This is a genomic window from Ruegeria sp. SATB045, from assembly GCF_059613525.1.
The window spans coordinates 115343-230078 of sequence record NZ_JBXWSR010000037.1; the positions used below are offsets into that span (position 1 = coordinate 115343).

The window sequence follows — 114736 nt, forward strand, 5'->3', positions numbered from 1 at the left end:
TACGGGTGATGAGGATTTCGGCAACGGGCCAGAGATGGCGAATGCCATCGCAAGCGAGATTGCGGGGGGCAGTGCACTTATCCTCCCGGGACTGCGGCATATGGCACTTGCCGAAGACCCGGACGCTGTGAACAAGCCACTCCGCAGCTTTCTCAACAATCTGGATCTGAAGCCATGAGCACCCAAATCCTCAAAGGCCTGCGTGTGTTGGATTTGAGTCGGATGCTTTCAGGTCCCTATTGTACAATGCATCTGGCGGATCACGGGGCCGAGGTGATCAAGATCGAAAGCAAGCATGGCGACACCAGCCGCGGCAACGGACCGTTCCGTCAAGACGATCCGGATCATGCCTGGGCCGGCTACTTTGTAAGTCTGAACCGCGGCAAGAAAAGCGTGCAGCTTGATCTGAAATCGCCGGAGGGCTGCGCGACTTTTCGAGAACTTGCGGCAACGGCGGATGTCATCGTCGAGAATTTCCGCCCGGGCGTAATGGATCGCCTTGGCCTGTCTTATGAAAGCCTTGCTGCCGACAACCCCCGGCTCGTCTATGCCGCGATCCGTGGCTTTGGCGACCCGCGCACAGGCCAAAGCCCCTATGCCAACTGGCCTTCGTACGATGTGGTTGCGCAGGCCATGGGCGGTCTGATGTCCGTCACCGGACCGAATGCTGACACACCCACCAAGACCGGACCCGGGGTGGGTGACATATTCACCGGCATGATGATGGCTTTCGGTATCATGGCCGCCCTGCGCGAGGCCGAAGCGACGGGCAAAGGGCAGTTTGTGGATGTGGCCATGTATGATGCCATGATCTCGCTCTGCGAAAGAATGGTTTACTTGCATGACGTGACAGGAGAGGTGCCCGGACCGGAAGGCAACGGGCATCCATTCCTTTCCCCGTTTGGCCTCTACCCGGCAGCAGATGGCCACATCGCTCTTGGAATTGTCGACGATGCGTTTTGGCAGCTTTTGACACGGCTGATGGGGCAACCGTCACTTGGACAAGATGACCGCTTCTCCACAAGGGCGGCCCGGGCCAACCATGCCTCCGAAGTCAACAAAATCGTAAGCGGTTGGACCCGACAACGGACTAAGGAGCAATTGACGGCAACACTGGGTGGCCAGGTCCCGTTCGGCCCGATGAACACTATCTCGGACATCGCGGCCGACCCTCATGTAGCCAGCCGCGGCATGCTGGCGAAGGTCCCGCATCCGGATGCGGGACATGAACCTTGGATCGTGGCAGCAAACCCGTTGCGGTTCGGTCGGCACCGCCAAGGTGCACTGACGACCCCTCCTGCGCTAGGTGAGCACAATAGCATTCTGGAAGGATTGCCCCCACCGGAGTCGACGGAACCCTTAGCCGGGAAGGCGCTGCGCGACGCCTTCGGGCGCTTTGCCACCGGTGTGACAGTGGTAACTACCCGGCAGCCGGACGGGACCCCGCGCGGGTTCACGGCGAACTCATTTACCTCCGTTTCTCTCGACCCACCTCTACTCCTGGTTTGTGTCGGCAAGCAGGCCTTGTCCTTTGAAACCTTCCTGCAGGCGGATCATTTCACGGTCAACGTCCTGTCGGACGACCAAAAAGAAATCTCGGGCCTTTTCGCGTCTCAATCAGCCAAAAAATTCGACATTGCAGCCTGGCAACCTGACGCGCGGAACATGCCCACGATAGACGGCGCGCTCGCCCGGTTCAGCTGTGCCCGACACCGTTTGGTCGATGCCGGTGACCATCTGATCCTGATCGGCCGCGTGGAGGATTTCGAAACGCGCGAGGGACATCCGCTGGGCTACTTTCGCGGTTCCTATTTCGATTTGGGGCTCAACAGTGCCCTGACAGAGGCCGCGACTGCAGTTGGTGTGACCGTCGGAGCGTTACTGGCCAACGAAGATCGGGTTCTACTCTCTGTTGACAAAAGCGGGCACATTTCAGTGCCGGTTGCTCCTGCAAATAACAATTCTGCAGATGGGCTGATCACTGATCTGTCAAACCGAGATTTGATTGTAGAGCTGGCGCATCCTTATGCGGTTTATCGAATATCCAAAAGTGGGACGCAGCGGATCATCTACCACGGAAGCGTTCATGGGCAGCCCCCTGACGGCATGCAATACTTTGATCTCGGCGACTTGCCGCTGGAACGCGTACGCGACGGGGCTGAAAATTCGATGTTGCGCCGTTACGCAAAGGAAAACAGCCACGGTACATTTGGTTTCTACCACGGAACTGAAGTCGAAGGCGTCGTACACACACCGACCGGGCACCACAGCTATCACGTTTGACAGGAGAAGCAATATGATCCCCGAATTGCGCAAGGTAGTCACCTTTGATGAGGATATTCACACAGAAGGAGGCCGACCTTCGGAACCCGTGTTGCGCATGATCGGCGTGGCAGCGGTGGTCAGAAACCCTTGGGCAGGACGTGGCTTTGTCGATGATCTTTCACCAGAGATTCAGCGCATGGCGCCAGTTCTGGGAGAGATGCTCACCAACAGACTGATCGCTCTGACGGGATCAGGCGATGCGATAGAAGCCTACGGAAAAGCCTGTATCGCCGGGACAAGTTGTGAGATTGAACATGCCTCCGCGCTTATTCACACCCTGCAGTACGGAAATTATTATCGTGAGGCAGTGGGTGCAAAAAGCTATCTCGGTTTCACAAACACGCGAGGGCCCGCGAACACCCAAATCCAGATCCCGCTGATGGACAAACATGATACCGGGCGGCGGTCGCACTACCTGACCGTCCAGTTTTCAATCTATGACGCACCGGATGTGGACGAACTGGTGGTAGCACTGGGGGCGTCAACCCGTGGTCGCCCGCACCACCGGATCGGCGACCGATACTCAGACCTCGCTGCCTTGGGAAGGGATGTGGAGAACCCGGCTGGGGTCTAGTTTGCTACGATGATGGTGCGTATCAGGTAATTGGCTTGAGGCAAACGACCTTTCCCATAGAACCTCGCCAGCCCGGTAAATTCGGCTCATACCCTGAACATCCGATGGTGGGTCGCCTACCAAAAGTTCTGACCTCTGCCCAAAAACACGTAGCTTCGGGTGCGCAAGGAAGAAGCAGCTCTTGCGCTGCATAACATGGCCGGAACTTTCATTGGCGAGGGCATAACTGAGACGAAAACGCTAACCATTATTGTCGTTCAGGTAAATGCCCGCATTCTCGGGTCCTTCGCCCATGTCGTCTGGCCAATGGGAGCTTTCCGTGACCTGGCCGCTTGCGCGCATAATCGAACCATCGCCCTTCCAAAACCACTCGCGCTGTACACCAACTTCGCCATTGGCTGGTTTGCCGCCTGCCAGCACCATTTCAAAAATCCCTATTGAATCCGAAGTATCGTCTTCCTTGACGGCGGCTTTGGATTTTACACTGCCGCTGACGCAGCATCCTCCGCACTGGCAGCAGCAGCTTTTCCCTTCAACAGGGAAAATCACCAAAGCGGCCGTTCCACAAGGGGCTTTGGAGCTCCTTGATCGCTCTTTGACCAGACGGCGCTCTGACATGGAAACAAAGGGGCTTGGCTCAGCGCATAACCAGAGCTAGCGAATAGGCGTCAGGATCATGAAATTGGGCTTCTTCGCGCAAGGAGGGCGAAGACAGGCAGCATTGTTACGATCCAGACCACGCTATAAATTGCGGATGGGATGGCATATGCGCTTAACCCATTGGTGTTAGGCAACAGCAAGGTGGCAATTGCGATCCCCAAAGCTCCGTTTTGAACACCGGTTTCAATTGAAATCGTCTTCGCCTCGATGTCTGTGCATCCCAGCATCCCTGAACTCACGATGCCAATAAACGTGAGTGACGCACCTACAACAAAAAGTGCGGGTCCAAGCCTAACGTAGTTATCCGCGACCACCACCCAGTTTGAAATGATCGCGCCTCCGATGACAAGCGCAAAAAGTAGCATGGAGACCTTGCTAAAGACTGGTTCGACAGCGGCTACAATCCGCGGCGCCAATGACCGCGCGGTCACCCCGACTAGGGTTGGAGAAGCTGTTAAAAAAAACATTGCTAAAGCCGTCGAAGAGATGTCGATAGCGGGCGCAGTTGCCCCCATGAACATCTGCATCGAAAACCCCAGGATAAGCGGTACGGTAACGACACAAGTCAGACTGAAGACTGCTGTAAGAGTAACGGACAAAGCAACATCCCAATTCGAAAGCTTGGTTACGATGTTACTGATCGCCCCGCCCGGACAGGCCGCTAAAATCATAATGCCAACGGCTGTCTCGGCGGAAATCCCAAAGATAAAGATCACCATCAAAGCGATGCAAGGCAGCAAAATGATCTGGTTGAGAGCCCCGACGCAAAAGGCACGTGGACGTCGTCCGATGCGTTGAAAGTCAGCCGCTGTGAGTCCGAGGCCAAGGCAGAACATGATGACAACAACTGCGAGCGGCAGCAGCACAGATATAAAAAATTCGCCCATCTACTATGACCTCTATGACTGCATGCTTCCGCACGCTTTCGGACGACACCGTTCAGAAAACCTGATGACGAGTTTTATCAGGTTGGCGCATTTATCCTCAAGCGCCCGAAGATCGAGGCTGTCTTTTTTTTTATACCTATCACAGGGTTGGACGATCTGGCGTGAAAGAGCTTTCCAGTGCTAATCTCACTGTATGGCAAGTGTAACTTACGCATTCGCCCGCGCGATGGCCAACGCCGCCGGGATGACGCTGAACGACGATGGCGCCCTGATTTTGAATGGCGCTGTCGTGTTGCGTTTACCAGAAGCTCAAGACGGCCAATTGGCGGATGATGCGTATTTCGATTTGATAGATTGGATTCGTGCGCAACAAGCGGACGAGGCCGCGTTGGTTGAGGCCTATGCAAACGCGATTGCGACCGATGATCTCGGCGTCCTTGGCCTGGCCGTTAAAACAGCTCCGACCTTGCGGCAATCATTGCAACGGATCGAGCGCTATTTTCGTCTCGTCACGGACACCGCAGTCTACAGACTTGATGAAACCGGCGACCCGGTTCTTTGGATTTTTGAAGGACAAACACCGCATCGCGCCGCCTTGGAGCTGCGCAACGAATGCGCGCTTGCGGCCTTTGCGAGGAACATGCATCGGTTTGTGGGTGATGGGTTGTCGCTCGCATATGTCACATTTCAGCATGCGAGCAGACAAGAACCGGGACGTTACGCCGAATATTTCGGATGTCCGGTTCAATTTGGGAGCGACCACAACGCCATTGCGATGCGCCCCGCTATGCTGGAATGCGTAAATCGTCTTGGCGACCCGGGCTTGTCAGATTTCATGACGAAACATCTGGATGAGGAATTCAATTCTCTGGATGATGATATGTCACTGAGCAACGTACTTGTTCATCGACTTACGCCAGCCCTGAGCAACGGCGCACCGCAGGCGGCGCATGTCGCCCAAGAGATGGGAATGAGCGAACGCACTCTTTACCGCAGGTTGGCCGAAGAAGGGCTGACCTATCGCGACGTTCTTGGTCAGGCACAAGTTGCACTCGCTCGTGACCTGCTCCGTGACGGTAAGGCTTCCATAGCCGAAATCGCCTTTATGACCGGATTTTCGGAACAGAGCACGTTCAGCCGCGCCTTCAAGCGTTGGGTCGGACTGGCTCCCGCTCGTTTCCGACAGCAAGCGACCTCAGACTAGACGAACAGCTCAAGACCACATGGCAGGTTCGGCCAAAACCTTGGCAGGGCGGGCCGATACCTAGGTCAATGTGGTGCTTAACTTCTTCTTTGTCAGATCCACTTGGGGCGCTGCCGAGTAAGGCAGACCGTTTGTCCCTCTCAGACAAAGGAAATTTGCAATGAGCAATCATGACCACAAACATGGAGCCAGCTGCGTTTGCGACGTCACGCCCGAACGCGTTGATATGGCGCGCCGCCGCCTCCTGACGCAAGCCGCCGGGGCGGCCGCGGCAGGTACAACAATAATGGCTGGCGGGCAGGTCCTTGCCGCGACCGACGAAGCACGCGCCTACTATGCTGACCCGGAAAATCCGGGCCTTCCTCAAATCGACATGACCATCGAGCCGGGGCGTACTGCGCTTGTGGTGACCGACCCCCAGATTGATTTTTTGTCAGAGGACGGTGTGACGTGGGGCGTCGTTGGCGAAAGCGTGACCGAGCAGGGCACGGTCGACAATATCGAACAGCTTTTCATTGCCGCCAAGGCTGCGGGGATGCCGGTCTTCATCTCGCCCCACTATTACTACCCACATGACCACAAGTGGGAGTTCGAGGGCACACTGGAAGCCACGATGCACAGCATCGGCATGTTTGACCGCCTGGGACCGCTCAATTTGGACAACTTCGAGGGCTCAGGTGCCGACTGGATGCCGCAATACAAGAAGTACATCGAGGATGGCGAAACCATCATTTGCTCGCCACACAAGGTTTACAGCCCTGCTCAGAATGACCTGAACCTGCAATTGCGTAAACGCAAGATCGACAAGGTGATCCTCGCGGGGATGTCGGCGAACCTGTGTACGCAGGCGCATCTCTACGAGCTGCTGGAGCTGGGCTACGAAGTCGCTGTCGTTCGCGATGCCACGGCCGGGGCCAAGGTGCCTGAAGGTGACGGGTATCTCGCCGCCATCATCAACTTCCGCATGGTCGCCAACGGCGTCTGGTGGACCGACGACGCGGTAGAGCGCATCGGCCAATCAGCCTGACCCGAACCGACTTTCCAAATTGATCCTGACATCACGAAAGGACACAACATGAAACGCATCTTTACCTTTCCTGCGCTTACAACAGCTCTGACTCTTGCCCTGGCGGCGGCGGCATTGGCCGATGATGAATACAACGTCTCGAACAGTCTGACGCTGACCGGACACCCCCTTGGCATGCACGGCGTCGATCCTGTGTCGATGTTTGAAGTTGAGAAACCCGAGATGGGCAACGCCGCTTACACGTCGGCTCATGACGGTGTGGACTACTATTTTGCGTCGCAGGCAGCACAAGCCACATTCGAGGCGGATCCGACGGCACATCTGCCTCAATTCGGCGGGTTCTGCGCCTTTGGCGTCTATGTAGGCAAGAAGCTTGATGGCGATGTTCGGTATGCCGATATCGTGGACGACAAGCTCTATCTCTTTGTGAATGAGGACATCTTCAAGAAGTACCTTGAGGACAAAGAGACCGTGATCCAAGGCGCCCATGCCAAGTGGGCAGACATCCACCACACGCCTGTCAGCAGCCTTTGATCGAGGATTTTGGTGGCTTTTGCCGGTCGGAGTCACCGCTGCCTCGCCCCTCCCAAAAGACCGGCATTTCCACAAGACGCCCTGTCCGCAAGGACAATACGGATGCGTTAAAATCTCATCCCAAAGGAAACCAGACATGACTGATTTTGAGACCTATACAATCGCCTCCGCACCTGATGCCGCGAAACCAATTCTGGAATCATCGCTGAAAGGGTATGGTTTTGTGCCGAACCTTTATGCGACCATGGCCGAAGCTCCCGCAATTCTGGAAGGCTACACCACACTTTCCGGCATCTTCGGAAAGACCAGCCTGTCAGAGACCGAGCGCCAGATAATCCTGATGACCAACAACCGGTTGAACGGGTGCAAGTACTGCATGGCCGCCCATACCACGCTTTCCCAGATGGCCGGCGTCCCCGAGGACGTCATAACCGCATTGCGAACTGGCAGCTCCATTGCCGACCCCAAGCTGGAAGCGCTGCGCAAATTTGCCATCGTGATCAACGAAAGCCGGGGCTGGCCCAGCGACGCCCAGATCGAGGCGTTTCTGACGGCTGGTTACACACGCCAATCTATGCTGGAAGTCATCCTCGGCACAGCGTTGAAAACCCTGTCGAACTATACGAACCATGTGGCGGACACCGCGTTGGATGATGCCTTTGTGCCAAATGCATGGATCGCCTCGGTCGCGGCAGTAGCTGAATAGCGCGACGCCCGCCCATTTGTTAATCTTGCTTTTGGACCTGTGTTGGGTTCCCGACAAGAAGGGGATTTGATTTGAGACGTCCGGCAGCAAAGTCAACAAAGGCGCGCACCTTCGCAGACACGGTTCGTCCCTCTTGATGCACAAGATGGATGCGGACTTCGGGTGGTTCATACGACTTTAGAACAGTCTTGAGCCGCCCATCTGCAATGTAAGGTGCGACTTGATAGGACAGAAGCCGTCCGACACCATGACCTTGCAAGGCCAACTCGATCACAGCGTCATTTGTGTTCATGCTTACGTGTGGGCTCATGCGTTTGGATATAGTCTTTCCCGGCTTCTAGAAAGGATAATGCCGTAGACGCCCGGAAAGCGCGCCCAGACGCGCTCATAATCGGCGGTGGTCTGAGTGGCATCACAACGGCCCATCGATTGGCCAAGCGCGGATGCTCGGTCGTGCTAGTTGAGGCCAACGAGGATGTCGGCCTTGGCGCCAACTTTGCAAACGGTGCGATGCTGGTGCCTTCACAGACTATGCCGTGGAATTCGCCAGGGATACGCACGCTCTCTGCACCATGCTTTAGAGACTGCCGCCCGTTCGGCTCTTTGAAGCATTGACCGACTTTCTTTATTGACCCGCTACTAGGGGTCCGTTGCGGTACGGGGCGAAATGACACTCTAAGGATTTTTGACTAAGCCGACGTTCGTCCTTCGCGCGGCGGATTCAACGTCAGAGCCCAAAAGTGACTGATGCTGCAAGCGAGACAAATGTCCACTAAGCATATCAGTGGGTTGGTTCGATGCGATCAACTTTCGCGGCTACCGAAGCGAACGTTCCATGAAATAGACCTTGTCGCGCCATTCATCTGGGAACCCATTAGGATGTGCAATCGGGACAAATCCAGCATTCTCGTACATGGTGCGCGCATGCGTTAGGAATGTTGCTGATGAATAGAATACACGCTGGTATCCGTCGACGGTCATCTGCTCAAACATGGCGTCCAACAATTTGCGACCAAGGCCATGGCCTCGACCAGAGACACTGACAAACATTCGGTTGAATTCAGCAACTCCCGGTTCTGCTTCACTGTACATAACACATCCAGCGGGCTTCCCATCCACCAAGGCAATCAAAATACCGCCTAGGGGTCGCTTGTGAATGTCAGGTAGTTTTTCAAGGGTCGCTTCGAATACAGCAGGGTTCATCGGATGGTCGTCACCTCTTGGCCAATCCGGCGGGTAGTTTTTCCAATGCCAGTCCAACCAATCTCGACAGAGTGCGCGTACCGCTTCCAAATCCTTCGCATCGCGTGATAGCCGGACAGATATGTCCGTCATGTCAAAACACCTCGAAGTTCACCAAAGAACGTTGAGTGTCGGCAGAACAAAGTCAACTCAACTGCGCTGATTAGGCGGACATTAGTTCGAAGAGTTTAAAGGGTAACTTTGGCCGCACCTTACCCGTTCGCTGAGGCTGATGCGGACGGCAGCGATTTCCGGTAGCTCGCATTCGTGCATCGCGCGGCGGATTCAACGAAAGAGCCCAAACCTCCCACATGTTGCACAGCGCACCAATGTTCGTCTCTGAACTGGTGCGCTGGAAGCTGACTTCAATCAAGTGGTATGAGTTCCCACTCGAACCCAACAGCTTTTTCAGACTCCTCCCAAAGCCGTGTCATGACAGCCTTGTCATGGGCGTGAGCGTTCAGCGTGCCCTTGCCGACCGGGCCGACCGCTTCCATTCGGCCCGTCGGGCCGTAGAGGGCCCGTTGCTCGGTCAGGGCCTCTTCTGTCGCGCACATGACCTCTGGGTATGAGCCCTGTTCCGCAGTCTGTACCATCGGCGTCTTGGTCATCAGCCACCAGATGAACCGCATCGTGCGGCTGCCGCTGGTGGTTATCAGCGATGTGGCTGATGAGCCAGGATGACAGACTAAAACCTCAACTTCTCTGCGCCCAGCAGCGGCCAGCCGGTCCTGCAACTCGTAAGCAAACATCATCTGCGCCAGCTTGCTCTGCGAATAGGCGGTGTTCGCTCCGTAGCCCTCATCCCAGTTCATGTCGTCGAACTTGATGATCTTCAGACCCATGTTGTAGCCGAGGCTGGCGACGACCACGATCCGGCCTTTGCCTTCCGCGATGCGGTCAAAGAGCAGACCATTGAGCAGAAAATGTCCGTAATGGTTGGTGCCAAGCTGGCTTTCGAACCCGTCGACGGTCAGCTTGCGCGTCGGCACCTGCGCGATGGCCGCGTTGTTGATAAGCGCGTCGATCCGAGGCACCGTCTTCAGAACTTCTTCGGCGGCCTCGCGCACGCTGTCCAAAACCGATAGGTCCGTGCGGACGAAGCTCACGTCGGCTTTCGCGCCGAATTCCTGTCTCAGGTCCGCGATTGCCGCATCGGATTTCTCGGCCGAGCGGTTCAGCATCACCACCTTGGCGTTCTTCTTCAGAAGAATGCGCGCGGCTTGAAAGCCTGCGCCAGCATTGGCGCCAGTGATGATGTATGTCTTGCCTGACTGGTCGCCGAGGCACTCGGGTGTCCAGCCTTTGGGTCCGAATGTCGTATCTGCCATTTACTATCTCCTGCAAGCCCAAGCTGGCGGTTTAAGGTGTTGTTGCTTGAATGCACAGATAGAACCTGACCGGGCACGGAAATAGGCGATATACTCTCTATTACTTGCCCAATCGTCTCAACCCCATTGCAAAGATGAAAGTCCTCTGCCAGCTAGAGTGCATGAACAAAGACCAGATCAAAGAACTTATCGAGCGACGTCTGCCAAAGGCAGGCCTCGTCGATACCGCGTTGAAAGGCGTCCAGCTTTTCCGGGTGACCGAGGCCATGCCCTGCGTGCCTGCTGTCTACGAGCCCACGGTGGTGGCTATTCTCAGTGGCAGCAAGGAAGCTGTTCTGGAGGGTGAGCACCACGTCTATGGCAGCGACAAATACCTGCTGTGCCCCATGACTTTACCGGTGGAAGCGGGCACGCCATCGGCGTCCAAGGACGATCCTCTGCTCGGCGTCGTGATTACGCTGGAGCCACGGATGATGCGCGAGCTCACCATGGAGATCGAGGCCGCCGCTGGTGGCAGCAAACAATTGCGGGATGGCGCGCCATCGGCTTTGGCATTGGCGTCCTGGGATAGTGGTTTCACGCAGGCACTGCTGCGGCTTCTCGATCTGCTCGATAATCCGGTTGATCTAGAGGTGCTCGGGCAGGGGCGAATGCGCGAGTTGTGTTACGCGGTGCTCATGGGCGAGGCCGGGGCCTCCGCAAGACGAGCCTTTGGCGTCGGCAACGACATCGCGCGCACCATCGACTACGTCTCAAACCACTTGAATGAACAGGTCACCATCGACGATATGGCCGACCACGTCGGCATGAGCCGGGCGGTCTTCCATCGGCGTTTCAAAGAAGCCACGACAATGTCTCCAATACAGTTCGTGAAATCTATGCGGCTGAACAACGCCGCCATGAAAATTGCCGAAGGAAAGACCGTGTCAGAGGCGGCATGGGACGTGGGCTATCAAAGCTCGTCTCAGTTCAGCCGGGAGTTCAAACGGATGTACGGCCAGTCGCCCCGGCAATGGAGCCATGCGGCGCAGGGGTCCGAACGAATGGCCTAAGGTGCAACAGTGAGCTTACGTTTGAGACGAATGTCCGGTTGAGGTGGTGCTACGGTCATTAGGTGCGTTGTACCGAATAACGGGTTTGTCCGCAAAGCGGAACTTGCGCAAGTATTACGGAGCGACCGCTTTCGGCATAAGCTGACATTCAAGTCCACAAAATCGGTCCATCTGTGTACGATGTCTGCTTTCAACAGGATCGGACGTTCGGCAAAATTGGGCCAACTTCCGCTAAGCGGACGAAGCTGCCTCTTAGCCGGAGAGCGACATAAGCAGCAAGCGGCCCAAAGCAGTCTTTTGTGCAATTGACAGCGAAAGGCAGCTTCGAACACAAAGTGAGCTTTTGATAGTGGAGTGTTCGTCTCCAGCGACAGGAAAAAGCCTCTCTGGTCGGGTATGCTGGCACAGTCGGTAATCTCGGATTAGACATACTAGGATTTTAGTTCACGGTTCCGTCGAGCATACTGGTTTCAGCCGCAACACGATGCTTTGCTGCGAACAAGAGTTCCTCAGAACTGGCGCAAGATGGCCAGAGGACGGCTAATCATTAGGTTAAGCCTTTAAAGAGAAATAGTTTAAAGTCATTTTTCTTCCGCTTCTCCAACATTTGAAATCTTGTATCGGAATAGGTTTTGAGCTTTGATTCAGAAAGTCTATGCGAAAATACGCCCCTCCCGGCTGATAGCTGCGTGAAAAGGTTGCCAAGTTAAATCCGGCTAGCCACATTGGGCAGGAAACGCCCTTTAGCCAGGTGGGATACTTGGGAAAGTCCGAAAAGCCAACTTACGCGGAAGACGTCGCCGGGGCGATCAGGGCTGTAGGCACGTCCAGTTTTATGCCGGAGTTGTTGAACCTCATGCGCGAGGCAGCTTCGTTCAAGGGCGCGTTTGTCAGCCTTTTGAACCCGGGAAAAGCGCCCGAACATGTCTACGACAATGTGCGTTCGGAACGTCGCTCGGTTGTTGTCGACCGATGGCTTGATCGCGCCTGGCTGCTGGACCCATTTGTTGTTCGTTTCATTGGTGAACGCCACGAACCAGTGATGGTATTAAGAGACGTTACACCTGACAGGTTTGCCAATTCCGACTACTTTCGGATCTACTACAAATCCCTGTTTCTGACGGACGAGATCGGGGTGTTCGTAGCAATAGCAAATGGCACATTGTTTCTTTCTCTCGGTCCTTCCGAGGGAAAAACTCGGTTCACGCGGCGGGATGTCGAACGATTGACTGACCTGCATCCGATCATATCGGCGCTTTGCGAGCAGCACTTCCATCGCAACCCCTCGTCAGGCCGACTCGACGAGAGCGAGGTCGATTTCGACGGGGTCATCGACAAGGTTTGCAAAGGTTTGACACATCGGGAGATCGAGGTCGTGCAGTTCCTTTTGCGCGGGCACTCGACGCGGTCCATTGCGCTTTTGCTGGATGTTTCCCCGGCGACGATCAAAGTGCATCGCAAGAACATCTATAGAAAGTTGCACATATCTTCCCAGTCTGCCCTGTTTTCAATGTTTCTGCATTCGGCAAACGATTAGTCGTACCCCTTTGGGGGTACAAATCACACCGCCCTTTGGAGGTATTCACAGGGTAAGTCTCCCGGCTCTAAGCTGATTCTACATATCAACAAGTTCGGGTGTCCGGATCAGACCATGATCGACGTAAAGAATGTGACAAAACGTTTTGGCGAAGGTCAGGCGGCCGTGACGGCTCTGGAGGACGTGTCGCTGACCATTCCCGCAGGAAGCTTTTTCACGCTTTTGGGCCCGTCAGGTTGTGGCAAGACGACACTACTGCGGCTGATCGCCGGGTTCGAGCTTCCAAGCGAAGGCGAAATAGCGCTGGACGGTGAGTCGATTGGCCATCTAGCACCCAACAATCGGCCCGTGAACACAGTGTTTCAGAACTACGCCCTGTTTCCGCACATGAGTGTGGCCCGCAATGTCGGGTTTGGCCTTGAGATGCTGAAAAGGCCGAAAGCCGAGATCGACAGCACCATCACCGAGATGCTGGACCTGGTGCAGCTGGGCGAGTTTGCAACGCGCCGGGTTGATCAATTGTCAGGCGGGCAGCAGCAGCGCGTGGCTTTGGCGCGCGCACTGGCGCCGCGCCCGAAGGTTCTGCTGCTGGACGAACCCCTTTCTGCTTTGGACCTGAAACTTCGCAAAGGAATGCAGAGCGAGTTGAAGCGACTGCAGCATGAGACAGGCATTACGTTTGTTTTTGTCACGCATGACCAGGGGGAAGCACTGGCGATGTCGGACCAGATCGCTGTGATGTCGGCAGGCTCGGTACGTCAGGTCGGCACACCGGAAGAGATTTACACAGCCCCAAAAAGCAGATTCGTTGCGGACTTTATCGGGGACACCAACATCGTAAACGCTACGTTGCTTGGCTTTGACGGAGACGCGGCAAAAATCCGGTTTGGCGAAGGCAAACCACTCACGATTCACACTGCCAGCACCTTGCTCGAACCGGGCCCCGTACATGTCGCTCTGCGCCCCGAAACGATCCGTGTGGTCGAGGAGAGTGCCGAAACAGCGCTCTTACGTGGCGAGGTCGTGGACAGCACCTATTTCGGGGCCGGGTCGCAAATGCTTGTGCGGCTGGAAGATGGTGTCAGTGTTCACGTCCAGGTTTTCACTCCGCGCCCCATCGGATCGCGCGTCGGGCTCGAATGTGACACCTCCATGCTGCATGTGCTGGAAGACTGATGGCCGGTGTTGCACATATCCCGCAGCTGGACGCCGCGTCGAGATTGCTTGCGGCGCAGGCCGAGCGCGCGCGTCAAAGACGCAGAACCCGGCTTTTCCTGCTGGCCCCGGCGCTCGGGATTATCGGTATCTTTGGACTGTTCCCGCTCTCTATCGCCCTGGTTTACTCGTTCCTTGAACCCGGGACCTATGGCGGCGTTGAATGGACGTTCTCTTACGACGCCTATGTGCAGTTCCTGTTCGAGCGGGATATTTTTGATGACACGCTGACCTTTAACAGCGCCTATCTTCAGATCTTCGGGCGTTCCTTTGGTCTTGCCGTCACCACTATGATTGGAACCCTGCTCCTTGGGTTTCCTGTTGCTTACTTTATTGCGGCCCGTCCGCAGGAACAACGCAATTTTTGGCTGTTCGCCATCACTCTGCCGTTTTGGACAAACCTGTTGATCCGTACGTACTCAATGCTTCTGATCGTACGGGACGAGGGTTTTGTGAACCTGACGCTGATGAACATCGGCCTGATCAGCGAGCCGATAGAGATGTTGTACACTGATGGCGCGGTACTGGCCGGGCTGGTCTACAGCTACCTGCCTTTCATGATCCTTCCGATCTATGCCTCGCTGGAGAAGTTCGACTTTTCACTGCTTGAGGCAGGGCATGATCTCTATGCCACACGCACGCAGGTGTTCCGCCACATCATTATACCGATTACCCGTCCGGGCATTGTCGCTGGCTGCGTTCTAGTGCTGATCCCGGCGCTTGGGGCCTATATCACGCCGGAACTGCTCGGCGGTGGTAAGAAACTGATGATCGGCAACCTGATTGCCCTGCAGTTCGGTTCGGGCCGCAACTGGCCCTTTGGTGCCGCTGCTGCACTGATCCTGATGGCAGTCGTGTTAATCGCACTTCTTGTCAGCTTGCGAGCAGGTGCTTCGAAGGAGAGTGGACATGGCTAAACTGTCGTCACTCTTCCGGCCGTCGACAGACGCGCGCGAACTACGCCGGCAACCCCTGTTCACCGGCGTGTCCTGGCTGGTTCTGTTGTTCCTCTACGCACCGATTGCCGTCCTGGTCGTGTTCTCGTTCAACGATAACCGTTCTGTTGTGCGCTGGACCGAGTTCAGCTTGCGCTGGTACGCGGCGGCCTTGGAAAACGATGACATCCGACGGTCGGCAATGATCTCGGTACAGGTCGCTCTCACCGCGACCGTGTTTTCCACCGTCATTGCCACAATGGCTGCACTGGCGACAACGCGTGGCGATATTTATCGCGGCCGTTCTGCGGCTATTGCGCTCATAAACCAGCCCCTGATGATCCCCGAGATCGTCACGGCGATTGCGACGCTGGCCTTCTTTTCGATCCTGCGCCAGCTCACGGGTGTTACCGGGATCGGCTGGCTGATCCTCGCCCACACAGTTTTCTGCGTGCCCTTTGCTTACATGCCGATCCGCGCACGTTTGTCAAATTTGTCCGTAACTTACGAAGCAGCCGCCGCCGATTTGTACGCGACGCCCTGGCAGACATTCCGCTATGTGACGCTGCCTCTTTTGATGCCCGGTGTTATGGCGGGGGCGATGCTGGCCTTTGTAGTCTCTCTTGACGACGTCATCATCACGCTTCTGGTGGCCGGACCGGGTGAAACCACCTTGCCCATCTATATTCTGGGCCAAATCCGTCGCGGCGTAACGCCAGAGGTCAACGCCGTTTCGACCATCCTGATCGGAGTGACCATAGCCATGGTCGCCCTGACCTTCTTTCTGCAACGCAAACGAAAATAACAAGAAGCCCGCGCTGCTGCGGGACGCCATCAATCTCAACGGAGGACAAAATGAAATACACTCTTCTCAAATCCGCAGCCATCTCGGCCCTGGCGTTCAGCGCGGCAGGAGCGCATGCCGAAGGCAAACTGAACATTTTTAACTGGGGGAACTACACCAACCCAGAGATGATCGAGAAATTCGAAGCCCAATACGATATTGAGGTCACGCTGGACAGCTATGACAGCAATGAAACCATGCTGGCCAAGGTCAAAGAGGGCAACACCGGCTATGATGTTGTTGTTCCTGGCGACTACATGATCGCGATCATGGTAGGCGAAGGCTTACTGGCCGAAATCAACGCTTCCGAAATGGACAACTTCAAGAACATGGACCCGAACTGGGTCGATGTATACTGGGATCCGGGTCGCAAGTATTCGGTCCCATATCAGTGGGGTACGACCAGCTTTACGGTCGACAGCGCGGTCTACAGCGGTGACATAGACACGCTTGGCCTGATCTTCGATACGCCCGAAGAGCTTAAGGGCCGTATCAACATGCTGAATGACATGAATGATGTGATCAACGCCGGCCTGCGCTACCTAGGCTATCCGCGCTGCAACTCCAATCCCGATCAGATGAAAGAGCTGATGGCACTGCTCGAAAATGCCAAGGGTGACTGGCGCACCATGGACTATGCGGTGATCGAAAAGCTGACGTCGAAAGATGTGGACCTGTCGCAAAGCTGGAACGGCGCGGCCATGCGCGCCCGGGCGGATCGCCCGACATTGCAGTACGCCTATCCAAAGGAGGGGTTCACCGGATGGATGGATAACGTCGCGGTTCTTGCCGACGCGCCCAACATGGAAAACGCAAAGCTCTTCGTGAACTTCATGATGGACCCGGAAAACGCTGCAATGACCTCGAACTTTGCGCGTTATGCCAACGGGATCAAAGGTTCCGAGGCATTCATGGATGCCGAGATGCTCGACGCGCCTGAAATCGTGATGCCCGCAGGCGCACCGGTACCCGACTTTGTGAAGCCTTGCGACCAAGACGTTGTGGACCTGTACAACAAGGTTTGGACCCGCCTAAAGCAATAAACTTAAAAGTCACCTGTGGTCGGCCCATCTCTGGTCGGGCCGACCCCTTCCAAAGTTTTTTTTAACCTGACTGCGGCCCCTGTTTGGGTCGCCTTGCGGGAGCATGGAAAATGCAAAACAGCAAATCCGGCACCAGGCCCAAAACAGCGCGTGAGATCGGCATCATGCAGGGTTTCCCGCCCCCGCCTGAGAAACGCCCGTCTCTCGAGAACTGGGACCTCGCCCCTTTCAACCGCTGGACATTCCAGAACATGCGTAGTCTGTTTCCCACGGTCGATGTTCGTCCGGGCCCAAATACCCGAGAACTGATACAGGCGCCTCGTGACCTGCTGGATACGGAGTTTCAGACCTTTGATGACCGCCAACTATCGGTCGGGAACTGGCTGACTGAGAGCTACACGGATGGCTTCCTAGTGTTGAAAGGCAACCGGCTTTTAACCGAGATATATGCCAACGACTTTACTCCGGACACCGCACATTTGGGGCAATCTGTCTCCAAATCCCTGATCGGCTCTCTGGCCGGTGTGCTTCACGGTGAAGGCAAGTTGGACCTCTCGGAGCCGCTTGACAACATCGTACCGGAGCTTGCTGGGACCGGCTATGCCGGATGCACTGTGGATCAGGCGCTCGATATGCAATCCGGCGTGCGCTTTACCGAGGATTATGGCTTTCCAGATAGTGACATGACGCGCGTTGATGTGGCGTCGGGCTGGCGCCCGGTTCGCAAGGGAGAAATCAAACCTACCATTCGGGATGTTATTCTAACTTTGCCCCGGGAAAGACCCCATGGGCAGGCGTTTTCTTACCGCTCGATTGAGACGGATGTCATCGCCTGGGCCTTGGAACGTGTGAGCGGCGAAGACCTTGCTTCGCTCTTGTCCAACCGGATCTGGCAAAAGATTGGCTGCGTGCATTCGGGTTTTTTTACCGTAGACGACGCCAAGACAGCACTCGCTGACGGCGGGTTCAACGCAACTCTTCGGGACTATGCCCGCTTTGGCCGCATGATGGCTGATGGTGGCAAGGTTGGTGACCGACAAGTAGTGCCGAAAAGCTGGGTTTCAGGGATTTGTTCGGGAGCGGACCCTTCAAAGCACGGTGACCCGTATGACGTGCTGTCCCCTCAAGGGGCATACCGAAGGTTCTGGTGGGTTCATGACCCGAGGCGCGGCGTGTTCATGGCGCGCGGAGTTTTTGGTCAACTGATCTTCATTGACCTGACCGCGGACGTGGTTATCGTCAAGCTTTCCAGCTGGCCCGACTATCTGATCCAGTCCTTTAGCCACGATGCCGTGCGTGCCTGCGAGGCAATCATTCGCGCACTTGAATAGTTCAAACCATCACAGACACAAGAGGCCGCATGTCGCCAAAACCTGATCTGATCATCCTCAACGGTTCTCTCCTGACCTTTGACGACGCCACGCCGAAGGCTTCGGCCCTGGCAATTCAGGGCGGCATAATTGTGGCTGTTGGAAACACCGACGACATCCGTACTCTGGCTGGGAATGGAACCAAAATCATCGACGCTGCGGGCGGCACCGTCATGCCTGGCTTTATTGATAGCCATGTCCACCTTTTCGGTGGAGCGGCCGAGTTAGGCATGTTGGACCTGCGCGAAACGACGGGCTCGGATGTTCTGACAAACGCATTGCGAGCCTTTGCGGCCGAGCACCCCGACGAACCTTTGCTTATGGGGGTCGCCGCCGACTACGAAATTCTTGGCCCCGGCGTCACAACGACACGGCAAGATCTGGATCGCATCCTGTCCGAGCGCCCGGTTGCGTTAATGTCGGCTGACCACCACACCGTCTGGGCAAACACAATTGCCTTGGAAAAGGCGGGCATTCTTCACGGCGGCCTCGTTCCCCCCGGTTCGGAAATCGTGATGGTTGGGGATGGTAACGCACAAGGTCAACTGAACGAAACCGGTGCTTTTGGCCCTGTCCTGCGCCTGTCGCGACTGGGAGGGCGCGATCTTCTGGGGTATGTTACAGGAGCGGACCCCGTGCCACCCGCAACACCAGAGGAACGCGCCTTTGATAAGGAAGTCATACTGCGTGGTCTGAAGCACTGCGCTTCCCACGGGATCACGGGGTTGCATAATATGGACGGCAACTTCTATCAACTTGAGCTGCTGAGTGAACTTGAGGCCGAGGGGCGCCTTCCGATCCGTGTTCAGGTGCCCATGCACCTCAAGAACACCGACCCTCTGGATCGTTTGGAAGAGGCCGATGAAATGCGCCGACGCTTTGCGTCGGATATGGTTTGGTCAGGGCGCGTAAAGATGTTCATGGATGGCGTGCTGGACAGCTATACAGCACTGATGCTCGCGCCTTATCCGGGCAAGCCGGAAAGCCTCGGCGATGCTGTATTCAGTGCCGAACACTTTAACGAAGCCTGCATTCGCGCTGATGCAATGGGGTTGCAACTCAGCACGCACGCAATTGGCGACGGTGCCGTTCGGCGCACGCTGGACGGTTACGAGGCAGCGCGCAGTGCCAACGGCGCACGGGATTCCAGACACCGGATCGAGCATATCGAGGTGATAGACCCCTTGGATCTGCCCCGTCTGGCAGCCCTCGACGTCGTTGCCTCTCTTCAACCATTGCATTCACCCGCAGGAGGATTGTTTTCTCCCTATTCGGCCGGAGACATTCTGACAACCGAGCAAATCCCTTTTGCGTTCGCGTGGAACAAAATACGCGAGAGTGGCGCCAAGATTTGCTTCTCGACGGATTGGCCAGTCGTTCCCGTCGACACAATGATGACGATTGCCGGAGCAGTAAACTGCAATGAGCTGCCATCGCCCTGGCAGGACAACCGTCAAAGCCTTATGGCCACGCTTTCCGCTTATTCGCATGACAATGCGTGGCTGGAGTTCAACGAGGATCAAAAGGGCCGTCTGAAGTCGGGATATCTGGCCGACATTGCCATTCTCGAACAGGACCTGTTTTCGATTGAGGAAAACCAATTAGCAAATGCGCGCATTGCTGTGACCGTTTGTGGAGGCGCCGTTTCGCATACAGGTTGAAATGCTAAGCATCGATTGTATCAGTGCTTAGAGAACTTCTTTCAGGCCGCGACGATTGTCGGCATTGCGCAGCAAAGCAGACCTTGGCCTCGAGCGCAGCGAATGACCGCTTCCCGCCCTTTTCGACGGATGCTGCGGTCATTGCCGAAGTCGCCTTTGGGCTCGAAGCGGTCATCTGAGTTTTTTGGTCAGATGACAGCATAGGAGCGGATAGCGGACGTCGAGTCTTGCAAACCTATAATTTCGACCATGCAAGAATTTGATTATCCACGCGGTCTAGTCCCTTCATGGCCTATTGTTAGACCCGCCCCTACGGCCATCTTGAATCGGCTAGAGTCGATTGTTCAATCGATGGAAGCCAAATCTCGGAAATAACGGCACTGGTGGGAGTAATGGTGGGAATAAAAAACTCTACAACTAATTTAGTAAAATAAAAACATATACTTAATGGATAAAGGTGGCTGGGGTGGTAGGATTCGAACCTACGATACACGGTACCAAAAACCGCTGCCTTACCACTTGGCTACACCCCAACGGTGAGGCGCTATCTACGATTGTTGTCTGGGGGGTTCAAGTCCTTTCAGGCAAAAAATCAGCTCAGGTTAAAATATTTTTTCGAACCTGAGCAGCCGCCATACTGGGGTCTTCAGGACAGCATTAAAGGGATCGCTTTTTCAAGGCTCGTAGCCCTCAAGCTTTAGAAGATCGCCGCAAAAACGGTGTGCTCGGAAACCGCTGCTAGGCATTGTGATGTGACAGGCGACCTAAGTGCGTGCCATTCATTTAAATAGCCCATCATAAAAAGTAGGTGAAAGATGATATATCTGCGCACACCAGACGAACGTTTCCAAGAGTTGTCGGACTACGATTTCACTCCGCATTATACACAGATCGACGACACTGAAGGCGGGTTTATGCGAATCCACCATGTCGACCAAGGACCGCAAGAGGCCGCGCCTGTCTTGATGATGCATGGTGAGCCAAGTTGGTCATACCTGTACCGACATATGATTAAGGGATTCGTTGCGCAGGGTCATCGGGCGATTGCACCGGATTTGATTGGCTTTGGGCGGTCGGACAAACCGACCGAGCGCGACGATTACACCTATGCGCGCCATGTGGCCTGGATGGGAGAATGGCTTCGCAAAACGGATCTACATAACATTACGTTGTTCTGTCAGGACTGGGGCGGTTTGATCGGCCTGAGACTATGGGCAGAAATGCCGGACAGATTCGCACGTATTGTGGTTTCGAATACGGCTTTACCCACTGGTGATCAGCCAATGGGTGAGGCGTTCGAAAATTGGCGGACATTCAGTCAGACTGTCCCGGTTTTTCCGGCAGGTGGCATCCTTCAAGGCGGAACCGAGACGAGCTTGTCCGACGAGACATTGGCAGCCTATGACGCGCCGTTTCCCGATGAAAGCTACAAAGCCGGAGCGCGCCAGTTCCCCATGCTTGTTCCCGCGTCACCGGACGATCCGGCCGCTGGGCCTAACAGGCAGGCTTGGGAGGTGATACAGGGACTTAAAACTCCGGTTCTTACGGCCTTTGGCGCAGATGACAAAGTCATGGCAGGGATCGATCAGATGTTCCAAAAACTGTGCCCCGGCGCTGCGGGACAACCGCATGTCGTGCTGCCCAAGGCAGGCCACTTTCTGCAAGAGGATGTTGGCACCGAACTGGTAAAGCTGACCTGCGATTTTATTGAACGGACGTCCTAGTTACCGGAGCAAGCCGATCATTCGCGAACTTCACCGGGGTCTACACCCCAAAGATTCGACTTGAGTGTCCAACCTTTGTAACCACCGGCTGAGATCCGACACCAGTCAATGGTGCAACTGCCCAGCCGGGCAACAACTCCGGCCTCGAACTGGGCGCTGACCGGTGAGTTCGGATCGGGGTTGGTGTATACGGGCAGCATTTCGGATTCGATCAAAACCGTCCGTACGCCGGACAACAAAGCATAGTGTACCCAGCCACCGGCTCCGTCGCGATCCTGAACCTTCCGCCAGTTTCCGAATTCGGCCGTCACCTGCAAGGGCATCCCACGCCGTTTGAAGACCCAGTCGATTCGATGTGTCAAAGACGGGCCGCGCCGTACATTTCCCTCGGCCGCCTTCATCGAGACGAAACGCGGCAGCGGCAGGTTTGTGACTTGGCCGCGTTTATCCTGTGCAGCTGCGCTTGACGCGCAAATTCCTATCAGGATCACGCTTATCAGCGCCGCTATTCGGCGTTTTGCGGGTAGAATACCACTCACTGACGGTCTGCTCTTGTGCCTGTTGATCTTGTTTCGAAAAAAGGTGGTTTCAATGCCCTTGGGGTTCTTGTGCCCCGCCTTTTCCTGCGCCACGATGCCATGGCGCGCGAAGTTTTGCAAAGCAGTGGGAGTGCACAGGTGCCAAGAGAACGTCTGAGTGTTGTCGTTACGCGACGGTTGCCCGAGGCGGTGGAAACGCGATTGAGCGAACTGTTCGATGTTCAGCTGCGTACAGACGATGCCCCCATGACCCGAGATGAGCTTGTCGCCGCGGTCAAAGAGGCAGATGTGCTGGTTCCCACCATCACCGATACAATCGACGGCGGGCTGCTGGGGCAGGCGGGTGAGAACCTGCGTCTGATCGCCAACTATGGTGCAGGGGTCGACAATATTGATGTGGCAACCGCCCGCCAGCGGGGCATTCTGGTGTCCAACACTCCGGGTGTGCTGACCGATGATACCGCTGATATGACCATGGCTCTGATTCTTGCCGTGACGCGTCGTATTCCCGAGGGGCTCTCGGTGATGCAAAAATCCGAATGGGATGGCTGGGCTCCTAATGCGTTGTTGGGCGGCAGAATCGGCGGGCGCCGTCTGGGCATCCTTGGTATGGGCCGGATCGGTCAGGCCGTAGCGCGGCGGGCCAGCGCCTTTGGGATGCAGGTGCACTACCATAACCGCCGCCGGCTACGGCCTGAAACGGAACACGAGCTTGAGGCAACCTATTGGGAAAGCCTTGACCAGATGGTTGCTAGGATGGATGTGATTTCTATCAACTGCCCGTCGACACCGTCCACTTTTCACCTGATGAACGCGCGGCGGCTGAAGCTGATGAAACCCTCGGCGGTGATCGTGAACACTTCGCGCGGCGAGGTGATCGATGAAAACGCTTTGACCCGGTTGATCCGCTCGGGCGAGATCGCCGGGGCCGGTCTGGATGTGTATGAGCACGGCACCGATGTGAACCCACGCCTGCGGCAATTGTCCAATGTCGTGTTGCTGCCTCATATGGGGTCCGCGACATTGGAAGGCCGGATTGAGATGGGCGAAAAGGTCATTATCAATATCAAAACATTCGAAGACGGCCACCGCCCACCGGATCAGGTGGTTCCTGCCATGCTTTGACGCATCACGCAGGCTGGTTGCTTTTATTTTTTAGGAGGACACTATGAAACGAAGTCTGATTTCAGGATTGTTATTGTCCGTCATGGCCTTTGCTGGCCCGGCCATAGCGCAAGAAGCAGCCGACACCGTCGCACCCGAAGGTGGTTCGACCGGGCAGGTTCAGGGCCTGACCGAAGAGGTCATCGCCGCACTTGAAGCCAAGCTTGCGGGCGAGCCGGTCACTTCGGAAAACTGGATGGTCGCAGCAGCGAACCCGCTGGCAGTTGAAGCTGGGGCCAAGGTTCTGCGGGCCGGAGGATCAGCTGCCGATGCGATGGTTGCCGTTCAGGTTGTACTGGGTCTGGTTGAACCTCAGTCGTCGGGCCTTGGGGGCGGTGCGTTCCTGGTCTGGTATGATGCCGCAACCGGTAAGATGACCACGTTGGATGGCCGTGAAACGGCTCCGTTAGAGGCAAACCATCGTCTGTTTCAGGATGAAAATGGCGAGCCGCTCAAGTTCTTCGATGCTGTTGTCGGCGGCTTGTCTGTCGGAACACCAGGCACCCCGGCACTGTTGGAAGAAGCGCATCGCCGCTGGGGCCGCAGCCCATGGCCCAGCCTTTTTGCAGACGGGATCACACTGGCTGACGACGGATTCCTGGTTTCGCCCCGGTTGGCAAGCCTTGTTGAAAAGGACGCCGAGCGACTGTCACGTTTTCCGGTAACGGCCTCGTATTTCCTGCCGGATGGCAAGCCGCTTGAGCAGGGGCAGCGTCTGGTGAATCCGGACTATGCTGACACGCTGCGGGCGCTTGCCAGCGAAGGCTCGGCTGGCTTCTATGGCGGAGAGATCGCCGCCGGGATCGTTAGCACCGTTCGCGGGGCCGAAGGCAATCCCGGTGTATTGTCGGGTATCGATCTGGCGCTTTATCAGGTGATCGAACGCGAACCGGTCTGCGCGACCTATCGCGCCTACGAGGTCTGCGGCATGGGGCCGCCATCTTCCGGCGCGCTGACAGTTGGGCAGATCCTGGGCATGTTGGACGGGTATGATCTGGCCGAGTACGGACCAGAAGATATCAATACCTGGCGTCTGATCGGAGATGCCTCGCGGCTGGCTTTCGCTGATCGCGGCCGCTACATGGCCGATCACGACTTTGTCCCGATGCCGACACAGGGGCTGGTCGACCCCGGCTATTTGTCCGAACGCGGAGAGCTTTTGAACACAGATGGTGCTTTGATCGACGCGAAACCGGGTAACCCGGCCTTCGATCACGCATCAAACTGGGCAGATGACGTGTCGATTGAGCTGCCATCGACATCGCATATTTCGATCGTGGATCAATACGGCAATGTCCTTTCGATGACCACGACCATTGAGAATGGGTTTGGATCCCGTCTCATGACCAACGGGTTCTTGTTAAACAACGAATTGACTGACTTCTCGTTCAAGACCCACAAGGATGGTGTGCCAATTGCCAATCGGATTGAACCCGGCAAGCGACCCCGGTCTTCGATGAGCCCGACAATCGTAACGCAGGACGGTAAACCGGTTCTGGCCATCGGCTCGCCCGGAGGCAGCCGGATCATTGGCTATGTCGCCAAGTCGATCATCGCGTGGGCAGACTGGGATATGGATGTCCAGCAGGCCCTGTCCTTGCCGCATCTGGTCAACCGGTTCGGCACCTATGACGTGGAACAAGGCACTGCAGCCGAAGGGTTCACGGATGGTCTGACCGCGCTGGGATACGAGGTTAATCCACGCGACCTGACCTCGGGGTTGCACGCGATCGAGATCGGCGACGTTCTGATTGGTGGCGCGGATCCAAGACGTGAAGGCATTGCGCTGGGCGAATAACCCAGCGCCTCAACAAGGAGCAGCATGGTGCAGGCAGTTGCGTTGCCCCGGAATGAAAACGGGATACAAACGGTTGTCGGAATTCTGAAACAGAAATTCGGCGACCGGTTGCAAACCGGTAAGGCCATTCGAGAACAGCATGGCCACACGACGACCTGGATTGAAAACCAAAGCCCCGACGCCGTTGTTTTTCCGCATTCTACCGACGAAGTGGCCGAGATTGTCAAAGCCTGCGCCACACACAAGGTTCCGGTGATCGCGTTTGGCACCGGAACCTCGCTTGAGGGGCATGTGAATGCGCCTGCCGGAGGAATTTCGGTTGATCTGACACAGATGAACAAGGTGCTGGCCGTGAATGCCAGCGATCTGGACTGTGTCGTGCAACCCGGTGTCACGCGCGAAGATCTGAATAACCATCTGCGCGATCAGGGCCTGTTCTTTCCAATCGATCCCGGCGCGAATGCGTCGCTGGGTGGAATGGCGGCCACGCGCGCCTCGGGTACGAACGCGGTGCGCTACGGTACGATGAAGGATAATATCCTCAGCCTTGAGGCCGTGATGCCCGATGGGCAGATCATACGTACCGGCCACCGGGCTAAAAAATCCTCGGCCGGGTATGATTTGACCCGTTTGCTGATCGGCGCCGAAGGCACGCTGGGCATCATTACCGAGATCACCTTGCGACTGCAGGGCATCCCCGAGGCAATCTCCTCGGCGCGTTGTTCTTTTCCAACCGTCGATGCGGCCTGTCAGGCTGTGATGATGACCATTCAATACGGTGTGCCTGTTGCCCGCATAGAACTTCTGGACGAGATGTCGGTGCGCGCCGCCAATGCCTATTCCAATCTGGCCTTGCCGGAAACGCCGCTGCTGTTGCTTGAGTTTCACGGCTCGGAACACGGTGCCGTCGAACAAGCCGAGACCTTCGGTCAAATCGCTGAAGAATTTCAGGGTACGGATTTTACTGCGACCACGACCACCGAAGAGCGGAACAAGCTGTGGCAGGCCCGGCACGATATGTATTGGGCAAGCCTGCAGCTTCGGCCGGGCGCGCGCGGAATCTCCACCGATGTCTGCGTTCCGATCTCGCGACTGGCCGAGTGCGTCACGGCCACGCAAGATAAGGCGCAAGAGCTGGGCTTGATGGCCCCCATGGTTGGGCATGTCGGAGACGGCAACTTTCATACCTTGTTGCTGATTGACATGGACAATGCCGATGAGGTCGCAAAAGCCGATGGTTTTGTGGGTTGGCTCAACGATCTTGCGATCTCGATGGAAGGCACCTGCACCGGAGAACATGGAATCGGTCAGGGCAAGCGTCCGTATCTGGTCAAAGAACTGGGTGAAGCCACTCGTTATATGGCAGTCATTAAGGCGGCGCTGGATCCCGACAACATCATGAACCCCGGCAAAATTCTGTAGCTGCTTCACTTCCATTTGAGTGAATGCGCCACCAAAGGTCGGTTTTGCCCTTTTTTGCGTCGGCTGGACTTCGCGCTAAGACGCAGGCTTGGGCATAAACCTTGCCAAACAGACTCAATCCGGAGAGCGGGCGAATGAAAACCCAAGTCAAAGCACTGGTTGTCGGCGGCGGTGCCGTCGGGACCTCGATTGCATACCACCTTGCCAAGGCAGGCTGGGACGATGTGATGCTGATCGAACGGGACGAGCTGACATCTGGTTCTACGTGGCACGCAGCGGGCTTGTTGCCACTGTTCAACATGTCCTATGCGACCACCCACATCCACAAATACTCGGTCGATTTCTACAAGACACTTGAGGAAGAGACCGGCCTGAACGCGGGCTTTGCCGTGGTTGGCAACCTTCGCATGGCGCAGACGCAAGAGCGTATGGACGAATACATGCTCTATGCCTCGACCGCCGAGACCTGTGACGTGGCTTATGAATGGCTGACACCCGAGCAGATCAAGGAACGCTGGCCGCTGATCGAAACCTCGGACCTGAAGGGCGCGATCTATCACACCGAAGATGGCTATATTAACCCCGCAGACGTAACGCAGGCGATGGCCAAGGGTGCCCGTCAGCGCGGAGTTGATATCGTCCGTAAACTGCAGGCCGATGCCTTCCATTGGAACGGCACCCACTGGGAAGTCACCTGCACCAAGATGGTTGAAAAAGGTGGCAACCTTGTCGAAAGCGACGAGCAGGTGGTTATCACGGCCGAACATGTCGTGACCGCATCGGGTAACCACGCACAGCGCACCGCCAAGATGCTGGGCATCAAGATGCCTGCGATCCCGGTCGAGCACACTTTTATCGTCATGGACAAAGACCCCGAGCTGGTCAAATGGCGTGAAGCCGGTAACCCCGAACACCCTGTTGTTCGTGACGCTGACAACGAGTCCTATGCGCGAGAGGAACGTGGCGGCTGGATTTTGGGTATCTACGAACACGGTGCTCCCGCGCGCTTTGAACATGGCGTGCCCGACAGCTTCCGCGCTGACCTTTTCCCGCTGGATCTGGACCGGATCGCGGATCAGTACATGGCGATGGCTGAGCGTGTGCCGTCCTGCGCCGAATCCGGCCTGAAAGACGATTTTAACGGCCCGATCTGCTATACCCCCGACGGCAACCCGCTGGTTGGTCCGGCTCCGGGCCTGCGCAATATGTGGCTGGCCGAGGGCTTCTCGTTCGGGATCACTGCTGCAGGCGGCACCGGCTATTATCTGGCGCAGATGATGGTCGATGGCGAAGCCGAGATCGACATGGCCTCGCTGGACCCCAAACGGTATTCGTCGAACTGGATGACCACCGAATTCGCGGCGCGCAAGAACGAAGAATGCTATGAGCACGTCTACATCCTGCACCACCCCGATGAAGAGCGTGAAGCCTGCCGTCCGCTGCGTACTGTTCCGGCCTATGACCGCCAGAAAGCGCGCGGTGCTCAGTTTGGCTGGGTCAACGGCTGGGAACGTCCGAACTATTTTGGCCCCGTCGATGCTCCGGATAACTTTGACAAAGAAAGCCGCAGCTTCCGTCGCGGTGGCTGGTGGAAACACGCCGTGGAAGAAGCCAAGGCGATCCGTGAAGGCGTGGGCCTGATCGACGCGTCGGCCTTCACCAAGCACGTCGTCAAAGGCCCTGGTGCGACTCAGTTCCTGGATTGGTTCACCTGCAACAAGCTGCCCAAGGTCGGTCGCATCAACCTGACCTACGCGCTGACCTCGCATGGGACCACCCGCACCGAATACACCATCGTCCGTAATGGTGAGAACAGCTACTACATCGTCTCTGCCGGTGCCTGGACCGAGTATGACGCGGATTATCTGCGCAAGGCGGCCGAGGACAAGATGGAGGAGTTCGGCTACATCGAAATCCAGGACGTGACCACCCAGTGGGGCGTCTTCGCAATCGCCGGACCCAAGTCGCGTGACGTTCTGAAAGAGGTTATCAAAGACGCCGATCCGGAAACCGCACTGTCCAACAAGCGTTTCCCTTGGCTGTCGGCCCGTCAGATCGAACTGGGCATGTGCCCCGTGAACGCAATCCGTGTGGCCTATACCGGCGAACTGGGTTGGGAATTGCACCACCCGATCGAGATGCAGAACTACCTGTTCGATCTGCTGGAAAAAGCCGGTGAGAAGCACGGTATGAAGCTGGTCGGCGCCCGCGCCCAGAACTGGCTGCGTCAGGAGAAATCCTATCGCGCCTTCGGCACCGAACTGGGTCGCGACGCAACCCCGCTGGAAGCCGACCTGCCGCGTTTTGTCGATCTGTCGAAAGACTTCTACGGCAAGGCCAAGCTGGAAGAGACCGGTGTGCGCGTGAAGTGCTGCACTCTGCTGATTGACGGGCCGGACGATGCGGACCCGTGGGGCCGCGAGGCGCTGTATACGCCGGAAGGTGAACGCGTCGGTCGTCTGACCTCGGGCGGTTATTCGGTCGCGTTCGAGAAATCTATCGGCATGGGCTATGTGAAGCCTGAGCTGGCGGTCGAAGGCACCAAGCTGCAAGTTAAAATACAGGACAAGCTGTGGGATGCGGTTGTGACCTGCGACAGCCCATATGATCCAAAGAACGAAACCATCCGAAAGGACGGTTGATACAGAGTATCAATTCAGGCGGCGCAAAAATGCGCCGCCTGAAAAAGCCGATTTGGCGGGTCAGGTGTTTTCGGTCGGAGAAAGCCGTGAATTACTGCAGAAGCTGTAGGCTCGTGTGATAGGATAACCCAGTCTGACGGGGTAGCAGACACACTGGCAACAGGTTTGGATTTCGATCAGAGGCCAGGCTTTTCCACCACAAAGGCCAAATTGTTTGCAGGCATCTCAATGGTTTTCACAAGGGTCAGGCCTTGTTCCAGCATACACCCGATAATGTCTTGATCGTTCTTGTATCCGATTTCCGCATCTTGTTGCACCAACGCGTCATGGAACCGTTGGTCACCATCACTGGTCAGTTGCCCTGATCGCATGAAAGGCCCGTAGAGGATAAAGCGTCCGCGTGGGTTCAGGGCCTTTGCAGCCTCAGTCAGAATGGTTTGAGTTTCCTGCCAGCTGATCAGATGCGTTAAGTTGATCAGGACAATCAGGTCGCGTTCACCGTACTTCTCATGCCACCCCGCTGCCGTTGCATCCAATTCCACAGAGTTGGCAATATTGGCATGCTCGGCAGCATACGTGTCGATGCTGGAGCGGCGCTCGGGCTCAATTTCAGTCGGTTGCCACACCAAACCGGGCAGTTTTCGGGCGAATGCGCTGACGTGCTGCCCTGTGCCACTGGCAAGCTCCAGCGCTTGGCCAGCGGTCGGAGCCCATTCCGCAAGCAGGTCTGATAAAGCTTCGTTGTTGCGGGTGGCCGCCGGGGCGATCATTCGGGCGCCCTCGGCCTGCGTTGCAACACTGGCGTTTGCGGGAAGGGTGCGTTTGCTCATTATCGGAACCTGCAGGGCTTTAGGGCGTTTACACTGTCTGCGTCTAAGTCAGAGGTCGCGCCAGTTACCAAATCTGCAACCAGCTTAGACGCGGCGGGCGATGTCTGGAACCCATACCCGCCCTGACCGGCAGACCAGATAAATGTCGGCTCGGACGGTTCCGGCCCCAGAACCAATGTGCCGTCCGGGGCAAAGCTGCGTAGCCCAGCCCAGTTGGCCTCAAGCCGGGTAACGGGTTCAGTCATCATTTCTTCGTACCGGGCCAGCCCTTCGGCAAGGATCATGTCGTCCGCATAGGCGTCATGTGGCGGTACAGGGGTCGCCTCGGACGGAGAGACGATCAGACTGCCTGCGTCTGGTTTGGCATACCACCCTTCGCCTGCACCCAGCATCATGGGCCAATCTCGAACATCGTAGCCACCCGGAGCTGGAATGCGTGCCATCGATCGTCGCTTAGGACTGATACCAACCGGCGCAATCCCAGCCAAAGCAGCGACCTCGTCGACCCAGGGTCCGGCGGCATTGATGACAAGGCGCGCTTCGTAACGATGTTGACCGTCAACCACCCAGTTCTTGCTTTTTTTCAGGGACGTGACACGGTTTTTTGTCAGAACTTCTCCGTCATTGCGGCGAATGGTTCGGGCAAAATCCTGCATCAAACGGTCGGTGTCGATGTCGAATGCGGCGTCGCTGATCGCCGCGTGGCTCAGGACCTCTGGGTTCAGGATAGGCACACGCGAAACTGCGTCCGAGTTGGAGATAACTTGCATTGAAAGATCGCTGACATCGCAGTCAAAGGCCTCTTGCTGCGATGCGTTGGCAACCAACATAAGACCGCGTGGAGTAAGATACCCACCTTCGTGCAGAAACCCGGCGCTGGCCCGGTTCAAAGCAACGACCGATGGAGGGCCATAGCTTTCCTCGAACAAGGCGGCCGAGCGGCCAGAGGCGTGGTACCCAAGGGCGTCTTCGGCCTCGAGCACAGCAACTTTACCGAAAGCAGACAGGCGCGCCCCGGTGCTGAGGCCAGCTATCCCTCCACCAATGATGAGGAAATCTATCATACCGCTTGAATCCTTGAAAAAAACCGCACAGACGGGGCAAGCCGCGCAGCGCATACTAAGCAGGCTTGAATTTGGGCATCAACCCATCCAAACACGTCATATACAATTGTAGGAGGGCAGGGTGACAGCCGCAGATTTACACCCAATGGCCACGGGACATATTCCGCACTACGTGGTCCAGGCGGATGGCAGTGATTATCTTTTGACGTTCATGTTCGTGTTTACGGTCGGTGTGATCATCTTGATCGGTGTGGGGTATTTCACGCTGCATTCGATTCCGGAAAAAATCGCACACGAATCCAATCATCCACAGTTTCAACTGGTTGGTATTCTTGCCCTTCTGGCCTTGTTTACTCATAACGGCTTGTTCTGGATTGCCGCCATCTTGGTCGCCGGTTTTCAATTTCCCGACATAGGTGCGCCATTGCGTGCGATTGCCGATGCGATCCGATCTTTGGGGCCGCAGAGTCAGGATCCAACCGCGCCCCCGTCGCCCGAACATCAGGAGCAATAAGATATGCTTGAAACGCTGATGTGTGCACTGGTCACGGTGCTACCGGATTATTTGTTCCGTCGCTTTGTCCAAGGCAAACGGATCGGGCACGAGATTACCCTGTTCACCATGTGGTATGAGTTGCGCTGGGGTCTGACCACCTGCGCCATTCTGGCGCTCACCGTGATCACTACGCTGTTCTATTTTCACCCTGCCAGCAAGACAGCAGCGTCTTACTTTCGTACGGTGACAATCCTGCCGCAATTGGGTGGACGCGTCGCCGAGGTTTATGTGACCAACAACCAGCTGGTTGTTGCTGGACAGCCCATTTTCCGAATGGAAGATTTTACCCAAACGGCAATGGTCGAGGCTGCCAATGCGCAGATCGCGCAGGTTCAGGCCTCTTTGAAAGTGGCCGAGACCGATCTGGCCGAAGCGACTGCCGGAATTGCGGGTGCCAAGGCCTCGCTGGATCAGGCGATTGAGGACCTTGAGCGTAACACGACTCTGCGCGACGAAGGGTCCAGTGCCGTGCGTCTGGCCGAAATTGACCGGCTGGAAAACATCGTGGCTGAACGCGAAGCCAAACTTTTGGCTGCAGAGGCGAAACGAGCCGCTGTTGTTCAACAGATCGAAGAGCTGATCCCGGCACAGCTTGCCAGTGCAAACGCGCAACTGGACGCGGCCCTGACCGAGCTGGACAAGACCGTTGTTGCCGCAGGTGTAACAGGTCGGATCGAGCAATTCGGCCTACAGGTCGGCGATTTCGTAAGCCCCTTGTTGCGACCTGCGGGCATTCTGGTGCCGTCGCATTCGGGGCATGATCGGTTTCAGGCCGCGTTCAACCAGATGTCTGCACAAGTCATCAAGCCCGGCATGATTGGCGAGTTGGGTTGTATGACCAAGCCCTTTACCGTCATCCCAATGGTCGTTGTGCAGGTTCAGGATGTGATCCCATCGGGGCAACTGCGCCCGTCCGACGAATTGCGTGACGTGCAGGCCAACACCTACCCCGGCTCGATCCTTGTTTACATGGAACCGCTTTACAAAGGCATGGCTGACGACATCCCTCCGGGCAGCAACTGTTTGGCGAATGTCTACACCAGCAATCACGAGAGGCTGGAGCATGAAGATCTGGGCTTCTGGCATGCAGCGTTCTTGCACGTGGTCGATACGATCGGTGTGGTGCACGCAGCGGGTCTGCGCTTGCGGTTGATCCTGATGCCTGTGAACACGCTGGTTCTGAGCGGGCATTAACGACAAAATGGCTGCATGGTTACAGAGACGCCCCAAAGCATCATAGTTTTGGGGCGTTCTCGGCGCGGGCCTTTTGTTCAAGTGAAAGAATATCTTGGGCTGGAAGCAAAGACAGGTTGACGTGTGCTTCAATCGGGATCAGGCCGCGTAGTTGCAAATCAAGATACCGCAAACAACAGACCCGCAAGAATGACGTAAAATTACCTACATCATGCCCTGCATCCAGGCTTTCATTGTATAGCCTGTGCAACAGTTGGGGCACGGTAAGCTCATCCCTCTCGCTGACGGTTTCAGGCGTACGCCAGAAGAGCTCCTCTAGGCGCACGCTGGTGACCATACCTTCCATTCGGAATGAACGGGTGTGAGAAGCCCAAAGCGCCGGATCGGCATCGATAAACAACTGGCACATTGGGTTCCCCTTCGCTTCAGCGTCCCAGCCGCTCTTTGACGTCGGCCGCGAAGTCTTCGTATCGACGCAATGACTTCACCTCGACCTTAACCTGATGACCCATTTTCTGCATGATGGGCAGATCGAACAGAATCCTGTCCAAAGTATCTGGATCCTCGACATCGACGATCGCCGTCACTTTGCGTTCACCGACAACCTTCCACAAGTCTTTGACGACGCCCGCCGACTTCGCGCCCAAGGCGGCTTCGGCCTCTTCTGCCCAGACTCCCAGCAGACCTTGCTGGGCCATCGTAGCATCGTATTCAACGTTGAAATTCAGTTGATAAAGCATGTTTTCCTCCGAGTTTTTTTGACGCGTTTAGATAAAGCGACCACCTTTTTCGATCACTTCGATTTGATAACCGTCGGGGTCCGACACAAAGAAAAACCGCGCTACGCGCGTTCCTCCGGGACGGAAATCCACGATGTCTTTGGGATGGGCTCCTAGATCACGGATGTGACCATGCATGGCGTCCAGGTCATCGACGACAAAGGCGATGTGACCGTATCCATTACCCAGATCATAAGGTTCACTACGATCTTTGTTTATGGTCAGTTCTAGCTCGAAATCGGAACCTTCCGAAATCATGTAGATCAGGGTAAAGCTTTCAAAGTCGAGCCGATCCTTAACCTTCAAATCAAAAGCTGTCTTATAAAACGTCACGGCCCGGTCTTCATCGATAACCCGGATCATGCTGTGTGCAAGTTTTGCCATCTGCGCACCTCCTGCGGCTTTGTACCGGGCAGAGAACGCGAAGTGGTATTATAGGACTAATACAACCCTGAATTTTTGCTGAAGAAGGCGTGCAACTCGGTTGATGGTTGCCGCCCTCAAGGCTAAGGTACACGTCAAAAGCAGACCAAGAAAAAAGGCCCGCAAATTCTGCGGGCCTTACAAGTATTCGCTGAGATACTGGTTTACTGCGGAATTTCGCCTTCCAGCCCTTCAACGTAGAAGTTCATGCCAGCCAGGGTACCGTCATCGGCTGTTTCGCCGTCCGCCAGCCAGTCGCTGCCGTCCTGTTTTTTGATCGGGCCGGTGAAGGGGTGGTATTCACCTGCAGCCATTGCGGCTTTCAAAGCCAGCGCCTCTTCCTTGACATCAGCAGGTACCGCGTCGGAAATCTCGCCGATAGCGACCATGCCTTCGCGGATACCGTCCCAGGTGTTCGCGCTTTCCCATGTGCCGTCCATCACAGCCTTGGTCCGTGCGATGTAGTAAGGTGCCCAGTCATCAATGATTGACGAGACGCGCGGGAAGGGGGCGTATTCGCTCATGTCAGATGCCTGGCCGAAGGTGACCACGTTGCCCGCTTCTTGTGCGGCGGCCTGCGGTGCGGTCGAGTCAGTGTGCTGCAGGATCACGTCCGCGCCCTGTTCGATCAGAACGGTGGCCGCGTCAGCCTCTTTTGCCGGGTCAAACCAGGTGTAGGCCCAGATGATCTTGAACTCGACATCCGGGTTTACGGCTTTGGCGTGCAGATAGGCCGAGTTGATGCCCCGGATCACTTCAGGGATCGGGTAGGATCCAATATAACCGATGATGTTCGACTTAGTCATCTTACCCGCTATGTGACCCTGAACCGCGCGGCCTTCGTAGAAACGCGCCGAATAGACCGAGACGTTTTCGGCGGTTTTATAGCCGGTCGCGTGCTCGAACTTCACGTTCGGGAATTTCTTGGCAACGTTGATGGTCGGGTCCATGTAACCAAACGAGGTGGTAAAGATCAGGTCTGCGCCTTCCAGCGCCATCTGCGTCATTACGCGCTCGGCGTCGGGGCCTTCTGGGACGGACTCGACAAACACGGTTTCAACCTTGTCGCCAAACTCTTCTTCAACGGCCAGACGACCTTTGTTGTGTTCGTATGTCCAGCCGCCATCGCCGACTGGGCCAACGTAAACGAAGCCGACCTTTGTCTTTTCGTCGGCCATCGCGCCCGAAGCCAGCCCGAGCGCCATGGCGGCGCTTGCCAAAAGTGTAGTGAATTTCATGTGGTACTCCCCAAGTTGGTTCAGTTGGCCCCGTCTAGTGCGAGGCATGGAAGGTCCGGCCCAGTGAGGCAGGTGCGCTGCTCTTGTCGGCCGAAAGGATCACAAGCACAAGGATCGTGATGATGTAGGGCGACATTGCCAGATACTCGACCGGAATAGCAACGCCCGCCGCCTGCAAATTGAGCTGCAAAACGGTGATACCGCCGAACAAATAGGCACCCAGCAACGCACGCCACGGCTTCCAACTGGCGAACACCACCAGTGCAAGGGCGATCCAGCCAACCCCGGCAGTCATGCCCTCGGTCCATTGGGGCACACGGATCAGGCTGATGTAGGCTCCGCCCAGGCCCGCACAAGCTCCGCCGAACAGGATCGCCATGACGCGGATCTTGATGACTTTGTAGCCAAGCGCGTGCGCGGCATCGTGGTTTTCCCCGACCGCGCGCAGGATCAGACCGACACGAGTGTAATTTAGCGTAGCCCAAACCGCTGCAGTCAAAGCGATGCCGACATAAAGGATAGGGTCGTGCTGGAACAGGATAGGACCGATCACCGGAATATCGCTGATCACCGGGATATGGATATCTCCCATGCTCGGGGGTTTGACGCCTACATAGCTTTGCCCCATCAGAGCGCTAAAGCCGAGTCCGAACAGGGTCAGGGCAAGACCGCTGGCGACCTGGTTGGCCAAGGCCACCTGTGTCAGCACCACAAACAATAAAGACAGAACCGCGCCGCCAATGGCTGCCGCGATAAAGCCCAGCCAAGGTGACCCGGTCTCGACCGAGATCGCAAAGCCACTGATCGCGCCGACGATCATCATGCCCTCGACGCCAAGGTTCAAAACACCTGCTTTTTCAACAACCAGCTCTCCGATCGCGGCCAGCAGCAGGGGGGTTGCGGCCACCATCAAAGAGGCGACCAGAAGGACGGGGTTAATTTCACCAAGGTCCATTACGCCACCTCGCTACGTGCCGCACGGATGCGGTAGTTTGTCAGAAGATCGAAAGCCAGCAGGAAGAACAGAAGCATCCCCTGGAACACTTGAATTGCAGCGGCGGGCAGGCCCAGTTGGGATTGCGCGATTTCACCGCCGATATAGGTCAGCGCCATCAAGCCGCCGGCCAGCAGGATACCCACCGGGTGCAGCCGGCCCAGAAAGGCCACAATGATCGCAGTGAAACCGTAGCCTACGTTAAAGTCGATGCTGACCACGCCCGAAGGGCCTGAGACTTCGAACATCCCCGCCAGACCGGCCAGAGCGCCGGACAGGCCCAGACAAAACAGGATCAGACGGGCCGGGTTCACACCGGCAAACTTCGCAGCGCGCGGAGCTTCACCGGTCAAACGGATGTGAAAGCCCAGCATGTGCCGGTTCAGAAGGACATAGGAAAAGATCACTGCGATGAGGGCTGTCACGACGCCCCAGTGCATCCCAGATCCCGCGATCAACTCGGCATTATGCGCACTGTCATAGGATTGCAGATTACGCGACCCGGGAAAGCCAAACCCCTCGGGGTTTTTCAACAAGCCAAGCGACACCGAGGCCAGCATCTGCTCGGCGACGTAGACCAGCATCAGCGAGACAAGGATTTCGTTGGTGCCAAAGCGAACCTTCAGAAAGGCCGGGATCATCGCCCAGAGCCAGCCACCGAATGCCCCCGCGATTACCATGATCGGAAAAATGTAAAACGCGTCCAGAGGGTAAAAGGCCAGACCCGCACCGGCCCCAAATATGGCGCCCATGATATACTGCCCCTCGGCCCCGATATTCCATATGCCGGCACGGAAACCTAGCGACAGACCAATGGCGATCAGCACCAAAGGCGCCCCTTTCACCAGCATCTGCGGGCGGTAATAGAATGCAAACTCACCGAACAGGGGTTCCCAGAAAATGGTGCCGATGGCCTCGACCGGGTTCTTCCCCAGAATAGCGAACAGCAGCCCGCCGAATACCATTGTCGCCAACACCGCGACCAAAGGGGTGGCATAAGACCACGCCTTGGACGGCTGTGGCCGTTTCTCCAACACAATCATCCGCTCATACCCCCGTTTTCGTCTTTTTCTGTAATAGCTTAGACATGGGCGACCTCCATGCCATGCGCGCCGCCCATCATTAGGCCAATCTCATCCACGGTAAGGCCCGTAGTTGGTCGAGGCGCGCTGAGGCGACCTTCGTTGAGGGCGGCGAAACTGTCGGAAATCTCCATCAGCTCATCCAAATCCTGACTGATACAGACAACCGCCGTGCCCTTGGCCGCTAAATCCAGAATGGCCTGCCGGATCGACGCCGCAGCTGCCGCGTCCACGCCCCAAGTCGGTTGATTCACCACTAGCACATCCGGGTTTTGTAGCACTTCGCGCCCAATCACGAATTTCTGCAGATTGCCGCCGGACAACGAGCGCGCGGCGTTTTCCGGGCCTGGCGTGCGCACGTCGAAGGCGCTGATGATCTTTTCAGCGAAACTTTTAGTCTCGGCCCATTTCAGGAAGCCATTGTTTTCTAGACCTTCCCGAACCGATCCAGTCAGTAAGGCATTTTCCGTAAGGCTCATGTCCGGTGCTGCCGCATGACCCAGACGTTCCTCGGGCGCGGTTAGAACGCCCAGTTTGCGACGCGTAGTAGGCCCCAGCAAGCCGATGGGCTGACCGTTGAACTTAATCGCATCAGCTGCGGTGGTGATTTCGCCCGACAGAACGCCCAGTAATTCATCTTGCCCGTTGCCTGCGACACCGCCGATGCCAAGAACCTCGCCCTTGCGGACTGTCATGTGAACGTTGCGCAGCGCAGTGCCGAACTCGGACGGCGAAGGCACAGATAGCCCGCTGACATCCAGCGCGACTTCGCCGAAGTCACGCCCCGACCGTTCGGGCGTTTGCAGGGTTGAACCGACCATCATCTCGGCCATGTCCCGCGCTGATGTCTCGGCCGGAACGCATTCGCCCACATTCTTTCCCAGACGCAGAATTGTGGCGTGGTCACACAACGTGCGGATTTCTTCCAGCTTGTGCGAGATATAAAGGATCGAGGTGCCTTCGGCCCGCAATTTGTTCAGCGTTTCAAATAGGATTTCGACCTCTTGCGGGGTCAAAACGCTGGTGGGTTCATCCATGATCAGCAGCTTGGGGTCCTGCAGCAGACAGCGGATGATCTCGACCCGCTGGCGTTCACCTGCCGACAGGTCGCCGACGGTGCGATACGGGTCCAGCGGTAAGCCATAGGTTTCGGATACTTCGCGGATACGCGTGGCCAGATCGCTCATCTTGGGCGGGTTTTCCATCCCCAGCGCGATGTTTTCGGCCACGTTCAACGCGTCAAACAGAGAAAAATGCTGAAACACCATCGCAATCCCGTCGGCCCGCGCCGCGCGGGGTTCCGCCGGAGCAAAAGGCTGGCCGCGCAGCAGCATGGTGCCGCTGTCGGGGTTCACCAGCCCATAGATCATCTTGACCAGCGTGGACTTGCCCGCGCCGTTTTCGCCCAACAGGGCGTGTACTTCGCCTTCGCCGATATCAAAGGACACCTGATCATTGGCCACGACGCCGGGATAAGCCTTGGTCAGCCCTTGCAGACTTAAAAGTGGAGTGGTCACGCGCTCTGGTCCTTCTTCAGTTCGTTCTGCCAAGCCGGGCGCAGTAGTTGCGCGGCGACGCCAATGGCGATCATCTGCGGGTGTTTGCCCAGACCAGGATCGCCAATCGGGCAGGTGATCTGCCTGATCCGTTCGGGGGAATGGCCAAGGGCTGTCAGCCGCGACCGGAATCGCGCCCATTTCGTAGCTGAGCCGATGAGGCCAGCAAAGCCAAAACCATGCGTCAAAAGGCGATTACACAGTTCCAGGTCCAGATTATGTGAATAAGTAAGCACAAGATGCTCGGCATCGGGTGGGGCGTGCCGGACCAGAGCGGTGGGTTTGGGCGCTGGAATCGTAGTGACACTGGCCGGTATCTGCGTGGGAAAGCGTTCGGGGCCGGTATCGACCCATGTGATCGCAAGATCGGGCAGGGGCGACAGCACATCAACCAGCGCCCGCCCGACATGGCCCGCGCCCCAAATCCATAGCTGCCGGGTCGGTTTGTGAACGGGTTCGACCATCCAGCCGTCGATCAATTGCGGCTCGGGCGCGACGCCCTGAGCGCGGGCTGCGGCCAGCAGGCGCTTGACCGAAAGTGGCATATCGCCGCCTGACGGGGCACGTGCGATGACTGTCTCATCCAGCGCGTCCAATGCGTGCTGGTCGTAAACCTCGCTCAAAAGCGAGACCGCCCCCCCGCAACATTGGCCCATATCGGGGCCAAGCGCATGGTGGGTCAGTCGCATTGGGACGGACTGCGCCCGTGCGGCGAGCGCCGCCTGATGCTCCAGCGTACCGCCACCGATCGTGCCGGACTGACCGTCCGCCCAAACCAGCATGGCGGTGCCGACCTCGCGCGGGGACGAGCCTTTGATGGCAGCGATGACCACGCGGGTCACGCGCCCGTGAATCTTGACCGCCTCCTGCAGAGCTTCAAGGTCAAATCCCATCAGGTGCCGCCTTTCATCCGCTGGACACCGCGCCAGAGTTCCTCTGCCGTGGCGGGCGCGTTCAGGGCTGGGTAGCCATCCCCTCTGGCCGCCACTGCGTTCGACAGGGCCAACCACGCAGAAATACCTAGCATGAAGGGCGGCTCACCAACCGCTTTGGACCGATAGATCGTGTCCTCGCGGTTCTCGCCGCCCCATAGCGAAACGTTGAAGATATCGGGCCGGTCGGAACAGGCGGGAATTTTATAGGTCGACGGCGCATGGGTGCGCAGGTTGCCCTTGCCGTCCCAGACCAGTTCCTCGGTCGTCAGCCATCCTGCGCCTTGCACATAACCGCCTTCGACCTGCCCGATATCCAGCGCGGGGTTCAGCGAGGCCCCCGCATCATGCAGGATATCGGTGCGAAGAATGCGGTTTTCGCCGGTCAGCGTGTCCACCACGACCTCGGTGACAGACGCGCCGTAGGCAAAGTAAAAGAAAGGTCGCCCTCTGCCTGCGATCCGGTCCCATTCGATCTTGGGCGTTTTGTAGAAGCCGGTCGCCGACAGGCTGATGCGGCCCTGATAGGCCAGAGCGGCGGCTTCGGCGAAGGTATAGCGTTCCTCGCCAACTAAGACATGCCCATCCGTGAAGGTCACAGTCGCGGGATCGGCCTGGTGCCGTTCGGCCAGATAGTCCGTCATCCGGTCGCGGATCGTGTCACAGGCGGCTTTCACAGCCATCCCGTTCAGATCGCTGCCCGAGGACGCTGCCGTGGCCGAGGTATTCGGCACTTTGGCCGTGTCGGTGGCGGTGATCTTGACCATCTCCAGCGGAATGCCGAACCGCGATGCGGCCACTTGCGCGACCTTTTGGAACAGGCCCTGTCCCATCTCGGTCCCGCCATGGTTCAGGTGGACCGAGCCATCCTGATACACATGCACCAGTGCGCCCGCCTGATTGAGGTGGGTCAGCGTAAAGGAAATCCCGAATTTGACCGGCGAGAAGGCGATACCCTTCTTTATCACGCCGTTCTTCGCGTTCCACTCGGCGATGGCGGCCTTGCGAGCGGCATAGTCGCTGGATTTCAGAAGCGCTTCGGTCATGCCGTGCAGTTCGAAATCGCTGACCTCCATACCGTAAGGCGTGGTGTTGCCGCCTGCGGGTAGGGGACGAACGGGGGCATTCCCGGTTTCCACAGCACCTCGGCTGGTCAGGTCTTCGTGCGGGTCGGGATGACCCAGTGGTTTCGCGTGCAGCGGCTGATCGGCCACTTTATGCGCAGGCTCATAGTAGTTGCGGCGACGCAGCTCGACCGGGTCCAGCCCAAGCGCGTGCGCGGCGTGATCCATGACACGTTCGATCCCGACCATGCCCTGCGGCCCGCCGAACCCGCGATAGGCGGTCGCAGATTGGGTGTTGGTCTTCAGACGATGGCTTTCAATCCGGGCATTCGGCAGCAGATAGGCGTTGTCCGAGTGCAGCATCGCGCGGTCGGCGACGGGCAGGGACAGGTCCTGTGCCCAGCCGCAGATGACGTAGTGATGGAACGAGACGCCTTGAACATGGCCGTTCTCATCAAACCCAGCTTTGTAGGCAATGCGGAAGGCGTGACGCTTGCCGGTGATGATCATGTCATCATCGCGGTCATATCGCATCTTGCAGGCCTTGCCGGTGGCGCGGGCGGCGATGGCGCAAGCTACCGCCAGAGCGTTGCCCTGACTTTCCTTGCCGCCGAATCCTCCGCCCATCCGACGGGTTTCGACCCGCACGGCGTGCATGGGAACGCCCAAAGCATCAGCTACCTTGTGCTGAATCTCGGTCGGGTGCTGGGTCGAACTGTGGACCAGCATGTCCGCGCCTTCATTCGGCACGGCCAGAGCGGCTTGGCCCTCCAGATAGAAATGCTCCTGCCCGCCAAGTTCGAAACTGCCTTCAATCACATGGCGCGCGTTGGCAATGGCTGCGTCCGCGTCGCCCTTGGCATAGATGCGGGGGCCGTCCTCGAACCGGCTGTCGGCGGCCAGCGCCTCTTCGATTGTCAGGATCGGTGTGTCTTCGGTATAGTCAATCTTGCCCAGCCGTGCAGCCTTGCGGGCGGCCAGATGGCTGGTCGCCACCACCAGAAACACCGGCTGGCCGATATAATGGACCGTTCCGTCCGACAGCAGCGGCCCATCATGGATCGAGGGCGAGACATCATTGGCAAAGGGCAGGTCATCCGCCGTCATCACCTGCACCACACCCTCGGCGGCTTTCACCGCCGACAGGTCCATCGCGATGATTGTGCCCTTGGCAATCGGGCTGAGGCCAAAGGCCAGATGCAGCGTGCCTTTGGGCGTTGGGATATCATCCACGTATCGCGCAACGCCTGCGACATGCAGCGGGGCTGCGTCATGGGGGAGGGGTTTGGTCACGCTCATGCCGTCACCTTCAGTACGTCGGTCACTTCGCCCTGATCTTCGAGGAAATACCGCTCCAGCATCGCCTTGGCGGTTTCCAGACGATAGGTGGCCGAGGCGCGCATATCCGTGAGTGGTTGGTAATCGTCAGCAAAGGCGGGCAGCGCGGCCTGAATGGTCGCAGCGGTCCAGGGTTTGCCGATCAATGCGGCCTCGACATGGGTGGCCCGCTTCGGAATGCCCGCCATGCCGCCAAACGCAATGCGCGCCTGGCTAACGGTGCCGTCCGTGACGGTGATGTTGAAGCAGCCGCAGACGGCTGAGATATCCTGATCGAACCGCTTGCTGAGCTTGTAGCATTTCAGGCGATCTGGCTGGCGGAGGAAGCTGACCGCCTCGACAAATTCTCCGGGCGCGCGGTCCTGTTTGCCGTAGTCGATGAAAAAATCTTCGAGCGGGATCGACCGGCGCGTGTCGCCCTTGCGCAGGTGCAGAGTTGCACCAAGGGCGATCAGGGCGGGCGGGTTGTCTCCGATGGGGGAGCCGTTGGCGATATTGCCGCCCAAGGTGGCGGCGTGGCGAACCTGCACGCTGGCATAGCGGCGGATCATTTCGGCGTAGGAGGGGTGGAGATCGGACAGCGCCGCGCCCATCCGGTTCATGTCGACCATGGTCCCGAGGCGGATTTCACCCTCGGTAATAGTGATGTTCTTGAGGTCGTCGCAGCGGTTCAGGAAAATCACCGGATCCAATTCGCGCAGCTGTTTGGTGACCCAGAGGCCCACATCGGTCGCTCCGGCAATCAAGGTGGCCTCCGGGTGGTCTGCGTAGATAGCAGCCAGTTCGTCCGATGACGTGGGCAGCATTGGTTGGGCAGCGGCATCCACGGGCGCGTCCTTGACCCAGACTGGTACAGGCTTTGCCTCGATAGCCGTGGCGGCGCGGATGATCGGGGCATAGCCCGTGCAGCGGCACAGGTTCCCGGCCAGTTGTGTGTCATGGTCGGTCGCGCCATTCGCGTGGCTGGCGACCATCGACATGACGAAGCCCGGTGTGCAGAAACCGCATTGCGATCCGTGCAGATCGACCATCGCCTGCTGCACAGGGTGCGCCTCGCCATTGGGGCCGCTTGCGCCTTCGACGGTGCGCACGGCCTTACCGTGCAACTGGGGCAGGAACAGGATGCAAGCGTTCAAAGCCTTAGCACCGCCCTCATCTGTCACCATCACGGTGCAAGCGCCGCAGTCGCCCTCGTTGCAGCCTTCCTTGGTGCCGGTCAGGCCGCGATCCTCGCGCAGCCAGTCCAGCAGGGTGGCGGTCGGATCGACATCCGACAGCTCCACTGTCTCTCCGTTCAGAAGAAACGTGATGTTCATGCGTGAAACCCGTCGCCTTACCCGGTTGCGCCCCTGCGGCCCTCCTTCGATGCGACGTAGAAAGAGTGGCGGGCGAATAGCTTGCCGTCAGATGTTAGAAATAGCTCACCCGATCTGGCAAGAAAAACTGCCTGTGGGATGTACCATTACACCGGACGGCGATGAATTTGAAATTGGTGTCTACCGCGCAGAGCTTTGAAATTAAAGTGTTTTGCCTTCTTGGGTCGTTGCTGCTGCCGAAGCACCTTCTGGAAAAGCCGAATAATCCAAGCTGATTTTTTAGGCATTCCATCTATGCGGTTCCCGCTTTTGCCGCGCGCCTGGCTGGGATAGCTTGGGCTTCATGAGCAGCACTCCTCGATTCATCCACCTTCGTGTTCACACAGAATATTCCCTGCTGGAAGGGGCCGTGCGGCTGAAAAAGCTGCCTGGCCTGTGTGAAAAGGCCGATATGCCCGCCATCGCCGTTACTGACACCAATTCGATGTTCTCGGCGTTGGAGTTTTCCGTGACCGCCAGCGGGGCCGGCGTGCAGCCGATCATGGGCTGTCAGGTCGATCTGACTTACCTGCAAGCGCAGCCGGGGGAAAAGCCCAAAGCCCCCGCGCCGCTGGTGCTGCTGGCGCAGTCTGAGGTGGGGTATGAGAACCTGATGAAGCTGAGTTCCTGCCTTTATGTGGACAAGGGCGGGCAGTTACCGCAGGTCACGTTGGAGGAGTTGGCGGATCGCTCGGACGGCTTGATCTGCTTGACCGGTGGGCCGGAAGGGCCTGTGGGGATGTTGCTGCAACAAGGCCAGCGCCCAGCGGCTGAGGCTTTGGTGGATCGGCTGGCCGGGATGTTCCCGGATCGCCTGTATATCGAATTGCAGCGCCATCCGGGTGAGGGGGGGCAACCCGAGGCCGAACGTCTGACCGAGCGCGGCCATGTCGAGATGGCCTATGCCAAGAACCTGCCTTTGGTCGCCACCAACGATGTCTATTTCCCGACCTCGGATATGTACGAGGCCCACGACGCGCTGATCTGTATCGCCGAGGGCGCGTATGTCGATCAGCAGGACGGCCGCCGCCGCCTGACGGCGCAGCATTATTTCAAGTCGCAGCAGGAAATGGTGACGCTGTTCGCCGATCTGCCCGAAGCGATTGAGAACACGGTCGAAATAGCCAAGCGCTGTGCGTTCATGGCCTATCGCCGTGATCCGATCCTGCCGAAATTTGCCGATGATGAGGTGGCTGAGCTGCGCCGCATCGCAAATGAGGGCCTTCAGAAACGTCTGGCGGTGATCCCGCATGCGGTGACGCCCGAGGAATATCAGGAACGGCTGGATTTCGAACTCGGCATCATCGAGGGCATGGGCTTTCCCGGTTATTTCCTGATCGTCGCGGACTTTATCCAATGGGCCAAGGATCACGACATTCCGGTTGGGCCGGGGCGGGGCTCGGGTGCGGGCTCCTTGGTGGCTTATGCGCTGACGATCACCGACCTTGATCCGTTGCGGTATTCGCTGCTGTTCGAGCGGTTCCTGAACCCCGAGCGGGTCTCGATGCCCGACTTCGATATCGACTTCTGCATGGATCGCCGCGAAGAGGTGATCCGCTATGTTCAACAGAAATATGGCCGCGACAAGGTGGGGCAGATCATCACCTTTGGTGCGCTGCTGTCCAAGGCCGCTGTGCGCGATATCGGGCGGGTGCTGCAGATGCCCTACGGGCAGGTGGACCGCCTGTCCAAGATGATCCCGGTCGAGGGCGTAAAGCCTGTTTCCATCGAAAAGGCTCTGAAAGACGAACCCCGCCTGCGCGAAGAGGCGCGGAACGAAGAGGTGGTGGACCGGCTTCTGACCTATGGCCAACAGGTCGAGGGGCTGTTGCGTAACGCTTCGACCCACGCGGCGGGGGTGGTGATTGGCGACCGGCCTCTGGACGCGCTGGTGCCGCTGTATCAGGATCCGCGATCCGACATGCCTGCGACCCAGTTCAACATGAAATGGGTGGAACAGGCCGGGCTGGTTAAGTTCGACTTTCTGGGCCTGAAGACGCTGACCGTGATTCAGAACGCGATGGATATCATCTTCAAGTCCGGGCGTCCTTTGCACATCGCGGCCGATGGCACGGAACTCTATGAACCCGCCGATGGGGCCGAGAACCAGATCAATGCCATCCCGCTGGACGACGAGGCGACGTATAAGCTCTATTCTGCCGCCAAGACGGTGGCGGTGTTCCAGGTGGAATCCTCGGGCATGATGGATGCGCTAAAGCGCATGAAGCCGACCTGTATCGAGGATATTGTCGCCCTTGTGGCGCTGTATCGTCCCGGCCCGATGGAGAACATACCGACCTATTGCGAGGTCAAGAACGGGTTGCGGAAAATTGAATCCGTGCATCCGCTGATCGACCATATCCTTGAGGAAACACAGGGCATCATCGTTTACCAGGAACAGGTGATGCAGATCGCTCAGGTCATGGCTGGGTACTCCCTTGGTGGTGCCGACCTGCTGCGCCGCGCGATGGGTAAGAAGATCAAAGAGGCGATGGATGCCGAACGCCCCAAATTCGAAAAGGGCGCGGGTGAAAACGGCGTGGATGCCAAGAAAGCCAGCGAGGTTTTCGACCTGCTGGAGAAATTCGCCAACTACGGCTTTAACAAATCCCATGCCGCCGCTTATGCGGTGGTCAGCTATCAGACCGGCTGGCTTAAAGCGAACCACCCGGTCGAGTTCATGGCCGGTGTCATGAACTGCGATATCCACCTGACCGACAAGCTGGCCGTCTATTTCGAAGAGGTCCGCAAAGGGCTTGAGTTGCCCTATGTGCCCCCTTGCGTGAACCGATCTCAAGCGACCTTCGATGTGGTGAACGGAGAGCTTGTATATGCGCTGGGCGCCTTGAAAAACGTGGGCGTTGAGGCGATGAACTTGGTGGTCGATGGTCGCGCGGAAAAGCCCTTTGTGAACCTGTTCGATTTCGCCCGCCGGGTTGATCTGAAAAAGGTCGGCAAACGCCCGCTGGAAATGATGGCGCGGGCGGGCGCGTTCGATCAGTTGGACAAGAACCGCCGCCGCGTGTTCGAAAGCCTTGATCCTCTGGTGCAGTATTCCGCGGCGATCCATGAACAGAAGAATTCGAACCAAGTGTCGCTGTTTGGTGAGGCGGGCGATGACCTGCCCGAACCGCGCCTGTCGCCCACGCCCGATTGGCTGCCCGCAGAACGGCTGAGCGAGGAATTCAAGGCCATCGGCTTTTACCTCTCGGGCCATCCGCTGGACGACTATATGCCTGCGCTGAAACGCAAGCAGGTCATGACGCTGGACGAGGTGACGGAAAAGGCACGTTCGGGTCCGTTCATCGCCAAGATGGCCGGTGTTGTTGCCGGTCGACAGGAGCGGAAATCGGCGCGCGGCAACCGGTTTGCCTTTGCGCAGCTTTCGGACCCCAGCGGTGCGTATGAGGTCACGCTGTTCTCGGAAACGTTGGAGAAATCGCGCGAGTATCTGGAAACTGGCGCGCAAGTTGTATTAACCGCCGAGGCCACAATGGAAGCTGATCAGCTGAAACTGCTTGGCCGCTCTGTCGGCCCGGTGGATACGGTAGTGGCCGAGGCGGGTGCGACCGGCCTGCGCATCTTTGTGGACGAGGAACAGGCCCTGCCTACCGTGGCCAAAGTGCTAGAGGACGCGGCTGGCGCGGCCAAAAACGCCGCGCGCGGGCCTATCCAATTGCTGCTGATGGCGCCCGGATTGCCCGGCGAGGTCGAGATGGATCTGGGCCAGAACTTCCCCATCAATCCGCAAATTAAAGGCGCGATCAAATCGCTGGAAGGCGTGATGTCGGTCGAGGAGTTCTGACCCCGCCTTTTGTTGCCAGACACAATCCCTCGGGCTAGGCTGACTTTGGTCGGTTTCGGGCCAAAGGAGGGTTTGACATGGTGATTTTAGGTCTCGGGTTCAGAACTGTTGCGCTTGCTGCTGTGGCGTCCTTGGCATTTGCCTCGGCAGGGGTGGCTGATGACAAGAAGAAAAAGCAGACAATCGAAGGTGCGCTCATCGGGGCCGGTGTCGGGGCGTTGGTCGGAGACGGCAAGGGCGCAGCAATCGGCGGCGTAGCTGGTGCGATCATCGGGCATAACTGGAAATGAGAGCCATGATGAACACCTCCAGACTGATCCTAAGCGCCGTGCTCTTAATAACGCCAACTTTCGCTGCGGCGGATGAGGCGGCTGAACAGATGGTGCAGGATGCATTGCCAGTGATGCATTATACCTGCGCGTCGATTGCCGAAGAGGCAGACGGAGACGAAGCCTTTGTCGTAGAGGTCGTCGGGAAAATGACGGCCCTGTCGCTATATAACCGTCAGATCAATATCGAAGATCACGCAACGACCGATGAGGAAAAGGCCCAATTGCGTGAAGCCTTCATAGCGGCGCTTTCCGAAGGCTGCGCTGCGGACAAGAACGCTCTTTTGGGAGGTGTGGTCGACAATGCGGTGAAAACGACGCTGGGGTTATAAGCAGTCAGTAATGCGGCGGGCGTTCGTCTCCGAACACGACCCCACCTGATCCTTCCTGCGCCCGTTCAGCCTCGCGCTGCAACAGCATCTCGACGCGCCGGGTCAGGCGATCGATCTCACTCTGTTGGGTTGTAACGACCGTGTTCAGCTCTTCGACCGTGCGGGTCAGGTGGGCGATCTGCTCTTCCAGATGCTGCATGGGGCTCTCCTTTGGGCGTGGTCATAGCGGCGCTTTGACCTCAACACCAGTGAAAGCGCGCCTTGCCCAGATGCGGGCCATGGGATAGACCGCGCGCGGAACATGAACCGCAAGGACGCCCCACATGGCCAAGCCCAAGAAACAGCCCCGCCCCAAGGCCGTCACGCCGAAAGGGTTCCGCGACTATTTCGGCCAGGAAGTCTCGCAGCGCACCGAGATGCTGCGGACGATTGCGGATGTCTATCATCGGTACGGGTTTGACGCTCTGGAAAGCAGCGCGGTTGAGACGGTCGAGGCGTTGGGCAAGTTCCTGCCCGATGTGGATCGCCCGAACGAGGGTGTGTTTGCGTGGCAGGAGTTTGACGACGGCGGCAACGGTGACTGGATGGCCCTGCGCTATGACCTGACCGCGCCTTTGGCCCGTGTCTATGCGCAGCACCGCAACGACCTGCCGACGCCCTATCGCCGCTATGCGATGGGTCCGGTCTGGCGCAATGAAAAGCCGGGGCCGGGGCGGTATCGTCAGTTTTATCAATGCGATGCGGATACGGTGGGCACAGCCTCGATGGCTGCCGACGCCGAAATCTGTGCGATGCTGTCGGACACGCTGGAGACCGTGGGCATCCCCCGCGGCGACTATCTGGTGCGGGTGAATAACCGCAAGGTTCTGAACGGTGTGCTGGAGGCGATGGGTCTGGGCGAAGATGCCGCCGCCCGCGACAATGTTCTACGCACCATCGACAAGTTTGACAAAGTAGGTGAAGCCGGTGTGCGCGAGCTGCTGACCAAGGGCCGTCTGGACGCCTCGGGCGCGTTCATCGACGGTGTGGGCCTCAGCGACGATCAGGCCGAGCCAGTGATTGCCTTCCTGACCTCGAAGGCTGCGGATACCGCCGGTACACTGGCAAACCTGCGTGCTGCCGTGGGCGACAGCAAGATCGGCGCGGATGGGATTGCCGAGTTGGAACAGATCGGCGCTCTGCTTGATGCGGGCGGCTATGGCTCGGACCGGATTGAGATCGACCCCTCGGTCGTGCGGGGCCTCGGGTACTATACCGGCCCGGTTTGTGAGGCCGAGCTGACCTTTGAGATTTTCGATGAGAAAGGCCGTAAGCGGCAGTTCGGATCGGTTTCGGGCGGCGGCCGCTATGACGACTTGGTCAAGCGGTTTACCGGGCAGGAAGTTCCTGCGACTGGCGTGTCCATTGGAGTTGACCGGTTGCTGGCCGCCCTGCGCGAAAAGGGCCGGATTGCCGCGCAGGCGACTGGTCCCGTGGTTGTGACCGTAATGGACCGCGACCGCATGGCCGATTATCAGGCGATGGTGGCCGAACTGCGCAATGCAGGCATCCGGGCCGAGGTCTATCTGGGTAACCCCAAGAACTTTGGCAATCAGCTGAAATACGCAGACAAGCGGAACTCTCCCATCGCGGTGATCGAGGGGGGCGATGAAAAGGCCAGTGGGATCGTGCAGATCAAGGACCTGATCCTTGGGGCCAAGATCGCCGAAAGCGCCACGCTTGAGGAATGGAAAGAACGCCCCAGCCAATTCGAAGTGCCGCGTAGCGATCTGGTCGCCAAGGTACGCGAAATTCTGGACAGTCAGGACTGACCCATGCCCAACCGTTCCCAGATACAAGCCCGCGCTGCGATGATGCGCGTGAGGTTCGAGGCCGCAGGCGCACAGGTCGTGGACCCTCCGCTGCTGCAACCGGCCGACACGCTGCTGGACCTTTATGGTGAGGATATCCGCGCGCGTGCCTATGTGACTACGGACGCGCTGCGGGGCGAGCAGATGCTGCGCCCGGACTTCACCCTGCCCGTGGTGCAGATGCACATGTCCGACGGGGCCGAGCCTGCCCGATACACCTATTCAGGCGAGGTATTCCGCCGTCAGGAGCATGACCCTGATCGCTCGAATGAATACATTCAGGTCGGCTACGAAGTGTTCGACCGCAACGATCCTGCAGGCGCGGATGCTGAGGTGTTTTCGCTGTTCGCGCTGCAATTGCGAGGGCTGCCTTTGCGCGCGGCGACCGGGGATATCGGCATCCTGACTGCCGCTGTCGAGGGCCTTAAGACCACGGACCGGCGCAAGGCGGCGCTGATGCGGCACTTGTGGCGGCCTCGTCGCTTCCGGGTGCTGCTGGACCGCTTTGCCGGTCGCAAACCGGGACCTGAAGGGCGCGACAGCCTGTTGGATGCGGAAAATCCGCTGGATCCGGACATCCCAATGATCGGCAAGCGCCGTGCCTCCGAGATCGAAGCGCGGATCGCTGCCTTGCGCGAAGATCGCGACACACCGCCTATCTCCGACAACGAACTGGTTGGGCTGGAAACCCTGCTGAACGTGCGTGAGACCATGCCCTTTGCGTTGGAACGGCTGCGCGACGTGGCGGTGGATCTGCCGCAGATCACTCCGGCGCTGGACCGACTTGAGGCGCGGATTGCCTCGCTACAGGCGCGTGGCGTGGATGTGGAACGTCTGGATTTCGAGGCCGCCTATGGCCGCACCTCGATGGAATATTATGACGGGTTTGTCTTTGGCTTCTACGCCGAGGGTCGCCCCGATCTGCCCCCCATCGCCACCGGCGGGCGCTACGATGCGCTGACGCGGCAGTTGGGCAACGGGGCCGAAATTCCGGCTGTGGGAGGTGTCATCCGCCCCGACCTGATGCTTGAGATCGAGGAGGACGCGCAATGAGCCTGAAACTGGGCGTGCCCTCGAAGGGCCGGTTGATGGAGAAGACCTTTGGCTGGTTCGAAAAGCGCGGCATCACTCTGTCGCGCAGCGGGTCAGATCGGGAATATGCGGGTAAGGTCGAGGGCATCGACGGCGTATCGCTGATCCTGCTGTCCGCCGGGGAAATCCCGCGTGAACTGGCGGCAGGTCGCATTCATCTGGGCGTCACCGGCATTGATCTGGTGCATGAGAAACTGCCCCGCTGGGAACAACAGGTCGAGGAGATCTCGCAGCTTGGGTTTGGCAAGGCCGACCTGATCATCGCGACACCTGCTTGCTGGGTTGATGTAGACACGCTGGATGATCTGGACGCGGCAGCAGCGGCGTTTCGCAAAACCCACGGCCACCGGTTGCGGATTGCCACCAAGTATCACCGGCTGGTGCGCGAGTTCCTGACCGATGCGGGCGTGGCCGATTACACTCTGGTCGATAGTCAGGGCGCGACCGAGGGCACGGTGATGAATGAGACCGCCGAGGCGATTGCCGATATCACATCTACCGGCGAGACGCTGCGAGCGAACCACCTCAAAATCCTGACCGACGGGCTGATCCTGCAATCGCAGGCGACCCTGTGGCGCAGTCGGGTGGCGAAATGTGACCCCGAGACAAAGGCCACTCTGAACGCATTGCTGGATCGCCTGCGTTAAAGCACGCCGATCTCGGCAAGCGCGCGATTCAGATCGTCGGGCAAGGCATCGTCCTGTTCTCGCCCTTCCGGCAGGTCGGCGGGGGTGTCCTCGGGTTTGAGATAGCGCCAGCCCTGGAACGGGCGTTTGAGCGCGGTCTGGGTGCGATGGACCTGTGGGTCCAGCACGATAGCGCAGCGGCGAATGCCGTCTTCGCCGCGCACCTCATCCAGACGCAGGATGCGCTGACGGCATTGGATTACGCCCTTGATCACCCAATAGATTGATCCGCCATTCAGAATCTCGGCCTCGCGCTTGGGCCACATGCGGGTGACATGGCGCGGGCAGCCGTCCTCGTAAAGCGGTCTGCGACTGTCCTGCCACGCCATCAGCGTATCAACGCTTTCCGATCCGACGGACAGTTTGATGAGGTTTACGTACTTATCCACAGCTTTCCCACAGAGTCGTCCCAAGGCCCACCTTTATATTGTAGCTCGCTATGCGGCGTCATCAAGGTGTTGTGGTTTGGATGTGAATTGCGGTAATCTGGATACCTCTTTCAAAACAGGGAATCACCAATGAGCCGCTTTGCCGCCCCCATCGCCGAGCAGATCTGGGACATGAAATACCGCTTTAAAGAAGCGGATGGCACGCCCATCGACCAGACGGTCGAGGATAGCTGGCGACGCATAGCCCGCGATCTGGCGCGGGTCGAGGATGACGCGGCCCATTGGGAAGATAAGTTCTACGCAGCGCTGGAAGATTTTAAATATCTGCCCGCTGGTCGCATCACTGCGGGTGCAGGTACAGCGCGTCAGGTGACTCTGTTCAACTGTTTCGTCATGGGCACCGTGCCCGACAGCATGGGCGGTATTTTCGACATGCTGAAAGAGGCCGCGCTGACCATGCAGCAGGGTGGGGGGATCGGTTACGATTTCTCGACCATCCGCCCGCGGGGGGCGGATGTAAAAGGCGTGGCGGCGGATGCTTCTGGACCTTTGTCGTTCATGGATGTGTGGGACGCGATGTGCCGGACGATCATGTCCGCAGGCTCGCGTCGTGGGGCGATGATGGCGACCATGCGCTGCGACCACCCCGACATCGAGCAGTTCATCACCGCGAAATCTGACCCGGCGCGCCTGCGCATGTTCAACATGTCGGTTCTGGTGACGGATCCGTTCATGGAGGCCGTCAAGGCCGATGGCCCGTGGGAACTGGTCTTTGGTGACAAGGTTTATCACACAGTTCAGGCACGCGATCTGTGGAACAAGATCATGCAGGCCACCTATGACTATGCCGAGCCGGGTGTGATCTTCATCGACCGCATCAACAAGGCCAACAACCTGAGCTATGTGGAAACCATCGCCGCGACGAACCCGTGTGGCGAGCAGCCCTTGCCGCCTTATGGTGCGTGCCTGTTGGGTTCGATCAATCTGGCGCGACTGGTGGCGGACCCGTTCGGGGATACGGCGCATTTGGATGAGGCCGCCTTGCAAGAGCTGGTCGCTACGGCTGTGCGCATGATGGACAATGTTGTGGACGCGTCGAAATTCCCGCTGGCCGAGCAGGAAGCCGAAGCACAGGACAAGCGCCGGATTGGGCTGGGCGTGACCGGGTTGGCCGATGCGCTGCTGATGTTGGGTTTGCGCTATGGGTCAGACGAAGCGGCGCGTCAGACCGAGCGCTGGTTGCATGCGATCGCCCGCGCCGCCTATCTGGCCTCGGTCGATTTGGCGAAGGAGAAGGGTGCGTTCCCGCTGTTTGACGCCGAAAAATACCTGGCCAGCGGCAACATGCAGCAAATGGATGAAGACGTGCGTGACGCGATCCGCGAACATGGCATCCGCAACGCGCTGCTAACCTCAATTGCGCCGACTGGGACGATTTCGCTCTATGCAGGGAACGTGTCTTCGGGGATCGAGCCGGTCTTTGCCTACGCCTACACGCGCAAGGTATTGCAAAAGGATGGCTCGCGCACCGAGGAAGAGGTAGTGGACTACGCCGTGCAGATGTGGCGCGACAAGTTCGGCGATGTCGCCTTGCCCGACTATTTCGTGAACGCGCAAACGCTTTCCCCGTCTGATCACGTTAAGATGCAGGCCGCCGCGCAAAAATGGATCGATAGTTCGATTTCCAAGACGATCAATTGTCCCGAAGATATCAGCTTTGACGCCTTCAAAGACGTTTACATGCAGGCCTGGGATCAGGGCTGCAAAGGCTGCACCACCTATCGCCCGAATGACGTGACCGGCTCGGTCCTGACAGTGTCCGAAAGCGCCGACAAAGCCCCCGGCGAAAGCGCCGATGCCCCGCATCAGGTGGATGGCGGCGAGGTTGTCTATATGTCCGAACCACTGGACCGCCCGCAATCGCTGGAGGGATCGACTTACAAGTTGAAATGGCCCGATAGCGAACACGCGATCTATCTGACCATCAACGATATTGTCATTGGTGGCCGTCGCCGCCCGTTTGAGGTGTTCATCAACTCGAAGAACATGGAGCATTACGCCTGGACGCTGGCGCTTACGCGGATGATCTCGGCCGTGTTCCGTCGTGGAGGAGATGTGTCCTTTGTGGTCGAAGAGCTGAAAGCCGTCTTTGATCCACGCGGCGGTGCGTGGGTTAAAGGCAAGTACATCCCTTCGATACTTGCTGCGATTGGCGGCGTGATCGAGCAGCACCTGATCAATATCGGTTTCCTTGAAGGCGAGGGCATGGGGCTGAAATCAGATCCGCAGGCGCAGGTCGTCAATATGGATGCTCCGCGTGGCAAAGCGTGCCCGTCCTGCGGGCAGTTCGACATGGCAATGATCGAAGGCTGCATGACCTGCCGCAGTTGCGGCCACTCTAAGTGCGGATAAAGTTTAGACTACTGTGGAACTGTGTGGGTGAGCATAAATAGCCCATAGTGCTGATTTTTGCGCCCATTTGAACGGTCTTTAATGCCCACAGATTCTTAAGGTACTGAAATAAAATAAAAAAGATTCCTTTAGAGTTTTGAGATTGTTCTGCTTTGGGCGACCATCGATAGCAATCGCGCTATTGACCAGGACCAGAAAATCTCAAGACTGTGGCCATGGAACCAAATCGTCTCATACGCGTCACACGCAAAAGCTGACCAGAATGTTGTACTTGCCCAGCAAAACCGCTCGGGCAGTTCCATGGCTATCGGATACCGAATTTATGAAAAACAAATCGCCTATCGAGGATTCCCCTCAATACTCCGAATTGAACGCTCGATTTTCCCGTTTTCTGCTGGACTTCCGAAAGGAAAAACTCGCGCAGCAACTTGCCGGAGACGACGAAAACCGTGGCGAGATCACTCGCGGAGACTTTCAGTCATTCAAAGCGCGGATGACTGAGGGTTTAGAACTAACCGATTACGATCTAGATCGTATTCACCGCCGAGTATTGTCTATACTTCTCCGCGCCTAGGCGGGCTCGGTGCTGCAAGACGAATGAGGCCGGAAGGCTTGAAACTGGCGCGTAGACCGATCCGCTTTGACAATGAGTCAGTCCTGAATCTCACTTGAACGTCTACGGTTACTTCACTGCGCACTCTCCAGTGAAACAACAAACACGTTGTTCTAAGCTACTCCCGCTCTTCTCTTCAATGCGCATCATCAGCGGGTCGCAGCCCAAACCAGACATTCAACAGCGATGTTTGTTGATCCCGAGGAGCGGATTGGTCCGTTCATGCAACGATGCTACCAAAAGTGGAAACCGCGCATACAGCCAGTATCCGGGATATGAAAACCTTTCTATTCGGGCAATCCACCAGCAACCATCGCACCAAAATACCGGTCCTGGTCCTCAGTATGCATAAAGGGTGTGTTTCTGTGTGTAGAAACACGGAAGTCCGGCCGGATTTCTAGTAATTTCTTTGCTTCAACCTGTGCATCTTCCAGACGTCCCATTTCAGCAAGAGTTGCGACCAAGATACGGCGCGGAGGAAGCGACTTTGGATAAGTTGAGATACCGGTTTTTGCCAGCAGAATTGCCTGTTTGTAATCTCTGATTAAGAAATGAGAAAGGGCCGCGTTAAAATTGTACCAGCCGGGATAACGCGGGTTGACCTTTTTTGCCTTGTTGTTCCACTCAATCGCTTCGGCTGGCTCACCCATAAGCGACCGTAGAAAGCCCATACCATATAGAACCTCAGGATCATTGGGGTTCTCCCGTATTGCCCGCTGAAATGCCTGGTATGCGAGTTGATGATCGTGGTCAGCAAACAAATGTAGCTGGCCCAAGCGGTGTTGAACGCGATAGTCCGATTGATCCAGTTCTAACGCACGCTGTGCGTGCCTGCGGGCTTTGTTCAGCGCGGTTTCTGGATCGTCCGACCCACCAAAGCGCCAAAGACTAAGGTAGCGACCGCTCAATTCAATATGTGCAGAAAGGTAGTCTGGATCGAGCACTATGGCTCGTTCCAGTAGTTCAATTGCCTCTTGCCGACTCGCAGTATTCAGCAGCTTGCTTTTGGCGACAGCCCTCAGAAAAAGTTCATACGCTTCTAGATCATCGGTTGGCCGTTTCCTAAGCGAAGCGATTTCTTCTTCCTCAACTACAATTTTTAGGGTGGATGCGATTTCCCGAATAAGGTCGGCCTGAGCGGAAAACAATTCTTCGACGCCAACGTCATATTGTTCCGACCATAGAGCGTGCCCCGACTCTGTCTCTATCAGTGTTGAGTTAATCGAAATATTCTCGCCAACGCTCTGAACGCTACCTGACAGAACATATCGCACACCGAGCTCTCGACCTATTTCTCGCGGTTTGGCCAAGCTGTCCGCAAAGGTAATCGAAGTAGAACCAGCAATCACAAATAGCTGTGGAAACTTCGAAAGCTGCGTCGTGATTGCTGCTCCAAAACCTTCTGCCAGATAGCCGACCTCTTCAATTTTTGAGCGGTTCTCAAAGGGCAAAACGACGATGGACGGTTCGTCTGGGATGGCAAGCGCAAACTCCTCTTGTTCGGTCAGGGGTGCCGCATCTCTGGATCGCCACCATACGACCGAAACCAGCACCAAACAGATGCATGCTGCACCGATTAGAGTTGGCACCCACTTGGATATCGTTGGTTTCGTATGCGCAATTGGTTTTGATAAAGCCAAAGCCTTGGCCTTGTCATCCAGAACGATTTCGAAGGCTCGGACTGGTCTCTCTATGTTTTTGACTTCGGTCTCACCCAGATCCTCGAAATTCAGATCCAGCTTGTCCTGTACCTGGTCCCTTACGCTGCGGTGAATGCAAATACCTCCTGGCTCAGCCAAGCCTTCAAGTCGAGCGGCGACATTGACGCCATCACCATAAATGTCTCCATCCTCGGCAATCACATCTCCGATATTGATGCCGATCCGAAACACAATTCGTTCGCTTTCTGGAACGTCCGAATTTCGAGAGAGCATTTCGTTTTGAACAGAAACGGCAAATTTCATTGCCTGTACGGTGCTTTCGAACTCCAGTAGAGCACCATCACCTATCAATTTGATCGTCTTGCCACCATAACTCGCCGCAAAGGGGTCAATGAGTTCAGACCGATGCGACTTTAGTGCTGCCAGCGTCGCTGCCTCATCGCGTTCCATCAGTCGCGAGTAGCCCACGACGTCAATACTCAAGATAGTGGTAAGGCGGCGTTCCACTCCCGTTCTCCCCTACACCGAAGATTATCCACCCTGATCTATTGAATCCATAGTTCTGCTATTCGCCCTATACCAAATCGCATATTTGAGGCGCCGGTCAGGCTTCGACAAAGTCAGATTTTTCATGACGGAGACCAAGCATGGTAACCAATAGACGCTGACACTGTGTGGGCGATGAGGTGGTGCGTGGCGGTGTGGAGTATTCGTCATGCAAGCTTTAAATCTACCCGTCATTCGAGTTGGCCGATCTGCGTGGAACAAAGGTCGGGTTATTGGCCAGAAGCGCCCGCTTTTGCCAAGGCATGTCTGGGCAATACGCGTTCGCTTAGAAATTTCAGAAGATCATAGGAACTTAGCACTCTTCAATTTAGCAATAGATAGTAAGCTCCGTGGTTGCGATCTTGTTCGCCTGAAAGTTGCAGACGTATTTGCCGCTGGACAAGTAAAGGAACGCGCGTCTGTCAACCAAAGCAAGACAAAGATACCCGTTCGTTTTGAAATTAGTAGTGGTACGCGAAACTCGCTTTTGAATTGGCTGAAACAACCTGCAATGAAAAGATCCGAGTACTTGTGGCCAGGGCGTTTTCAGCATCGGCTGCATATTTCTACTCGTCAGTACGCGAGGTTGGTTCAGTCATGGGTCGCTTCGATTGGGCTTGATCCCAGTCAGTATGGGACCCATTCAATGCGACGCACAAAAGTGGCGCAGATTTATCGTAGAACAGGTAACTTGCGAGCCGTGCAGCTATTGCTTGGTCACACCAAGATGGACAGTACAGTGCGTTACCTGGGTGTAGACATCGAAGACGCACTCGCCATCGCGGAAGCCACCGAGATGTGATCTATCAGGCCGCTTTCGAGCGGCCTTTTTTTGCGCGAACCCTGAGAGTAGAATTTTCAGCCCTAAGCGGACCTGGCACAACTCAGGGCGAAGACAACTCGGCTGTTTGTCCTCCAAGCCTTTCGCGCAGACGAATGGCATAGTTTCCCAACGCTGAAACCGACTTCAAGCAAGGGCAGAAACCGACCCTGTGCACTTTAGCATGGTCTAAACACGTAGCGACCAGTATGAAACAAAAAGGAGGACAACACGTGGAGCGAAAGCTGGCAGCCATACTGATTGCTGATCTTGTCGGCTTTACCGCCCGAATGGAGCGGGACGAGAAAGGCACGCTCGAAGTCCTCTCAGCGCACATTGACAAAACCGCTGTTCCGCTTGTCGGTCGGCATCACGGTCGCATCGTCAAACAGATGGGTGACGGTCTGCTCGCCAGCTTCGACAGCGCTGTTGACGCTGTTTCCTGCGCGGTTGAGTGGCAAAGTTCGCCATTGGTGGGCACCGATCCACTTCGCTTTCGCATCGGCGTCACTCTTGGAGACATTATCATGCGCGACGGAGATGTTTTTGGTTCCGGTGTGAACCTTGCGTCAAGGTTGGAGCAGCTTGCCCCGCCAGGCGGTGTGTTGGTGTCTGAAGATGTTTATCGTGTGGTCGGGAACCGTATACCGGTCGTTTGGGAAGATGCTGGTAAGCTTACGGTGAAGAACGTTGCCGAACCGGTACATGCTTGGCGCATTGGCGGGTCAAGCGCAGTTTGCGCTGAACCGCCTCGGCCTGAATCATCAGGAAAAGCCACTATTGCGGTCTTGCCACTACACAACATGAGCGACGACCCCGAACAGGCCTTCTTTAGCGACGGGATTGCGGAAGACATTATTGTGGGCTTATCGCGTTTTCGGACGCTCAAGGTTGTTTCCAGAAATGCGTCTTTCAGGTTCCGGACACAGGACAAAAATCCGGCCAAAATCGCGGAAGCTCTCGGCGCAGATTACCTGGTTGTAGGCAGCGTGCGGAAGGCCGGCAGTCGCGTGAGAATCTCGGTACAACTTGCTGACGCCCGTACAGGCACTCAACTCTGGTCGGATCGATACGACCACGAACTGGAAGATGTTCTAGCGGTTCAAGACGAGGTGGCCCGAAATATCGTCGCAGTGTTGCCGGGCAGGGTCCAGCACGATGTCGTCGACCGTTCGACACAGAAACCAACGGATCAGATGAAGGCCTATGAACTGATGCTTAAGGGCAAGGCGTTACGCGACGGCCTGAACGCCCGAGATACGGCCAAGGCGAGAGCGTTGTTGGAACGAGCGGTCGCGCTCGATCCCTCTATCGCGCGATCTTATATGTATCTCTCAGATACATATGTCATAGATTTGTGGCTTGGGCTGGCGGACGCTGATGCACCCACGCACACATTGAAAATAGCCCGAAAGGGCGTGGCACTCGATAACCGCGACGTCTACATTCAGGACCAGCTTGGTTTTGCTTATCTCTGTGCCGGATTGTGGGATGAGGCAGAAGCGCAATTTAAGAAAACACTTTCCATGATAGAAAGTGAAGCGGAGTCTATGGCCTGGTGTGGTTATGCTTTCCTACTACTCGGCCAGCACGAAAAGGCGCGCGAGGTGGTTTCGAAAGCTATGGGACTGGATCCGCTGCATCCACCTGCCATCGACTGGATTATGGGGCAGGTCGAATTTTTCAACGGCAACTATGAAGCAGCGCTTAGTTTTCTAATGGGAGCAGCCCGGCTTAACTCGCTGGCTGCCGCATTTGTCACCGCATCTTACGCGCAGCTCGGACGAGAGCGAGACGCCGCCGATGCGTTGCGAGAATTCGTGATCGAACGTCACGATGAGTTCACAAGTCGAGGTATCGTGGTTGAGGATGACACGTTAGATAGCCTTGCACGCGGGTTTCGGTCTATGTGGCGGCGACCGGATGATTTTAAACTTCTCACCAATGGCCTAAGGGCGGCAGGTATGACCGGCTGACGCCGAGTTTTGCTCTTTTGTCCAACTGCCGCGGCCTCAATTACGCGTTTCTCTGCGCCCTGTTTTTTCGGCCGATGGCAGTCCAAAGCGGACTTGAAATGCAAGACTTTACAATTCTGGCTTAGCGGACAGAAGCTGGCGCAATCAAACCGAGCAAACAAACGAGACTGACCTGCCCGAAGACAGGCCAGCACCAGCTCCTTAAGCCTGTCTAGAATCATTAATTCGTCACTCGGGATTAAAGCTGAAAGAAATCGAACGTTGGCCACAGAGTGGGCATCAATGTCATACTTCCCCAAAAATATGTGCTGAAGATGGGAAAACCTCGAAAAGGTCGCAAGCATGTTACGTCAATCTTTAATCCTCTGACGACTTTTTCTCATCGTAGTCCCTAAGAAGGGCATGTGTGAATTGTACAAACAGCGTGATGAAGACCCCGACGCCTACAAAAATATACAACACGGTAAAGAGTTTTCCTGTGTCGGTTACGGGCGTTAGGTCACTGAGGCCGACCGTAGAAATAGTAGTTGCACTGAAGTACAGCGCGTCCACCCAAGACCACCCCTCGACGCTGACATAAAACAAAGTTCCGGAGAGCAGCAAGAGTATTGCAAGGGTGAGCGCTCCGCGGAATCTGGGGCTACTCCACGAGCGGACAATCGCTTTTAAGAGCCTGTAGAAATTCAAAAAAAATGTAAACATTCCACCGTCCCATCCATAGTTTTGTTTGGCAGATGGTTGAGGTGTCAATGCAATCCGTCAAGGGAACTCTGCTACATCGGAGCCGAGATTGGTATTAATCGGTTTTCGGCAGAACTAAAAAGACAACCGGTCAAATGGGTGCAAAACGCTCAATTTGCTCTGATGGTAAAATTCCATATATGCTTTTGTACAGGCTCCCAAATCGTCCCAGATCGGTGAATCCGTGAGCGAGCGCCACTTGCTTCACCATGGGTTTTTGCTGAGACGCCTGAACAAGTTCATCATGGACATTGGCCAGTCTTTGAAGAGCAAAAAATCGTGCTGGTGTTTCACCCGTTACATCGCGAAATGCTGAGATCAATGTTGGCGCGCTTACCGCGGTTACTCGACACAGATCCGCCACTGATGGCCTTTTTGACAAGGCGGAAGAATAGTACTCTCGTGTTTTTGAGACCAAACCCACTTTTTGAGACCAAGTCGCTTTGCGTGCATTCCCACTATTCACAGATAAGGCAAAGAATATCGCAAGCGTCCTTGCAAGACGCGCCTCCAAGTCACCCTGGGTATGTTGACCATCGGCTTGGTTCATTATGCAGCTAAGTGTTCGCACCAAAGCTGCGTGAAAATCCGAAGACAGTTTCACAATAACTGTTGGTCCGAGAAAATCCGATGTGTTTCTGCCGGAAAAAAGTTGAACCTCTTCGAGAAATCGTTGCAAAGGCACACGACCACATAACGAAGTTCGATTGCGTGCGATTACCTCGGTTTCCGATGCAGTGAAATTGAAGAAAATGGAGTTTTCTTCCAAAGGAACGCCACTTACCGTCCATAACTCTGAAGCGCAGATTGGTACAGTGAAATTAGCGAAACTTTCACTTTGTGCGGTTCTCACCAATGCATTGGGCTTGAAGCGGGTACTAGACAAACGGGAAAGCCCTAAACGAGCTGTGAGAATTGCGCCTTCGTCAGCCCCCTTTCCCAACTGTATCACGTCGCCATCGAAAACCTCTCCTGTAATTGCTTCACGTACGGTTGCCGCAAAAAGCTCCGGTTTGCCTTCGCCAAGTTCCTTAAAAAAGTTCATATCGATTTTCCTCGGAGAGTTGGCTACCTTCGTTAAAATTAAACAATCGAATGCTTTGATATTCCTGGGGTGAAAGATATGCGCAAAAATCAATTGTCAACGCTCTGCGTGGTAATCTCAAGCATGCTGGCAACGCTGGCGAGCGCTCAAGAGGATTCTACAAGAACTCTCATAACGAATGTTCATGTTTTTGACGGGGTAAACGAAGCACGCATCGAGAATGCTAACGTTTTGATCGAAGATAATCTCATAACCGCTGTTTCTTCCGACCCAATCGAAGCCGAGAACGCGGTGGTGATTGACGGTGGCGGTCGCACGATGATCCCAGGATTGATCGATGTCCATTGGCACACGACGTATGCCTACACCCCTGCATCCGTTCTAATGTTGAATCAAGGCGACATGTCGGAAGTGGCCATTCGCAGTATGAAGGGGGCTGAAGAGACTTTAATGCGTGGATTTACCACCGTTAGAGACCCTGGCGGAAATCCGTTTACGATCAAGAAACTGATTGACGCTGGTGAATACCCCGGTCACCGCATTTTGCCCTCCGGACCATTCATGAGCCAAACGTCAGGCCATGCCGACTTTCACACGCTGCTTGAAAACCCAAGAAACTCCAACTCTGAACTGAGTTATTGGGAAAAAAATATGATGGCGATGATTTCTGATGGCGTACCGGAAGTCAGAAAGAGAACCAGAGAAATCCTCAAGTTTGGTGCTACTCAGGTCAAAATCACGACTGGTGGTGGTGTCTCTTCCCAATACGATCCGCTGGATGTGAGCGAGTATTCGGTCGACGAAATTCGCGCGGTAGTCGAAGAGGCAACGAACTTTAACACCTATGTTTTAGCGCATGTGATGACGGACAGAGGCATCCGAACCTCAATAGAAAACGGCGTAATGAGCATTGAGCACGGCTTCTTCGCATCAAGAGAAACACTGGAATTGATGAAGGAAAAAGGCGCTTGGCTCAGTCCTCAGGCGATGTTTGAGGCCGATATGGTTTGGGACAGCCCAGTTAGTGCTAAAAAGTGGAAACAGGTGACTGATGCTGTAGACGCGCTGTACCCAATGGCCGTCGAAATTGGCGTGAATCTCGCCTTTGGCACCGATCAACTCATGGATCCATCAAAGGCGTATCAACAGAGCGAATATCTTGTGAGGTTGGGAACTTGGATGACTCCTTATCAAGCGCTCAAGATAGCGACCTCTGAAAATGCCCGCCTAATGGAAATGAGTGGCCCTCGTCATCCCTACCAAGAAGGTCCACTCGGAGTTATCAAAGATGGCGCATACGCTGATCTGATCCTCGTGGACGGCAACCCACTTGAAAACTTGGAGCTTGTAGGGGACCCAAACGAAAACTTCGACCTGATTATGAAGGACGGTGTCATCTATAAAAACGAGCTTTGAACTGCGTTTCGCTTGGAGCCCAGGTATCCATTAATGTCTTAGGCTGGCAGGTGATGACGCATTGACCAACATCCAAGTGGCCATACGGTTGAAAGGGACAAGTCATGAAGATTTGGAGAATAGTCTGTGTTGCCTCTTTGATTTCAACGTCGTTGTCCGCAGAAATCGCTGAGTTAGACTGGAACCAATTGATTGATGAAGAATCTCAGGAATACGTAGATCCTTTCAAAGAACTGACACCTGACCAGCTTAGTGGTCTTGTTAAAGTCGTCCGACTAAAGCTCAGACTGGACAGTGGAGCCCATTCCGAAGATGTCCGCAAAAGTCTTGAAGCGAAAATTCTGGAAAATGAGACGCCGCTGCAAAAGGCTGGAATCGACGTTGATTGGTTGATTGAACAACGATGGGTCGTAGCAGAGCGACGAAAGAAAGCCGCCACGGCTGGTAATCCAGAAATTGACGGAAAAGTCGTAAAGCTGGCGGGCTATGCGATACCCGCACCACCGGATCCTGATGGTACAAACGTCGCTTACTTGGTTCCGGAGAGAGGTATGTGCAGCCATACACCTCCACCGAACCCAAACCAGCTTATTCGTGTTCGATTGCCGGAAGGTTGGTATCCAGAACGCTTTCACGAGCCAGTTCGCCTTACAGGGATAGTTTCTATTTCGCCGTCAGAGAGGACTATGAATTTCGTGGATGGGTACGTTCCAATGAGAGCAACGTATTCATTTGAAGCTCAGCATGTAGAGGCAGGAGATGATCTCCCAGCCTATGGTTGGAAGTTCACTGACACGGATGATGTCAACAGTCCAAGCGCCATTGGAAAACTAGGTTCCGGGGCTGCAAAATTTGACGCGTCAAAATTGGCAAACTTTCGAGCCAAAGCTGCGCGTGAAGCAAATTCGAATTAAAAGTCGCCTGTCTTAAGCATATGGAAGCCAGTGTGTTGCGTGCCCAGACTGTGGATAAAACAGAATGTCATGCTGTAATAATTAACAGAAATTGCTCAAAACGATGTCCAATCTGGCACCAATCAAACACTAAAGTGCTGCTTGAAGCAGAGTCTGTGACTTTGCAAAGTCTGCTTTCTGCGCATAGCTGTCATCGGAGCTTCGCGCGGCATCAGTCAATTTGGATTCGGTATCGAGCGCCGCTGACTTTCGCATAAGTGGCTAGAGGAAGCCTTACACCGCACATACCTAATGTGTTTACAATTCTGCGATGCGGACAACCTATTTGGCACTCGTCTAGCGCGAAGGTTCCCAGAACTACGCGGTGAATTTCGAAGTGCCGCACGCTCCGTCTTGACATGGTTATGCGAACTGGTTCAGCTTGCGGTCATGACGTTCACACGCATCCACTGCCATCGAATATCGGCCTGAGGTCGATAACCCACGCGAAATCCGCGGGAGGCAGCATTGGTATGCGGGCGAGGCTTATATCCTTGTAATTGCTCCAGATTAGAGTGCACGAGTCGGTTCGATTCCGACGCCTCCTACCATCCTCAAGAGGTGTCCGACATGGCGGACGAAGTTACGAACGCAATTGATTTCAACGACATCAAGCAATCGGTCGAGGAGTGCCTCGGACGCACACCCGAAGGCTGGTCCGGCTTGGCCACAAAGCTCTTCACAGAGGTTAAGGAATACTGCGATCTGAAGGGTGCCACCTACCCCTTTGTCCTCCAGATCAAGGAGAAGCTGGGAGAGCTCCATCGGCAACTTGGCTTTCAAACCATTGAGGAGTTGTTGCGGGATTGGGAGCTAGATCATGTACTTGGCTGGGACGCCAACGATCTGTTGGCCAAGCTGGCGACTTGGCAAGCTGGCGACGTCTCTATCGGACCGCTTTACAACGGGGATTACAAATTGGCATTGGGTGCCATCAAAGCTCGTGCCATTTTGATGCCTTGCACGCAGGATCTCTATTTCCCACCAGAGGACAATGAAATCGAGGCCAGCCTCATGCCGAATGCCATCTTCCGTCCCTACCATTCGCCTTGGGGCCATTGCGCTGCTAACCCAGGAAATGATGTGGGCTTCACAGCGCAGTTGGACGCCAACATTCGTGAATTGCTAGGCGAATAGAGCGCGCTGGCACCGGTTGTTCCAAAGGTTTGCGACACATCCCGGTAAAGCGCCAAAGGTTGGGATCGCTGCGATCCACAACAGAGATTTCTGTTTCTTCCAGTCGGTCTTCGGGTTTCAGCCCCAGTTCTACTGCGGTGCCGCACAACACTTGCAAGCTTGTTGAGGTTTTGGATTTCGTGTGCACAGGCATCGCATAGAAGACAACTACAGTAATCAGAAACCAAAACACAAATTTCAGGCATTGCACGTCCTCGCGGACCTAGGCGAAATAAGACTGCAAATTCCAAACGGCTTGTGGGGGTGCAGAGCTTCCGCAAAAAACGGGCCGCAGAGTTGAATGGTAACACAGCTACATTGGGGCCGTGCAAGCTCAGGAAGCACTTTTCAACGGCTGAAAGCGGCCGAGGTAAGGGTGTCTTTGCCCGAATGATGGTAGGCTTTTTCGAATATCACTGTGCAAAGTGGACTGTTATTTTCAATTCTACCTACCTAAAGGCACAGCGACCAGCTTGAGCATCGAAAAGGGTGTATGCGGGCGGCTGATGATCAGACAAAAGGCGAAATGAATACTAAACTGAATGTTGTTGGCGACAGCTGGGGGCGACACCCGGCGCTTCCATTCTGTGCCTTCGTTGGCAAAACAATACGGTTTGCATCCAGCTACACTTAGGCGAGCAGCTTCTCCGCGAGGGTTAGTTGGAGAAACGAAGCCAAATCCCTGCTTCATTATAGCCAGATACTGAAGCGTTCTCGGGCGGCACACTGATGCTGGATTTGACAACAATTTACGGTTTGCCGGCGGGATAGTTTCTCTGCAGATCCGAAATTATGATTCTCAATAGCAACAACTTTATGAACGTTACATTAACGTCTCTTTTCTGCCCGATTTATGGCTGATAAGAACGTCCACGTGAGCAGTGATTTGTTTCTAAGTGCAGGCGGTAAAGATGAGAACCGGACAAAGCGGTCGTGTGGCCATTTCGTGGGCGCAAACAGAATTGGATGGTCTTGAAGGCGCGCCATTGTCGTTCATGGCTGTAGGGGCAGTGTGGTCGTGGCGGGGACATATTCTCTGCGTTGAAGATTCCACAGACACGGCGAAGGGCTTGCGTTCTCGGCTGCCGGATCACTTTATCTCTGAACAAGAGCTGGATGGTGACGCGTTAGGCGTAATTGTTCTGACAAATGGTGCGCAACAGTATTCAGCTTTATTGCACAGCGTCGGCACCCTGGGCGATCCGGTTCTTGTGTTCGAAAATGGATTGCCTACGCGTGAACAAGAATTCTGGGTCGACGAGGTGATCGAGATCAGAGTTGCCAATGATCATGCCACGGGTACAGCGGATACCGTTATTGCATTTCCGACGCGACCCAGCATGGCTTCTGACATTCACCCAGTCACGCGTTTGCCAGCGGTGAATGCTGCTCAGGCAATGGACTGAGCGACATCGCAGTTTTTGCGTCCGAAAAATCACATCTTCTCATGCTCCACGTGTTGACTCTGCCTGAGCTGGGGATATAAGCGCGGCTTCATTGGTGTTGGTGGCCCCCGCAAGGGGATGCCTGTCATGGGGGAAACCTCAAGAGGACAACGCCCTTCATAGTAGGCGTCTGCTCCCTTCACGGGGGAACGCCTTCGACCACAAAGAAGGAGATCAGCCGTGACGAAACGCACGTCTGCCAAGCACAAAATCGACCGCCGGATGGGCGAAAACATCTGGGGTCGTCCGAAATCCCCGGTTAACCGTCGTGAATACGGCCCCGGCCAGCACGGCCAGCGCCGGAAGGGCAAATTGTCGGACTTCGGTCTGCAGCTGCGCGCCAAGCAGAAACTGAAGGGCTACTACGGCGACCTGACCGAGAAGCAGTTCCGTCGCATCTACGCCGAAGCCGAGCGTGTTAAGGGCGACACCGGTGAAAACCTGATCGGCCTGCTTGAGCGTCGTTTGGACGCCGTTGTATACCGCGCCAAGTTTGTGCCGACCGTGTTTGCCGCACGTCAGTTCGTGAACCACGGCCATGTCAAAGTGAACGGCAAGCGGGTCAATATCCCCAGCTACCGCGTCAAAGAAGGCGACGTTATCGAAGTGCGCGACAAGTCCAAGCAACTGGCCGTTGTTCTGGAAGCTGTTGCTCTGGCCGAGCGTGATGTGCCTGACTACATCGACGCCGACCACTCGAAAATGACCGCGACTTTCGTTCGCGCACCGGGCCTGAGCGATGTGCCTTACCCGGTCATGATGGAACCGAACCTGGTCGTCGAATTCTACGCGAAGAACTAATCTTCGCCGATACAGTTAATAAAAAAGGCCGCGATCTTCGCGGCCTTTTTTGTTTCCTACACTGTTCTTGTTCAGAACGTGTCCGCTATCAAACGATGTGCATGAAGAAATCGGCAGCGGATACTTCGACGTCTGCTTTGGCAGAAGTGCCGGTGTCAAAAGTGTCATCGGTAATTACGTCGATATATTCACCTTCACCTGGCCCGAACTCGCCGCCGTTGTTACCCGCTTTGATTGTAAGGCCGAGTATGTCGCAATCACCAAAGTCGGTCTTGTCGAGATATTGCTCCAGCTCTGCGACAGTGATTTCGTTAACACCATCGCCAAAATCGTCGATCTTGAACTTGATGACCTCGTCCTCGCAATCGAGGTAAAGGACAATGTTAGAGATGTCCTTGTCGACAGTAATACACTGTTCGATCTCATACATCAGGTCGTCGACGGCACCGCTTTCGTCAAAAGTGACCACAAGCTGCGATACATCTTCGAATTGGCTAAGATCAACAGTGCCGACTTTACCGTCAGAGCCGTCGCCTTCGGCCACGATGACAATGACCCCAAGCGAGTTCCCCTCGCTATCAAAGGCTTCGAATTCCGCACCACCTTCGAACGCATCGACCAATGCGATACTGGTCAGGTTCACTGGTGTGTTGAAATCAAACGTCAGCGTTCCGCCGCCTGCTTCGTCGTCAGGATCCGAAGAATCCCCGTCTTCGGAAACGATCAAAAGATTCCCCTGAGAGACTGTCGCCAAATCAGTGTCTTCACCAGTTGGATTGGCGCTGTCAAAAATCATGGCTTCGTTTGAAATCCCTGACGGAGAGTTTGAAACACCCGTCACTGTGAAATCGGCAAAAACAAATTGATCTCCGGTATCACCAGCCATCAACGGGCCGTTGTCATCACTTTCAAAGTCGATTGTCCGGGTCTTGGTGGACGACGTGATCGTCGCCATAGAATTAGGGTTACTCTTCTTGGGCATGGCCCCCTCCACATTTAACCAAACAAAACCACACGCAGAAGCTAAAGGACAAAAAGGCAAACAGCCTTAATGTCCACCCACGCGCGGCATACGCCCAAGAGGTTCTAGCCTTTAGGAAATCGCCCCCAATTCCCAGTGCGAATTCTCGCTTTTATCTTTTGGTCCTGAAACACCGATATCATACACGAGTTTGTGACATTCTCAAGAAAATGAGTTTTTTACTTAATTTGACTGCTTTTAATGCGTCGAATCTGCCGCGAAAGTTGCTTTTTTAAAGCGAATAGTCTGCTGCCCTAGATCGGTAACGGCCGTCCCTCGGCAATCGCTTCCATAGCGAAATAGGATGTAACACTATCCAGCTCGACCTTTTCGATCAGGCGCTGATAGACCTTGTCGTAGGACGCCATATCCTGGGTTACGACTTTCAGCTGATAGTCGTAGTCCCCTCCAATGCGATGAAAATCTACAACTTCTGGAATTGTAAGTACGTGACTGCGAAATGCTTGCAGCCAGTCTGCTGAATGATGCCGGGTGCGCAGCATAACAAACACCACAAGGCTTAGGCCCAGTTTTTCTCGGGCGATCCGTGCTGTCGAGCCAATGATGACACCGCTTTCGTTCAACGCTTTCAAGCGCCGCCAACACGCGTTTTGGGACAGTCCGACGCGATCGGCCAGCTCTCGCTGGGACAGCGTGGCATCTTTCTGTAGTTCGCGTAGAATGCCCTGATCAATCTGATCTAAATTTTTCATCATTATTAATCATATGACACAATACGAGATGAATAAATCCAAAAATATGTGAAGTTTATTGATCAAACACCAATCATATTGATGGCACAACAAGGAGCCTGATCTATGACCCTGTCCCATTTCCGCTCGACCTTCCAATCCGCCAACTGCATCTCGACCCTGCGAGGCGGATTGATTGGAGAGAACGTTATGATCCCGGGTCTGAACGGGGACGTGCCGCTTGTGTATGCGGACTATGTCGCGTCGGGCCGCGCATTGCGGCAAGTCGAGGATTTTGTGGCCGAGCATGTGTTGCCGTTTTATGCCAACAGTCACACCGAAGCCTCCTATTGTGGGTCTTACATGACCCGCCTGCGCCGCGAGGCGCGGGCCGAGATTGCCCGTGTCGTTGGTGCCAAGGAAGAGGATGCGGTGATCTTTACCGGATCCGGCGCCACCGCGGGCCTCAACCGGCTGGTCAGCCTGATGGGAGTGAACGAGGCAGACCGGCCGGTTGTGTTGTTGGGACCGTACGAGCATCATTCGAACATCCTGCCATGGCGCGAAAGCAAAGCGCGGGTGATTGAAATTCCCGAAGCGCCGGGCGGTGGTGTCGATCTGGAAGTGCTAGAGCGTATTCTGTACGACCATGCCGCGTCGGATCTGATCATCGGGTCGTTTTCGGCCGCCTCCAATGTAACAGGCATTATCACCGACCCTGATCCGGTGACACGGATTCTCAAAGCGCATGGCGCGCTTGCCGTATGGGACTATGCCGGAGGCGGACCCTATCTGCCGATAAGCATGGGGCAGGGCGATACGTGCAAGGATGCAATTGTGGTCTCTCCGCACAAGTTTCCGGGCGGGCCGGGGGCCTCGGGTGTGTTGGTTGTTAACCAGAATATGGTGACGCGCCGCAGTCCAAGTTGGCCGGGCGGTGGGACTGTCAGCTTTGTCTCGCCATGGCGGCATGACTACAGCACCGATCTTGCAACGCGAGAGGAGGCCGGAACGCCGAACGTCATTGGTGATATCCGCGCGGCTTTGGCCTTTATCGTCAAGGACGCGGTTGGAGAAGATGAGATCGCCGAGCGCGAGGCGCGCTATAACCGTATGGCGATCGCGGGTTGGGAGAATAATCCTAACCTGACGCTTCTGGGTTCCGAAGACGCGCACCGGTTGCCTATCTATTCATTCCTGGTGCGAGATAACGCGGGGAATCCGGTACACCAGCAACTCTTCACGCGGATGTTGAGTGATATCTATGGAATACAAGCGCGTGGTGGCTGCGCGTGTGCTGGGCCGTATGCGCACCGTCTTTTGGGAATCGACCAGTCGACTTCGGATGAACTACACGCGGCGCTGTCCGCTGGGGAAGAGCTGAAAAAGCCCGGCTGGGTACGTCTGAATTTCTCGTATTTGATGAGCGAGGATACGGTTCGCTTCATCATCGACAGCGTCAATGATCTGTCGCGGCGCACGTCAGAGTTTGCCCCGTTCTACAGCGCCGACCCGGCGACTGCCCGCTTCAAAGCGGCGTGACGGAATTGCCGCTTTTCTCAACGCGTTGAGACAGGTATGAGAGGCTCCAATCAACGGAGCCTCTTATGACCAAGATTACCCCGCAACCCGGCATTATGGACATCGCGCTTTATCAGGGCGGTCAGTCGCATGTGGCGGGGGTTGCGCATGTGATCAAGCTTAGTTCCAACGAAAACCCCTTTGGTCCAAGTCCCAAGGCGATTGAAGCCGTGCGCGACAGTGCCGCCACCCTGCATCGCTATCCCAGTACGGACCACGCGCCTCTGCGCGACGCAATCGGTGCGCGCCACGGGCTGGAGCCGGCACGGATCATCTGCGGTGTGGGGAGCGACGAAGTGCTGCAATTCGTTGCCCAAGCCTATGCCGGGCCGGGGGATGAGGTCATCTATACCGAGCACGGGTTTTCCATGTATCCGATCATCGCGCGGATGGCTGGCGCGACACCTGTGATGGTTCCTGAAAAGGATCGCCACGTGGACGTGGACAACATCCTTGCCGCCGTGACCGGTCAGACACGGATCGTGTTCGTAACCAATCCGGGCAACCCGACCTCGACCATGATCCCTGAAAGTGAACTTGTGCGGTTGGCCGAGGCTCTGCCCGACAGTTGCCTGACGGTGATCGACGGGGCCTATGCCGAGTTTGTCGATGATTTTGATGGCGGGGCGTCCATCGTGGATCGGTTCGACAATGTGATCATGACTCGGACGTTCTCGAAAGTGTACGGTCTGGGTGGGATGCGCGTCGGCTGGGGCTATGCCGCGCAGTCGATCATTGATGTGCTCAACCGAGTGCGGCAGCCGTTTAACTTATCACTGACCGCTTTGGCGGCGGCCGAAGCTGCGGTTAAGGACGAAGAGTTCCTGTCTCACTGTCAGGCCGAAAACGCGCGCCTGCGGGTGTGGTTGTCCGACGAACTGGCCAAGATCGGCGTGCCTTCGGATGCGTCCTGCACCAATTTCATCCTCGCCCGGTTCACCGATCAGGCCGAGGCTGAGGCTTGCGATGACTATCTGAAAACCCAAGGTTTGATCGTGCGGCGTGTGGCGGGATACAACTTGCCAAATGCGCTGCGCATCACAGTCGGCGATGAAGACGCGTGTCGCCGGGTCGTTGAAGCTATCACCGCATTCAAAGAGGGCGCAGCATGAGCCAGGTTTACGATCGTGTTGCCTTGATCGGGTTGGGCCTGATTGCTTCATCCATGTTCTGGGCGATCAAACGCGCCGGGCTTGCTGGCGAAGTGACGGGGTATGCGCGGTCTGCCGAGACGCGCGAAACCGCGCGGAAAATCGGCCTGTGCGATCGGGTTTGCGATTCAGCGCAAGAGGCGGCCAAGGGCGCCGATCTTGTCGTTCTTTGTGTGCCGGTTGGTGCGATGGGGGCGGTTGCTGCAGACATCGCGCCTGTTCTGAAGCCTGGGGCGACCGTGTCTGATGTGGGCTCGGTGAAACGACATGTGATCGAGGCGGTATCGCCCCATATTCCTGATGGCGTGCATTTCATTCCTGCCCACCCGTTGGCCGGGACCGAGCATTCCGGGCCCGAATCCGGTTTTGCTGAACTGTTCGACAATCGTTGGAACCTGCTGGTGCCGGTCAAGGGGTCTGACCCTGACGCTGTGGCGCGGTTGCGCGCCTTGTGGGAGGGCATGGGCGCCAATGTCGATGAGATGGATGCCGATCACCACGATTTGGTGTTGGCGGTGACGTCTCATGCGCCGCACCTGATCGCTTATACTATGGTTGGTGTGGCCGATGATCTGCGTCGGGTGACGGATAGCGAGGTCATTAAGTACTCGGCCGCAGGTTTTCGGGATTTCACGCGCATCGCGGCCTCGGATCCGACCATGTGGCGCGACGTTTTTCTAACCAATAAAGACGCGACGCTGGAAATCCTTGGACGTTTTACCGAGGAGTTATTCGCCCTGCAACGCGCCATCCGAACCGGCGATGGAGAGCAGCTTTTCGACTATTTCACCCGCACTCGGGCGATCCGTCGTGGGATTATCGACGCTGGCCAGGATACTGATGCGCCGGACTTTGGGCGAGGAAAGACAACCTCATGACGCTTAAGGTATTGTGGATCGGATTGCTTGCGCTCAGCGCCACGAAGGCTTCTGCGGCGCCTTTGGATCAGTCCCTGGTCCCCCTTTCGCGCCCTGCAGAAAGTATTGTTTTAGCCTATGCGCAGCCGACCAGATTGCGCCCTGCCATGCGTCCGGAATCCGCTCAGGTTATCGCTACCGCTGCGCGACCACTGGATTTGCCGTCGCTTGGACCGGATACATCGTTGATGCCTTACAAGCGGCCCAAGGCGGTCGAACAACAGGCGTTGTTCAAAAAGCGCAAGCTGCGCAAAGGCTCGGTCTGTGGTGATATTGCGATTCAGGGCAAGGCCGTTGGCAAGGTTCCGGGTAGGATCAAAGCCTGTGGGATCAAGGATGCCGTGCAAGTCACGTCGGTATCGGGGGTTGCGCTTAGCAGACCTTCTACGATGGATTGCGGCACGGCAATCGCTTTGAATGAATGGGTGGACAAATCCGTCAAGCCGACGTTCCGGCGCCGCGGACCCGTGGTCGAGCTGCAAGTTGCCGCGCACTACGCTTGCCGGACGCGGAACAATCGCACGGGTGCAAAAATCTCGGAACACGGCAAGGGGCGCGCGATTGATATCTCAGGTTTCAAGATGGCCGATGGTGAGGTGGTGACGGTTTTGAACGGATGGCGCAAGAACCCTTCAAAAAAGCAGTTGACCAAGATCTGGCGCAACGCGTGTGGGCCGTTTGGAACAGTGCTTGGTCCGAATTCGGATCGGTACCACCGCGACCATTTCCATCTGGACACGGCCCGGCACCGGCGTGGGCCTTACTGCCGCTGACCGAGCTTATTTTCTTTTGTCGAACGCCAGAAGGTCCGTCTGGCCCTGTATTGCGTCGAACGATTGCGCCGTTAGTGGTGTAGGTTGGCGGCCAAAATCGATGACGTGTTCATAGTGATTGAACAGAAGGTCACGCAGTTTTTTATTGTGAGCAGACGACTCTGAAGGGGTATATTCGAGGAACACTGCCGGGCGACAGGTTTGTAGCGTCTTCAATGCCCCTTCCAGCACTTCAAGCTCGTGCCCTTCGACATCAATCCATATCAAGGAAAGATCTTTGAAAGGCTCACTGTACTGTTCAAACAAGCGGTCAACCGTGGTGATATCAACTACTATCGCTTCATCGGAGTGATCGCCAATCCTTGATCCACCCCTATTCATTTCGTTTGAAACGAAAGGCAATTGGCCGGAGGTGCTGGATGCACCCACTTGGAGATGCGTGACGCGGTCGCCCAGATTGTTGAGTTTTATGTTCCGCGTTAGCAGGTCATAGTTTTGTGGATCAGGCTCCAACGCAATGACATGCGTGCATTCAAGGTCACGGAAGAAATAGACAGTATGCGTTCCGATATTTGCGCCAATTTCCAGAACCGCACCAGCGCTCAGCGCAGCGCCTTCCTGTTTCAAGTAGTTTGAAAGCGCACTTAGAACCCCACGGCCGTATTCACCGCCTTAGGTGATCTGTTCTCCTATGACGTCATGTGGGTAGCAGATCAGGCAGTGATCCTGCATCTGGCGGAAAAAAACGACATCGTCTTTCCAGAGATCGCGCAAGATGGCGTGTCGAACCTTTTCAGCGCCCAGCGGGACAGTTTGTTGGACAACGCGGTTTTCAGACCCATATTCGATGCCCCTTGGACAGATTTAAAGCAGAAGTTGTTAGCGTAGGATCAAACGCGGTGCAGGCCCGATTGGCAAGGGGCCGAGCGCGACAAAGCCGTCGCGGAAATTAAGCTGCAAGTCCAGTGCGTCGGGGTTGCCGCCTAGGCCCGCCATGAAGTTTAAGGCACGGGTTACCGGATCAACCGCCTGATCGGGCAGGGCGCCTGCTGCATTGGCCATGGCAATCATATCGCGCCAGTTTTCTGCCTTGACCGCGATTTCGCCGGTGGGGATGCCTTGGGGGTCAACGTCCAACTCTCCGACAGCGAACAAGCGCAGCGCGCCCCATTTCATCTCGGCCAGACGGAGTTCAATGTTCACGGGTTGCGGCCTGCTCAGTTCCAGCGCGGACCGGTCCCAGGGTTTGTCGAATGTTGCACGCATGTCCAACTCGAGCGTTTCGAAGGTCTGCGGCAGTGTGGTGGCTGATCGCATTAGCGCGCGCAACTCATCCCCGGGCATGAAGGCATCAATGCGAGCGCTGATCATGTATGTTTCGGGCGTCTCAGTCTGCTCCATTACAAGCGCCAGGGTTTCGCCTCCGGCCAGAGCCTCGGAATTGTCGGCGACTGACCATGCTCCGGCTGTCAGCGCCATCTTTTCCAGGACCAGCGCAACACCGGGCTGAAGCTGTAGCTCAGCTTGCATATCAGCGGCTTGAATAGTCGATGTCTGATCAAAATAGGACAGCCGTTGCGGCGTGTCGGCAAAACGCAAAACCTGTCTGCCGGGCCAGATTGCGGGGCTTTGGAACTGAATCCAATCGGCGCTCCAGGCGGTGCCGTTGACCGGGTCGGCAAGCGCGGGACTGCTCAGGCGTGTTACGTGGTTCAACGGGTATCCGGCTGTTGTGACCTCAGCGAACTCGGCTTGCCAGCCCTGTTCTTGCTGCGTGTCGAACCAGGTCGTGATCGCGTTTCGCAAGCCGATGCCCGCGACGAACCAGTAAGCGCTCCAGATCACAGTTATGACAATGATGACTCGTATCAGCCCGCGCATGGCAGTTGGCCCTTTTTCCCACCTCAAATTTGATGTTTATAGGCGCAAACGGGCAAGGACCAGAGTTATGACGATGTGGGTTTTCGGATATGGGTCGCTGCTGTGGAATCCCGGCTTTCCTGTGGCCCGCAGTGAACGCGCGACTTTGATCGGCTACGCACGCTCATTTTGCATGAGTTCGATTCACCATCGCGGTACCGAGGATGAGCCGGGCCTTGTTCTGGCGCTGGATGAACAAGACGACGCACAGTGCAAAGGGTTGGCTCTTGCGGTCCAGCCGGGCCACGAAGATCGCACCTTACAAGAGCTGCGAGAGCGCGAGTTGATATCTTCCGCCTATGTCGAAAAGATGCTGGATGTGCATTTGGAAACCGGTGACACGGTCACTGCGGTCACTTACGTGATCGAAAAAGACCATGTGCAGTATTGCGGGGGAATGCCTTTGGAAGAGCAGGCCCAGATCATCGCACACGCAGTTGGTGGTCGGGGGCCAAACACTGAATACCTCTATAACACTGCCGAACATCTGGCCGAGATTGGCCTGCACGATGCCGATCTTGAGTGGTTGGCGCAACGCGTGCGTGACATTACCGCATAAACCCTTGGCGTAACCGGCGGATTTTCGCTAGATTTATCCTCAGAGCAGCTAAAGACCGGGAACCACGCGCATGGCGCAGGCACATCAAAGCGCGAGACCGCATTTCTCGCAACCCATTCGTCAGATCGTAACGATGTTGGTTGCGATTGCGCTGGCTGGTGGCGGAGTTTTTATGGCTCTGCCCTATGTTCTGCCTGTTTTCTACGCCAACCCTTACCTGAACGGGTTCATCCTGCTGGTATTTGGCATCGGCGTATTGGCCTGTTTTTATCAGGTGACACAGCTGATCGGCTCGGTTCGTTGGATCGAAGCCTTCGTCGGTGGCGTTGTACGCGAAGACGCTCGGACCCCGCAGCTCTTGGCCCCTCTGGCGTCGCTGCTGCGGGAACGTGGGGCGCGGTCTCAGATCAGCTCTAGCTCGACCCGGTCCATTCTGGATTCGGTAGCAGAACGGGTTGAAGAAGAACGCGAGATCACGCGTTACATCACCAATGTTCTGATTTATCTGGGCCTGCTGGGCACTTTCTTTGGTCTGGCGACAACTGTTCCGGCCATCGTTGACACGATCCGCAGCCTAAACCCCCAAGAAGGGGAAGAAGGGCTGGCTGTCTTCAACCGCCTTATGGTCGGGCTCGAGGCGCAGTTGCAGGGTATGGGCGTGGCCTTTGGGTCATCGCTTTTGGGTTTGGCCGGATCGTTGATCGTCGGCCTGCTTGAACTGTTTGCAGGTCACGGGCAAAGCCGGTTCTACCGCGAGTTGGAAGAGTGGCTGTCGTCAATCACCCGAGTCGGGTTCGCTTCTGGTGATGAAGGTGGGGCTGAACTGGCGGTTCTTACCCCTGTTCTGGATGCAATGTCGGAACAGATGAATGCGTTGCAGGATCTTTTCGAAGCGCAAGAGGCCGACCGCGCATCGGTGTCCGCCAACCTGAATCAGCTGGCTAGTTCGATAGGTGAAATGAACATGCGCCAGTCCGAGGCCGAAGGGGTCACAGCCGCGCTGGAACGCGTTGCTCTGGGACAGGATGCCTTGTTGGACCACATGCGCGAGCAAGGCACTGGCGATGGGATCGATGCCGAAAGCCGCATGCGCCTGCGGTCCATGGATGTTCAGTTACTTCGTATTCTCGAAGAAATCTCGGCAGGTCGCCAGGAAAGCATGAGCGAACTGCGCAAAGATATTGAACTGTTGGTCAAGGCTTTGACCTTGCCACGGGGCGCCGTTCGCACCACTCCGGACGGAGAATAAGCCATGGCCCTGTCTCGCCGCACAGGTCAACGGTTTCAGGGCTCTGTCTGGCCAGGCTTCGTGGATGCGATCACTGGGCTGTTGATGGTGCTGACCTTTGTCTTGACCATTTTCATGGTCGTGCAATTCGTTCTGCGTGAAACGATCTCGGGTCAGGAAGATGAGCTGTCCGCCTTGTCTGGCGAGGTTGCCGCGTTGGCCAACGCGCTGGGTTTGGAAGAGCGTGAGAACAGTCGGCTTGAGGCGCGGTTGGGAGCTTTGAATTCGACCTTGTCCCAAGTCGAAGGCGAACTTGTTGATGCTCAGTTGCGTCTAACTAATTTTGAAGATCAGGTCGCGGCGCTTCTTGCAGATCAGGAACGCGCGCGCGGGGCCATCGCGTCGCTGGAGTCGGAACGTGAGACCCTGTTGACCGAACAAGAAGCGTTGAACCTTGCCCTTGCCCAAAGCCGTTCGGAAATTGACGCACAGGCCGAGGCCGCGCGTCTGGCAGCCGCGCGCCGTGAGGCGCTTGAGGCACTTGTTGCTGATCTCGAACAAAGCGGCACGGCGCAAGAGGCATTGATTTCCGAGCTCGAAGAGCAGCTAAGCGCAGAAGAAACCGCCCGATTGGCCGAGGCAGCAGCGGCAGAAAACCTGCGAAACCGGCTTCAGGATGCGGATGCGGAACTGACGGCCATGACGCTTGCGCTAGAAGCGCAAAGGAAAGAGGCCGAGGATACGCTTACCCTTCTTGCGGCGGCGCAAGCCGCCAAGGCAGAGTTGGAGCGTCAGTTCGGCGAGTTGAATACTGAGGAGTTGCAAGCCCAGCTTGAAGCTGCCTTGGCTGCGCGCACGCAGGCCCAGACCGAAGCGCAGGAGCAGCGCACGCTAGCAGAGGAAAGAGCTGCGCTGCTGGCCGTCGCGCGCGAAGCGATCTCGGCAGAACAGGCGGTTTCCGCAAAAGCGCAGCGCCAAACAGCGCTGCTGAATCAGCAGATGGCCGCCCTCCGTAACCAGCTGGGCGGTTTGCAAGCCTTGCTGGACGACTACGAAGAGCGAAACGCTGCCGCCGACATCCGCATTCAGACACTGGGGCAGGATCTGAACGCTGCACTTGCCCGTGCGGCCTCGGAAGAGCGGCGCCGCCGCCTTCTGGAAGAGGCTGAGCGCGTCCGGTTGGAAGCCGAAGCCGAAAAGCTGTCGGGTCAGAACGAAGAACTGGCTGCTCAGGCTGAAGATTTGCAGCGCTATCGCTCGGAATTCTTCGGCCGGCTCCGGGATGTTTTGGGGGATCAGGAGGGTGTTCGGATCGAAGGCGACCGCTTTGTGTTTTCCTCCGAGGTTTTGTTTGATACCGGCTCGGCCGTCCTGTCCCCCGCAGGCCAGCTTGAGGTCGCAAAGGTTGCCAACATCCTGCGGACCGTGGCAGCCGAGATCCCAGAAGGGCTGAACTGGGTTATCCGGGTCGATGGTCATACCGACAACGTCCCGCTGGCAGGATCAGGTCGTTATCGCGATAACTGGGAACTTAGCCAGGGCCGCGCGTTGTCGGTCGTGCTGTACATGGTCGAAGCGCTGGGTATCCCACCGAACCGCCTGGCGGCCAACGGGTTTGGTGAGTTTCAGCCTGTAAACCCGGCGGACACGCCAGAAGCCCGCGCCCAGAATCGCCGGATCGAGCTGAAACTGACCGAACGCTGATTGTGTATCTCTGATTTGAGACGGTCTGAACCTACGCTAAAATAGCGGCGTAGTCGCGTGGAAAAGGCCACGCGCATCCCTATATATGTACCCTAGGTTGAACGGGTAGGGATCGTGAAAGCAGGCGTTTCGGAACTTCGCTATATTGTTGATAGCGCACTAAGCGCTCCTTACCGTCTTGTAACAAGGTGCGAAATGCGCTGTGGGGCCGCGGTTTGGCTCAAACGGATCGAGCGTTCAGGTCCACACCTTTGGGTTGTGAAAGGGTTACCCGGGCAAGCTTTTGATAGGGATCGTCGATCGCATCGCTTCCTGCGCAGTTGCGGAGTTCCAGTTCCGGCGGTTCTTCTGGAAAGCGACAGCTATTTTGTAATCGAAGACGCAGGGCATAGTTTGCGTGCCTTATGCGGCGACCCGCTTGTAACCAAAGTGGAGAAATTGGCAGCCTGCAGTGCGGCCGGGCAAGCACTCGCGCGTTTGCATGCCGCGGATTTGGCGCATGGGCGCCCCGCATTTCGGGACATGTGCTGGGACGGGCACAGAATACGCTTTATTGACTTCGAATATTTCGATCCAAGCCAGGCCGGATCGATTAGAAAAGCCCGAGATATTGGCATCGCACTTTTGTCTGCCCTTTCTCAAGGGGGTGAAGGCGTACGTTATGCCCGTTCGTTTTTGTCAGCGTATCGCTTGGCTCGCAGGAAGAGGTCGAAGCCGTATTTAACACCGCTATGGGATCAACCGAGATAACGGTGCAATGAAAAACCCGCCGCATTGGGCGGGTTTTTTTTCTCATCGATCAGTCAGCTGTGAGCAAGGGTGGTTTGTCGCCCGGTATGCGGGGCTGATCGGGGCCCAGAATTTCCAGGTTCAGATCGCCTTTCTTGACCGAAACGCGGACCACGCCGCCCTTGGCCAGCTTGCCAAATAGCAGCTCCTCGGCCAAAGGCTTCTTGATGTGTTCCTGAATGACGCGGCCCAGCGGGCGCGCACCCATCTTGTCGTCATACCCTTTGTCCGCCAACCATTCGGCGGCCTTGGGTGTCAGGTCAAAGGTCACATTGCGGTCCATCAACTGTGCCTCAAGCTGCAGCACGAATTTCTCGACAACTTGAAGGATGACCTCTTTAGGCAGCGGCGCGAACGAAATCACCGCGTCCAGACGGTTGCGGAATTCCGGTGTGAAGGTCCGTTCAATCGCAGCGGTATCTTCGCCTTCGCGACGGTCGCGTCCAAAGCCGATCGCGGCCTTGGCTTGCTCCTGAGCGCCAGCGTTCGAGGTCATGATCAGCACAACGTTGCGGAAATTCACCGTGCGGCCGTTGTGGTCCGTCAGCTCACCATGATCCATCACCTGCAACAGGATGTTAAAGACGTCCGGATGCGCTTTCTCGATCTCATCCAGCAGCAGCACGCAATGCGGATGCTGGTCAACGCCGTCAGTCAGAAGACCGCCCTGATCGAACCCGACATAACCCGGAGGCGCACCGATCAGACGAGAAACGGCGTGTTTCTCCATGTATTCAGACATGTCGAAACGCAGCAGTTCTACACCCAGCGTATCTGCCAGCTGTTTCGCCACTTCGGTTTTGCCCACACCGGTCGGACCTGCGAACAGGTAATTGCCGATGGGCTTTTCAGGTTCACGAAGGCCCGCGCGCGCCAGTTTGATCGCGCTGGACAGCGCGACAATGGCGTCGTCCTGACCGAACACCACCCGTTTCAGCGAGGTCTCAAGGTCTTTCAGAACCTCGGCATCGTCCTTGGTGACGTTCTTGGGCGGGATGCGCGCGATCTTGGCGACCACGGCCTCAATCTCTTTCACGCCGATGGTTTTGCGACGCTTGCTTTCCGCGACCAAATGCTGAGCTGCACCGGCCTCGTCAATCACGTCGATAGCCTTGTCAGGCAGTTTGCGGTCATTGATGTAGCGCGCCGACAGTTCTACCGCCGTTTTGATCGCGTCCGCAGTGTATTTGATCGCGTGATGCTCTTCAAAATACGGTTTAAGGCCGCGCAGGATTTTCACGCTGTCCTCGACCGAAGGCTCATTCACGTCGATCTTCTGGAACCGGCGGCTAAGCGCGCGGTCCTTTTCGAAATGCTGCCGGAACTCTTTGTAGGTGGTCGAACCCATCGTGCGCAGTTTACCGCCCTGTAGGGCAGGTTTAAGAAGGTTCGACGCATCCATTGCGCCGCCCGAAGTGGCTCCTGCGCCGATGACCGTGTGAATCTCGTCAATGAACAGCACGGCATCGGGATGCTCTTCCAATTCGGTTACGACTGCTTTCAGTCGCTCCTCGAAATCACCGCGATAACGCGTGCCCGCCAGCAAAGCGCCCATATCCAGCGAATAAATCGTGGTTTCGGACAGCACATCGGGCGCTTCGCCCACTACGATTTTATGGGCCAAACCTTCGGCGATAGCGGTTTTCCCCACGCCCGGATCACCCACCAGCAGCGGGTTATTCTTGCGACGACGGCAAAGCACTTGAATGCAACGTTCAACTTCATCCGCCCGGCCAATCAGCGGATCTACATCCCCTGCACGGGATTTGGTGTTCAGATCAACGCAGTATTTGCCAAGTGCGCTTTCCTTCTGCTCACCTTCGCCAGCAGAGGGTTGCGTTTCGTCCTCGACCTGATCCGCGCCCGAGACCGATCGGCTTTCGCCGTAAGCTGGGTCTTTGGCGACGCCATGTGCGATGAAATTCACCGCGTCATACCGTGTCATGTCCTGTTCTTGCAGGAAATAGGCCGCGTTGCTTTCGCGTTCAGCAAAGATCGCAACCAGCACGTTTGCGCCCGTGACCTCGGTCCGGCCCGAGCTTTGAACGTGGATGGCGGCGCGCTGGATCACGCGTTGGAAAGCGGCCGTTGGCACAGCCTCGGACCCGTCGATATCCGTAACCAGATTAGACAGGTCTTCGTCGATGAATTCGACCAGAGTGCTGCGCAGCTCATCCAGATCGACGCTGCAGGCTTTCATAACTCGGATCGCGTCCGGTTCTTCCAGCAGCGCCAGCAGCAGATGCTCTAGCGTGGCGAATTCGTGTCGCCGTTCGTTCGCAGCCGCAAGGGCCGCGTGAATGGCTTGTTCTAATGTGCTCGAGAATGAAGGCACGCGGGTGCTCCTCTGTCTTGGGTCGGAAGGGGCGCGGGCTTTAGGCCGGATCCCCATCCCAACCGTGTCCTCATACTATTAGAGTTTGGTTGATCATGGCCCGGCTTCAAGGGTTTTCTTTCACTTGACAGTCACATTTATTGTGACCGTGGCCGTGAAGCGGGTGAAATAGGCATCAAAACCTGTCTTTTCTAGCCCGAATTTCTGCAAATACCGCAGCGGGTTCAGCGCCCGACATCCCTAAATGCGCTTGAATCGCCGGATCAGCGGCGCGCAGAAACGGATTTGTGGCCTTTTCCAGCGCCAAACTTGACGGCACCGTAGGTTCGCCAGCGGCACGGGTGCGGTCGATATCCGTCGCGCGTTCGCGCAGCGCGGCATTGTCTGGGTCGACGGTCAGAGCGAATTTGGCGTTGGATTGCGTATATTCGTGACCCGAACACACCAGAGTATCGTCGGGCAAAGCGGCCAGCTTGGATAATGAGTCCCACATCTGCGGGGCGGTTCCTTCAAACAGGCGACCACATCCCAAAGCCATCAAACTGTCGGCGGTAAATACAACGGCGCTTTGCGGCATATAGAATGCGATGTGTCCAACTGTATGGCCCGAGACATCCAGCACTTGCACCGTCTCTCCGCCCAACTCAAACGTATCGCCTTCGCTGACTTGTTGGTTCAAAGGGGGCAAACGATGCGCGTCCGCAGCGGCCCCTATGACTTTAGCGGGGTGCTTTTCCAGAATTCCGGGCAACCCGTCCACATGGTCAAAGTGGTGATGCGTCAGTAACACGTGGCTGAGTTTCCAGCCGCGCTGGTCCAGCTGGGCCAGAATGGGGGCAGCCTCTGGCGCGTCGATCAATGCGGTGTTGCCGCTTGCGGCGTCATGCGCCAGAAAAGCGTAGTTATCGCTGAGACATGGGATGGTGACGATCTCAAGAGGCATGGCCTTTTGCCCTTTCGTTGCTAGACTGCGCCGAAGCTAAGCCGATTGACCGGGTGTCCGCAATGCATCTTGATGTGCAGGATCTTAGGAATTTCTACTACCGCAGCACATTGGGGCGTGCGGCGCAGGCGGCGATCCGGGGTCGGTTGATCGCGCAATGGCCCGAAGCCAAGGGCCAGACGGTCGCCGGGTTTGGCTTTGCCGTACCTTTGCTGCGCCCCTATCTGGCGGATGCTCGGCGGGTGATTGGGCTGATGCCCGGACCGCAAGGTGTGATGCCGTGGCCCGCAGGGATGCCCAACGTCTCGGTCCTGACGGAAGAGACGATGTGGCCGATTGAGACCGGGCACGTGGACAAGCTGGTGGTGATGCACGGGCTTGAGACCTCACAGCGGCCGAGCGAGCTGTTAAATGAATGCTGGCGGGTACTGGGCCCCGGAGGGCGCGCGTTCTTTATTGTGCCCAACCGCGCGGGATTGTGGTCGCGGACGGACCGGACGCCGTTTGGCTTTGGACGCCCTTATTCAGCGACGCAGTTAGAAAACCAGCTTCGGGCGCATCATTTTGAACCGGAAAGCCATTGTTCAGCATTGTATCTGCCGCCGTCATTCCGCCGATTTTGGCTCAAGTCGGGCAGTTTGATTGAAAAGACGGGTCAGCGGATTCCCACGGTCATGGCCGGAGGCGTCTTGATGGTCGAAGCAACTAAACACATCCGGCCTCCAAGCGGCAGCGTCACAAAGGATCCTGTTCGTCGGCCGATCAAGGCGTTGGACGGTTTGCTGAAGCCCGCCTAACTTTTGTCCACTTTTGGAACTCCGCCACGCGAAGAAAATGCGGGAAAATGGTCACAGGAATCGCAAAAACCTACACTTTCGTAACATTTTTAGTCCCTTCCAACCGGACAAAAGGGTCGCACCCTGCGTAACTCCATGAAATCAAACATTTTGTGGATAAGGCTGCCCTCGTGATAATATGTTGCGAGCTGGGTTCGGCTCTGCTACATCCCCGGTGATTTTGATCCCCGACCGTATGGCCGGGGTTTCTTCACGCCCCCGGGGTAGCTGCCGCAACGCGAATTCGGGGCCTCAAATATCGGAAGGGTGGACGTGTCCGAACCAGCTTCGATTTCCACAGGCATTGCCGAGCGCTATGCCACTGCGATTTTCGAGATCGCGAAAGAGAATAAAGACCTCGCAGGTCTGGAGACCGGAATTAACGATCTGGCAGCAGCATTGGGCGACAGCGCCGAACTGCGTAACCTGATCGCTTCGCCTCTGGTTTCGCGCGCCGAGCAGGAAGGCGCCATTACAGCGATCGCTGACAAGATGGGCCTGAACGCGATACTGCGTAATACGCTGGGTCTGATGGCGCAAAAACGCCGCCTGTTTGTCGTGCCGCAGCTGGTGCAGGTTCTGCGCGACATGCTGGCCGAAGAGCGTGGCGAAGTAACCGCCGATGTCGCTTCGGCCAAGGCCCTGACCAAGACACAGATGGAAAAACTGTCCAAAACGCTGTCCGAGCGTGTGGGCAAGACCGTGACAATAAATGCGACCGTTGATGAAAGCCTCATCGGCGGTCTTGTCGTTAAAGTGGGCTCGAAGATGATCGATAGCTCGATCCGTTCGAAGCTGAACTCCCTACAGAATGCAATGAAAGAGGTCGGATAAATGGGAATCCAAGCTGCAGAGATTTCTGCAATCCTGAAGGACCAGATCAAGAACTTTGGTCAGGAAGCAGAAGTGGCCGAAATCGGCCGCGTGCTGAGCGTCGGTGACGGGATTGCCCGTGTATACGGCCTGGACAATGTGCAAGCCGGTGAGATGGTCGAATTCCCCGGTGGCATCATGGGCATGGCCCTGAACTTGGAAAGCGACAACGTCGGTGTCGTTATCTTCGGTTCTGACCGTGACATCAAAGAAGGTGACACCGTCAAGCGCACCAACTCGATCGTGGACGTTCCGATCGGTGACGAACTTCTGGGCCGTGTTGTTGACGGTCTGGGCAATCCGCTGGACGGCAAAGGCCCCATCAACGCTTCCAAGCGTGGCGTTGCAGACGTCAAAGCCCCTGGCATCATCCCGCGTAAATCGGTGCACGAGCCGATGGCAACCGGCCTGAAATCGGTTGACGCGATGATCCCGATCGGCCGTGGCCAGCGTGAGCTGATCATTGGTGACCGTCAGACCGGTAAAACCGCCGTTGCTCTGGACACCATCCTGAACCAGAAAGTCTACAACGACGCAGCAGGCGACGACGAGTCGAAGAAACTGTACTGCATCTACGTGGCTGTTGGTCAGAAGCGTTCGACCGTTGCGCAGCTGGTGAAGAAGCTGGAAGAATCCGGCGCGATTGAATACTCGATCGTTGTGGCCGCAACCGCGTCCGACCCCGCGCCGATGCAGTTCCTGGCGCCGTACTCGGCGACCGCGATGGCCGAATACTTCCGCGACAACGGCCGCCACGCGCTGATCATCTATGATGACCTGTCGAAGCAGGCTGTGTCCTATCGTCAGATGTCCCTGCTGCTGCGTCGTCCGCCCGGACGTGAAGCCTATCCTGGTGACGTTTTCTACCTCCACTCCCGTCTGCTGGAGCGTTCGGCGAAGCTGAACGAAGATTTCGGCGCAGGCTCGCTGACCGCTCTGCCGGTTATTGAAACCCAAGGTGGCGACGTTTCGGCGTTTATTCCGACCAACGTGATCTCGATCACCGACGGTCAGATCTTCCTGGAAACCGAACTGTTCTACCAGGGCATCCGTCCTGCTGTGAACACCGGTCTGTCGGTTTCGCGTGTGGGCTCGTCGGCCCAAACCAACGCGATGAAATCGGTCGCTGGACCGGTAAAACTGGAGCTGGCTCAGTACCGCGAAATGGCTGCGTTTGCGCAGTTCGGTTCGGACCTCGACGCCGCGACCCAGCAGCTGCTGAACCGTGGTGCGCGCCTGACCGAGCTGATGAAACAGCCGCAGTACTCGCCGCTGACCAACGCGGAAATCGTCTGCGTCATCTTCGCGGGCACCAACGGTTACCTCGATAAGATCGACGTCTCGGACGTTGGCCGCTATGAGGCCGGTCTGCTGGCGCACCTGCGCGGCAAGCACGCCGACCTGCTGAAATGGCTGACAGACGAAGATCCCAAGATCAAAGGTGACGCGTCCGACAAGATCAAGGCAGCGATCGACGAATACGCCGCGACCTTCGCGTAACGGGGGGTTCCGATGCCTAGTCTGAAGGACCTTAAAAACAGGATCGAGTCGGTCAAATCGACCCGCAAGATCACCAAGGCCATGCAGATGGTCGCGGCTGCAAAACTGCGCCGCGCCCAGGAATCTGCTGAAGCCTCACGCCCTTATGCCGAGCGGTTCAATGCCGTGATGGCGGGGCTGGCGGCTTCGGTCGGGGGCAGCGACAGCGCCCCCAAGCTGCTCCGTGGTACGGGCAGCGATGATGTCCATCTGCTGGTTGTGATGACAGCTGAACGCGGCCTGTGTGGCGGCTTCAACTCGAACATCGCCAAGCTGGCCCGCCAAAAGGCGGAAGAGCTGCGCGGCAAAGGCAAGACGGTCAAGGTTTTGACCGTCGGCAAGAAAGGCCGCGACGCGCTCAAGCGCGATTTGGGCGATCTGTTCGTTGGACATGTCGACCTGAGCGAGGTCAAGCGCATTGGCTATGCCAACGCGCAGGACATCGCGAAGGACATCCTGTCCCGCTTTGACGGGGCTGAGTTCGATGTTGCCACGATCTTCTACTCGAAGTTCGTCAACGTCGTGACCCAGATCCCGACGGCACAGCAAATCATCCCCGCCTCGTTCGAGGACGACGCGGCAGGTGACGACAGCGGTGCCATCTTCGACTACGAGCCCAGCGAAGAGGCCATTCTGGCTGACCTGCTGCCCAAGGGGGTTGCCACCGCGATCTTCTCGGCTCTGCTCGAAAACGGAGCGTCTGAACAGGGTGCACGGATGTCCGCAATGGACAACGCGACACGCAATGCGGGCGAAATGATCGACAAGCTGACGATCCAGTTCAACCGCTCGCGTCAGGCCGTGATCACCAACGAGCTGATTGAAATTATTTCCGGCGCCGAAGCGCTGTAGAGACATACCGGAGACGAAACATGGCGAATGCAAAAGGCAAAGTCACACAGATCATCGGGGCCGTCGTCGACGTCCAGTTCGATGACGCACTGCCTGAAATTCTGAACGCGCTGGAAACCACCAACAACGGCAAGCGCCTGGTGTTGGAAGTTGCTCAGCACCTGGGCGAAAACACCGTCCGCACCATTGCGATGGACGCGACCGAAGGTCTGGTCCGCGGCGAGGTTGTGACCGACACCGGCGCACCGATCTCGGTTCCGGTTGGCAACGCCACACTGGGCCGCATCCTGAACGTGGTCGGCGAGCCGATCGACGAAAAAGGCCCGGTTGAAGCAACCGAGGCCCGCGCGATCCACCAGCCCGCGCCCGAGTTCGCGGAACAGTCGACCGAGTCGGAAATCCTTGTGACCGGCATCAAGGTTGTAGACCTGCTGGCCCCCTACGCCAAAGGCGGTAAGATCGGCCTGTTCGGCGGTGCCGGCGTTGGTAAAACCGTTCTGATCATGGAACTGATCAACAACATCGCAAAAGTGCACTCGGGCTTCTCGGTGTTCGCGGGCGTTGGTGAACGGACCCGTGAAGGCAACGACCTGTATCACGAAATGATCGAATCGAACGTCATCAAGCCCGACAACCTGTCGGAATCGCAGGTGGCCCTGGTCTACGGTCAGATGAACGAACCTCCGGGAGCGCGTGCGCGTGTTGCTCTGACCGGTCTGACCCTGGCCGAGCAGTTCCGTGACCAGTCCGGCACCGACGTTCTGTTCTTCGTCGACAACATCTTCCGCTTTACGCAGGCGGGATCCGAGGTTTCGGCTCTGCTGGGTCGTATTCCTTCGGCGGTGGGCTACCAGCCGACGCTGGCTACCGACATGGGCGCCCTGCAAGAACGCATCACCTCGACCAAGTCGGGCTCGATCACCTCGGTGCAGGCCATCTACGTTCCCGCGGACGACTTGACCGACCCCGCGCCGGCAACATCGTTTGCTCACTTGGACGCAACCACCGTTCTGAACCGTGCGATCTCGGAAAAGGGTATTTACCCGGCTGTTGACCCGCTCGACTCCTCCTCGCGTCTGTTGGACCCCGCGATTGTGGGTGAAGAGCACTACGCGGTTGCGACCGACGTTCAGCAGATCCTCCAGCGCTACAAGTCGCTTCAGGACATCATCGCCATTCTCGGCATGGACGAACTGTCGGAAGAAGACAAACTGACCGTGGCCCGTGCCCGTAAGATCGAACGCTTCATGTCGCAGCCGTTCGACGTTGCTCAGGTGTTCACCGGCTCGCCGGGCGTTCAGGTTCCTCTGGACGTGACCATCGCGTCGTTCAAAGCTGTTGTCGCTGGCGAATACGATCACCTGCCCGAAGCGGCCTTCCTGATGGTTGGCGGCATCGACGAAGTGATCGCCAAAGCGGAAAAGATGGCCGCAGAAGCCGCCTAAGGAGTATCCCTGATGGCAAACACGATGCAATTCGACCTCGTCAGCCCCGAGCGGAGCCTGGCTTCGCTTGAGGCCACCGCGGTCCAGCTTCCCGGCGCGGATGGGGACATGACGGCGATGCCCGATCATGCCCCCACCATCACGACGCTGCGCCCCGGTCTGCTGAAGGTTGAGGCACCTGCAGGAGCCAGCGAATACCTGGTCACCGGCGGGTTTGCCCAGATCAACGGTGACGGCCTGTCGGTTCTGGCTGAAAAGGCTATCCCGGTTGCCGAAGTGACCCGGTCGCATCTGGACGACCTGATCGCGGAAGCCCGCGCTTCGCACGAGGCCGCAAAGTCTGGCGACGATCAGTCGATCGTAGACGATGCAGCCAAGCTGCTGGCCGACATGGAAGCGCTTGGGACGCATATGAGCCTGTAACGGCTTGTTGCAAATGGATCATTAGAAACGGCCCTGCGACAGTAGGGCCGTTTTTTTGTCGTGATTTCATCATGAAGCCGAATTAGATTTCGGGAATTGATAAAGAACAGACAATAAAATGAAGACGTTTCGAACCCATCCTATTGGTATCGACCAAGGCGAGACCGTGGTGTTTTCCGAATTTTCCAACGGCGGTGACATGTGGACCGGCAACGGTACGCGCGAGAGACGCTCGGCTGTGACGTTTCGCCAGCCGTTCCGATCTGCGCCGGTTGTTCAGATCGGTATATCCCTATGGGATGTGGACACAACCTCGGCGTTGCGGGCCGAAGTGAAGGCCGAAAACACTACGAACGAAGGATTCGACGCAGTGTTCCGCACTTGGTCAGACACGCGAATCGCACGGATTAGGGTGACGTGGACCGCGATCGGCGAGGTTGCGCATGAGGATGATTGGGACATCTCCTGATGCCCGTGTTCAAGGGTCAGTCAGTTGATGCTTCGATCATTCCGACGCGGGTCGCGTGACGGCCACCTTCGAACTCGGCACCAAGGAACGCGGTGACAATGTCCAGCGCTTGCCCTTCACCGACGACACGCGCGCCGATGGACAGCATGTTGGCGTCATTGTGCTGACGGATCATCCGGGCCGAGAATGCGTCAGAACACACGCCACAGCGTATGCCGGGCACTTTGTTTGCCGCCATCATGATGCCCTGTCCAGTGCCACATAGAATAATGCCCAGCTGACAATCGCCGGATGCGACGGATTCGGCTGCGGCTTTGCCGTGGATTGGATAGTGCGTGCTCTCGGGTGTCTTCGGCCCGATGTCCACGACCTCCCATCCGAGGTCAGCGACATGCTTGGCAACGGCCTGACGCAGATCGATGGCGGCATGGTCGCTGGAAAGAACAATACGTTTTGCGGCTGTCACGGGACGCTCCTGCCTGTTGGGTTGGTACGAAAAGGGTGGCCGCGCCACCCTTGTCAATCAGTCCATGTGGTACATGGATTCGTAGATCGGGGTCAGGGTCTTGTCCTCGAACAAGGACGATACCGAGGTGCCGTTCCAGATGTTCAGGATTGCCTGTGTAAAGATCGGCGCGGTCGGCACGATCCGGATATTCTTGGCTTTGGCGACCTCTTTGGTGGGTTGGATCGTGTCGGTCAGAACCAGAGACTTCATGACTGAGTTTGTCACACGTTCCACCGCTGGGCCGCTCATGACGCCGTGGGTGATATAGGAATGCACCTCTTTCGCGCCGTTATCCAGCAGCACTTGAGCCGCCTTACACAGAGTTCCGGCGGTATCGCACATGTCGTCCACGATTAGGCAGATCTTGTCTTTGACGTCGCCGATGACAGTCATTTCGGCCACTTCACCCGCCTTTTCGCGGCGTTTGTCGACGATCGACAGCGGCGCTTCGATCCGTTTGGCCAACTCGCGCGCGCGGGCCACGCCGCCCACATCGGGTGAGACCACCATGATCTCATCCATCTGGTCCTTGAACTGGTTTTTCACATCCAGCGCAAAGATCGGCGAGGCATAGAGGTTGTCCACCGGGATATCAAAGAACCCCTGAATCTGCGCGGCGTGCAGGTCCATGGTCAGAACCCGCTCGATCCCGGCGCCGGTCAGCATGTTGGCGACCAGCTTGGCGGAAATCGGCGTGCGCGCCTTGGTGCGGCGGTCCTGACGGGCATAGCCGAAATAGGGGATCACGGCGGTGATCCGCTGCGCGGACGAACGGCGCAGTGCATCGGCGATTATCAGAAGCTCCATCAGGTTGTCGTTTGCCGGGTTCGAGGTCGGCTGGACGATGAACATATCCTCGCCGCGCACATTCTCGAACACTTCGACGAAAATCTCACCGTCGTTAAAGCGTTCGACGCGCGCATCGACGAGGCCCTGATCGACGCCGCGATACAGGCTCATGCGGCGGGCAATGGATTCGGCAAGCGGAAGATTGGCGTTCCCAGCGATCAGCTTGGGTTCGTGGAGTGTCGGCATCGGCTGAAGTCCCCGGGCAGCAATGGCAAATGTGACAGATTCGTGATGTTGACACCGCTTACCACGGCCTTACCGTCCAGCAAAGACAACGCAGCGGAGAAAGTGAACATGGCCACCATTGACTACTATTTTGCGACAATTTCGCCCTTCACCTACTTGGCCGGAACCCGGCTTGAAGAGGTCGCGGCAAAGCACGGCGCGACGATCAACTACAAGCCGCTGGATATCATGGCGCTGTTCGGACGCACCGGGGGAACTCCACCGAAGGACCGGCACATTTCGCGCATCGAATACCGGGCGCAGGAACTGCAGCGGCAAGCCAAGAATCTGGGGATGGAGTTCAATCTGAAACCTGCCCATTGGCCCACGAATATGGCACCGTCCTCTTACGCTGTGATAGCCGCCGCCAAGGACGGCTCGGGTGATGTCGGACAGCTGGTTCATTCCATTCTTCGCGCCTGCTGGGCCGAAGAAAAAGACGTCGCGCAGGACGAAGTGATCCGTGAATGCCTGTCTTCCGCAGGGTTCGATCCCTCTCTGGCCGATAGCGGCTTGCTGGTCGGGGCCGATACCTATGCCGCCAACCTTGAGGAGGCCGTAGACAAAGGCGCGTTTGGTGCGCCGTTCTATATCACCGAAGATGGTCAACGGTTCTGGGGACAGGATCGGCTAGAGGACCTGGACCGTCATCTGAGCGAGATGAAAGGGTGAAGGATTTGATGCCGTCGGTTCACGTCAGAACCTTGGGGCAGGGCGAGCGCAAAGTGCTGGCCCTGCATTGCACGATTGCTCACTCTGGGGCGTGGGCAGGGTTGGCGAGCGTGTTGGGAGATGACGCGACATTTATCGCGCCCGATATGCCCTCACACGGTAAGAGTCCCGATTGGAACGAACAGGGCGATCTGTTCGATTTGTTGACCGAACTGACTGTTGAGCAATTGACAGAGCCGATGGATGTCATCGGTCATTCCTTTGGCGCGATGATCGCGCTGCGCCTGGCGATGGAACACCCAGATCTGGTCCGCAGTGCGGTTCTGATCGAGCCGGTATTCTTTGCCGTTGCCAAGCAGGGCGCGCCTGATCTGCTGGCGCAGCATGACCATGAGGCGCAACCTTATGCAAAGGCTTTAGCTGACGGTGATATGGAACTGGCCGCGCGCCTTTTCAACAGGATGTGGAGCACCGATGACAGCCCTCGCTGGCCGGACCTACCCGAACGGACCCGTGCCGCAATGACCCGCGGTGTGCATCTTGTTCCTGCGGTTAAAGATGATTTGTTCGAGGATAAAAAGGGCTTGCTGGCCCCCGATATGATGAGCCGCGCAAATATGCCCATTCTATTGGTCAACGGGTCACGTACACATCCCGCGATGCCCGCGATCTGTGAAGGGCTGCAACAACGCCTGCCCAATGCCTCGGGCTGTGTCATTGAAGGGGCAGGGCACATGGCCCCGATCACGCATCCTCGGGACATGGCGCGCGTGATACGCGATTTCTGGGATGGGCAGCCTTCGGAAGTGCTGACCTTACAGTAGTGCGATGAACTGGTCGATCTGTTCAGGGCTGATCGACCAGTCGCAGACCAGACGACAAGCAAGCGGCTCTGCGTCATCGGCCCCGTTCAGCTCTCCGCCCCACAGATGATAGACTGCACCCGCGTCGTGCAATTGCTTGTGCCGCGCGCGCGAGAATTCGGCGAAGATCATGTTTGCCTGCGGTTGATGCAGGAAAGAGGCCCCCTTGGCCCGCAGCCCGTCAGCCAGACGTGCGCAATTGTCATTGGCCTGACGCGCCATCTGCAACCAAAGGTCGTCCTGCAGATAGGCGGCCATCTGAGCCGACAAGTACCGGTGTTTCGAAAACAGATGCGCGCCACGTTTCCGGCGCAGCTCGAACTCCCAGGCTTTGGTCTCGTCGAAAAAGACGACCGCCTCGACCCCCATCAGTCCGTTCTTTGTGCCGCCAAAGCTGACCGCATCAACACCCGATTTCCATGTCATCTCGGCCGGAGAACAGTTCAGCGCGACCAGCGCATTGGTGAACCGCGCACCGTCCAGATGCACCGGCAGGCCGTATTCCTTGGCAACAACGCACAGCGCCTGCAACTCTTCCAGCGAATAAACCGAACCTCGCTCGGTCACCTGCGTGATCGAGACTGGCCCGCGTTGCGGCCCATGCACACCGCGAGTTTCTTCGGCCAGAATGGTGCTGCGCAATGCGTCTGCCGTCATCTTGTCACCACCGGGCACCAGCGTCAGCTTGGCGCCGCTGTAGAATTCCGGGGCGTTGCACTCGTCCTCGTGAATATGCGCAACGGGGGAACAAAACACGGTGTCCCACGGGTTCGCCAGCGTCGACAGAGCCAAAGAATTCGCCGCCGTCCCGGTCGCCACCAGATAGACAGCTGCCCCCGGCGCTTCAAAGATACCACGGATACGGTCGCGCACCTCGTTCATCAGCGTGTCGGCCCCGTAGGCCATCTGATAGCCCTCATTCGCGGCGCTCAACGCGGCCATCACTTGCGGGTGAACCGGTCCGGAATTGTCAGAGGCGAAATACATCAGTTGGGCTCCTCAATGATATAGTCTTCCCACTCTTCCATGGGGGTTTCGAACTCGGACACCGTGCGCCCCTGAACCGAGACCCCGGCGGCGTGTACGCTGTCGGGCGTACCAGATATCAAAGGGTGCCAGTCGTAAAGGGGTTTGCCCTCCCACAGCAGCCGATAGGCGCAGGTCTGGGGCAGCCAATAGGCGTGTTCATCGATATTATCGGGCGTCATCACGATGCATTCCGGCACGAATTGGTGGCGGATGTCGTATTGGGTGCAACGGCAGGTCTCATCGTCCAGCAGACGGCAGGCAACGCAGGTCAGGGCAACCTCGCCCGTATCTTCGTCTTCCAGCTTATTGAGGCAGCATTTACCGCAGCCGTCGCACAGCGCCTCCCACTCGCGCTGGTTCATCTTGGTCAACGGTTTGCGTTCCCAGAAGCGGGCGGACAGGCCGTTGCGGTCAATCGGGTCGGTGGTCATAGCGCTGCCAGTAGCGCACGGGCCTTTTCGCAATCTGCATCCATCTGGGTGATCAGCCCGTCCAACCCGTCAAACGTCATCTCGGGGCGCAGGTATTCGACCAGACCAACCGAGAGCGTCGCGCCATAAAGATCACCCGAGAAATCGAACAGGAACGTCTCGATATTGGGGACTTCGCCGTTAAACATGGGGCGCGTGCCCACCGAGGCCGCGCCGTGATAGCTGCCCTGATGCGGGCCATCCAGCACATCAACCAGCACCGCATAGACGCCGAACTTCGGAGGGTGTAGCCCCTCGATCGACATGTTGGCGGTGGGATAACCCAGCTCGCGTCCGCGCTGTTCGCCGCCAATCACCTCGCCCTCGATCCGGTGCCAGTGGCCCAGCATCGCGGCGGCATCCCGCGGGCGACCTTCCGACAGCGCAGTACGGATCGCGGTCGAAGACACGACGTTTTCCGACCGCTCCATCAAGGGGGCGATGGTGACGCCAAAGCCCATCTGGGCCCCGAACCGCACCAGATCATCGGCGGTGCCGCTGCGGCCTTTGCCGAAACAGAAATCGGCCCCGACCACCACATGCGACAGCCCCAGCCCGTCACAGATCACATTGCGTGCGAATTCTTCGGGCGTCAGCCCGGCCAGCGCCGCGTTGAAGGGCAATTCATAAAGCTTCTGCACTCCTAGTTTCTGCAACCGATGCGCGCGGGCATTGCCGCGCATCAGGCGAAAGGGCGGGCTGTCGGGCGCAAAATATTCGCGCGGGTGCGGCTCGAACGTCATCACACCCAGCGGCGCGTCGGGCGCGGCGTTACGTGCCAGCTCGATCACTGAACGGTGGCCGATATGAACGCCATCAAAGTTGCCGATGGCCACACTGGCACTACGGTCCTGAGGCTCGACAAACTGGAAATCCCGAATAATGCGCATAGCGCCTGCCTAGCGGGACTGCGAGGCAGGTTCAAGGGTTTGAGACGTCAGTCGAACTTGCGCGATGGTGCCAGCACCATGGCCTCGCCCATCAACACCTTTTTGCCGTCCACCGCACAGTGGCAATCCAGCTTGACCCGTCGCTTGGCAAAGTCGATGTCGATCACCTTGACCTCGGCGTAGACCATGTCACCGGGGCGAACGGGGGCCAGGAATTTCAGCGACTGCCCCATATAAACTGTGCCGTGGCCCGGCAGTTGTTCACCGATCACGGCCGAGATCAGGCCGGCCGTCAACATCCCGTGGGCAATGCGCCCCTCAAAGATTGTGTCGCGGGCATAGTCGTCATCTAGATGCACGGGATTACGGTCGGTCGAGACCTGCGCGAACATTTCGATATCCTCGTCCGTCACCACTTTGCGCAGGTGGCGGGTCATGCCCATTTCGATGTCTTCAATACAGATCGTGCCGCGCGGAAGATTGTCCAACATGTCACCCTCACTCGATTTCAGTGGGCAACAAAAAAACCAAAGTCACCCAAGTTGGGTAACTTTATTACTTCGCAACTGCAGAAAATCAAGTCTTTTCTGACTAACGTAGCCGTCCGATCGTATAGGTGGGGTTGATGTTTTCCCTTGCGATATAATCGGTTAAGGACTCGTGGTGCGGATGGTGCGACGTTTTGGTTTCCGCCGCAGCCAGTCCGCCCGAAATGAACAGAGAATCAATCCCCTCACCCATGCCCCCCAGAATGTCGGTATGTGGGCCGTCGCCGATGACCAGAATATCCCCATCCGAGATATCGTGACCCAGCTCCTGCATCCGCCGCCGCGCCAGATCATAGATCGGCGGATGCGGCTTGCCGAAGTAAAGGCTCTCGCCCCCCATCTCGGTGTAGAGCTTGGCCAAAGCGCCCGCACACCATTCCCGAACCTCGCCCCGGTCGACCACGATATCTGGATTGGCGCAGAGAAGTTTCATGCCCTTCTGCTTGGCATAAAGGAAATCCGCGCGGTTGACGTCAGGGTCGGCCATTGGATCGAATGGTCCACAGCAGACAATCCCTTCGGCCTGATCCAGTGGCACACGCTCGATTTGAATTGGGTGGTGCAAAATCTTCAGTGGCTCGAAAAAGCCAGCATCGCGCGCCCATTCTCCCATGAAGTAAACTTTTTCGCCTACAGCGCCTCGAAACATAGCTGAGCGCGCCGAGTCTCCGCTTGTGGCGATCGTATCATATGCATCGTTGGGAACGTTGAATTGTTCCAGTTGCTCGGCCACCCCCGCGCGGGGCTTGGGCGAGTTGGTGACCAGAACAACAATGCCCCCTTTGGCGCGATAACCTTGAAGCGCTGCCACGGCTTCGGGATAGGCGGTTATGCCGTTATGCACACAGCCCCAGAGGTCGACAAACAGCGCTTTGTAGCGATCGGAGATTTCATCAAGTTTGTGAATAATCTGAGTCATTGAGCTGCCCCCGGGGGTCTGGAGTCGAAGTTGTGCCAGCTATGTCAAAGCTTCGGTCTTTTGACCATCCCAGCTGCAAATTTTCTGAATGAATAGCCTTATGCGATCAGTTGTCTTCACTGATTTCCTCGACGTCTGGTGCCTGTTGAACGTTTTCAGTGCCTAGAATGACCTGGGCGCCGATCCTGTTCTGAAAGCGAACGACAAGCAGATAACCCGGCCCCAACTCGTTGCGCAGCACGTCGACTAGGGGGTTCTCGCGCAGGCTTTCCGGAAGGAGGCCTGCGATTGAAGACACCTTGAACGCGGCTTCAATTGGCAGGTCAACGATCAGCCAGATATCGGCTTGCTTGCGTTGAGCGTTGACGTCGACGCGAATAATCTCGACCGAGACTGGGTCAGCCCAATCGCGAATTGTCTGCGCCAATTGCGCTTCGGTCCGGGTTTCCAGATAGCGGTTATATGTCGACTTGCCCAATTGAATGACAACGAAGGTCAAGAACGCCAAGGTCACAACGACGCTGGCAGTAAAGTTCAGCCTGCGACGCCCCTTGCTGAAAACCACCGAACGAGCAGCGTACACGATGTAGACCGCGCAAGCCGATAGGATGATCGCCCCAAGGTTTGTTGCGAACAGCAAGCCGGCCTCATAAGCTTCAGCCGCTTCTTCAAAATACATCAATACCCCCGAGGCGGATAACGGGGGCACCAAAGACACGCCGATCGCAGCACCTGGCAGCAGGCTAACTTCTGATCGATTTATCTGCACATACGCTCCGGCGACGCCAGCCGCCAAGGCAACGATCAGATCTTCAGTTCCGGGATCGGTACGCGCCAGAACCTGATCTGGGATCAGAATTCCGCGGGGAACATCGGCGATATAGACAAGAAACCAGGCCAGAAAGACGCAGATAACTGCCGCCCCGCTTACAATCAGGGCAAGCTTAAACGCACGTCCCAACCACCCCATGACCATCGAGGCAGCTATCCCCAGTATCGGTGTCATCAACGGTGCGACCAACATGGCGGCAATCACCACTGCGCCTGAATCGCGAAGCATCCCCATGGTCGCGATCACCACCGACAATGTCAAAAGCATCGCAAATCTGCGCCAGTAGGCCGCTCGGTCATGCCCTTCGAACCGAAGGATGTCCCTGGTGGTGCTGAATTTTCGTTTACTCATTCCTGCGACCAAGACCCAAGCAAGACTATCCGCACCAGACTATCAACGGATACGCTCTATGCAAAATCTTGTGTCTTAACGAAAAAAAGGCGCCCCGATACAGGCGCCTTTTGTTTGTGGTGCTACGAAGATCACACTTTGAGGTTGGGGATGATCTGCTTTTTCCGGCTCATGATTCCGGGCAGAACCACGGCGTCGCCGTTTACTGACGCACCAAAGCTCTTCTCGGCCACGCCTTTCACAAGGTCATTGGGCACAAGCAGGGTGGCTTCTTCGTTGAGGATGTCGACGACAAACAGCAATACCTGATCAACGCCGTCTTCCTTGGCTACGTCCACCATTGACGCGGCTAGGCTGGCTTTGCGGTCCAGAACGACGCCCGGAGCGGTGGTTTCTAGGACCGAGACGCGGAACTTGGTGCCGTCAACTTCGTATTCCTTGCTGTCCATGCGGATTAGTTCGGCGTCCGAGAACGAGGATACGTCCGATTTTGCCGCGAACATGTCAGCGGCATAGGCCGAGACGTCCAGACCCAGCTCAGCCGCCAGTTTCTCGGCCACTGCGCGGTCATGCGCGGTGGTGGTAGGCGAGCGGAACTCCAGAGTGTCCGACAGGATGCAGGTCAACGCTGCGCCTTTGACGGCGTCGGGCATTTTGGCCGCGTCGTCGCCCATCAGGTCAACCATGATGGTCGCGGTGCAGGCCAGCGGGCGCACGGTGATGTCGATTGGGCCTTTGGTTTCCAGACCGCCAACCAGTTTGTGGTGGTCGATGATGGCGCGAATGTCGGCGCTGTTGACGCTGGCAGGCAGTTCGGCGGGGTTGTTGGTATCAACGATGACAACTGGCGCGTCCGCGTCCACGTCTGCGATGATGCGCGGCTTGGGCAAGTCCCAGCGCTGCAGCATAAAGGCGGCCTCGGTGTTGGGTTCACCTAGCAGCACGGGTTCGGCCTGTTCGCCTTTGACTTCGTTCAGGTACCAAGACCACAGGATCGGAGAGCCGGTGGAATCGGTGTCGGGGGATTTGTGTCCAAATACGAGGGTTGTCATGTCTGCGTCCTGAGGAAGGTAAATTTGCGCGCCTTATAGGGCGGTCCGACGCGCTTGTCACCCGCCCCCGCGTAAACTGCGACGAAGGGTAAATTTTGCCTTAGAACGGCGCGCGTTCCAAGGTGTAGCCAGCTTGTTGCAATTGGTTCAGAAGGCCGAATTCGTCAGCAAGATGACCCGCGCCAACGGCGATGACTGCTGTTTGGTCCTGAATATTCAGAATATGCTGCATCCAGTTGTTGTTGCGCCCGACGAGCAGCTGATCTTCAAAGCTGCCCCATTCCTCGTCAAAGACATCTTGTGACAAGCCCGAAGTCTCGAGCCCCTGTAGGCGAGCAAAGTGAAGAATCTCGCCGTGTTTTTCCTCGATATAGGCGTTGACCATCGTGGCAAGCTGATCTTCGCTGCTTTCAAAGGCGCTGGCCATTCGCACCAGGGACTGAACCTGCTTTTCCAGCGGATGTTCATTGAACATCGCCATCAGTTCTTCGATTTCTTCCAGTGAGTACTGCGGTTTTCCGAGTTCGACAGCCAGATCAGTCAGGCGTGCATCCATGCCATAGCTAGCATCTTCGTCTTGGGTCATACATGGCGGAACACCCAACATCATGCTCAGGAACCATGGGCGCATTTTGGCGGCCATCCAACCGGGGATGCCTCGATCGGCCAATCCGGTGGACAGGGCGGCCCAGTCTTCTTCAGACATCAGGTCAATCAGAGTTGGGCCCGAAGTTATCAGAACAGGGCTGAGGTCTTGGGCAAGCTGTTGCTCGAATCCGTCCATCTTGTCCTTGGTAACTTCGAAATAGAACGCGTCCGCGTCGGACAGGGCAGGGGCCAGACGTTCCATAATGGCGTCCATGCGTGGATCATTCGTGTGCAGTGTTCCGATCATGTGCAGCACTGTATCGCCTTTGGTCGCGATCCAGTGGTTGCCTTCAGAAAACGGGGTGCCGCTTACCGCCTGATCAAGCTGCGCCCGCATGTCAGCAGAAAGATCCGGCCGAAGGTCTCGCCCTTCGCAGGCCGCATAGGCTGCCAAAGGAAAAAACAAAAAAGCAACAAAGAACAAGAAATGCATCAGGATCATCCCGTATTAACTCGCTACGTATATGTGGCGCGACCTTGCCTTGGCCAAGTGTTGGGTTCAAGCAAGTTGACCAATTGTCGGCGTTTTCTGTGTCTGGCATTCCACAATAAATCACTTAGCATGGCGCCATGGACCGTGAGCAGGATCTCTATCCCCCCATAAAAGCGCTGTTGGAGCGTCAGGGTTATACCGTCAAGGGTGAAGTGGGCGCGGCCGATATCGTGGCTGTGCGCGCAGGTGATGAGCCTGTTATTGTCGAGCTGAAACTGCGGTTTACTCTGGCCTTGTTTCATCAGGCGGTGGCGCGTTTAAAAGTTACGGATCAGGTCTATCTGGGCGTGTGCAAGCCTACCGGGCGCAGTGCGCGTCGGGCACTGAAGGATAATCTGGCCATGTGTCGACGTTTGGGGCTGGGCTTGATCACCGTTCGCGCGGATGGGGCCGTCGAGGTGCAGTGTGATCCGGGTCCTTATGCCCCGCGCAGGAACAAAGCCAAAGCGGCGCGACTGCTGCGCGAGTTTGATCGGTTGGAGGGTGACCCAAATGCAGGCGGGGCTACGCGGCATGGGATTGTCACTGCCTATCGTCAGGATGCGCTGAAATGTGCCGCTCATCTGGTGGAATGCGGAGCGACCAAAGGAGCCGAGGTTGCCAAGGCAACGGGTGTGACCACCGCCACCCGCCTAATGCGAGAGAACCATTACGGCTGGTTTGAAAAGGTCGACAAGGGTGTTTACGCCCTGACCGATGCCGGACAAGAGGGTCTGAAACACTGGGCTTACAGTCGGGATCAGCCCGAATAGGGGCCGCGGTTCAAAAAATCCTTCACGGCTTGTTGACTCGGGGAATTGCACCCCCTAGCTATGCGTCGTTATCACTCGACAAGCATGAGTGCTAACGCCCCGCCATCCGGCGAGGGGAGGATTAACAACTTTGAGCCCAAGGAGCTGCAAAGATGGCATTGAAACCGCTTCATGACCGCGTGCTGGTTCGCCGTACCGAAAGCGAAGAAAAAACCGCAGGCGGCCTGATCATTCCTGACAGCGCAAAAGAAAAGCCCAGCGAAGGCGAAGTCGTCGCAACCGGCGAAGGCGCACGCAAGGACAGCGGCGAGCTGATCGCAATGGCTGTGAAAGCTGGCGACAAGATCCTGTTCGGCAAATGGTCGGGCACCGAGGTTCAGGTCGACGGCGAAGAGCTGCTGATGATGAAAGAAAGCGACATCATGGGGATCATCGAGTAAGGCCCTCGCGCTTCACTCTGATCTTCATCTACAACTAATTTCTCAAGGAGAAACGACATGGCTGCAAAGGACGTCAAGTTCGACACCGATGCCCGTAACCGGATGCTGGCAGGCGTAAACATCCTGGCCGACGCGGTTAAAGTGACCCTGGGCCCCAAAGGCCGCAACGTGGTTCTGGATAAATCCTTCGGCGCACCGCGCATCACCAAAGACGGTGTTTCGGTTGCTAAGGAAATCGAACTGGAAGACAAGTTCGAAAACATGGGCGCGCAGATGGTGAAAGAAGTCGCCAGCCGCACCAATGACGAAGCCGGTGACGGCACCACCACCGCAACCGTTCTGGCCCAAGCCATCGTGCGCGAAGGTCTCAAGCAGGTTGCTGCTGGCCTGAACCCGATGGACCTGAAGCGCGGCATCGACCTGGCGACCGCCAAGGTTGTTGAAGGCATCAAAGACGCCTCGCGCGAAGTCAAAGACTCGGCAGAAGTTGCTCAGGTTGGCACCATCTCGGCCAACGGCGAAGCCGAAATCGGCCAGCAGATCGCAGACGCGATGCAGAAGGTTGGCAACGAAGGCGTTATCACCGTCGAAGAAAACAAAGGTCTGGAAACCGAGACCGATGTTGTCGAGGGTATGCAGTTCGACCGTGGCTACCTGTCGCCTTACTTCGTCACCAACGCAGACAAGATGATCGCAGAACTCGACGACTGCATGATCCTGCTGCACGAAAAGAAACTGTCCTCGCTGCAGCCGATGGTTCCGCTGCTGGAGCAGGTGATCCAATCGCAGAAGCCGCTGCTGATCATTGCCGAAGACGTTGAAGGCGAAGCGCTGGCAACTCTGGTTGTCAACAAACTGCGCGGCGGCCTGAAAATTGCTGCTGTCAAAGCACCGGGCTTCGGCGATCGCCGCAAAGCCATGCTGCAGGACATCGCAATCCTGACCGGCGGTCAGGTCATCAGCGAAGATCTGGGCATGAAGCTCGAGTCCGTCACCATGGACATGCTGGGCACCGCCAAGAAAATCGAAATCACCAAAGACGAAACCACCATCGTCGACGGTGCTGGCGAGAAAGCCGAGATCGAAGCACGTGTTGCCCAGATCCGCACTCAGATCGAAGAAACTTCGTCGGACTACGACCGTGAGAAGTTGCAAGAGCGCGTTGCCAAACTGGCAGGCGGTGTTGCTGTTATCCGTGTCGGCGGCATGACCGAAGTGGAAGTGAAAGAGCGTAAAGACCGTGTGGACGATGCTCTGAACGCGACTCGCGCTGCTGTGCAGGAAGGCGTTGTTGTAGGCGGTGGTGTTGCTCTGGTTCAGGCCGGTAAAGCACTGGAAGCTCTGGAAGGTGCAAACGCTGACCAGAACGCAGGCATCAACATCGTTCGTAAGGCAATCGAAGCGCCGCTGCGCCAGATCGCTGAAAACGCAGGCGTTGACGGTGCAGTTGTTGCTGGCAAAGTCCGCGAAAGCGGCGACGCCGCGTTCGGCTTCAACGCGCAGACCGAAGAATATGGCGACATGTTCTCGTTCGGCGTGATTGACCCGGCCAAAGTTGTCCGTACTGCACTGGAAGATGCAGCATCGGTTGCTGGCCTGCTGGTCACTACCGAAGCAATGGTTGCCGACAAGCCCCAGAAAGACGCACCCGCTGCAGGCGGCATGCCCGACATGGGCGGCATGGGCGGCATGATGTAAGCACGTCAAATTCGCCCCGGCGAATTTTGACGAGCCCGACAGGCGCTTGGCCAAAAGGCCAAGCTGCCGGAAGGGAAGCCGCAGAGCTTAGGAACGGGGTCGCCTTTGGGCGGCCCCGTTTCGTTTCAATCCTCGCGCCAGATTGTGAATGTGCAAACGGCCCTAAACCCATTATGCGGTTGTTATGAAACTGTTCCTGTTGACGGCCCTAACCATGGTTGCCTTTGCGGCCAACTCCATCCTGAACCGGCTTGCCATCGACAGCGGGGCAAGCGATCCGGCCGGATTTGCCACTGTGCGCGTACTGGCCGGGGCGTTGGTTCTGGCCGCGCTTGTTTTCCTCAAAGGGGGACATCTGCCGCTTCGGAATATGCGGCGGATCGCAGGGGCAGGGTCATTGTCATTATACATGATCGGGTTTTCGATTGCCTATCTGACGCTGGATGCGGGATTGGGCGCGTTAATCCTGTTTGGTGTCGTGCAGATCACGATGTTTGCCGTGACCTCTGTTACCGGGGCCCTGCCTACCGTGCGCCAGATCGCTGGCGCGGTGATCGCGCTGGCAGGATTGGCCTGGGTGCTTTGGCCCACAGATCAGGTGCACGTCAGTCCGGTTGGCGCGACGCTGATGACAGCCGCCGGGATCGGGTGGGCGATCTATTCGCTGGTTGGTCGGTCCGAGCCGGATGCTCTGGCCGGGACTGCGGCGAATTTCGTGGTCGCTCTGCCGGTGACGGCGTTAGCCTTGCTGACCGTCGGGGGCGATTGGCAGATGACTGGCTCGGGATATGTGCTGGCGGCTGTGTCGGGCGGTGTCACCTCGGGGATGGGCTATGCGCTGTGGTACCGCGTATTGCCGCAACTGGCCCCGACCACGGCGGCGGTGGTGCAGTTGAGCGTGCCGATCATTGCCATTTTGGGCGGTGCGGTTCTGTTGGGTGAGGTCGCCAGCTTGCGCCTGATCTTTGGTGCGGCACTTGTGCTGGGCGGCATCGCGCTGGCTGTTCTGCGCCTGAAACCGCGCTAGGGGTTTCATCACTCGCGCTTAGGGCTTATCTGGCCGCTATGAGAGTTCTGCTGACCTTAATTCTGTTCCTTCTGCCGGTTGCGGCCCAAGCGAAATGCGTAGTGCTTTTGCACGGGCTTGCGCGGACCGAGGCGTCTTTTACCGTAATGGATCAGTTGTTCAAGGCGCATGGTTATACGGTTGTGCGACCGGGCTACCCCTCGACCGACTTGCCAATCCCGGACCTTGCGAACCAGACCCTGCCGGATGCGTTCGCGGCTTGTGGCGAGGATACGGTCAACGTGGTGGCTCATTCGATGGGCGGCATCCTGCTGCGCTATTGGCTGCAGGACAACATGCCCGAAAATCTGGGCCGCGTGGTCATGCTGGGCCCGCCCAACCAGGGCAGCCAATTGGTGGACGAACTTAGCGCCTATGAGGTGTTCGGCATGTTGAACGGCCCCGCCGGCCTTGCGCTGGGCACCGGCCCCGAGGGCCTTCCGCGCATGTTGCCGCCGGTGGATTTTGAATTGGGCGTGATTGCGGGCAAAGACACACTGAACCCACTGTTTTCCTCGATGATTGATGGGCCGGATGACGGCAAGGTTTCGGTCGAAAGCACCAAGGTCGCGGGCATGAAGGACCATATCGTCCTGCCAGTGACCCACACTTTTATGATGAATAACCCGCGCGTCATGGCACAGGCGCTGCACTTCATCGAATTCGGTCAATTTGATCCTCAGATCACGTGGCTGGACGGGGTGCAGGATATCATCGACGAGATCTGCATCGGGCAGGATTGCTCCGAGCCCGAGTCGGAGCGTTCCGAATGAGCACATTGAACCTGACCCTGACCGGCGCAGAGGTTCTGCTTCCGGAGGATGGCCTGATCCCGACCGACCTGTTCTTGGCGGACGGTGTGATACAGGCGGATGCCACCGGGCGCCCTATTGATCTGTCCGGCTATCTGGTGCTGCCGGGCATCATCGACCTGCACGGCGACGGGTTCGAACGCCACATCGCCCCGCGCCGGGGTGCGATGAAACAGATGGACGAAGGCATCCTCTCGGTCGAGGCCGAACTGGCCGCCAACGGCATTACCACCGCCGTTCTGGCGCAGTTCTACAGTTGGGAGGGCGGCGTGCGCGGCCCAGCATTCGCTGGTCAGGTGTTTGATGCGATTGCCTCGGTTAAAGGCCGTGTGGTGACCGACCTGGTTCCCCAACTTCGGTTTGAGACGCATATGCTGAACGACTACGCCGGTCTGCCCGAAAAGATCGCCGCTTGGCAGGTGCCCTATGTGGTGTTCAATGACCACCTGCCGCATGACCGTCTGGCCGAAGGGCGCAAGCCACCGCGCTTGACCGGACAGGCGCTGAAAGCCGGGCGCAACCCGGACAAACATTTTGAGATGCTGCTCTCCATGCATGCCCGTTGCGGTGACGTTCCGGCGGCGCTGGATCAGCTGTGCGCGACATTGGCGGGGCAGGGGGTGCGCATGGGCAGCCATGATGACGCCACCGCCGAAACCCGGGCAGACTGGCGCGCACGCGGGGCGCAAATCTCGGAATTCCCCGAAACGCTCGACGCGGCTGAGGCCGCGCATACCGCAGGCGACCATATCATTCTGGGCTCGCCCAATGTGGTGCGCGGCGGATCGCACAAGGGCAATGTCAGCGCGCTGGACCTGATCACGATGGGACTGTGCGACGCGCTGGCCTCGGACTACCACTACCCAAGCCCGCGCCGCGCGGCGCTGATGCTGGCCAAATCGGGCCTGTTGGATATGGTCGGGGCCTGGGCGATGGTTTCTTCGGGGCCCGCGAAGGTGCTGGGCCTGACCGACCGGGGCACGCTGGCCCCCGGAAAACGCGCCGACCTGACCATTCTGGACAAAAACACCCACCGGGTCGCCGCAACAATGGCCAGGGGTCGGATCAGCTATATGACCGGGGATATCGCGGCCCGGTTCTTCAACTGATCCGCGCTTCATCTGGCTAAAAATACCTCCGCCGGAGGCATCGCGCGTCCGCGCGATTTCTCAGCGCACGATACGGTTGAAGTGCCCCATCTTACGACCAGCCTTAACCTCGGCCTTGCCATAAAGATGCAGTGCCACGTCTCGTTCCTGCGCCAGCTCAGGCACACGGGTTATGTCGTCACCGATCAGGTTCTCCATCACCACATCCGAATGCCGCTGACCGTCGCCCAAAGGCCACCCGGCCACCGCGCGGATATGCTGCTCGAACTGATCCACCGCGCAGCCATTCTGCGTCCAGTGGCCCGAATTATGCACGCGCGGCGCGATCTCATTCACGATCAGGCCCTGCGGCGTCACGAACAGCTCAACCCCCATCACGCCCACATAGTCCAGTGCGTTCAGGATATTGGCTGCCAACAGCACTGCATCCGTGCGTTGCGCCGAGCGCAGGCGAGCGGGCACCGTCGTCGTGTGCAGGATGCCATCGCGATGCACATTCTCGCCGGGGTCAAAGCAGGCGACCTGCCCATCCAACCCGCGCGCCGCGATGATCGAGACTTCGTGGCTGAACTCCACAAACCCTTCCAGGATCGCAGGGGCGCCCGCCATATCGGCCAAGGCGGTCTCGGCATCCCCGGGTGCGCGCAGCCGGGCTTGCCCTTTGCCATCATACCCAAAGCGGCGGGTTTTCAGGATTGCAGGCGTGTCGATCTGATCAATCGCGGCCTTCAGGCTGTCGAGATCGGTGATATCTGCGAAAGGCGCGGTTTGCAGGCCCAGCCCTTGCAGAAAATTCTTCTCGGTCAGGCGGTCCTGACTGACCCGCAGCGCCTCACGCCCCGGACGGATCGGGCGATGCGCCTCAAGCAGGTCCAGCGCTTCGGTCGGAATGTTTTCAAACTCATAGGTGATGACATCGACGGACTCGGCGAAGGAGCGCAGGGCGTCGACATCGTCATAGGCTGCCGTGGTCACCCGGTCGGCCACCTGACCGGCGGGCGGGTTGGCACCGGGTTCAAAGATATGGGTCACAAACCCCAGTCGAGCCGCCGCGACGGACAGCATCCGCCCCAGCTGTCCACCACCGAGGATGCCAATCGTGTTGCCGGGTGCAAGCATGTCGGTCATTGTTCAGGTCTCCAACCGTTTGCCGATTGCCGTCAGGGCGTCGCGCAGCGCCTTGTGGGCCTTGTCCGTTTGCAATGCCTGCGTCATCTGCAAGCTCAGAGTTCCGTCTGTTGCCAGCGCATCACGTTCTGCAGCAAGCCGACCCGCCCGATCCTTTTCCGTGGACGCAAGAAATCCTGCTATCAACTGGGTCGTATAGAACTCGGCTCCGTCAGCGTCACCAGTCTGTTCGGCTAGCCATTTCGAGCCGGTTGCCAACAAGTCCAGAACACCGGGAACCATCGCGCAGATCGCAAAATGGGCATTTAGCGAGGCTTCATTTGCGACTTTAACAACCGGGTTCTCGGGTGAGACCAGATTGGCCAACAACTGATCATTTCCAAAAGCTGCCATGGGGCAGCCGCCGTTTTCCAAAAAGCCCAGAGGGATTGTTTGCACGAAATCCTCCGCCGGAGTGCAAAGCGATCTGAGGTCCGCTTCGGACACCGCCGCCATAACCGATACGATCCGATGATCGGGGCGAAAGCTCAGAGGTTCGAGCACATCAAGCGCGGCTTGAGGTCGAAGGCACAGAAACACGACGTCGGATTGGTCGATCACTGATTGCGGGTCGCCGACGGTTGCGTTGATGTCGACCTTCAGCGCTGCCGACACGGTGGCGTTACGCTCGGTCACATAAATCTCATGCCCCTTGCGTGCCAGCAACCGTGCAATCGGCGCTGCTATATGGCCAGTTCCAATGAACCCGACGCGGCTCATCCTTGCGGTTCTTCCGGGATCGAGGCTGACAGGGCATCGCGCCACGCGTCCAGACGGCCCGCCAAAGCGTCATCCTGCAGTGCCAGAATACCGGCTGCCATCAGGCCCGCATTGGCCCCACCGGCGGCGCCAATCGCCATGGTTGCCACCGGAAACCCTTTGGGCATCTGGACGATGGAATAAAGCGAATCGACCCCCGACAGCGCCCGCGTCTGCACCGGAACACCGATCACGGGCACGCGGGTTTTCGAGGCCATCATGCCAGGCAGATGTGCTGCCCCTCCGGCACCGGCGATGATCACATGCAGACCACGCGATACGGCGGTCTTGCCATAGTCCCACAACCGGTCAGGGGTGCGGTGGGCGGACACGATGCGCTTTTCATAGGCTATGCCCAATTCGTCCAGAATATTGGCGGCTTCTTTCATCGTGGGCCAGTCCGACTGGCTGCCCATGATGATCCCCACTTTCACGTCGCTCATCCGCTTATGTCCCTGCCTTCTGAGAGAGCGCGCACTATAGCCAAATCCGCATTCGAGGCAATGTGTCAGGCGATGATATCGGGGGTCAGGCGGTCTTCGATCAGACGGATGATGTCTTTCAGCCGCAATTTCTGCTTTTTCAAACGCTTGATGGTCAGTTGGTCGGCCGTACCGGTGCCTTGAAGTGCCTCAATCGCTTCGTCCAGATCACGGTGCTGGCGGCGAAAAACCTCCAGCTCGACCCGCAGAACGTCATCAGTTTTCATCGAAAGATCGGTGGGGGCGTTCATGGCCGACTCAGTGGTTATTGTGGTGCTTGTCACACAAGATAGTGTGTCAGGGTTTATCCTGCCAGACCTTGTGGACATCTGGCTACATTCCCATATTCTATTTTACGCGGTTGCCAAAACGGGGCCGCACCACACGTCGCTTTGACAATAAAGGACGAAATACGTGTCTAAACTTACCTTGGGCTCATACCCGCATCTTTTGGGGTTCGAGCAACTGGAACGCCTTTTGGAACGGTCTGCAAAGGCCGGAAATGAAGGATATCCGCCCTACAATATCGAACAGACCTCGGACTTTTCGTATCGGATCACGCTGGCCGTGGCCGGGTTTGCCGAGCAGGATCTGTCGATCACCATCGAGGATCGCCAACTGGTGATCCGGGGCCGTCAACGCGACGACAGCGAGGGGCGCATATTCCTGCATCGCGGCATCGCGGCGCGTCAATTCCAGCGCATGTTCGTGCTGGCCGACGGGGTTGAGGTGGGCGAGGCGATCATGGAAAATGGTCTGCTGCATGTGGATCTGACCCGCGCTGTGCCAGAATCCGTGGTGCAAACGATCAACATAAGAAAGGGGTAAGAGCAATGAATACACCGATTGAACTGAACGCTGAGGGCGACCGGATCGTCTATGTCAAAACGGTTGAAGTCGCCGATTTGCCAGAAGAAATGCGCGAGCAGGCAGGCGATCTGGATCAGATATATGCCGTCCATGATTCGGATGGGCAACGGCTGGCTTTGGTCGCCGACCGTAAGCTGGCCTTCAACCTCGCGCGCGAGCATGACTTCTCGCCGGTGGCCGTGCACTGACACGGCCCTTTGGGCGTTTTCCTCGTGACATCCGACGCTGACCGGGCGAGATATGCCTTGTAAAGCAAAGGGTCCGAGGAATGAGCTGGTTTGATTTTGACTGGGTAGATGCCTTTACCGATCGCGCTTTTGGGGGCAATGGGTGCGCAGTCGTGCATGGCGGCGCTGGTTTATCCGATGCGGTCTGCATGGCCTATGTGCAAGAGACGTCTTTGGTCGAATGCACCTTTACCGGGCCTTCTGACATCGCTGATATCCGGGTTCGCTACTTTCTGGCCAGCCGCGAGATCCCCTTTGCCGGGCACCCAACAATTGCGACCGTGGCCGCTATGCGGTCGCGCGGGATGATTGACGGCGACAGCCTGACGCTTGAGACGGGCGCGGGCCTCGTCGATATCCGCCTGAACGGTGACGAGATCGAGATGACTCAGGTCGCACCGCAATTTGGCGCCGAGGTGCCGGCTGATTTGGTGGCCTCCGCGATCGGCCTGTCCACAGACGCCATCACTTCACCGCCGCAATTCGTGTCTACCGGCTTGCCGTTCTGCATCACCGTCCTGCGTGATCACGCGGTGCTGCGGGCGGCGAAACTGGCCGAGGGACCGCTGCGTGAGGTCGCGGCTATGGCTGGGTTCTCGGGTTCGGATATGGCCGAGCCGTTTCTGGTTACGCTGCAAGGCGCGACCGATGGCGGGGACACGTTTTCGCGCTTGTTGCTGGCGCCGCCCAGCCCGCCCGAGGACCCGTTTACCGGGTCCGCCACCGGTGCGATGGCGGCCTATCTGTGGAAGCAGGGTCTGATGGAGAAAGACAGCTTTGTTGCCGAACAAGGCCATGACATGGGCCGCCCGGGTCAGGCCACCGTTACGCGTGTTGGCCCGCCGGAGGCAATGACCGGCATCAAGGTGGCCGGGAGCGGCCACGTGCTGATGCGTGGGCAGGTCAGTCTGTCGGAGGGAAATTGATGTCTGAGCCCGCAATTGCGATCCTGCCCTATGGGCACCGGTTGGGGCCGAAACTGAGCTCGGTTCTGCTCAGCGATCTGATCTGGCCCGAGGGTTGCCCGGATCGTCTGACTGGCAAAACTGTCGCAGATCTTGAACCAACCGATCACCTGATCATGTATCCCAATTCCACCGTGCATCTGCGGTTGCGCCGGGGTACCCGCGCGCAGATTTCGCTGATGATGGGGGAACCCTCGGCCATCCACGCAAAACACGACCGGATGCTGCGCTGGACATGGCGTCGGTTCTTTCGTGTGCTGACCTTTCATGACGTCCTGCTGCAAGGCATCCCGAATGCGGTCTTTCTGCCCTATGGCGTCACCATGGTGCCGGACTGGCAGAAGTTGTCCGTCGAAAAGATCAAGTCCTGTTCGTTGATCGCCTCGGCCAAGCGTGATCTGGAAGGTCACCAATTGCGTCATGCGGTCATCGACTGGGTGCGCGAGACGGGCGCGGATGTCGATATCATGGGTCGTGGTTATATGCCGTTTGACCAGAAATCCGACGGGCTGGCCCCGTATCGCTATTCTGTGGTGATCGAGAATGTGCGGGAACGGAATTATTTCTCGGAAAAACTGACGGATGCGATCCTGTGCGCCACTGTTCCGATCTATTGGGGCTGCCCGAATATCGGGGATTTCTTCGACACATCCGGCATGATCCTGTGCGAATCCGAGGCCGATATTCACCGCGCCGTTCAAGCGGCCTCACCCGAGGACTACGCTGCGCGCCTGTCGCATCTACAGGCGATCCAGCCCAAGGCGGCTGAATACGGTGATTTCGAAGCCCGCGCTGTTGCGGCCATTCGCGCCGAGCTCTGATCACAAAAAAGGCCCCCGCAGCGCGAGGGCCTGTTTCATGTGGCGGTCAGCTTAAGTCGCCGCGATCAGACCCATGCTTTCAAGCTTGAGCAGCACCTGATGGGCGCAGTTGTCGACCTCGACATTCTCGGTCTCGACGCTCAGCTCCGGGTTCTGGGGCACATCATAAGGGTCTGAGATGCCAGTGAATTCCTTGATCTTGCCTTCACGCGCAAGCTTATACAGACCCTTGCGGTCACGGCGCTCGCATTCTTCGATGCTGGTCGCGACATGGATTTCGCAGAAGGCACCGAATTGCTCGATCTCTTCGCGAACGGCACGACGGGTGGTTGCGTAGGGCGCGATTGGGGCACAAATGGCGATGCCGCCGTTCTTGGTGATTTCCGACGCCACATAGCCGATGCGACGGATGTTCAGGTCGCGGTGTTCCTTCGAGAAACCGAGTTCCGACGACAGGTTCTTACGAACGATATCACCATCCAGAAGGGTCACGGGGCGGCCGCCCATCTCCATCAGCTTGACCATAAGCGCGTTGGCGATAGTCGATTTGCCGGAACCCGAGAAGCCGGTGAAGAACACGGTAAAGCCCTGCTGGCTGCGTGGTGGTTTGGTTTTGCGCAGCTCGGCCACAACCTCGGGAAAGCTGAACCATTCGGGAATTTCCAGACCTTCGGCCAGACGGCGGCGCAGTTCGGTGCCCGAGATGTTCAGGATGGTGACGTCATCCTTGTCCGCGATTTCGTCATTGGGTTCGTATTGGGCGCGTTCCTGCACATAGACCATGTGTTTGAAGTCGACCATCTCGACTCCGATCTCGTCCTGGAACTGGCGGAACAGGTCCTGCGCGTCATAGGGGCCATAGAAATCTTCACCGGCCGAGTTCTTGCCGGGGCCCGCGTGGTCGCGGCCCACGATGAAGTGGGTGCAGCCGTGATTGGCGCGGATCAGCCCGTGCCAGACCGCCTCGCGGGGGCCTGCCATCCGCATGGCCAGATTCAGCAGCGACATCGAGGTGGTCGAGGCCGGATACTTGTCCAGAACCGCCTCATAACAGCGCACGCGGGTAAAGTGGTCGACGTCGCCGGGCTTGGTCATGCCGACAACCGGATGGATCAGCAGGTTGGCTTGGGCTTCCTTGGCAGCACGGAAGGTCAGCTCCTGATGGGCGCGGTGCAGCGGGTTACGGGTTTGGAACGCAACGATGCGGCGCCAGCCCAGCTTGCGAAAATAGGCGCGCAACTCGTTCGGGGTGTCGCGGCGGGCGCGGAAATCATAGTGGACGGGTTGCTGGATGCCGACCACAGGTCCACCCAGATACACCTTGCCTGCGGTGTTGTGCAGATAATTCACGGCTGGATGCGCGTCGTCATCCGCGCCGAATACCTTTTCAGCCTCGCGGGATTTGTTCGGGGTCCAGCGGTCGGTCACGGTCATGGTGCCGAGGATGACGCCTTCCTGATCACGCAGGGCGATGTCCTGACCCAGCTCGATTGATTGGGCGAAGTCTTCGCTGACGTCCAGCGTGATGGGCATCGGCCACAGGGTACCGTCGGCCAGACGCATGTTTTCAACGACGTTGTCGTAATCGGCTTCGGACAGGAAACCCTTAAGCGGGTTGAACCCGCCGTTCATCAGCAGTTCAAGGTCACAGATCTGGCGCGGGCTCAGGTCCCAACTGGTCAGGTCAGCGGCTTCTACTTTCAGCTTCTGCGCCGAGTCGTAGGAGACATAGAGTTCTGGGATAGGGGCCAGATTGCTTAACATCGTCATCGGAATACTCTTGTGTAAGGGCAGTTTTGCCCGTGATTCATAGGTGTTTAAGGGGCGTTTGCCCCGATGATCAGGTGAAGTCCATATACATTCATGAAACAAAGGACGATATGCGCGGTTTTCGCTCGGATTGGAAGAATTTTCCACATTCAAATGCAAATGCCGACTGTGGTTCTTCGAATTGTCGGCAATTGGGCAAGTTCTAGGCCATGTGTTCCTAAGCAGCTATCCTAAGCGCCAGTAAGGTGGCGTTCCTTACCGGTAACGCAGGAATTGGGCGGGAAACCCCCCTTAGTTTGAAAGACTGTAGCCCCGTTTCGTCACCGTCATATCCGGCCGCGCGCAGAAGGTCCTCTGAGATCAAAAGCTCGACGCCCAGAGTTTTGGTCTCTGCCTCTAACCGGCTGGCAACGTTGACCGCGTCTCCGATGATGGTACGGGTCGCTGTTCCGGCGGCACCGATTTCACCCAGAACCAGATCACCCAGATGCAACCCCATGCCTATGCGAATATGCGAGCTGCCTTCTGCGTTGAGTTGCTTGTTGAATCGTTCCAGTGCGCGGCTGACATCGGCTGCGGCCATCAAACCAGCACGGGCGGAACTTGCGGGGTCGGCGGTTTCGAACACGGCCAAAAGACCATCGCCCATGTATTTGTCGACCACCCCACCTTCGGCAGTGATCGCAGGAACGATCGCGTCAAAAAACCGGTTCAGAAGGAAGACAATATCATAGGGCAGCTGTCCCGTTGTGCGCGACGTAAACCCACGCATGTCCAGAAACAGAACGGCAAGCTGACGTTCCTGGCCTTGGCTGGCATGTGCGCGGTTTCGAAGGCCATCAGGACGAAACATTCGAAAGGCCGTAATCGGCTGAGTCGGGCGGATTTGGCAAGCCAGCCGCGCGCCTTTGGGCGCCCGGACTGCGGCAAGGCTGCGGGCTTCAACTTCGCTTGGAGCCGGAAGCTCTGCCGCACCGTCTTCGACAATGACTCGGCACGTGGTGCAGCGGCCTTTGCCACCGCACAGGGCCGTATGTGGGATGCCATTGGCCTGCGATATTTCAAGCAGGGTCATGCCTTTTTCAGCGACGACCTCTGGTCCTTCGACATATGTAACGCGGACCGAATGTCTGCGCCGTAGAAGTTTGCGTCCCGCAAACACGGCCAACGAAACACCCAGAGCGATCCAAAAGGCTAATAGCGCATTGTCCTTGACGCTAAACAGAGCCTGAAATTCTTCGGGCGACGGCCAATTGTAATGCTCGATATATTGGTCGCGCAGAAACGGGTCGCCGAAATCGGCCCAAATCCGCCGCCCTTCTGTCAATAATCCCGCCATCGCAAATGACGGGACGAACACGGCCAATCCGATCAGATAGGGGACTGTTTTGGGCCACCATTTGGTCAACCGCAGCCACATATGAAGACCAATGCAGCTGTGCACCCAAACGACCAGCAAGAGCATGCTTT

The 114736-nt window shown here is 57.1% G+C and carries 110 protein-coding genes and 2 tRNA genes (2 of these 112 cut by a window edge); 67 read left to right on the forward strand and 45 right to left on the reverse strand.

Annotated features, from left to right (window positions below; genetic code table 11):
* From AC2FNR_RS20190 to AC2FNR_RS20205, 4 genes are all read left to right on the forward strand, one after another.
* On the forward strand, positions 1–178 hold the final stretch of the coding sequence (locus tag AC2FNR_RS20190; RefSeq protein ID WP_496851054.1) for an alpha/beta fold hydrolase. It extends 623 nt beyond the left edge of the window; only the last 178 of its 801 coding nucleotides appear in the window; its start codon lies off the left edge, out of view; the stop codon is at positions 176–178.
* The gene (locus tag AC2FNR_RS20195; protein WP_496851056.1) at positions 175–2283 is read left to right on the forward strand and encodes a CoA transferase; all 2109 of its coding nucleotides are present in this window, start codon (positions 175–177) and stop codon (positions 2281–2283) included. The genes AC2FNR_RS20190 and AC2FNR_RS20195 overlap by 4 nt, the downstream gene beginning before the upstream one ends.
* A gap of 13 nt (positions 2284–2296) precedes the next feature.
* The gene (locus AC2FNR_RS20200; protein ID WP_496851058.1) at positions 2297–2899 is read left to right on the forward strand and encodes an amino acid synthesis family protein; all 603 of its coding nucleotides are present in this window, start codon (positions 2297–2299) and stop codon (positions 2897–2899) included.
* Between the two features lie 159 nt (positions 2900–3058).
* A complete protein-coding gene (locus AC2FNR_RS20205) occupies positions 3059–3340 on the forward strand; it encodes a hypothetical protein (protein ID WP_496851060.1) in 282 nt (93 codons plus the stop codon).
* Between the two features lie 233 nt (positions 3341–3573).
* On the opposite strand, the gene AC2FNR_RS20210 is transcribed toward AC2FNR_RS20205, so the two are convergent.
* Entirely contained in the window at positions 3574–4446 is an 873-nt protein-coding gene (locus AC2FNR_RS20210; RefSeq protein WP_496851062.1) for a bile acid:sodium symporter family protein, read from the reverse strand.
* 193 nt (positions 4447–4639) lie between these two features.
* Here AC2FNR_RS20210 and AC2FNR_RS20215 point away from each other — a divergent pair, with 193 nt between their 5' ends.
* From AC2FNR_RS20215 to AC2FNR_RS20230, 4 genes are all read left to right on the forward strand, one after another.
* On the forward strand, positions 4640–5650 hold the full coding sequence (locus tag AC2FNR_RS20215; protein WP_496851064.1) for an AraC family transcriptional regulator: 1011 nt from the start codon (positions 4640–4642) through the stop codon (positions 5648–5650).
* Positions 5651–5810: 160 nt separating this feature from the next.
* Positions 5811–6677, forward strand: coding sequence for a cysteine hydrolase family protein (locus AC2FNR_RS20220; protein ID WP_496851066.1), 867 nt, complete (start codon positions 5811–5813; stop codon positions 6675–6677).
* Positions 6678–6725: 48 nt separating this feature from the next.
* The gene (locus tag AC2FNR_RS20225; RefSeq protein WP_496851068.1) at positions 6726–7211 is read left to right on the forward strand and encodes a YHS domain-containing (seleno)protein; all 486 of its coding nucleotides are present in this window, start codon (positions 6726–6728) and stop codon (positions 7209–7211) included.
* 136 nt (positions 7212–7347) lie between these two features.
* On the forward strand, positions 7348–7917 hold the full coding sequence (locus AC2FNR_RS20230) for a carboxymuconolactone decarboxylase family protein (protein WP_496851070.1): 570 nt from the start codon (positions 7348–7350) through the stop codon (positions 7915–7917).
* A 19-nt stretch (positions 7918–7936) separates the two neighbouring features.
* Here AC2FNR_RS20230 and AC2FNR_RS20235 read toward each other — a convergent pair whose 3' ends face one another.
* Positions 7937–8227, reverse strand: a complete 291-nt coding sequence (locus tag AC2FNR_RS20235) for a LysR substrate-binding domain-containing protein (protein WP_496851072.1) — start codon at positions 8225–8227, stop codon at positions 7937–7939.
* Positions 8228–8307: 80 nt separating this feature from the next.
* Between AC2FNR_RS20235 and AC2FNR_RS20240 the strand changes: the two genes are divergently transcribed.
* A complete protein-coding gene (locus AC2FNR_RS20240) occupies positions 8308–8532 on the forward strand; it encodes an FAD-dependent oxidoreductase (protein WP_496851477.1) in 225 nt (74 codons plus the stop codon).
* Positions 8533–8733: 201 nt separating this feature from the next.
* Here AC2FNR_RS20240 and AC2FNR_RS20245 read toward each other — a convergent pair whose 3' ends face one another.
* Both AC2FNR_RS20245 and AC2FNR_RS20250 read right to left on the reverse strand, forming a co-directional pair.
* Positions 8734–9252, reverse strand: coding sequence for a GNAT family N-acetyltransferase (locus AC2FNR_RS20245; protein WP_496851074.1), 519 nt, complete (start codon positions 9250–9252; stop codon positions 8734–8736).
* Between the two features lie 272 nt (positions 9253–9524).
* Entirely contained in the window at positions 9525–10490 is a 966-nt protein-coding gene (locus AC2FNR_RS20250; RefSeq protein WP_496850951.1) for an SDR family oxidoreductase, read from the reverse strand.
* Positions 10491–10651: 161 nt separating this feature from the next.
* Here AC2FNR_RS20250 and AC2FNR_RS20255 point away from each other — a divergent pair, with 161 nt between their 5' ends.
* The 8 genes from AC2FNR_RS20255 to AC2FNR_RS20290 all read left to right on the forward strand — a co-directional run bounded on the left by AC2FNR_RS20255 (position 10652) and on the right by AC2FNR_RS20290 (position 20147).
* Positions 10652–11542: an AraC family transcriptional regulator gene (locus AC2FNR_RS20255; protein WP_496850952.1), complete on the forward strand. Its 891-nt coding sequence runs from the start codon at positions 10652–10654 to the stop codon at positions 11540–11542.
* Positions 11543–12302: 760 nt separating this feature from the next.
* Positions 12303–13079 carry a helix-turn-helix transcriptional regulator gene (locus tag AC2FNR_RS20260; RefSeq protein WP_162896833.1) on the forward strand — a complete coding sequence of 259 codons (777 nt, stop codon included), beginning with the start codon at positions 12303–12305 and terminating at the stop codon, positions 13077–13079.
* 114 nt (positions 13080–13193) lie between these two features.
* Entirely contained in the window at positions 13194–14255 is a 1062-nt protein-coding gene (locus AC2FNR_RS20265; RefSeq protein WP_170559361.1) for an ABC transporter ATP-binding protein, read from the forward strand.
* A complete protein-coding gene (locus AC2FNR_RS20270) occupies positions 14255–15211 on the forward strand; it encodes an ABC transporter permease (RefSeq protein ID WP_170618843.1) in 957 nt (318 codons plus the stop codon). The genes AC2FNR_RS20265 and AC2FNR_RS20270 overlap by 1 nt, the downstream gene beginning before the upstream one ends.
* Positions 15204–16034 (forward strand): ABC transporter permease, encoded by an 831-nt coding sequence (locus AC2FNR_RS20275; protein WP_170486350.1) that lies wholly within the window; start codon positions 15204–15206, stop codon positions 16032–16034. Before AC2FNR_RS20270 ends, AC2FNR_RS20275 begins: the two co-directional genes overlap by 8 nt.
* A gap of 50 nt (positions 16035–16084) precedes the next feature.
* Positions 16085–17116, forward strand: a complete 1032-nt coding sequence (locus AC2FNR_RS20280; RefSeq protein WP_170486351.1) for an extracellular solute-binding protein — start codon at positions 16085–16087, stop codon at positions 17114–17116.
* A 110-nt stretch (positions 17117–17226) separates the two neighbouring features.
* A complete protein-coding gene (locus AC2FNR_RS20285) occupies positions 17227–18447 on the forward strand; it encodes a serine hydrolase domain-containing protein (RefSeq protein WP_170559363.1) in 1221 nt (406 codons plus the stop codon).
* Between the two features lie 29 nt (positions 18448–18476).
* Positions 18477–20147 (forward strand): amidohydrolase, encoded by a 1671-nt coding sequence (locus tag AC2FNR_RS20290; protein WP_496851078.1) that lies wholly within the window; start codon positions 18477–18479, stop codon positions 20145–20147.
* Between the two features lie 458 nt (positions 20148–20605).
* On the opposite strand, the gene AC2FNR_RS20295 is transcribed toward AC2FNR_RS20290, so the two are convergent.
* Positions 20606–20680, reverse strand: a tRNA-Gln gene (locus tag AC2FNR_RS20295).
* Positions 20681–20962: 282 nt separating this feature from the next.
* Between AC2FNR_RS20295 and AC2FNR_RS20300 the strand changes: the two genes are divergently transcribed.
* Positions 20963–21871, forward strand: a complete 909-nt coding sequence (locus AC2FNR_RS20300; RefSeq protein WP_496851080.1) for a haloalkane dehalogenase — start codon at positions 20963–20965, stop codon at positions 21869–21871.
* 17 nt (positions 21872–21888) lie between these two features.
* Here AC2FNR_RS20300 and AC2FNR_RS20305 read toward each other — a convergent pair whose 3' ends face one another.
* The gene (locus AC2FNR_RS20305; RefSeq protein ID WP_170353108.1) at positions 21889–22380 is read right to left on the reverse strand and encodes an SH3 domain-containing protein; all 492 of its coding nucleotides are present in this window, start codon (positions 22378–22380) and stop codon (positions 21889–21891) included.
* Between the two features lie 168 nt (positions 22381–22548).
* On the opposite strand from AC2FNR_RS20305, the gene AC2FNR_RS20310 reads away from it, so the two are divergent.
* The 4 genes from AC2FNR_RS20310 (at position 22549) to AC2FNR_RS20325 (ending at position 29436) form a co-directional block, all read left to right on the forward strand.
* Positions 22549–23535, forward strand: coding sequence for a 2-hydroxyacid dehydrogenase (locus AC2FNR_RS20310; RefSeq protein WP_353393464.1), 987 nt, complete (start codon positions 22549–22551; stop codon positions 23533–23535).
* A gap of 43 nt (positions 23536–23578) precedes the next feature.
* Complete coding sequence (ggt, locus tag AC2FNR_RS20315; RefSeq protein WP_496851082.1) at positions 23579–25372, forward strand: gamma-glutamyltransferase; 1794 nt, start codon at positions 23579–23581, stop codon at positions 25370–25372.
* A gap of 24 nt (positions 25373–25396) precedes the next feature.
* Positions 25397–26794 (forward strand): FAD-binding oxidoreductase, encoded by a 1398-nt coding sequence (locus AC2FNR_RS20320; RefSeq protein ID WP_496851084.1) that lies wholly within the window; start codon positions 25397–25399, stop codon positions 26792–26794.
* A 134-nt stretch (positions 26795–26928) separates the two neighbouring features.
* The gene (locus AC2FNR_RS20325) at positions 26929–29436 is read left to right on the forward strand and encodes a GcvT family protein (RefSeq protein WP_496851085.1); all 2508 of its coding nucleotides are present in this window, start codon (positions 26929–26931) and stop codon (positions 29434–29436) included.
* 176 nt (positions 29437–29612) lie between these two features.
* Here AC2FNR_RS20325 and AC2FNR_RS20330 read toward each other — a convergent pair whose 3' ends face one another.
* Together AC2FNR_RS20330 and AC2FNR_RS20335 are read right to left on the reverse strand one after the other, a co-directional pair.
* Positions 29613–30266, reverse strand: coding sequence for a DUF938 domain-containing protein (locus tag AC2FNR_RS20330; RefSeq protein WP_496851087.1), 654 nt, complete (start codon positions 30264–30266; stop codon positions 29613–29615).
* Positions 30266–31330: an NAD(P)/FAD-dependent oxidoreductase gene (locus AC2FNR_RS20335; RefSeq protein WP_496851089.1), complete on the reverse strand. Its 1065-nt coding sequence runs from the start codon at positions 31328–31330 to the stop codon at positions 30266–30268. The genes AC2FNR_RS20330 and AC2FNR_RS20335 overlap by 1 nt, the downstream gene beginning before the upstream one ends.
* 121 nt (positions 31331–31451) lie before the next feature.
* On the opposite strand from AC2FNR_RS20335, the gene AC2FNR_RS20340 reads away from it, so the two are divergent.
* On the forward strand, positions 31452–31844 hold the full coding sequence (locus AC2FNR_RS20340; protein ID WP_496851090.1) for a hypothetical protein: 393 nt from the start codon (positions 31452–31454) through the stop codon (positions 31842–31844).
* Positions 31845–31847: 3 nt separating this feature from the next.
* Positions 31848–33080: an HlyD family secretion protein gene (locus tag AC2FNR_RS20345; RefSeq protein WP_496851092.1), complete on the forward strand. Its 1233-nt coding sequence runs from the start codon at positions 31848–31850 to the stop codon at positions 33078–33080.
* A gap of 40 nt (positions 33081–33120) precedes the next feature.
* On the opposite strand, the gene AC2FNR_RS20350 is transcribed toward AC2FNR_RS20345, so the two are convergent.
* The 10 genes from AC2FNR_RS20350 to xdhA all read right to left on the reverse strand — a co-directional run bounded on the left by AC2FNR_RS20350 (position 33121) and on the right by xdhA (position 43802).
* Positions 33121–33489: a ribbon-helix-helix domain-containing protein gene (locus AC2FNR_RS20350; protein WP_496851094.1), complete on the reverse strand. Its 369-nt coding sequence runs from the start codon at positions 33487–33489 to the stop codon at positions 33121–33123.
* Positions 33490–33505: 16 nt separating this feature from the next.
* Positions 33506–33820 carry a muconolactone Delta-isomerase family protein gene (locus tag AC2FNR_RS20355; protein WP_496851096.1) on the reverse strand — a complete coding sequence of 105 codons (315 nt, stop codon included), beginning with the start codon at positions 33818–33820 and terminating at the stop codon, positions 33506–33508.
* Positions 33821–33847: 27 nt separating this feature from the next.
* A complete protein-coding gene (locus AC2FNR_RS20360; RefSeq protein WP_170352263.1) occupies positions 33848–34243 on the reverse strand; it encodes a VOC family protein in 396 nt (131 codons plus the stop codon).
* A gap of 203 nt (positions 34244–34446) precedes the next feature.
* Positions 34447–35520, reverse strand: coding sequence for a BMP family ABC transporter substrate-binding protein (locus tag AC2FNR_RS20365; RefSeq protein ID WP_170352264.1), 1074 nt, complete (start codon positions 35518–35520; stop codon positions 34447–34449).
* 34 nt (positions 35521–35554) lie between these two features.
* Positions 35555–36475 (reverse strand): ABC transporter permease, encoded by a 921-nt coding sequence (locus tag AC2FNR_RS20370; protein WP_496851098.1) that lies wholly within the window; start codon positions 36473–36475, stop codon positions 35555–35557.
* On the reverse strand, positions 36475–37557 hold the full coding sequence (locus AC2FNR_RS20375) for an ABC transporter permease (protein ID WP_496851100.1): 1083 nt from the start codon (positions 37555–37557) through the stop codon (positions 36475–36477). The genes AC2FNR_RS20370 and AC2FNR_RS20375 overlap by 1 nt, the downstream gene beginning before the upstream one ends.
* 38 nt (positions 37558–37595) lie before the next feature.
* Positions 37596–39113 (reverse strand): ABC transporter ATP-binding protein, encoded by a 1518-nt coding sequence (locus tag AC2FNR_RS20380; RefSeq protein ID WP_496851102.1) that lies wholly within the window; start codon positions 39111–39113, stop codon positions 37596–37598.
* The gene (gene xdhC / locus AC2FNR_RS20385) at positions 39110–40045 is read right to left on the reverse strand and encodes a xanthine dehydrogenase accessory protein XdhC (RefSeq protein WP_496851104.1); all 936 of its coding nucleotides are present in this window, start codon (positions 40043–40045) and stop codon (positions 39110–39112) included. Before xdhC ends, AC2FNR_RS20380 begins: the two co-directional genes overlap by 4 nt.
* Complete coding sequence (gene xdhB / locus AC2FNR_RS20390; RefSeq protein WP_496851106.1) at positions 40045–42447, reverse strand: xanthine dehydrogenase molybdopterin binding subunit; 2403 nt, start codon at positions 42445–42447, stop codon at positions 40045–40047. Before xdhB ends, xdhC begins: the two co-directional genes overlap by 1 nt.
* A complete protein-coding gene (gene xdhA / locus AC2FNR_RS20395) occupies positions 42444–43802 on the reverse strand; it encodes a xanthine dehydrogenase small subunit (RefSeq protein ID WP_496851108.1) in 1359 nt (452 codons plus the stop codon). The genes xdhB and xdhA overlap by 4 nt, the downstream gene beginning before the upstream one ends.
* 343 nt (positions 43803–44145) lie before the next feature.
* On the opposite strand from xdhA, the gene dnaE reads away from it, so the two are divergent.
* The 3 genes from dnaE (at position 44146) to AC2FNR_RS20410 (ending at position 48307) form a co-directional block, all read left to right on the forward strand.
* On the forward strand, positions 44146–47646 hold the full coding sequence (gene dnaE, locus AC2FNR_RS20400) for a DNA polymerase III subunit alpha (protein ID WP_496851109.1): 3501 nt from the start codon (positions 44146–44148) through the stop codon (positions 47644–47646).
* A gap of 77 nt (positions 47647–47723) precedes the next feature.
* Positions 47724–47936 carry a YMGG-like glycine zipper-containing protein gene (locus AC2FNR_RS20405; protein ID WP_170352272.1) on the forward strand — a complete coding sequence of 71 codons (213 nt, stop codon included), beginning with the start codon at positions 47724–47726 and terminating at the stop codon, positions 47934–47936.
* Positions 47937–47944: 8 nt separating this feature from the next.
* Complete coding sequence (locus AC2FNR_RS20410) at positions 47945–48307, forward strand: hypothetical protein (RefSeq protein ID WP_496851111.1); 363 nt, start codon at positions 47945–47947, stop codon at positions 48305–48307.
* Between the two features lie 4 nt (positions 48308–48311).
* Here AC2FNR_RS20410 and AC2FNR_RS20415 read toward each other — a convergent pair whose 3' ends face one another.
* Positions 48312–48506, reverse strand: a complete 195-nt coding sequence (locus AC2FNR_RS20415) for a SlyX family protein (protein ID WP_170352274.1) — start codon at positions 48504–48506, stop codon at positions 48312–48314.
* Between the two features lie 124 nt (positions 48507–48630).
* Here AC2FNR_RS20415 and hisS point away from each other — a divergent pair, with 124 nt between their 5' ends.
* Genes hisS through hisG form a run of 3 tightly spaced genes read left to right on the forward strand, consistent with a single transcriptional unit; the run spans position 48631 to position 51896 of the window.
* Entirely contained in the window at positions 48631–50118 is a 1488-nt protein-coding gene (gene hisS / locus AC2FNR_RS20420) for a histidine--tRNA ligase (RefSeq protein WP_496851113.1), read from the forward strand.
* A 3-nt stretch (positions 50119–50121) separates the two neighbouring features.
* Entirely contained in the window at positions 50122–51210 is a 1089-nt protein-coding gene (locus AC2FNR_RS20425) for an ATP phosphoribosyltransferase regulatory subunit (protein WP_496851115.1), read from the forward strand.
* On the forward strand, positions 51207–51896 hold the full coding sequence (gene hisG / locus AC2FNR_RS20430) for an ATP phosphoribosyltransferase (RefSeq protein WP_496851117.1): 690 nt from the start codon (positions 51207–51209) through the stop codon (positions 51894–51896). Before AC2FNR_RS20425 ends, hisG begins: the two co-directional genes overlap by 4 nt.
* On the opposite strand, the gene AC2FNR_RS20435 is transcribed toward hisG, so the two are convergent.
* Entirely contained in the window at positions 51893–52324 is a 432-nt protein-coding gene (locus AC2FNR_RS20435) for a DUF1489 family protein (protein ID WP_353393499.1), read from the reverse strand. The genes hisG and AC2FNR_RS20435 overlap by 4 nt on opposite strands.
* A gap of 129 nt (positions 52325–52453) precedes the next feature.
* On the opposite strand from AC2FNR_RS20435, the gene AC2FNR_RS20440 reads away from it, so the two are divergent.
* Positions 52454–54736, forward strand: coding sequence for an adenosylcobalamin-dependent ribonucleoside-diphosphate reductase (locus AC2FNR_RS20440; protein ID WP_496851119.1), 2283 nt, complete (start codon positions 52454–52456; stop codon positions 54734–54736).
* A gap of 900 nt (positions 54737–55636) precedes the next feature.
* Here the strand turns inward: AC2FNR_RS20440 and AC2FNR_RS20445 are convergent.
* Positions 55637–57517: a tetratricopeptide repeat protein gene (locus AC2FNR_RS20445; protein WP_496851121.1), complete on the reverse strand. Its 1881-nt coding sequence runs from the start codon at positions 57515–57517 to the stop codon at positions 55637–55639.
* A 208-nt stretch (positions 57518–57725) separates the two neighbouring features.
* Here AC2FNR_RS20445 and AC2FNR_RS20450 point away from each other — a divergent pair, with 208 nt between their 5' ends.
* A complete protein-coding gene (locus AC2FNR_RS20450) occupies positions 57726–58358 on the forward strand; it encodes a tyrosine-type recombinase/integrase (protein ID WP_496851123.1) in 633 nt (210 codons plus the stop codon).
* Positions 58359–58609: 251 nt separating this feature from the next.
* A complete protein-coding gene (locus tag AC2FNR_RS20455) occupies positions 58610–60352 on the forward strand; it encodes an adenylate/guanylate cyclase domain-containing protein (protein ID WP_496851125.1) in 1743 nt (580 codons plus the stop codon).
* Between the two features lie 357 nt (positions 60353–60709).
* Here the strand turns inward: AC2FNR_RS20455 and AC2FNR_RS20460 are convergent, their stop codons facing one another.
* Both AC2FNR_RS20460 and AC2FNR_RS20465 read right to left on the reverse strand, forming a co-directional pair.
* Positions 60710–61054 carry a potassium channel family protein gene (locus AC2FNR_RS20460; RefSeq protein ID WP_496851127.1) on the reverse strand — a complete coding sequence of 115 codons (345 nt, stop codon included), beginning with the start codon at positions 61052–61054 and terminating at the stop codon, positions 60710–60712.
* 130 nt (positions 61055–61184) lie between these two features.
* Entirely contained in the window at positions 61185–62138 is a 954-nt protein-coding gene (locus tag AC2FNR_RS20465) for a helix-turn-helix domain-containing protein (protein ID WP_496851129.1), read from the reverse strand.
* A gap of 78 nt (positions 62139–62216) precedes the next feature.
* On the opposite strand from AC2FNR_RS20465, the gene AC2FNR_RS20470 reads away from it, so the two are divergent.
* The 6 genes from AC2FNR_RS20470 to rpsD all read left to right on the forward strand — a co-directional run bounded on the left by AC2FNR_RS20470 (position 62217) and on the right by rpsD (position 67929).
* The gene (locus tag AC2FNR_RS20470) at positions 62217–63554 is read left to right on the forward strand and encodes a metal-dependent hydrolase family protein (protein WP_496851131.1); all 1338 of its coding nucleotides are present in this window, start codon (positions 62217–62219) and stop codon (positions 63552–63554) included.
* Positions 63555–63658: 104 nt separating this feature from the next.
* On the forward strand, positions 63659–64468 hold the full coding sequence (locus tag AC2FNR_RS20475; RefSeq protein ID WP_496851133.1) for a DUF3299 domain-containing protein: 810 nt from the start codon (positions 63659–63661) through the stop codon (positions 64466–64468).
* A 496-nt stretch (positions 64469–64964) separates the two neighbouring features.
* Positions 64965–65058: transfer RNA gene (locus tag AC2FNR_RS20480), tRNA-OTHER, on the forward strand.
* Positions 65059–65077: 19 nt separating this feature from the next.
* Positions 65078–65644 (forward strand): alpha/beta hydrolase family protein, encoded by a 567-nt coding sequence (locus AC2FNR_RS20485; protein ID WP_496851135.1) that lies wholly within the window; start codon positions 65078–65080, stop codon positions 65642–65644.
* 950 nt (positions 65645–66594) lie between these two features.
* Entirely contained in the window at positions 66595–67089 is a 495-nt protein-coding gene (locus tag AC2FNR_RS20490) for a hypothetical protein (RefSeq protein WP_496851137.1), read from the forward strand.
* Positions 67090–67308: 219 nt separating this feature from the next.
* Positions 67309–67929, forward strand: a complete 621-nt coding sequence (gene rpsD, locus AC2FNR_RS20495; protein WP_170352305.1) for a 30S ribosomal protein S4 — start codon at positions 67309–67311, stop codon at positions 67927–67929.
* 88 nt (positions 67930–68017) lie between these two features.
* Here the strand turns inward: rpsD and AC2FNR_RS20500 are convergent, their stop codons facing one another.
* Positions 68018–68911, reverse strand: a complete 894-nt coding sequence (locus tag AC2FNR_RS20500; RefSeq protein ID WP_496851139.1) for a hypothetical protein — start codon at positions 68909–68911, stop codon at positions 68018–68020.
* 293 nt (positions 68912–69204) lie between these two features.
* Positions 69205–69666: an Lrp/AsnC family transcriptional regulator gene (locus tag AC2FNR_RS20505; RefSeq protein ID WP_170352307.1), complete on the reverse strand. Its 462-nt coding sequence runs from the start codon at positions 69664–69666 to the stop codon at positions 69205–69207.
* Between the two features lie 102 nt (positions 69667–69768).
* On the opposite strand from AC2FNR_RS20505, the gene AC2FNR_RS20510 reads away from it, so the two are divergent.
* The 4 genes from AC2FNR_RS20510 (at position 69769) to AC2FNR_RS20525 (ending at position 74064) form a co-directional block, all read left to right on the forward strand.
* On the forward strand, positions 69769–71184 hold the full coding sequence (locus AC2FNR_RS20510; RefSeq protein ID WP_496851141.1) for an aminotransferase class V-fold PLP-dependent enzyme: 1416 nt from the start codon (positions 69769–69771) through the stop codon (positions 71182–71184).
* 65 nt (positions 71185–71249) lie between these two features.
* On the forward strand, positions 71250–72335 hold the full coding sequence (hisC, locus tag AC2FNR_RS20515; protein WP_496851143.1) for a histidinol-phosphate transaminase: 1086 nt from the start codon (positions 71250–71252) through the stop codon (positions 72333–72335).
* Positions 72332–73252 (forward strand): prephenate/arogenate dehydrogenase family protein, encoded by a 921-nt coding sequence (locus AC2FNR_RS20520; RefSeq protein WP_496851144.1) that lies wholly within the window; start codon positions 72332–72334, stop codon positions 73250–73252. Before hisC ends, AC2FNR_RS20520 begins: the two co-directional genes overlap by 4 nt.
* On the forward strand, positions 73249–74064 hold the full coding sequence (locus tag AC2FNR_RS20525; protein ID WP_170753428.1) for an extensin-like domain-containing protein: 816 nt from the start codon (positions 73249–73251) through the stop codon (positions 74062–74064). The genes AC2FNR_RS20520 and AC2FNR_RS20525 overlap by 4 nt, the downstream gene beginning before the upstream one ends.
* Before the next feature lie 6 nt (positions 74065–74070).
* Here AC2FNR_RS20525 and AC2FNR_RS20530 read toward each other — a convergent pair whose 3' ends face one another.
* A complete protein-coding gene (locus AC2FNR_RS20530) occupies positions 74071–74691 on the reverse strand; it encodes an FkbM family methyltransferase (RefSeq protein ID WP_496851146.1) in 621 nt (206 codons plus the stop codon).
* A 93-nt stretch (positions 74692–74784) separates the two neighbouring features.
* On the opposite strand from AC2FNR_RS20530, the gene AC2FNR_RS20535 reads away from it, so the two are divergent.
* On the forward strand, positions 74785–74952 hold the full coding sequence (locus tag AC2FNR_RS20535; RefSeq protein ID WP_496851148.1) for a hypothetical protein: 168 nt from the start codon (positions 74785–74787) through the stop codon (positions 74950–74952).
* On the opposite strand, the gene AC2FNR_RS20540 is transcribed toward AC2FNR_RS20535, so the two are convergent.
* A complete protein-coding gene (locus AC2FNR_RS20540) occupies positions 74944–75945 on the reverse strand; it encodes a DUF2125 domain-containing protein (protein ID WP_170753424.1) in 1002 nt (333 codons plus the stop codon). The genes AC2FNR_RS20535 and AC2FNR_RS20540 overlap by 9 nt on opposite strands.
* A 67-nt stretch (positions 75946–76012) precedes the next feature.
* Between AC2FNR_RS20540 and AC2FNR_RS20545 the strand changes: the two genes are divergently transcribed.
* From AC2FNR_RS20545 to AC2FNR_RS20555, 3 genes are all read left to right on the forward strand, one after another.
* Positions 76013–76543 carry a gamma-glutamylcyclotransferase gene (locus AC2FNR_RS20545; protein ID WP_496851150.1) on the forward strand — a complete coding sequence of 177 codons (531 nt, stop codon included), beginning with the start codon at positions 76013–76015 and terminating at the stop codon, positions 76541–76543.
* Positions 76544–76613: 70 nt separating this feature from the next.
* Complete coding sequence (locus tag AC2FNR_RS20550) at positions 76614–77792, forward strand: biopolymer transporter ExbB (protein ID WP_496851152.1); 1179 nt, start codon at positions 76614–76616, stop codon at positions 77790–77792.
* Between the two features lie 3 nt (positions 77793–77795).
* The gene (locus AC2FNR_RS20555; RefSeq protein WP_480867884.1) at positions 77796–79475 is read left to right on the forward strand and encodes a peptidoglycan -binding protein; all 1680 of its coding nucleotides are present in this window, start codon (positions 77796–77798) and stop codon (positions 79473–79475) included.
* Between the two features lie 799 nt (positions 79476–80274).
* Here AC2FNR_RS20555 and clpA read toward each other — a convergent pair.
* Together clpA and gloB are read right to left on the reverse strand one after the other, a co-directional pair.
* Entirely contained in the window at positions 80275–82599 is a 2325-nt protein-coding gene (gene clpA, locus AC2FNR_RS20560) for an ATP-dependent Clp protease ATP-binding subunit ClpA (protein WP_170352317.1), read from the reverse strand.
* Between the two features lie 175 nt (positions 82600–82774).
* The gene (gene gloB, locus AC2FNR_RS20565; protein ID WP_496851155.1) at positions 82775–83542 is read right to left on the reverse strand and encodes a hydroxyacylglutathione hydrolase; all 768 of its coding nucleotides are present in this window, start codon (positions 83540–83542) and stop codon (positions 82775–82777) included.
* Between the two features lie 62 nt (positions 83543–83604).
* Here gloB and AC2FNR_RS20570 point away from each other — a divergent pair, with 62 nt between their 5' ends.
* The 7 genes from AC2FNR_RS20570 (at position 83605) to AC2FNR_RS20600 (ending at position 89979) form a co-directional block, all read left to right on the forward strand.
* The gene (locus AC2FNR_RS20570) at positions 83605–84339 is read left to right on the forward strand and encodes a methyltransferase domain-containing protein (protein WP_170352319.1); all 735 of its coding nucleotides are present in this window, start codon (positions 83605–83607) and stop codon (positions 84337–84339) included.
* A 312-nt stretch (positions 84340–84651) separates the two neighbouring features.
* A complete protein-coding gene (locus AC2FNR_RS20575; RefSeq protein WP_170352320.1) occupies positions 84652–85212 on the forward strand; it encodes a F0F1 ATP synthase subunit delta in 561 nt (186 codons plus the stop codon).
* Entirely contained in the window at positions 85213–86751 is a 1539-nt protein-coding gene (atpA, locus tag AC2FNR_RS20580; RefSeq protein ID WP_170352321.1) for a F0F1 ATP synthase subunit alpha, read from the forward strand.
* 12 nt (positions 86752–86763) lie between these two features.
* Positions 86764–87642, forward strand: coding sequence for a F0F1 ATP synthase subunit gamma (locus AC2FNR_RS20585; protein ID WP_170768996.1), 879 nt, complete (start codon positions 86764–86766; stop codon positions 87640–87642).
* 20 nt (positions 87643–87662) lie between these two features.
* Positions 87663–89087, forward strand: a complete 1425-nt coding sequence (gene atpD, locus AC2FNR_RS20590) for a F0F1 ATP synthase subunit beta (protein WP_170352323.1) — start codon at positions 87663–87665, stop codon at positions 89085–89087.
* 12 nt (positions 89088–89099) lie between these two features.
* Positions 89100–89510, forward strand: coding sequence for a F0F1 ATP synthase subunit epsilon (locus AC2FNR_RS20595; RefSeq protein ID WP_170753407.1), 411 nt, complete (start codon positions 89100–89102; stop codon positions 89508–89510).
* Positions 89511–89628: 118 nt separating this feature from the next.
* Positions 89629–89979, forward strand: a complete 351-nt coding sequence (locus AC2FNR_RS20600; RefSeq protein WP_170352325.1) for an H-type lectin domain-containing protein — start codon at positions 89629–89631, stop codon at positions 89977–89979.
* A 16-nt stretch (positions 89980–89995) separates the two neighbouring features.
* On the opposite strand, the gene rpiB is transcribed toward AC2FNR_RS20600, so the two are convergent.
* Together rpiB and AC2FNR_RS20610 are read right to left on the reverse strand one after the other, a co-directional pair.
* Complete coding sequence (gene rpiB / locus AC2FNR_RS20605) at positions 89996–90445, reverse strand: ribose 5-phosphate isomerase B (protein ID WP_496851158.1); 450 nt, start codon at positions 90443–90445, stop codon at positions 89996–89998.
* A 57-nt stretch (positions 90446–90502) separates the two neighbouring features.
* Complete coding sequence (locus AC2FNR_RS20610; RefSeq protein WP_170352327.1) at positions 90503–91522, reverse strand: ribose-phosphate pyrophosphokinase; 1020 nt, start codon at positions 91520–91522, stop codon at positions 90503–90505.
* A gap of 108 nt (positions 91523–91630) precedes the next feature.
* On the opposite strand from AC2FNR_RS20610, the gene AC2FNR_RS20615 reads away from it, so the two are divergent.
* The gene (locus AC2FNR_RS20615) at positions 91631–92233 is read left to right on the forward strand and encodes a 2-hydroxychromene-2-carboxylate isomerase (protein ID WP_170353112.1); all 603 of its coding nucleotides are present in this window, start codon (positions 91631–91633) and stop codon (positions 92231–92233) included.
* Entirely contained in the window at positions 92230–93057 is an 828-nt protein-coding gene (locus AC2FNR_RS20620; protein ID WP_496851161.1) for an alpha/beta fold hydrolase, read from the forward strand. Before AC2FNR_RS20615 ends, AC2FNR_RS20620 begins: the two co-directional genes overlap by 4 nt.
* Here the strand turns inward: AC2FNR_RS20620 and AC2FNR_RS20625 are convergent.
* From AC2FNR_RS20625 to AC2FNR_RS20660, 8 genes are all read right to left on the reverse strand, one after another.
* Complete coding sequence (locus tag AC2FNR_RS20625; RefSeq protein ID WP_480867875.1) at positions 93049–94083, reverse strand: threonine aldolase family protein; 1035 nt, start codon at positions 94081–94083, stop codon at positions 93049–93051. The two genes, AC2FNR_RS20620 and AC2FNR_RS20625, sit on opposite strands and share 9 nt — an antisense overlap.
* Complete coding sequence (locus tag AC2FNR_RS20630; RefSeq protein WP_170783791.1) at positions 94083–94556, reverse strand: YcgN family cysteine cluster protein; 474 nt, start codon at positions 94554–94556, stop codon at positions 94083–94085. The genes AC2FNR_RS20625 and AC2FNR_RS20630 overlap by 1 nt, the downstream gene beginning before the upstream one ends.
* A complete protein-coding gene (locus tag AC2FNR_RS20635) occupies positions 94553–95485 on the reverse strand; it encodes a bifunctional riboflavin kinase/FAD synthetase (RefSeq protein WP_170352331.1) in 933 nt (310 codons plus the stop codon). The genes AC2FNR_RS20630 and AC2FNR_RS20635 overlap by 4 nt, the downstream gene beginning before the upstream one ends.
* Positions 95486–95532: 47 nt before the next feature.
* A complete protein-coding gene (locus AC2FNR_RS20640) occupies positions 95533–95976 on the reverse strand; it encodes a MaoC family dehydratase (RefSeq protein WP_170352332.1) in 444 nt (147 codons plus the stop codon).
* Positions 95977–96076: 100 nt separating this feature from the next.
* The gene (locus AC2FNR_RS20645; RefSeq protein WP_496851164.1) at positions 96077–96952 is read right to left on the reverse strand and encodes a TIGR01459 family HAD-type hydrolase; all 876 of its coding nucleotides are present in this window, start codon (positions 96950–96952) and stop codon (positions 96077–96079) included.
* A 106-nt stretch (positions 96953–97058) separates the two neighbouring features.
* Positions 97059–98135 carry a DUF389 domain-containing protein gene (locus AC2FNR_RS20650; protein WP_496851165.1) on the reverse strand — a complete coding sequence of 359 codons (1077 nt, stop codon included), beginning with the start codon at positions 98133–98135 and terminating at the stop codon, positions 97059–97061.
* A gap of 131 nt (positions 98136–98266) precedes the next feature.
* Positions 98267–99187, reverse strand: coding sequence for a manganese-dependent inorganic pyrophosphatase (locus tag AC2FNR_RS20655; protein WP_170756422.1), 921 nt, complete (start codon positions 99185–99187; stop codon positions 98267–98269).
* 100 nt (positions 99188–99287) lie between these two features.
* Entirely contained in the window at positions 99288–100268 is a 981-nt protein-coding gene (locus AC2FNR_RS20660) for a TraB/GumN family protein (protein WP_496851167.1), read from the reverse strand.
* A gap of 137 nt (positions 100269–100405) precedes the next feature.
* Between AC2FNR_RS20660 and AC2FNR_RS20665 the strand changes: the two genes are divergently transcribed.
* From AC2FNR_RS20665 to AC2FNR_RS20690, 6 genes are all read left to right on the forward strand, one after another.
* Complete coding sequence (locus AC2FNR_RS20665; RefSeq protein ID WP_496851168.1) at positions 100406–101080, forward strand: DUF2161 domain-containing phosphodiesterase; 675 nt, start codon at positions 100406–100408, stop codon at positions 101078–101080.
* Positions 101081–101232: 152 nt separating this feature from the next.
* Positions 101233–101520: a co-chaperone GroES gene (gene groES, locus AC2FNR_RS20670; protein ID WP_170352338.1), complete on the forward strand. Its 288-nt coding sequence runs from the start codon at positions 101233–101235 to the stop codon at positions 101518–101520.
* Positions 101521–101577: 57 nt separating this feature from the next.
* A complete protein-coding gene (groL, locus tag AC2FNR_RS20675) occupies positions 101578–103218 on the forward strand; it encodes a chaperonin GroEL (protein ID WP_480549186.1) in 1641 nt (546 codons plus the stop codon).
* Positions 103219–103402: 184 nt separating this feature from the next.
* Positions 103403–104245, forward strand: coding sequence for a DMT family transporter (locus AC2FNR_RS20680; RefSeq protein WP_496851171.1), 843 nt, complete (start codon positions 103403–103405; stop codon positions 104243–104245).
* A 38-nt stretch (positions 104246–104283) separates the two neighbouring features.
* Positions 104284–105057 (forward strand): alpha/beta fold hydrolase, encoded by a 774-nt coding sequence (locus AC2FNR_RS20685; RefSeq protein ID WP_209194924.1) that lies wholly within the window; start codon positions 104284–104286, stop codon positions 105055–105057.
* Positions 105054–106205 carry an alpha-D-ribose 1-methylphosphonate 5-triphosphate diphosphatase gene (locus tag AC2FNR_RS20690; protein ID WP_480867863.1) on the forward strand — a complete coding sequence of 384 codons (1152 nt, stop codon included), beginning with the start codon at positions 105054–105056 and terminating at the stop codon, positions 106203–106205. Before AC2FNR_RS20685 ends, AC2FNR_RS20690 begins: the two co-directional genes overlap by 4 nt.
* Before the next feature lie 60 nt (positions 106206–106265).
* Here the strand turns inward: AC2FNR_RS20690 and AC2FNR_RS20695 are convergent, their stop codons facing one another.
* The 4 genes from AC2FNR_RS20695 to AC2FNR_RS20710 form a co-directional block, all read right to left on the reverse strand.
* Complete coding sequence (locus AC2FNR_RS20695) at positions 106266–107333, reverse strand: 5-(carboxyamino)imidazole ribonucleotide synthase (RefSeq protein ID WP_496851174.1); 1068 nt, start codon at positions 107331–107333, stop codon at positions 106266–106268.
* Positions 107334–107336: 3 nt separating this feature from the next.
* Positions 107337–108092, reverse strand: a complete 756-nt coding sequence (locus tag AC2FNR_RS20700) for an NAD(P)-binding domain-containing protein (RefSeq protein WP_496851176.1) — start codon at positions 108090–108092, stop codon at positions 107337–107339.
* Positions 108089–108574: a 5-(carboxyamino)imidazole ribonucleotide mutase gene (purE, locus tag AC2FNR_RS20705; protein ID WP_170352345.1), complete on the reverse strand. Its 486-nt coding sequence runs from the start codon at positions 108572–108574 to the stop codon at positions 108089–108091. The genes AC2FNR_RS20700 and purE overlap by 4 nt, the downstream gene beginning before the upstream one ends.
* Positions 108575–108639: 65 nt before the next feature.
* Entirely contained in the window at positions 108640–108864 is a 225-nt protein-coding gene (locus tag AC2FNR_RS20710) for a YdcH family protein (RefSeq protein WP_170352346.1), read from the reverse strand.
* Here AC2FNR_RS20710 and AC2FNR_RS20715 point away from each other — a divergent pair.
* From AC2FNR_RS20715 to AC2FNR_RS20735, 5 genes are all read left to right on the forward strand, one after another.
* On the forward strand, positions 108863–109009 hold the full coding sequence (locus AC2FNR_RS20715; protein WP_496851178.1) for a hypothetical protein: 147 nt from the start codon (positions 108863–108865) through the stop codon (positions 109007–109009). The genes AC2FNR_RS20710 and AC2FNR_RS20715 overlap by 2 nt on opposite strands.
* An 18-nt stretch (positions 109010–109027) precedes the next feature.
* The gene (locus tag AC2FNR_RS20720) at positions 109028–109441 is read left to right on the forward strand and encodes an Hsp20 family protein (protein WP_496851180.1); all 414 of its coding nucleotides are present in this window, start codon (positions 109028–109030) and stop codon (positions 109439–109441) included.
* A 5-nt stretch (positions 109442–109446) separates the two neighbouring features.
* A complete protein-coding gene (locus AC2FNR_RS20725) occupies positions 109447–109671 on the forward strand; it encodes a DUF1150 family protein (RefSeq protein ID WP_170352348.1) in 225 nt (74 codons plus the stop codon).
* Positions 109672–109751: 80 nt separating this feature from the next.
* Positions 109752–110636, forward strand: a complete 885-nt coding sequence (locus tag AC2FNR_RS20730; protein ID WP_496851183.1) for a PhzF family phenazine biosynthesis protein — start codon at positions 109752–109754, stop codon at positions 110634–110636.
* Positions 110636–111496: a hypothetical protein gene (locus tag AC2FNR_RS20735; protein WP_496851184.1), complete on the forward strand. Its 861-nt coding sequence runs from the start codon at positions 110636–110638 to the stop codon at positions 111494–111496. The genes AC2FNR_RS20730 and AC2FNR_RS20735 overlap by 1 nt, the downstream gene beginning before the upstream one ends.
* Positions 111497–111547: 51 nt before the next feature.
* Here AC2FNR_RS20735 and AC2FNR_RS20740 read toward each other — a convergent pair whose 3' ends face one another.
* A complete protein-coding gene (locus tag AC2FNR_RS20740) occupies positions 111548–113266 on the reverse strand; it encodes a bifunctional sulfate adenylyltransferase/adenylylsulfate kinase (RefSeq protein ID WP_496851185.1) in 1719 nt (572 codons plus the stop codon).
* Positions 113267–113483: 217 nt separating this feature from the next.
* Positions 113484–114736 carry the 3' portion of an adenylate/guanylate cyclase domain-containing protein gene (locus tag AC2FNR_RS20745; protein WP_496851187.1) on the reverse strand. Its footprint extends 418 nt past the window's final position, so the window shows 1253 of its 1671 coding nt (coding positions 419–1671); the start codon falls outside the window, past its right edge; the stop codon is at positions 113484–113486.

Coding starts and splice junctions, on each gene's coding strand:
- AC2FNR_RS20195 (WP_496851056.1), top strand. CDS start 175: ATGAGCACCCAAATCCTCAAAGGCCTGCGTGTGTTGGATTTGAGTCGG.
- AC2FNR_RS20200 (WP_496851058.1), top strand. CDS start 2,297: ATGATCCCCGAATTGCGCAAGGTAGTCACCTTTGATGAGGATATTCAC.
- AC2FNR_RS20210 (WP_496851062.1), bottom strand. CDS start 4,446: ATGGGCGAATTTTTTATATCTGTGCTGCTGCCGCTCGCAGTTGTTGTC.
- AC2FNR_RS20215 (WP_496851064.1), top strand. CDS start 4,640: ATGGCAAGTGTAACTTACGCATTCGCCCGCGCGATGGCCAACGCCGCC.
- AC2FNR_RS20220 (WP_496851066.1), top strand. CDS start 5,811: ATGAGCAATCATGACCACAAACATGGAGCCAGCTGCGTTTGCGACGTC.
- AC2FNR_RS20225 (WP_496851068.1), top strand. CDS start 6,726: ATGAAACGCATCTTTACCTTTCCTGCGCTTACAACAGCTCTGACTCTT.
- AC2FNR_RS20230 (WP_496851070.1), top strand. CDS start 7,348: ATGACTGATTTTGAGACCTATACAATCGCCTCCGCACCTGATGCCGCG.
- AC2FNR_RS20235 (WP_496851072.1), bottom strand. CDS start 8,227: ATGAGCCCACACGTAAGCATGAACACAAATGACGCTGTGATCGAGTTG.
- AC2FNR_RS20245 (WP_496851074.1), bottom strand. CDS start 9,252: ATGACGGACATATCTGTCCGGCTATCACGCGATGCGAAGGATTTGGAA.
- AC2FNR_RS20250 (WP_496850951.1), bottom strand. CDS start 10,490: ATGGCAGATACGACATTCGGACCCAAAGGCTGGACACCCGAGTGCCTC.
- AC2FNR_RS20255 (WP_496850952.1), top strand. CDS start 10,652: ATGAACAAAGACCAGATCAAAGAACTTATCGAGCGACGTCTGCCAAAG.
- AC2FNR_RS20265 (WP_170559361.1), top strand. CDS start 13,194: ATGATCGACGTAAAGAATGTGACAAAACGTTTTGGCGAAGGTCAGGCG.
- AC2FNR_RS20270 (WP_170618843.1), top strand. CDS start 14,255: ATGGCCGGTGTTGCACATATCCCGCAGCTGGACGCCGCGTCGAGATTG.
- AC2FNR_RS20275 (WP_170486350.1), top strand. CDS start 15,204: ATGGCTAAACTGTCGTCACTCTTCCGGCCGTCGACAGACGCGCGCGAA.
- AC2FNR_RS20280 (WP_170486351.1), top strand. CDS start 16,085: ATGAAATACACTCTTCTCAAATCCGCAGCCATCTCGGCCCTGGCGTTC.
- AC2FNR_RS20285 (WP_170559363.1), top strand. CDS start 17,227: ATGCAAAACAGCAAATCCGGCACCAGGCCCAAAACAGCGCGTGAGATC.
- AC2FNR_RS20290 (WP_496851078.1), top strand. CDS start 18,477: ATGTCGCCAAAACCTGATCTGATCATCCTCAACGGTTCTCTCCTGACC.
- AC2FNR_RS20300 (WP_496851080.1), top strand. CDS start 20,963: ATGATATATCTGCGCACACCAGACGAACGTTTCCAAGAGTTGTCGGAC.
- ggt (WP_496851082.1), top strand. CDS start 23,579: ATGAAACGAAGTCTGATTTCAGGATTGTTATTGTCCGTCATGGCCTTT.
- AC2FNR_RS20320 (WP_496851084.1), top strand. CDS start 25,397: ATGGTGCAGGCAGTTGCGTTGCCCCGGAATGAAAACGGGATACAAACG.
- AC2FNR_RS20325 (WP_496851085.1), top strand. CDS start 26,929: ATGAAAACCCAAGTCAAAGCACTGGTTGTCGGCGGCGGTGCCGTCGGG.
- AC2FNR_RS20330 (WP_496851087.1), bottom strand. CDS start 30,266: ATGAGCAAACGCACCCTTCCCGCAAACGCCAGTGTTGCAACGCAGGCC.
- AC2FNR_RS20335 (WP_496851089.1), bottom strand. CDS start 31,330: ATGATAGATTTCCTCATCATTGGTGGAGGGATAGCTGGCCTCAGCACC.
- AC2FNR_RS20345 (WP_496851092.1), top strand. CDS start 31,848: ATGCTTGAAACGCTGATGTGTGCACTGGTCACGGTGCTACCGGATTAT.
- AC2FNR_RS20350 (WP_496851094.1), bottom strand. CDS start 33,489: ATGTGCCAGTTGTTTATCGATGCCGATCCGGCGCTTTGGGCTTCTCAC.
- AC2FNR_RS20355 (WP_496851096.1), bottom strand. CDS start 33,820: ATGCTTTATCAACTGAATTTCAACGTTGAATACGATGCTACGATGGCC.
- AC2FNR_RS20360 (WP_170352263.1), bottom strand. CDS start 34,243: ATGGCAAAACTTGCACACAGCATGATCCGGGTTATCGATGAAGACCGG.
- AC2FNR_RS20365 (WP_170352264.1), bottom strand. CDS start 35,520: ATGAAATTCACTACACTTTTGGCAAGCGCCGCCATGGCGCTCGGGCTG.
- AC2FNR_RS20370 (WP_496851098.1), bottom strand. CDS start 36,475: ATGGACCTTGGTGAAATTAACCCCGTCCTTCTGGTCGCCTCTTTGATG.
- AC2FNR_RS20375 (WP_496851100.1), bottom strand. CDS start 37,557: ATGATTGTGTTGGAGAAACGGCCACAGCCGTCCAAGGCGTGGTCTTAT.
- xdhC (WP_496851104.1), bottom strand. CDS start 40,045: ATGGGATTTGACCTTGAAGCTCTGCAGGAGGCGGTCAAGATTCACGGG.
- xdhB (WP_496851106.1), bottom strand. CDS start 42,447: ATGAGCGTGACCAAACCCCTCCCCCATGACGCAGCCCCGCTGCATGTC.
- xdhA (WP_496851108.1), bottom strand. CDS start 43,802: ATGAACATCACGTTTCTTCTGAACGGAGAGACAGTGGAGCTGTCGGAT.
- dnaE (WP_496851109.1), top strand. CDS start 44,146: ATGAGCAGCACTCCTCGATTCATCCACCTTCGTGTTCACACAGAATAT.
- AC2FNR_RS20405 (WP_170352272.1), top strand. CDS start 47,724: ATGGTGATTTTAGGTCTCGGGTTCAGAACTGTTGCGCTTGCTGCTGTG.
- AC2FNR_RS20410 (WP_496851111.1), top strand. CDS start 47,945: ATGAACACCTCCAGACTGATCCTAAGCGCCGTGCTCTTAATAACGCCA.
- AC2FNR_RS20415 (WP_170352274.1), bottom strand. CDS start 48,506: ATGCAGCATCTGGAAGAGCAGATCGCCCACCTGACCCGCACGGTCGAA.
- hisS (WP_496851113.1), top strand. CDS start 48,631: ATGGCCAAGCCCAAGAAACAGCCCCGCCCCAAGGCCGTCACGCCGAAA.
- AC2FNR_RS20425 (WP_496851115.1), top strand. CDS start 50,122: ATGCCCAACCGTTCCCAGATACAAGCCCGCGCTGCGATGATGCGCGTG.
- hisG (WP_496851117.1), top strand. CDS start 51,207: ATGAGCCTGAAACTGGGCGTGCCCTCGAAGGGCCGGTTGATGGAGAAG.
- AC2FNR_RS20440 (WP_496851119.1), top strand. CDS start 52,454: ATGAGCCGCTTTGCCGCCCCCATCGCCGAGCAGATCTGGGACATGAAA.
- AC2FNR_RS20450 (WP_496851123.1), top strand. CDS start 57,726: ATGCAAGCTTTAAATCTACCCGTCATTCGAGTTGGCCGATCTGCGTGG.
- AC2FNR_RS20460 (WP_496851127.1), bottom strand. CDS start 61,054: ATGTTTACATTTTTTTTGAATTTCTACAGGCTCTTAAAAGCGATTGTC.
- AC2FNR_RS20465 (WP_496851129.1), bottom strand. CDS start 62,138: ATGAACTTTTTTAAGGAACTTGGCGAAGGCAAACCGGAGCTTTTTGCG.
- AC2FNR_RS20470 (WP_496851131.1), top strand. CDS start 62,217: ATGCGCAAAAATCAATTGTCAACGCTCTGCGTGGTAATCTCAAGCATG.
- AC2FNR_RS20475 (WP_496851133.1), top strand. CDS start 63,659: ATGAAGATTTGGAGAATAGTCTGTGTTGCCTCTTTGATTTCAACGTCG.
- AC2FNR_RS20485 (WP_496851135.1), top strand. CDS start 65,078: ATGGCGGACGAAGTTACGAACGCAATTGATTTCAACGACATCAAGCAA.
- AC2FNR_RS20490 (WP_496851137.1), top strand. CDS start 66,595: ATGAGAACCGGACAAAGCGGTCGTGTGGCCATTTCGTGGGCGCAAACA.
- AC2FNR_RS20500 (WP_496851139.1), bottom strand. CDS start 68,911: ATGCCCAAGAAGAGTAACCCTAATTCTATGGCGACGATCACGTCGTCC.
- AC2FNR_RS20505 (WP_170352307.1), bottom strand. CDS start 69,666: ATGATGAAAAATTTAGATCAGATTGATCAGGGCATTCTACGCGAACTA.
- AC2FNR_RS20510 (WP_496851141.1), top strand. CDS start 69,769: ATGACCCTGTCCCATTTCCGCTCGACCTTCCAATCCGCCAACTGCATC.
- hisC (WP_496851143.1), top strand. CDS start 71,250: ATGACCAAGATTACCCCGCAACCCGGCATTATGGACATCGCGCTTTAT.
- AC2FNR_RS20520 (WP_496851144.1), top strand. CDS start 72,332: ATGAGCCAGGTTTACGATCGTGTTGCCTTGATCGGGTTGGGCCTGATT.
- AC2FNR_RS20525 (WP_170753428.1), top strand. CDS start 73,249: ATGACGCTTAAGGTATTGTGGATCGGATTGCTTGCGCTCAGCGCCACG.
- AC2FNR_RS20540 (WP_170753424.1), bottom strand. CDS start 75,945: ATGCGCGGGCTGATACGAGTCATCATTGTCATAACTGTGATCTGGAGC.
- AC2FNR_RS20545 (WP_496851150.1), top strand. CDS start 76,013: ATGACGATGTGGGTTTTCGGATATGGGTCGCTGCTGTGGAATCCCGGC.
- AC2FNR_RS20550 (WP_496851152.1), top strand. CDS start 76,614: ATGGCGCAGGCACATCAAAGCGCGAGACCGCATTTCTCGCAACCCATT.
- AC2FNR_RS20555 (WP_480867884.1), top strand. CDS start 77,796: ATGGCCCTGTCTCGCCGCACAGGTCAACGGTTTCAGGGCTCTGTCTGG.
- gloB (WP_496851155.1), bottom strand. CDS start 83,542: ATGCCTCTTGAGATCGTCACCATCCCATGTCTCAGCGATAACTACGCT.
- AC2FNR_RS20570 (WP_170352319.1), top strand. CDS start 83,605: ATGCATCTTGATGTGCAGGATCTTAGGAATTTCTACTACCGCAGCACA.
- atpA (WP_170352321.1), top strand. CDS start 85,213: ATGGGAATCCAAGCTGCAGAGATTTCTGCAATCCTGAAGGACCAGATC.
- AC2FNR_RS20585 (WP_170768996.1), top strand. CDS start 86,764: ATGCCTAGTCTGAAGGACCTTAAAAACAGGATCGAGTCGGTCAAATCG.
- atpD (WP_170352323.1), top strand. CDS start 87,663: ATGGCGAATGCAAAAGGCAAAGTCACACAGATCATCGGGGCCGTCGTC.
- AC2FNR_RS20595 (WP_170753407.1), top strand. CDS start 89,100: ATGGCAAACACGATGCAATTCGACCTCGTCAGCCCCGAGCGGAGCCTG.
- AC2FNR_RS20600 (WP_170352325.1), top strand. CDS start 89,629: ATGAAGACGTTTCGAACCCATCCTATTGGTATCGACCAAGGCGAGACC.
- AC2FNR_RS20610 (WP_170352327.1), bottom strand. CDS start 91,522: ATGCCGACACTCCACGAACCCAAGCTGATCGCTGGGAACGCCAATCTT.
- AC2FNR_RS20615 (WP_170353112.1), top strand. CDS start 91,631: ATGGCCACCATTGACTACTATTTTGCGACAATTTCGCCCTTCACCTAC.
- AC2FNR_RS20625 (WP_480867875.1), bottom strand. CDS start 94,083: ATGTATTTCGCCTCTGACAATTCCGGACCGGTTCACCCGCAAGTGATG.
- AC2FNR_RS20630 (WP_170783791.1), bottom strand. CDS start 94,556: ATGACCACCGACCCGATTGACCGCAACGGCCTGTCCGCCCGCTTCTGG.
- AC2FNR_RS20635 (WP_170352331.1), bottom strand. CDS start 95,485: ATGCGCATTATTCGGGATTTCCAGTTTGTCGAGCCTCAGGACCGTAGT.
- AC2FNR_RS20640 (WP_170352332.1), bottom strand. CDS start 95,976: ATGTTGGACAATCTTCCGCGCGGCACGATCTGTATTGAAGACATCGAA.
- AC2FNR_RS20645 (WP_496851164.1), bottom strand. CDS start 96,952: ATGACTCAGATTATTCACAAACTTGATGAAATCTCCGATCGCTACAAA.
- AC2FNR_RS20650 (WP_496851165.1), bottom strand. CDS start 98,135: ATGAGTAAACGAAAATTCAGCACCACCAGGGACATCCTTCGGTTCGAA.
- AC2FNR_RS20655 (WP_170756422.1), bottom strand. CDS start 99,187: ATGACAACCCTCGTATTTGGACACAAATCCCCCGACACCGATTCCACC.
- AC2FNR_RS20660 (WP_496851167.1), bottom strand. CDS start 100,268: ATGCATTTCTTGTTCTTTGTTGCTTTTTTGTTTTTTCCTTTGGCAGCC.
- AC2FNR_RS20665 (WP_496851168.1), top strand. CDS start 100,406: ATGGACCGTGAGCAGGATCTCTATCCCCCCATAAAAGCGCTGTTGGAG.
- groES (WP_170352338.1), top strand. CDS start 101,233: ATGGCATTGAAACCGCTTCATGACCGCGTGCTGGTTCGCCGTACCGAA.
- groL (WP_480549186.1), top strand. CDS start 101,578: ATGGCTGCAAAGGACGTCAAGTTCGACACCGATGCCCGTAACCGGATG.
- AC2FNR_RS20680 (WP_496851171.1), top strand. CDS start 103,403: ATGAAACTGTTCCTGTTGACGGCCCTAACCATGGTTGCCTTTGCGGCC.
- AC2FNR_RS20685 (WP_209194924.1), top strand. CDS start 104,284: ATGAGAGTTCTGCTGACCTTAATTCTGTTCCTTCTGCCGGTTGCGGCC.
- AC2FNR_RS20690 (WP_480867863.1), top strand. CDS start 105,054: ATGAGCACATTGAACCTGACCCTGACCGGCGCAGAGGTTCTGCTTCCG.
- AC2FNR_RS20695 (WP_496851174.1), bottom strand. CDS start 107,333: ATGACCGACATGCTTGCACCCGGCAACACGATTGGCATCCTCGGTGGT.
- AC2FNR_RS20700 (WP_496851176.1), bottom strand. CDS start 108,092: ATGAGCCGCGTCGGGTTCATTGGAACTGGCCATATAGCAGCGCCGATT.
- purE (WP_170352345.1), bottom strand. CDS start 108,574: ATGAGCGACGTGAAAGTGGGGATCATCATGGGCAGCCAGTCGGACTGG.
- AC2FNR_RS20715 (WP_496851178.1), top strand. CDS start 108,863: ATGGCCGACTCAGTGGTTATTGTGGTGCTTGTCACACAAGATAGTGTG.
- AC2FNR_RS20710 (WP_170352346.1), bottom strand. CDS start 108,864: ATGAACGCCCCCACCGATCTTTCGATGAAAACTGATGACGTTCTGCGG.
- AC2FNR_RS20725 (WP_170352348.1), top strand. CDS start 109,447: ATGAATACACCGATTGAACTGAACGCTGAGGGCGACCGGATCGTCTAT.
- AC2FNR_RS20730 (WP_496851183.1), top strand. CDS start 109,752: ATGAGCTGGTTTGATTTTGACTGGGTAGATGCCTTTACCGATCGCGCT.
- AC2FNR_RS20735 (WP_496851184.1), top strand. CDS start 110,636: ATGTCTGAGCCCGCAATTGCGATCCTGCCCTATGGGCACCGGTTGGGG.
- AC2FNR_RS20740 (WP_496851185.1), bottom strand. CDS start 113,266: ATGACGATGTTAAGCAATCTGGCCCCTATCCCAGAACTCTATGTCTCC.